Below are 114,860 nucleotides of genomic sequence, written 5' to 3'. Positions count from 1 at the left end.
ATCGTCCGGGCCGTGGTATCGGTAGTGGTTTGGGCAAGACCGGTGGCCGTGGCCACAAAGGTCAGTCTTCCCGCTCCGGTGGCACCATTGCTCCAGGCTTTGAAGGCGGTCAACAGCCGCTGCATCGTCGCCTGCCGAAGTTCGGTTTCGTTTCCCTGAAAGCCATGGACCGCGCAGAAGTGCGTCTGTCCGAGCTGGCTAAAGTGGAGGGCGACATCGTCACCGTGCAGTCCCTGAAAGATGCCAACGTGATCAACGTCAACGTACAGCGTGTGAAAATCATGCTGTCCGGCGAAGTGACTCGCGCTGTTACCATCGGAAAGGGAATCGGCGCCACCAAAGGTGCGCGTGCGGCTATCGAAGCAGCTGGCGGCAAGTTCGAGGAATAAATGGCTAAGCAAGGTGCTCTCTCTGCGCTCGGCAAAGGCGGTATGTCTGAACTCTGGGCTCGTCTGCGTTTTCTATTCTTGGCGATTATCGTCTACCGAATAGGCGCACACATCCCGGTTCCAGGTATCAACCCGGACCGACTCGCGGACCTGTTTCGACAGAATGAGGGGACCATTCTTAGCTTGTTCAACATGTTTTCCGGCGGTGCGCTGGAGCGGATGAGCATCTTTGCATTGGGGATCATGCCGTACATCTCGGCATCGATCATCATGCAACTGATGACCGCCGTCAGCCCACAGCTGGAGCAGTTGAAGAAGGAAGGTGAAGCTGGGCGTCGCAAGATCGCTCAGTACACCCGCTACGGCACTGTCGTCCTCGCTCTCGTTCAGGCTATTGGCATGTCCATTGGTCTGGCAGGGCAGGGCGTTGCGTTCACTGGTGACTTTGGCTTCCATTTCGTCGCGGTATCCACTTTTGTGGCTGGTGCGATGTTCATGATGTGGCTGGGTGAGCAGATTACTGAGCGTGGTGTTGGCAACGGTATCTCGATGTTGATTTTCGCAGGTATCGTCGCCGGTCTTCCGAGAGCGATCGGGCAGTCTTTCGAGTCTGCGCGTCAGGGTGATATCAACATTTTTGCCCTGGTTGCCATCGGTTTGCTGGCAGTAGCGATTATCGGTTTCGTGGTGTTCATTGAGCGTGGTCAGCGTCGTATTGCTGTTCATTACGCCAAGCGTCAGCAAGGCCGCAAGGTCTTTGCCGCGCAGACTAGCCACTTGCCGTTGAAGGTGAACATGGCCGGTGTTATTCCGGCCATTTTCGCGAGCAGCATTTTGCTGTTCCCGGCTTCGTTGGGTACCTGGTTCGGTCAGTCTGAAGGTATGGGCTGGCTGCAGGACATCTCGCAGTCGATCGCTCCTGGTCAGCCGTTGAATATTCTGCTGTTTAGTGCAGGGATTATTTTCTTCTGCTTCTTCTATACGGCGTTGATGTTCAATCCGAAAGACGTAGCGGAAAACCTGAAGAAGTCCGGTGCCTTTATTCCGGGCATCCGTCCAGGTGAGCAGTCTGCGCGCTACATTGATGGCGTTCTGACTCGTTTGACCCTGTTCGGTGCTCTATATATGACGGCCGTGTGTCTGTTGCCCCAGTTCCTGGTGGTTGCGGCAAACGTTCCGTTCTACCTTGGCGGGACCTCGTTGCTGATCGTCGTCGTGGTTGTGATGGACTTCATGTCCCAAGTACAATCGCACCTCGTTTCGCACCAGTACGAATCCCTGATGAAGAAAGCCAACCTGAAGGGTTACGGCAGCGGCATGTTGCGCTGAGTACCCATAAGGTTCGAGGAGTTGGTGATGAAAGTTCGTGCATCGGTGAAAAAGCTGTGCCGTAACTGCAAGATTATTCGCCGCGAAGGTGTTGTTCGAGTAATTTGCAGCGCGGAACCGCGTCACAAACAGCGCCAAGGCTGAGTGTGATTGTGCTTCAAGCCCGGTAGCTAGTGCGCTACCGGGTTGATTATTTGTTATTACAGCGATATTATCTCGCGCCCTATTTCTTGGCTTCCGGGGCGTAGGTAGCTGTCAATTGGAGTCCCACTGAATGGCCCGTATTGCAGGCGTTAACATTCCAGATAACAAGCATACTGTTATCTCGCTGACCTACATCTATGGTGTTGGTCGCACTACTGCACAGAAGATCTGTGCGGTGACTGGGGTAAACCCAGCAGCAAAGATCAAAGATCTGAGCGACGAGCAGATTGAACAGCTGCGTGGCGAAGTGGCGAAGTTCACCACTGAAGGTGACCTGCGTCGCGAAATCAACATGAAAATCAAGCGTTTGATGGACCTCGGTTGCTATCGCGGTCTGCGTCATCGTCGTGGTCTTCCAGTGCGCGGTCAGCGTACCAAGACTAACGCGCGTACCCGTAAAGGTCCGCGTAAGCCGATCCGCAAGTAATCGCCCCAGCGAATCGACAGGAAATTAATCATGGCTAAACCTGCTGCTCGTCCTCGTAAAAAAGTCAAAAAGACAGTGGTTGATGGCATCGCCCACATCCACGCGTCTTTTAACAACACAATCGTGACCATCACCGACCGTCAAGGCAACGCTCTTTCCTGGGCTACCTCCGGTGGTTCGGGTTTCCGCGGTTCCCGCAAGTCCACCCCGTTCGCTGCTCAAGTAGCTGCTGAACGTGCTGGTCAAGCTGCGCTGGAATACGGTCTGAAAAACCTTGACGTTAACGTCAAAGGTCCAGGCCCAGGTCGTGAATCTGCAGTCCGCGCTTTGAACGGCTGTGGCTACAAGATCGCCAGCATCACCGACGTGACGCCAATCCCGCACAACGGGTGCCGTCCGCCGAAGAAGCGCCGCGTGTAATCCAGGAGATTGTAAAGAATGGCTCGTTACATTGGTCCAAAATGCAAACTCGCTCGTCGCGAAGGCACCGATCTCTTTCTGAAGAGCGGCGTGCGCGCGATCGAATCGAAGTGCAACATCGAAGCAGCACCTGGTATCCACGGCCAACGCCGCGGTCGCCAGTCCGATTACGGCACCCAACTGCGTGAAAAGCAGAAGGTCCGTCGTATCTACGGCGTTCTCGAGCGTCAATTCAGCGGCTACTACAAAGAAGCTGCTGGCAAGAAAGGTGCAACCGGTGAAAACCTGCTGCAACTGCTCGAATGCCGTCTGGACAACGTTGTATACCGTATGGGTTTTGGCTCTACTCGTGCCGAATCCCGTCAGCTGGTATCGCACAAATCCGTCAGCGTTAACGGTCAGACCGTAAACGTACCGTCTTACCAGGTTCGTGCTGGTGACGTGGTCGCGATTCGCGAGAAAGCAAAGAACCAACTTCGCATTGTCCAAGCTCTCGATCTGTGTGCCCAACGTGGCCGCGTAGAATGGGTAGAAGTAGACACTGAGAAGAAGTCGGGCGTTTTCAAGAACGTTCCAGCTCGCAGTGATCTGTCCGCCGACATCAACGAAAGCCTGATTGTCGAGCTCTACTCCAAGTAAGGGCTAGAAAATAGGTGCATCCATGCAGATTTCGGTAAATGAGTTCCTGACACCCCGCCATATTGATGTGCAGGTTGTCAGTCCAACCCGCGCCAAGATCACTCTCGAGCCTCTCGAGCGTGGTTTCGGCCACACCCTGGGCAACGCGCTGCGCCGCATCCTGTTGTCCTCAATGCCCGGCTGTGCAGTAGTCGAGGCCGAGATTGATGGTGTACTCCATGAGTACAGCGCAATCGAAGGCGTACAGGAAGACGTAATTGAAATCCTGTTGAACCTTAAAGGTCTGGCTATCAAGCTGCACGGTCGTGACGAAGTTACGCTGACCTTGTCGAAGAAGGGTTCGGGGGTGGTTACCGCTGCCGATATTCAGCTGGATCATGATGTCGAGATCGTTAACCCCGATCACGTAATCGCTAACCTGGCGTCTAACGGCGCCCTGAACATGAAGCTCACCGTAGCTCGTGGTCGTGGTTATGAACCGGCAGACTCGCGTCAGAGCGATGAAGACGAAAGCCGCAGCATCGGTCGCTTGCAGCTTGACTCTTCGTTCAGCCCGGTTCGCCGTATCGCATACGTGGTGGAAAACGCCCGTGTCGAGCAGCGTACTAACCTGGACAAGCTGGTTATTGATCTGGAAACCAACGGTACTCTGGATCCTGAAGAGGCTATTCGCCGCGCTGCAACCATTCTGCAACAGCAGTTGGCTGCGTTCGTCGACCTCAAAGGTGACAGTGAGCCAGTGGTTGTCGAGCAGGAAGACGAGATCGATCCGATCCTGCTTCGCCCGGTTGACGATCTGGAACTGACTGTACGTTCGGCTAACTGCCTTAAGGCGGAAAACATCTACTACATCGGTGACCTGATTCAGCGTACCGAAGTAGAGCTGTTGAAGACTCCGAACCTTGGCAAGAAATCCTTGACTGAAATCAAGGACGTTCTGGCCTCCCGCGGTCTGTCCCTCGGCATGCGCCTCGACAACTGGCCGCCTGCAAGTCTTAAGAAGGACGACAAGGCGACTGCCTGATCGTCGTAATCACCGAACGTTGTGTTTGGTAAGGAATGAACCATGCGTCATCGTAAAAGTGGTCGTCACCTGAGCCGCACCAGCTCGCACCGCAAGGCCATGTTTCAAAACATGGCGGTGTCGCTGTTCGAGCACGAGCTGATCAAAACTACACTGCCAAAAGCTAAAGAACTGCGTCGCGTTGCTGAGCCGCTGATCACTTTGGCCAAGACAGACAGCCTGGCTAACCGCCGTCTGGCTTTCGACCGTACTCGTTCGAAAGCTATCGTTGGTAAGCTCTTCAACGACCTGGGCAAGCGTTACGCTACCCGTGAGGGTGGCTACCTGCGCATCCTCAAGTGCGGTTTCCGCACTGGCGACAACGCGCCTATGGCGTACGTCGAGTTGGTTGATCGTCCTGCCGGTGGTGAAGCTGTATCCGCTGAGTAAGACGTCAGTCTGAAACGAAGAACCGGGCCTAGTGCCCGGTTTTTTGTGCGCGCTCGAAAAGCGGCATGTGTTAGTAATTTTCTATCGGTTATGAAAGGTTAATGAATTTGTAGGTGTAACGTTCGTGGTCAATACTCCCTCTCAGCCGATTAGCCGGCAGTTAAAGACTGACCAGAGGAAGAGATCGCATGAGCCAAAATAAAACGCTTACCACCGCCAGTGGCGCTCCTGTCGCCGACAACCAGAATTCCCGCTCCGCCGGCCCTCGTGGCCCACTGCTGCTCGACGACTTCCACCTGATCGAGAAGCTTGCCCACTTCAACCGTGAAAACATCCCGGAGCGCCGCGTACACGCCAAAGGCTCGGGTGCTTACGGTACGTTCACTGTGACTCGTGATATCACCGAGTACACCAGCGCCAAGCTGTTTGAATCCGTCGGTAAGCAAACGCCGACGTTCCTGCGCTTTTCCACCGTCGGTGGTGAGCGCGGCTCGGCCGACACCGAACGCGATCCACGTGGCTTCGCCCTGAAGTTCTACACCGAAGAAGGTAACTGGGACATCGTGGGCAACAACACGCCCGTGTTCTTCATTCGCGATCCACTGAAATTCCCGGATTTCATCCACACCCAAAAGCGCCTGCCGCAAAGCAACCTGAAAAGTGCGCAGATGATGTGGGATTTCTGGTCGCACTCGCCTGAGGCGCTGCACCAGGTCACGATTCTGTTCTCGGATCGCGGCATCCCTGACGGCTACCGTCACATGCACGGCTTCGGCAGTCACACCTACAGCCTGATCAGCGCCAAGGGCGAGCGTCATTGGGTGAAGTGGCACTACAAAACCAAGCAAGGGATCAAGAATCTGGCTCCCGCCGACGCAGCGCGTCTGGCCGGCACGGATCCGGATTACGCTCAACGCGACCTGTTCGAGGCGATTGAGCGCGGTGATTTCCCGAAATGGCGTGTGTGCATCCAGATCATGACCGAAGCTCAGGCGGTGGCGCACTACGAGAACCCGTTCGATGTGACCAAGACCTGGTCGCAAAAAGAGTTTCCGCTGATTGAGGTGGGTGAACTGGAGCTCAACCGCAATCCGTTGAACTACTTCGCTGAGGTCGAGCAGGCAGCGTTCGGCCCGAGCAACATGGTCCCCGGTGTCGGTCTGTCGCCGGATCGCATGCTGCAAGGCCGCGTGTTCGCTTACGCGGATGCGCACCGCTACCGTATCGGCACCAACCACCAGCAATTACCGGTGAATGCACCTCGCAGCTCGGTGAATAGCTACCAGCGCGATGGTTCGATGGCGTTTGGCAGTAACGGTGGCGCGGCTCCGAACTACGAGCCGAACAGTTACGTCGAATCGCCGAAGCAAGCTTCTCGCTACGCTGAGCCGGCGTTGGCGTTGAGCGGCGCCGCTGATCGTTACGATCATCGTGACGATACCGACTACTACAGCCACGCGGGTGCGCTGTTCCGTCTGATGAGCGATGAGCAGAAAGCCCTGCTGGTCAGCAACATTGCCGGCGCAATGGCCGGGGTTTCCAGCGACGTGGTTGACCGTCAGTTGCAGCATTTCTTCAGGGCCGATCCGGCGTATGGAGAAGCAGTCGCAACGGCGTTGGGTGTAGCGCTTAACTAAGTCTAAACGAGAAGCAGAACCGCCCTCATTTGGGCGGTTTTTGCGTTATTTAAACCACTTTTCTCAGAATATCTTCGCTTTTATCGCGCAAACGCAGTGACCAATCAGCCGCCTTGGTTCAAACTACAGACTTTCAAGCAGGGAGATGTAGGGCGATGCAAGGCCACCCAGACGTAATCGATTACCTCAACACGTTGCTGACCGGCGAACTGGCGGCGCGTGATCAATATTTCATCCATTCGCGGATGTACGAGGACTGGGGTTTCACCGAGCTCTACGAACGTATCAACCACGAGATGGAAGAAGAGGCTGGGCACGCTGATGCCTTGATGCGCCGAATTCTCATGCTCGAAGGTACGCCGCGCATGCGCCCGGACGACCTCGATGTCGGCACCACAGTCCCTGACATGCTGGCCGCCGACTTGCGCCTGGAATACAAAGTCCGCGCCGCACTCTGCAAGGGCATCGAGCTCTGCGAGCAGCACAAGGATTACGTCAGCCGCGAGATGCTGCGTATTCAGCTGAACGACACCGAAGAAGATCACACTTACTGGCTTGAGAAGCAGCTGGGTCTGATCAAGTTGATCGGTCTGGAGAATTACCTGCAATCGCAGTTCTGAATTGTCTCCTGTAGGCGCGAGCAAGCTCGTTCCTACAGATCAGATACAAAAAAGCCCCTGTCACTGACGAAGTGACAGGGGCTTTTTCATGGGCCCTGATTCAGGCCCTGTCGCGAGCCAGCAATGGCTTGAGGTAGAAGCCGGTATGAGACTGCTTCATCTCGGATACTTCCTCCGGTGTGCCGACGGCAATGATCTGTCCGCCCTTGGAACCGCCTTCCGGCCCCAGGTCCACCAACCAGTCCGCCGTCTTGATCACGTCCAGGTTGTGCTCGATCACCACCACCGTGTTGCCGTGGTCGCGCAGTCGATGCAGTACATCGAGCAGTTGCTGGATATCCGCGAAGTGCAAACCGGTGGTCGGCTCATCGAGGATGTACAGCGTCTTGCCGGTATCGCGTTTCGACAGTTCGCGGGACAGTTTCACCCGTTGTGCTTCACCGCCAGACAATGTGGTCGCCGATTGCCCCAGCTTGATGTACGACAGTCCGACGTCCATCAAGGTCTGGAGCTTGCGCGCCAGGGCCGGAACCGCATCGAAGAACACCCGCGCTTCCTCGATAGTCATCTCAAGCGTCTCGTGGATGCTCTTGCCCTTGTACTTGATCTCAAGCGTCTCGCGGTTGTAGCGCTTGCTCTTGCAGACGTCGCACGGGACATAGATGTCCGGCAGGAAGTGCATTTCCACTTTGATCAGGCCATCGCCCTGACAGGCTTCGCAACGTCCGCCCTTCACGTTGAAGGAGAAACGCCCCGGACCGTAGCCGCGAGAGCGGGATTCCGGGACGCCGGCAAACAGTTCGCGAATCGGGGTGAACAAGCCGGTGTAGGTCGCGGGGTTGGAGCGCGGTGTGCGACCGATCGGGCTTTGGTCGATGTCGACAACCTTGTCCAGATGCTCAAGGCCTTTGATGCTGTCATGCGCGGCGGCTTCAAGTGTCGTTGCGCCGTTGAGTGCCGTAGCGCTCAAAGGAAACAGCGTGTTGTTGATCAGCGTCGACTTGCCCGAACCGGACACACCCGTCACGCAGGTCAGCAGGCCGATTGGGATGTCCAGATCGACATTGCGCAAGTTGTTGCCGCGAGCGCCCTTGAGGGACAGCGACAACTTCTTGTTACGCGGCGTGCGTTTGGCCGGAACCGCAATCTTCACCCGTCCCGACAAGTACTTGCCGGTCAGTGAGTCAGGGTGAGCCATGACCTCGGCCGGTGTACCTTCGGCGACGATGTGTCCACCGTGTACACCCGCGCCAGGGCCGATATCCACGACGTAGTCCGCCAGGCGAATCGCATCTTCGTCGTGCTCGACCACGATCACCGTGTTGCCGATGTCCCGCAGGTGCTTGAGCGTGCCGAGCAAGCGGTCGTTGTCGCGCTGGTGCAGGCCAATCGACGGTTCGTCGAGGATGTACAGAACACCCACCAGGCCGGCGCCGATCTGGCTGGCCAGGCGAATACGCTGAGCTTCACCGCCGGACAAGGTGTCGGCACTGCGATCCAGCGACAGATAATCGAGGCCGACGTTGACCAGGAACTGCAGGCGCTCGCGGATTTCCTTGAGAATCTTGTCGGCAATTTCGCCACGGCGGCCGGTGAGCTTCAGCGAACCGAAATACTCGCAGGCGTCGCCAATCGGCAGATTGGTCACCGCAGGCAGCGTCTTCTCGCCCACCCACACATGCCGCGCCTCTCGGCGCAGGCGGGTGCCGCGGCAGTCCGGGCAATGCTGGGTGCTGAGGAATTTGGCCAGTTCTTCACGCACCGAGGCCGATTCGGTTTCTCGGTAGCGACGTTCCAGGTTCGGCACGATGCCTTCGAACGGGTGCGAGCGTTTGACGATATCGCCACGGTCGTTCAAGTATTTGAAATCGACGTTCTGTGAACCGCTGCCGTGCAGGATGAATTTCTGCTGATCGGCCGGCAGTTCATTGAACGGCACTTCCAGGCTGAATTTGTAATGAGAGGCCAACGACCCGAGCATCTGGAAGTAATAGACGTTACGCCTGTCCCAGCCGCGAATCGCGCCTTCGGCCAGGGTCAGTTCGCCGTTGACCAGTCGCTTGATGTCGAAGAACTGCTTCACCCCCAAACCATCGCACGTCGGGCACGCACCGGCCGGGTTGTTGAAGGAGAACAGCTTGGGCTCCAGCTCGCTGATGGCATGACCGCAGATCGGGCAGGCGAAGCGCGCGGAGAAGATCATCTCTTCGCCGGGCTCGTCGTCCATCGGTGCAACCAGGGCAATGCCGTCTGCCAGCTTCAGCGCGGTCTCGAACGATTCGGCCAGACGCTGTTGCAGATCGGCGCGGACCTTGAAGCGGTCAACCACGACATCGATCGAATGCTTCTTCTGTTTGTCCAGCTTCGGCAGCTCGTCCAGCTCGCAGAGCCGGCCGTTGACCCGCGCCCGCACAAAGCCCTGGGCGCGCAGTTCTTCGAAGACCGACAAATGCTCGCCTTTACGCTCGCGGATCACCGGCGCTAACAGCATAAGCTTGCTGCCCTCCGGTTGCGCGAGAACCAGGTCGACCATCTGGCTGACGGTCTGCGCTTCCAGCGGAATGTCGTGGTCCGGGCAGCGCGGAATACCGACGCGAGCGTAAAGCAGGCGCAGGTAATCGTAGATTTCGGTGATGGTGCCGACCGTCGAGCGTGGGTTGTGCGAGGTCGACTTCTGTTCGATGGAGATGGCTGGCGACAGGCCTTCGATGGTGTCGACGTCAGGCTTTTCCATCATCGACAGGAACTGCCGGGCGTAGGCCGACAGCGATTCGACGTAGCGGCGCTGGCCTTCGGCGTACAGCGTGTCGAAAGCCAAGGAAGACTTGCCGGATCCGGACAGGCCGGTGATGACGATCAGTTTGTCCCGTGGCAGGGTCAGGTCGATGTTCTTCAGGTTGTGGGTTCGGGCCCCACGAATCAGGATCTTGTCCAAAGTGGCCTCGCTTGGCGGGCGTCGAAAACGTAGGAGTATACGGCCAAATACTGGATGGATGCACACTATCAAACGAGCGGATTTGTGTCTTACATGAAGAGTCTGTCAGCGGAGCGCGTCAAAGCGTCGCGATATACCCCGTCAATCGATGGGACTGGTAGAATCGCCGCCGGTTCACATGAGGTTTTTCCATGCACGATCCCCACAGCGAACGCATGAGTGGCAGTGAGACGCGCGCAGCAAGCGGTCTGGCCCTGGTGTTCGCCTTCCGTATGCTTGGCATGTTCATGGTGTTGCCGGTACTGGCGACCTATGGGATGGACCTGGCGGGAGCGACCCCGGCCCTGATCGGGCTGGCGATTGGCGCTTACGGCCTGACCCAGGCGATTTTTCAGATTCCTTTCGGTTTCATTTCCGACCGCATCGGTCGCCGTCCGGTGATTTACCTGGGATTGATCGTCTTCGCCCTCGGTAGTCTGCTGGCCGCCAATGCCGATTCGATCTGGGGCGTGATCGCCGGACGAATCTTGCAGGGTGCCGGAGCGATTTCCGCGGCAGTGATGGCGTTGCTGTCAGACCTGACCCGGGAACAGCATCGGACCAAAGCCATGGCCATGATCGGCATGACGATTGGTCTGTCGTTCGCGGTCGCCATGGTTGTAGGACCGTTGCTGACGCGCGCCTTCGGCTTGTCTGGTTTGTTCCTGGCCACGGGTGGCATGGCGCTGTTCGGGATCGTGATCGTGATGTTCATGGTGCCGCGCGCAACCGGTCCGTTACAGCATCGCGAATCCGGTGTCGCGCGTCAGGCGCTGATGCCGACGCTCAAGCACCCGGACCTGCTGCGCCTGGACCTGGGCATTTTTGTGTTGCACGCGATGTTGATGTCGAGCTTCGTTGCATTGCCCCTGGCCCTGGTCGAAAAAGCCGGGCTGCCCAAAGAGCAGCACTGGTGGGTGTACCTGACCGCGCTGCTGATTTCGTTCTTCGCGATGATCCCGTTCATTATCTATGGCGAGAAGCGACGCAAAATGAAACGAGTTTTGCTCGGCGCCGTCGTGACGCTGATGCTCACTGAGCTATTCTTCTGGCAGTTCGGCGACAGCTTGCGGGCTCTGGTGATTGGTACGGTGGTGTTCTTCACCGCGTTCAATCTGCTGGAAGCCTCGTTGCCGTCACTGATCAGCAAGGTTTCACCCGCTGGCGGTAAAGGCACGGCGATGGGGGTTTACTCCACCAGTCAGTTCCTCGGTTCGGCGCTGGGCGGGATCCTCGGCGGCTGGATGTTCCAGCATGGCGGTCTGTCGGTTGTGTTCCTCGGATGCGCCGGTCTGGCTGCCCTCTGGTTGGCCTTTGCTGTTACCATGCGCGAACCTCCCTACGTCACAAGCCTGCGCTTGCCGTTGTCGCCTGAGGCGATCCGTGAAGCGGGTCTGGTTGAGCGCCTGAAGGCAGTCGTAGGGGTAACAGATGCAGTGATCGTCGAGGATGAAGCGGCGATTTACATCAAATTGGACACCGAACTATTGGATCGCACGACCCTTGAGCGCCTGGTGAACAACCCGGCCGAGGCAGCGTGCGTAGCCTAGGAGAACGTTATGGCCCGTGGGGTTAACAAAGTCATATTGGTCGGCACTTGCGGCCAGGATCCTGAAGTTCGCTACCTGCCTAATGGCAACGCCGTGACCAACCTGAGTCTGGCGACCAGCGAACAGTGGACTGACAAGCAAACCGGTCAGAAGGTCGAGAAGACCGAATGGCACCGTGTATCGATGTTCGGCAAGGTTGCCGAGATCGCTGGCGAATACCTGCGTAAGGGTTCGCAGGTGTACATCGAAGGCAAGCTGCAGACCCGCGAGTGGGAAAAAGACGGTATCAAGCGTTACACCACTGAAATCGTGGTCGACATGCAAGGCACCATGCAACTGCTAGGCGGCCGTCCACAGCAGGGCGACCAACAAGGCGGGGGCAACAACTATCAGCAGTCCGCTCCAGCCCCACGCCAACAGGCGCCGCGTCCGCAGCAGTCGGCACCGCAGCAGTCGCGTCAGGCTCCAGCGCCACAGCAGGCCGCTCCGCAGCCGGCTCCGGATTTCGACAGCTTTGATGACGATATCCCTTTCTAACCTACATAAGATCAAAACGTAAAGGTTGTTGGATGGATGGGTGGCTGGAAGTGCCTTGTAATCCTTGACTTACGTGATTAAAACGAAGCTCTCTGCGCTGTAAAGCTAAGAGGGCTTTTTTTTGCCATGTGTAAAGCTGCGAAGAATTTGACTACACAAGATAAGAGTGTAAAGATAAAAGTCTACATAACGAAACGTAAAGGATGGGTGTGTTCATGGATGTGAAAATGGTACGACATCCTTCCGGGCAGAACCTGCCGATCCTCCTTGACGATGACGGCCTGCCGATTCCGCTTCCAAATGAGTGGGTCATGCAACGACGAGGTTTAAGCCCTAATACACTCACAAGAAATCTTAGGGAGTTGTCGATCCTCTGTGCATGGCTGGACTCGCTTCGCATTGATTTTGCTGCCTGCGTGTCCGGTGAGCGCATGTTTGCCGAGGCTGAATTAGCGGGAAGTCTTTGTGAGCGCCTGCGCATAGCGGTGAAGGTCCCCGCCGTGCAGGCCGGGGTGGTCTCTATAAGTCAGGGTAAGAAACTCGCTGTTTCTCCCCTGACATATAAGTTGCGGTTGATCACCGTGCGGCAGTTCATGGGTTGGTGTTTTCGACTCAAGATTGGTTCGTTGGCGTCCGGGGATCCCGCGCTTCTTAGAATTCAGGCACACAAAGAGCATGTCGATAAAGTTCTCAGTGACCAAGAGATCAATAATCCTCCTCAGAACAGGTCCATTACTAAAGGGCTGCGTGATCATCAAGTAACGGCTCTCGTTTGGTGCGTGGATTTTAGAAATCCGGAAGCATATGGGTTAAACGAGCATGTAAGGTTTAGGAACTTCATTATTGTGATGATTATGCTGACCTTTGGTCTTAGGCCAGCGGAAGTTCTAACTCTTAGGGTGGATGATATCGAGTTCGGGGGCGTCACGGCTCTGCGTGTTTTAAGGCGTGTTGCGGATCCGAATGATATGCGAAGCCCTCAGCCTAGGGTCAAGCGGAACGGCCGCGACATGATAATGCAAACGCCTACTCTCATACGGCTGATTGAAGAATACATTGAGATTCATCGCGAAAACGTTATGGAAAGGTTTGGGAAGGATCATAACTATTTGATCGTCTCAGACGAAGGCGATCCGTTGCATGGAAACAGCGTATCCAACTATTTTCAGATCATTCGTGAGAAGTTTAAACACGCATTGCCGTCAAACCTAACTCCTAAATCCCTTCGGCATACGTACTCAAGTAGAACCGAGCGCGAAATGGCTGAGCGTGGCGTTCCTGAAGATGAGCGTAAACAAGTTTTGGCGTACCTAAGGGGTGATAGTAGTGTGCGTTCTCAGGAAGTGTATATCAGCGGAGAAATTATTCGCCAAGCTACTGCCGTTCAGTCTAAATACCATGATACACTAATGGAAAGTTTCATAGGGTATTCAAGTAATGAATCAAGCGTTTAGACAACAGCCTGATGAGGCTGAACTGTGGGAGCCTATTCCCAAGTCAGTTATAAGTAGAGAAGGTCATGTAGTTAACACGAGTGGGCTGCAATGGCACTTGCCCTCTACCAGTGGCAGGTTCGCAACCTGCAAGTTTGATCGAATACAAAACTTAAGGTTTCGGTACGCGTTGATGCGTTACTGCATACATGTGATAAAAACTACATCTGCGGGATATGCGTATAGCGTTTGGACCGATTGTTGGCGGTTTCTTTTGTTAGTCAATCCGGAATTCAATCGTGCAGTGATTGTCAATTTTGAGCTTGAATTGATTAACTATGTTGAGAAAATGATAGCGACCACGAGACGTGACCATAAGCTCTACCAAGTCTCTCGTGTGAAAGCGTGGTATCTCTGGGGGTGTCAGTACCTGAGTGAGCTGGGTTTCAGCGGCGAATATGCCTGCGTGTTGGAAGCCCTCAAAATACCTGGAGGACCTAAGGGCGAAGCCGTTAAGAACGAGGACGTGGATGCTGGGCCTCTGCATCGTGTATATGAATTGCAGCCCCTTTACAATGCTCTGCACACCACTATCTGTACCGATGTCACGGAATATCAGCAGCGGGCCGCATTGGCGCTGTTCATTGCTCACGGTAGAAATCCGGCAAACCTGTCCTGGTTGCGAGAAAGCGACCTGATCAACGTCGCTCCTGGATTAGATGAACCGTGCTGGGTAATAAGATATCCCAGAATTAAAAAACAGCTCCTGAATCCGCGTGATGATTTTGTGGAAGTACAGATCCCTAATGAATTTGCGCCCTATATCCAAGATCTAATTGTTGTTAATCGTACCCTTGAGCCGAGCAATTGGATGGGCGTCGATCCCGATAAGTTTGATAGGCCCCTGTTTTTTAATATCTACGTTAACACAGCGGCTGCTGTTTCAGGCCACCGTGACGCTTTTTTCAATTATGAATCAGGATATTTTGCTACGCTTCTCCAGGGCTTCGTTTCCAAACATAGTATTGTCTCTCCCCTAACAGATATGTTGCTGCATCTCAGTCCGAGGCGTCTTCGTTATACCTTGGCAACAAATCTGGTTAAGGATGGCGCAACTCAACGGCAGCTTGCCCAAATCCTTGACCATACCGATCTTCAACATGTGCAGGTTTATTTTGATCTGGCTGGCAATATCGTTGAGTTACTCGACAAAGCGTTAATTGGACCGTACGCGCAAATGCTCCGTTTCTTCAAAGGTGATTTCATCGCGCCTGGGCAGAAAGCCGTAAATGAAGAGGACGTAGGTAAGCATATTCCGTTCGTTTATATTGAGGACGCTCCAGATATTGATTTGGGCGTGTGTGGTAAACATTCACTCTGCGCCTTGCATCCTCCTTACTCCTGTTACAAATGTCCTAAATTTCAAGCTTACCTTGACGCCGATCATGAAGCCGTTTTGCTGCATCTGATAAATGAACGCGAGGAAAAATTCAGGTCAGCGGATAAACGAATAGCAGGTCAACTTGACGAGATCATCTTCGCTGTGGCTCAAGTTGTCGAGAAATGCAAAGAAGTTAAAGTAGGGGCTGCATAATGGCGAAAGTGGCCGCTTTTTTAAGCAAGCTTGAAGTGGATCGTGCGGTAAACTTGAGCAAGCTGACAGATAAAGCAATGATGTTAGGGATGCTGGGCTTTGAAAAAGTAGTTTGGGAAGATCCAAGCTGGATGATCACAGCTGGCCCGCTGACGATCATATCAGCCAAACGATCAGGGACGCCTAGTATTTATTTTAAGCACGCCCCCAATATAGGGGGGCAAGATCTTAAAAACGATTGGGCAACAGTTGCGAAGACGCTTTTTTGTCTTCGCGCTCATAGGGCGAACCAGAAGCTGCCAAACCATCAAACGTTCGTAGCAGCAATAAGTTACATCAGTCATTGTGTCGGGGGAGAACGTCCGCTTTCCAGACTTATGCCCGAAGACTTAGACGCCGCTTGCAGGTTGATATCAACTCATTACAAAGAGTCAACTGCTTACAATCTACATAAAGCAATAAACGAGTTCGCAGCCCATTGCGATGCGAATCAGCTTTGCAATGTTAGGTTCGAGTACAAATACTCAGGGTTGAAGCGACCCGCTAACGCTGGTGGTGTAGCACACAAGCGATTGGATGCCCCTGAGAACCTTGAACACACAACCGGGGATCGGATAGTTGACCTTTCGGTTTTTGAGCTGATTGGCTTGCTATACCAAAATGTTCCGAGTAACCACAAGTACCGGATGTACATCCTGATGCTCGTGTTGTTGGCGTGCATTGGAAGGCGTTTCAGCGAAATTGCGACATTGCCGCTTCAGGAGGTCGGGACTGACTATGAAGGTAGGAGATACCTACGCTATTTTCTGATGAAAACAAGCAAAGGTGATAACGCTCATCCCATTGACAAGGCATGGCTTCCTACGGATGCCGTTTCGATTATTGAGGACGTAATCACTGAGCTAACGGATATTACTCAGGCGGCTAGGTCCACAGCACAGGAGATGCGTATTGTCGGTGGTCCTGATTTACGTTGGATCGAGCCTTATGCTGAAGAACACCGATTCTACATTGCAGACCTAGAAGCCTTGGGGTTTAGCTTCAACGTTTTGCGCCCAGCAGGATGGCTTACAACGAATGGCCTCACGTTTCCAGATCCAGACAAGCTGACAGTTCAAGGCATACGTCCAGCTAAACCATCGCGCTTCACCACCAAGCAGGGCTTGATTTCGTATTGCCAGAGCATGTTTGATTCACGATTGAATGATCCTGTCCGGATCGCTACAAGCGGTCAGATCTATCACCAAGAAGATTTGTTCTTTGTGCGATACGCGGGTATGTCCTCCGGAGGCGTCTCTGTGTGTGTGGTCGCGCCAGTAACTCACTCAATGTTCACGACATTCATTCGAGACCATCTTGAACCGCTTACTTCCGAGTACGGCGGTGGCAATGTCAAGCCAGACTTCTCAAGTCACGACTTTAGGCACACCATTAATACTCTCCTGAATGACGGTGGTATGAGTGATTACGTCCAAACAAAGTGGTTTGGTCGGAAGTATGCAAATGATACAAAGGCTTACCAGCACACGTCGCGTGAAAAAAGAGCATTGATTTATCAAGAGAAAATTCGGGAAGGCAAAATTGGTGGGGTGGTTGCAGATAACTACATCCAGCTCCCGGTGGAATACAAAGAGGCTTATCTCAAGGCTAAGATTACCGGAGTCCATGAACTTGGGACCGGCATGTGTACGCGTAACCTCTCCCAATCGCCTTGCCCAAACCATCTCGAATGCCATGCTAAATGTTCGGATTTCTCCTGGGAGAAGGACAACGACGGTAAGAAAGCAGGCGTAGTGCGCGCTTTCGAGGTCGAGGTAGTTCAGTACGAGAATGCGGTTACCAAGTCCCAATCTAGTAGGCAGGGCGAGAGCCACCAATGGATGGCCCATTCACAGAAGAAAATCGAGACCCTCACCTCCATGCTGGGTGATTTTCAAATGGACGCTGAAGCGATCAAAGCGAAAGCACTTGGAGCGCAGCCATGAGCAAATTTGCCAAGAGGATGGACTCGGGGGATGTCAAAGCTATCGTAAAGGAGCTGGACCGCTGGGCTTTAGGTGAGTTGGGTTCTGGCCTGCGATGGAAGACGCTGGAAGACCAGTTTGGGTTTACGCGCCAAGCATTGAATGCTCGTCTAGAAATCAAGGTCGCGTTTGATGCTGCCAAGGCGTCCCTTGCGGGCGGTCTGGCTTCCAAGCAAAAGAACGCGGTGCGGGATGCTGGTGAGCTGGTGCTTCGGGTTGCACAGCTTGAGAGGGAGTTACAAGCCTACAAGGATCGGGAAGCGAAATGGTTGCTCAGGTGGCAGCAAATTGCTTACAACATACGGGCAAGATTTGGTGCTCAGATGAGTAGCATCGATACTCATGTGGGCTCGCGGGAGGGGCTTCCTAATCTGCGTGCCACCGAGAGCATTCTCAAGCAGCTCGATAAGCCTATTCCGCCTGTAGGGAGTTTGGATTCTGAACATGAATGAAAGCCATGCCGTCTCCTATTCGGTGTGACTTGGATGGTTAGCAACCTTGCTCCTGGCGAAGCAACCTACTCCCATTCCCTGGACTCTTTCGGGGCGTATGCCACGGTCCTCTTCTTACTGAGTCAATCCGACCGGTCATTAGCCCTACTGATGGCACTAGGCGAATGTATACGCCTGTTGTGACCTGTCGCGGGTTCGATTAGCTTCAAAGCGCTTCCCTGTAACTGGTTATACTCACTGAAAGTTTCCATCGTCGGGATGTGACTAAACAGGGTAGTGGGGCTTCTGTGAACGAGTACGATTTTTCGCGGCTGAATGATAAGGAATTTGAAGTATTTTGCACCGATCTGCTCAGCGCGCGGGAGGGAGTCCGCTTTGAACGGTTTAAGCCAGGGCGTGATGCTGGGGTGGATGGCCGCTACTTTAAGTCAGATGGCGACGAGTGGATCCTCCAGTGTAAACACTGGATTTCGACGCCTCTGGAAAAACTTGTAAAGTACGTTGATGATGTTGAAAGGCCTAAGGTCCAAAAGCTATCCCCTACGCGTTATATTTTAGCCGTGTCACATTCATTATCACGACACGATAAAAGCATTTTGATGCAGAAGCTGACACCTTTTGTTTTGACGCCAAGTGATATCTTAGGGCGGGAAGATCTCAATGATATATTGGCGCAACATCCTGAGGTGGAAAGGCGTCATTATAAGCTTTGGATAGCTAGTGCAAATGTTTTACGATATTTTTTTGACAAGCCTATTCACGATCGAAGCGAATTTACATACAGTGAGATATTGGCAGACTCAAAGTTATATGTGCCGACGATAAATCACGAGGCGGCACTCGAAAAATTGGAGTCTATGAATGTTGTGATTATTACTGGTCCGGCAGGTATCGGGAAAACAACGCTGGCGGGGCAGTTGATCTTATACTATGTTTCCGAAGGATTCTCTCTTGCCTCCATATCTCATGATATAAAGGAAGCTGAAAGTGTTTTTGATTCGGAGTTAAATCAGATATTTTATTTTGATGATTTTTTGGGGCGGAACTATCTTGAGGCTCTTTCTGGGCACGAGGGTGCACAGATAGTAAGCTTTATTAAGCGTATCGTTAAGGACCCAAAAAAACGTTTCATCTTGACTTCTAGGACCACAATCTTGAATCAAGGTAAAATTCTGAACGACGTGTTCGAAAACGAAAATGTTAACCGAAACGAGTTTGAAATCACTCTTGAGTCAATGACGAGCTTAGATAAGGCTCGCATCTTATATAACCATATCTGGCATTCTGGCTTGGATGGTGAATATGTTGAACAGCTGTATGAGCAAAAGCGGTATCGTAAAATAATTGATCATTCGAATTTTAATCCTCGATTAATTCGTTTTATCACCGATGCTCAGCGTTTAGAGGGCGTTACTGCTGAGAGCTATTGGGCTCATGCCAGTGATCTGTTGAATAATCCAGCAAAGGTTTGGGAGCATCCATTCCAGGCTCAGTTGGATGACTGTGGTCGTGCACTAGTGTTCTTGGTGGCTATGAATGGACGTTTAATTTCGGAGCATGATCTTGCTGAAGCATTTGTGCGCTATCTAAGCGCTCCAGGTATAGGCAGTTTAACAGGGAAGAAAGATTTTCTATTAAATCTACGCCACCTTGCAGGCTCAATGCTGACCCGGTTCATGATTAACGATACCCAGCCTTTCCTTCGTTTGTTTAATCCGTCGCTAGGTGATTTCATATTCAAACGATATTCAGCTAACGCGCCTGCCTTGAGGACTTGTTTCGGTAGCTTGCAAACCCTGTCTTCTTTGAAGACGCTAAGGGATATGGCAGATAATAAAATTATTACTGCGAAGGTTGCGGCGGACATTGCTGGTCATGTTTTTAGGTGCGCACACGAATTCAGGTTTTTTGGCTCTAGTGCAGAATTTATTGCGCAACTATGTGTAATGAGGACCGAATTTGGCGCGCCTTTTAGTGTTTTAGATGGAAGCCTCTTAGAAGCGATAGAGTTTATCTTAGGCTCTGATTGCAAAGGTTCGTATTTGGCTTCGGCCAAGGTTGTGTTGTGGGCTGTAGAAAACAACCTTGTCAACATGGACCGGCTTGTTAGCTTCTTTGAGAAGGCTTGCGCAGGCAATCCTTCATATGAGGAGCTTTTACCCATAGGGGAAATGGTTGGTCATTTGGAACCCTCCGAGCATCAAGATCTTATTGAGCTTTATGATGAGACAGTAGCCGACCATTTAATCGGCACTTTTGAAAATGAGTTCCCAGAATCGGTTGTGTTTAATGAGTGCGGCTCAGAAACTCAGGCGCATAGAAATTTCAGAGAGCTAATCGAGCGGCAAGCAGATGAGTTAGGTGTTAATGATTTATCAGGAGTGGTAGACAACGTCGTTGATTCTGTAGATATAGAGAAACATATTCAAGATTTCTTCTATGGCGGAGAATACGAGCCGGATTATGAGCATCATAGAGATCAGAGCATAACTTGGTCTGGTCGAACCTACGATGAGGTCGATCCCGTTGATGATTTGTTTGCACGCGACTAATGCACGTGTGTCTATTCGACGCCATTTGGTTTTAGCGTCCAATTACTTGATGTCGCATAACTTCTAAGTCGTGCGACACAAACATCATTGCTTATAATCAGGGTGTTGACATGTCGCATAAGTCTGTCGCAAATTATGCTATACTTGCGACATAACTTACGACAAGGATTGCTATGACTGAACAACACTTAATCGGCTATGCGCGTGTTTCAACTCTCGGACAAAGTCTTGAGCAACAACTTGACCGGCTTTCGTCGCTTGGATGTCAGCGCATTTTCGAAGAGAAATTGAGTGGGGCTAATCGGGATCGCCCTCAACTCAATCGCTTACTCGATCACTTACGCCTTGGCGACGTGGTCGTCGTGACTCGTTTGGACCGGCTTGCTAGATCAACTGGAGACTTGTTGCAGATCGCGGAGCGAATAAAGACGCTTGGAGCAGGGCTGCGTTCATTGGCAGAGCCATGGGCTGATACCACTACACCTGCGGGCCGAATGGTCTTGACCGTGTTTGCAGGAATTGCAGATTTCGAGCGTGCATTGATCAATGAGCGGACGAGCGTTGGGCGCGCTGCGGCGAAGGCAAGGGGTGTTCGCTTCGGGCCCAAACCGTCACTCACACCAGACCAGATCGCTCACGCTAGACAATTGCTGAGCCAAGGACAGGCTGTCAGCCAGATCGCAGGTTTGTTTCAGGTTCATCGTGCAACCGTTTACCGGGCATTGGCTCAACAACCATAGCGCACGAGCCCCCCTGGGTATTTTCCGGCAAAGCCGGGTTAGGCTCCCGGAGTTGTCACGAGACCTTCCGTTGGGAAGAATCCCCTTGCACACCCAAGCTTCGGTAATTTCCTTTTTTTCAACATCATCTGATGTAGAATAATCGGAAATCCCCAGAGGCACTCCCTCATGCGCAGCGAAGATTTTGCTTTTCAGCACCAAGCACCAGAGCAAGCAATTGAAGAACTGTTTGGCATTTCTGAGAGTGACCTCCGGGCGACGGTCATGGATTGCTACCGTTCTTTCGTAAGCGCAGGACCACTTCACCCAAAGGGTTCAGGAGGCACACTCGCTTGGATTCACGGTATCCGTGCTCTCCGAGCAGTGTTGATTCCGAAGGGCTGGACAGCAGACGATCCTCGTAACCAGCCTCGTGTGGTCTCTCCAGATGGGAAGCATGCCATCACTGTGATTTGTGGTGATGAGAATACTGGTAATCCCCATCGGACACCCCTGACTCGCAATAAGCGAGGCAGCCAGACCACCAATAGTGTCTATTACAACGCACGACAGCAGGATCTTTTCCCTGTGTCACGTGAGGAGTTGCAACGCTTTTCACCCGGAGAGGCTTCGCAGCAGACCTTATGGATCTTGTTATTCCACGTCGATGTCCCCAATCGCACTGTGCACTTTGAGCTTTCACGTCCGATCAACATGGGCGAGAACGAAAAAGTTGACGATTGGGCTCCTCGTTTTATTATGCCGCCGCTGCAACTGGACGAGCCTAATGTTATCCAAGGTCCAACCCCTGGCCCCGATATAGATATCCCCGTGACACCGAGATCATGAACGAATTGAGCGATTTCAATCCCAACCGGCTAATCCTCGCGAGGCAACGCCGGAGCTTTACCAAGAAATTGCTCGCTGAACATGCTGGCCTCAGTAGTAAGCTCATTACCCTGTATGAGACCGGCGCTCAGGATCCGACAGCCGAGAGCTTGGGGTTGCTGTCTCGCGCCCTGAAATTCCCGGTCAACTTTTTCTTAGGCCGGGACATTGATGCCCCTACTGATGAAAACGCCAGTTTCCGGTCATTTTCCCGGATGACCGCAGGGCAGCGAGATGCTGCTCTTGCTGCCGGGGGGATTGCTTATCTGCTGGCAGACTGGATCGATCAGAAATTCAATCTGCCATCTGCTGACATCCCTGATTGTTCGGGTATGGATCCCGAAGCTGCTGCAATGGTGGTCAGGACTGAATGGCTGTTGGGCCAAGCGCCGATAAAAAACCTTGTCCACTTACTGGAGTCGAGGGGCGTGAGGGTTTTCTCACTCGCTGAGGAAACCAATCAGGTAAATGCTTTTTCGTGCTGGCGCCGGGGTACTACTCCGTTCATGTTTCTAAATACACAGAAGTCGAGTGAGGCGAGTAGGTTTGATGCTGCCCATGAGCTGGGGCATCTAGTCCTTCATCGTCATGGGGAGAACAAAGGCAAAGAAGTGGAAGCTGAAGCGAACGCTTTTGCCTCGGCTCTGCTCATGCCGCGAGACAGCATTCTGGCCTATGCACACGGGTGTAGAACCACTGCTGACGTTCTCAAGGCGAAAAAGTTTTGGAACGTCTCGGCGATGGCTTTGACCTATAGATTGCACAAGGTCGGGATACTTACCGAATGGGTTTACCGGGACCTATGTATCGAGTTTTCGGCGATGGGAGCCCGGACATCAGAGATTGACCCCTCTCCGAGGGAAAGCTCCCAGGTGCTCCAAAAGGTCCTCAGCTTCGCTCGGGATGCAGGGAAATCGCTTCAAGGTATTGCGTCGGACTTGAACGTGTCTTCAGTTGACCTGACCCCAATTCTCTTTGGTCTTGCCCCGGTGATCGTCACAGGTAGCCACGCCGGAATACGCACAGCGAAGCGCTCCCCCGACTTACGAGTGGTACGGCAGTGATCTACCCTTGCTACGGATTCATAAAGCCAACGTAGATATCTGGTGTCGGAGGGCTTGAAGGGGGCAGGGGAGCATCTACAGATGGCTTCTTTAAGCGTGCCGCCGCCCTGTCAGTTTTACGCTGCTCGCGCTTCTTCGCTTCTTCAAACTCCTGCATCGGATGTGTCACGAAATGCTGCTGATAGGTCTTTAAAAGACCTGCATCCTTACTAGCGCCTGCTTGGGCAAGTACATAGTCAGCATCTCGAAGCTGGATTTCGTATTTGCTGGTCGTCGCTTGCCTGGCCTTGACCATAGAAAGCGCCTCTTCGGAAAATTTTCCACTAGTCCAAAGCTCGAATCTTTGAGGGATGTACGCCCAGTCAGAGTGTGTCTTAGCAAACCCTCTGATCACGGGAATACGTTTGTCCAGCCACTTCTCGATTTCGCCATCATCGAGTGTGCTGATCGGATGTATTCCTTTGCATTCTATGAAGACGACCTCGTGATTCGTCCTCTGTGCAAGTACATCGATCTCAGCCTCTCCGCCGATTGAGTCTTTGACGATTCTGTTCATCTCTTGGTGATACCCAAGGAGCGTAGATTTCGCGATCTGTGCCACTGCGAACTCGAACAGACTGCCGCGCAATGTTGATGCCGCGCCTTCTATTCGCGACAGGTCGTTGAAGATTTTATCTAATGCATCCGGGTTCTGAGTGAGCTTCGCCGTGTCGGTCAAGACTGTGCAGAGGCTTTTCAATGCCAATGCCACATCCCGACCAAACAAGCTTTCCGTGGTTGCTGGAATAATCCCCTTCTCTTTGAGAAGGCCAAATGCTTCGCTTTCATAGCTTTCTGCGACGAAGATCTGAAGGCACCTACCCACCTTCCGCAAGCTACGCAAAGTGACGCATTTGCTGACGAATGCAGTCATTTGATCAACGGTAACGCGACCGTTTAGGGCGAGGTCGCAAACGAAGAAACCAGGCTTGAGAGTAGAGTTAGCGTACTCTCGCATTGGAAACAGGTATGAGGGACCGGCGAGGTCCCAGTTGAAAGTCCCAACCTTCGGTAGGGCCTCTGAATCCTCATCCTCTCGGGTATCTACCGAATCGTAGCTGACCATCCCTAAATTTCTCGACCAGTCCTTTACTGCCAAAAGGGTAATTTTTTCGGCGATCAGGCGGCTTTTCATTTTTGCCCAAAGCGACGTCAAGTCGAGCATCTGATGATGATCGCACCGCACCACGCAGTCTTCTCCTCCAGGAAGCGTTACCTCTTTCACCAAGGTAGCTTTGATCAGTTTTTCTAGAAGGCTTTCGGCAGAAATATGCTTCTTCTGAGAAACGGGTGCGCCACATGCGATCAGGAAATGAGACTTGGGCATCACGTTGCTTCGCAGCTCTAAAGCTTGTAGCGCAGCAAAGTAGGTGCTCCGTGTCTTCTTGAGGGCTGCCATCAGATGGTCAAAAAAGAATGGAGATCCGTAGTCTTTCTGAAGGTAGAGGAAGCGGGCCCGGTGAGGAAAAACGATGTGGTTGAGCCTGTTCATGCCAGTGCAACCACGCTCGACGCGCTTTCTGGCTGCCTCAGGATTGAGCCCGTGCTGTGATTCAAGCAGCTTGGACAAATCGCTGCTCAGCATTGGGCCATTTCTCTCCAGTAACTCGATGATCGCGCTGTCAGCCATGGTCATTCCTAGAAAATGTCACACAGCGCTATTTATACTCCTTGTAAACAAGGGCTAGGTCCTTCTTTCCGCGCCTGTTGTTGAGTATAGGAAAAATAGGCCTTCTAGAGGATCGCACCGTATTTTTTGAGCGAAATGTCACAATACTCCTTCCGGGCCTACAATTGCTTGCCTGGGCCGCTTCAGCGTAGCTGGTAGGGGCAGGCGGTGATAAATGTAAAAACATCGCATACCGCGAAATGGCCCAGTAGGTTTAATGCCGTTGATCTGATCGCGTGCTCCCGATACGCAATGCCAATACCGATGCAAAACGCTAGACGCAGGTGCTTCGGCTAAGAACGGCTCAGTAATGTCGGTGAATGCCCTGATTGTCTTTCACAAGGCAAGGCCTATGACTACGTTGGACTGTTATGGAGTGCTACCCATCAATGGCGAAATGGAGCTGAAGTGGGGGCGACCGGTATTTCGTCACGGAATCTGGTCATTGTCCTGGATCAGCGCGTTCAGAAACCATTTCGGAGGAGATAGGTCTTCACTGTTGAGTGATGCTCTCAGGGACATCGTTCCAGAACGTTACGATAGCCTCAGAGATGTGACGTAGGCATGATGCGGTTTCCGTTGAGATGGCATATTCACGGTTTGAGATTATTCTAGGTCAACCCTTGTACAGCTTGTCTTCCAGCCGGGGTGGCAGGCCCTGTTGAGGGAGTGGCAGACTCGACTCGCTTGGTGCAGCATTCGCGCCTATACGCTGCTCATCGTGGGGTTTTTATACGTATCACCGCTAACAGCGCGGATTCGTCAAATTGATCTCAGCCATCAGTTGAGGATAAAAAATGGGATGGGAAGCACTTCTGGGATTCATTACAACGATGATTCCGATGCTCGATGCCAAGCGAGCACGCGATCAAGATCACGTTGAGCAGGTTTTGAATGCATTAGGGACTGCATATTTTTCGACGGAAACCTATTTCGCAAACATCGAATCTGGTCGTCCGCCATTGCGTACTGATCAGTTGGCACTAGCGGAAAAATGGGATCATGTCGCAAATATGATCCGACGCTATGATCAAAATTTGGCCAGCCGATTCAGTATCAAAAGCAGGTTTTGGAGCGAGGGCGCTGCTTGGGAAATACGGCAGGTTCAGGAGGCTAATATTGGTCTGGAGAGAATTCGGGCAGACGCCAGGAGCATGCTCATCCTTAAGCAGCACGCCAAACTCGGCAGGCCATGATCTCGGACTGCTGAGAGATATACCGCCTCGGTCGACTTGCCCCGGTCCCCACAGAGGCGTAGTGCTCAGGATAAATTCCTGTGCTGGATACTGCCTCGTTAGAGCTAGCTGGTAGAATTACATTGGTTTAGCGAGCAGGCCTCTGAGACGTAGCATGAACAAAGAATGGACCGAAGAAGAGATGCGCCACGCGTTGTTCGGCAACGTAGAAAAATCTGTGCCGGTGAGTACCCCCAGCGTAGAAGAGGTTCTGCCTGAAATCGTCGTAGCGTCCGGATCAAAGGGGGCGAAAAGGAAGGTGTCGAAAGCCTTCACTCCCAGGCTTAGGGTAACCCTCCGTGTGAGCAATGAGTTCGAAGGTAAGACGTTTGAGATCGTCCATAAGGCCGATACTCTGAGTACCCTGTTGGCAGAGCAGGAAGCCACCAAGGCAGCTAGGAAGAAATTCCGGTATGTGGATGTAGTATCGGTTGAGTCGATGTAAAGCAGATCAAGTTAAAGGGTTGCTCGATCCTCATTGAAGGCTTACGCAGGCGCCTAAAAAACTCCCTTATCAAATAATTTTTAGGATAACACTGGCCGCCTATTTGGCGGCTTCCCGCCTCGCTTTTATTTCAGCGGTTTGTATTGCTAGCTTTCCCTTTATGTCTGCTTGGTAATTGGCAAAAATACTCAGCTGGGCAAACGTAGGAGTTCTTTCAAACTCGAACATGTTGACCAAAACTCTACCCTGGATTTTGAACAGCCCAGCCAGAGGGCGGTGTAGGGCTTTTCCTATAAGAAGCTCGAAGCGTAGGCCAGGCACGTGAAATGTATGCACTATGCCACCAAATTCCTTCCTGGCGGTAGGAAGGCTCATTAGAAAGTCATACCTGCTATTGGAGTTTACGCTGACCATTAGGTGCGTATCAGTGACTTCGCCCTCTTTGAGAAGAAATGACCTGAACATTTCAGAGTATTTTGCACCAAGCGCTCTCCCATAACTTTGATTTTTCTCCCCCCAATTCCACATGTGTGCACGCCAGAAGACACTTATGGCAAAATAAAATAGATCATCTAAATGTTCTATCTCATTGGCATTGTAAGCAGTTATGTGACCCATTGAAGTAACGGGCTTGAGCTTATTTAGACTTTCTCTTAATGCAAAGCCGCTTCTTGTGCTCCAAAGCATTCCTAACTGCCGCTCTCCATTTTTGGAGAACAAGTCTTCGCATTCCTTGCATAAAAGAAACTGAGTGACCTGAGCATCTGACGAAATGGCTGTCCCGGTCGATTGATTAAGGATTACTGGGCTTTGCTGCCCAGCAACTTTCCCCCTAATTTGCTTGTACGCAGATTTTGGCAACAAATGGCTATCAATTAGGTCCCTCTGTTCCCTGCAAAGCCCGCATAACCCAGTTGGCATTTTAACTCTCCAAACAAAACTCACCAAATTTACACACTATAAACTTACCTCCAGTAAGACTGGCGGCTATGAGTGAATGTAGTATGCCATTAACATTGGTTTGGACGATATGATACGTCTGGGGATCGTATGGCTATGACCACATCCGATCAATTTTGTATCCTGCCAGCAGCAGATCCTAGCCTAAACTCCCGCCTGCGTTGCCGTCGCACTCAGAGGAATAGTCGTGCCATGCTTACCGGCCACGCTGACTAAGGCCTCGAAAGCCCTTGGCTGCTTTCCGCGAAGCGGCTTTGTCCTGAGGCACAGAGCAGACATCAGGCCATCGGAGGGAGCAATTTAATAAACCGGTGGGACCTTCACGCCAGAGGCGTGCTCTGCCACCTAGCTCATGGGGCTCGTGGGTTAGCCTCGCGCCTCTGGCTGGCAGCTGCTTACGTGGCGTACGTTTGGGGTCTATCTGGATCTGGAACGATTAATCGGTATTGCACCCTGCAAAGGGCTCGTATATCAACTGAAATGGATTGGCACTACAAGATGGCAACCTGTCAGGCAGGCTGCGACGGGCCTGCCAGAGCCGTGGAATGATGATGACTACGAGCAGTTAACCCCTCGGACAGCTTAAGAAGCGGCAGCAGCTGGATTTTTGGTCGTTGAGGGGCCGGCCTAAAGTCAAGCAGCCCCCAGCTAGGGATCTTCACGGATGTCCTGTGAGGGTGTCATGATGCCACCATCACGGACCTAGCTGGTGTCCTCCGTACTGATGAATGGAATCTAGAAATGACTAATCTGAGTGATGCGCCTTCACCGACTACATCAGAAGCAACAGCACTTTCTTCAGTGCTCCAATGGTCATCCGAAATTCCTGAGTGGCAGAAGGATGCACTACGTAGGATATACCTCAATAAGAACCTGACGCATGATGATATTGCTGAGTTATATAATATTAGCTTGGGGCAGGCAACGGGCGAACCGTTGAGTGTCAATCATCTCAAAGATCCCAATACTGCTGGCTCGATAGTAAATCTCCATCGCCTACATAGCCTTAGCAACGTAAACGCTTTGGCAGAAGGTGAGGTTCTATCATTTGCAAAGAAGGGATTGTCTATAATCTATGGCGATAATGGTGCGGGTAAGTCAGGTTATGCGCGTGTATTGAAACATATATGCCGGTCTCGAAGAGGGCCGCGCGATACTATTTTGACAAACGTGTTTGCACGAAACCAAGCTGGACCATCAGCCTGCATAGACTTTGGTATTGGTCAGCAAAACCAAAAAGCGACGTGGACACTCGGTGGGGGCTCCGATTCAAGACTGTCTGCGGTCAGTGTATTTGACAGCAGTACTGCCCATGTCCATGTTGATGGATCGAACAGCTTGGCATATACCCCGGTGGCTCTGGAAATATTGGCATCACTTGTTGACGCTTGTAAGGCAGTCAGCACTAGATACGACGCGGATATCAGCAATATCAGTGCGCAAAAACCAGCATCACTTCAGGTTCCCATGTGTAAGACATACACGACTGTAGGGAAGCTCGTACACAAGCTGACGCATAAAACTAATAAAGATGAGTTGACAGCTCTTTCGATACTGTCCGACGCAGAAAATGCTCGGCTTGAAACCCTTGCGCGTGAGCTATCTGAGGATCCACAGACGCTTCAGAAGCAGTTGCTTGGGCGTAAGAGGCGAATTGAAAAAGGGCTGAGTACCCTTTCCGATCTCGATGCAGTCATCTCCGAACATCGCTACCTAGTCCTGATGGAAGAGGCCAAGGCTCTCAAGGTTGCAAGGGAGGCCTCAATTCTGGCTTCTACAGAGTTGTTTGCGAATCAGCCTTTGCCCGACGTGGGGTCTGAGGTGTGGCGCGCACTGTGGTCAGCGGCACGAGAGTATTCGGTCGGGCACGCATACCCGCATGCTGATTTCCCAAATATTACTGATGGGGCTCATTGCCCCCTTTGTCACCAGGCGCTTTCAGAAGAGGCGAAGGCACGTTTCAATTCGTTCGAAACGTTCGTGTGCGGAGAAATTGAAAAACGAGAAACCCTTGCTCAAACTGCATATGATCAGTCCATGATGGCTCTTAAAAAAGCTAGGCCTACGATCAGAAAAATTCCTGACAGCGTGTCTTGGTATAGGGATGATCTTGGTCAGAAGGAACTATCTCAGCTGCTGAGAAAAGCCATTGTCCAGGGTGCATGGAGACTTAGGGCAATTATTCGATTGACGGATCCTGATGGTGCCCACCAACTTCCACCCCTGCCTACGATGCCGAAGGAGGCTCTAGAAGGCATTTTGCAGGCTATTGACGATTCCATCCGTACGTTGACCGTTGAAAATGACTCTCCAGAGCGCAAAGCGCTTGTTTCTGAACGAGATGAACTTGCCGATAGGAAATGGTTAGGGCTAGCTATTTCAGACGTGGCTCGCCAGATCGACTTGTTGAAACGTATTGATAAGCTGAAAGAGTCTGCAAAACAAACCACTACCAAAGGCATTACTGTTCTGACTGGTCAACTGGCTCGCTCCCACGTTACTCGGCATCTTGTAACCTGTTTTAGTCAGGAGGTAGAAAAGCTTGGCATATCGTCTTTAGGGATTGAGTTGCGACAGGGTTCAGCGGTGGCGGGAGTGCCGCAATTCAAAATTCACCTGAAGGGTGATACCAAAGAAGCGGCGGGTAAGGTCCTCAGTGAGGGAGAACATCGTTGTGTAGCGCTCGCAGCCTTTTTAGCGGAGCTGGCAACTACCAGTACAAAATCTGCAATAGTTTTCGATGATCCCGTCTCCTCGCTGGACCATGTTCACCGGCAAGCTGTAGCCGCACGCCTCGCAGAAGAATCCATTAACCGCCAAGTGATTGTGTTTACTCACGATGTGGCGTTCCTTCTGTTGCTGGAGGAGTCGTGCAGATTGATCAAGGCCCCAGTTAGTTATCGGCTGATCAGCAGAGGTAGTAGCAGTCCTGGATACTGCCATGACTCTCCCCCAAATGACGTCCTCCCAATTGATCAGGTGCTCTCTTCGATGAGCAGCCATCTTCAGAACGTCTCCATCCATCACGTCAAGGGCAACGCAGCCAAGTGGCGCTCTGAAGTAAATAACTTTGACGTCGAGCTTCGAACAGCTTGGGAACGCGCAGTTGAGGAGGTGGTGAAGCCAGTCCTAAGGCGTTTAGGCCGCAAAGTGGATACCACCGGCCTGATCAAGCTCACTGTACTAACAGATAGCGATCATGCTGAGATGAGGCAAGCGTACGGACGACTTTCGATGCTCCTCCACAATCAACCTGAAGGGCTGAGTGAGAAATTGCCTACACCTGAACAAATTCGAGCGGAGATCGATGCTCTTTCCCAATGGATTAATTCAATCAGGGGACGGCAGGAGTCAGTGACCAAATTGGTGGGGTAAATCAGGCAATCGAAGTTTCCATCATGAAAAGCATCGCGATGCCTGGATGGGCTGGCCGATGCCGTCTGGGGGTTGCGAAATAAAGTACCTTCGCGGATAAAGCCCTTCGCGCGGCGCTGCTTTCGCAGCGGTCGCCACCGCACCTCCAGACGTTTCACGCAGCAGCTTTGGTCTCGCGGTAAGTTTTATGCCCCGCCAAATCGTGAAACCCTTGCTATGGCAGAATGAGCCATTCCACGACCCTCACATGAAATCCTGATGCCGGTATCGACCCATTGCGAACGGTGGTGAGGTAATAGGCAGCAATAGGTACAGCTTCTCGGCTATTTAATCGGGCGCGTGACCCTCGCTGCTGAGACCGGCCCTCTTGATTGCGCACGTTGCCAAGGACCTTCCCAACTGCATACCACCTGAAATCATCAACAGGACGGCGACACCCCCTGGCAAGTTCCTCGGCGCGAAGCTTCGAGGTCTCTGGATCTATCCACTCCCTGGCATGCTCGGGTGCCAAGACCAATGGCTTGCGATCATGGATGTCTACCATCGCTTCGTCACTCGCTGCCGTAATGATGACGACATGAGCGAGCGCGTGATGACGATCATCGACTCGATGGTGCCCGCGCTTGAGGTCTACAGCATCGACGAAGCGTTCGCTGATCTGACTGGTATCCCAGGTGATCTAACCGCATTTGGGCGCAAGATCCGTTCGGCAATCTACAAGTGCACCGGGATCCCGGTTGAGGTGGGTAGACACCTGCTCCTTATCTCCCTCTCAGAGCGACTTCGATGTGTTCCACCAGCTCAGCCAATGAGCCTGGAGTAGAAGCCCCTGTGTGCTCATACGGCGAAGTCGGTCAATGAGAATTACGGTGATCAGTCCGGCTTGTCGTCGAATGCTTCGTTTCTACTGCCAAAAACGAGGGCAATCCGTGAGCGTGCAGCGGTGAAAAGGCTTCAGGTGTGTCTCCTAGCTCACATCCTCATCTTCGTGTTTACCAGGGATCATTTCTACCCTTACATCGCGAACCGCTTTTGCAAGAAGGGCCTCGAAGCTCGTGCTCGGATCCCGATGCAGATAGCACTGGAGCACAAGTGCCAGCGGGGAGATACCCATGATCTCAGCAAGATCGTCTATCACCTTCAGGCTAGGGGAGCGAAGTCCACGCTCCAGTAGGCTGATGTACTCCCTGCTAACCCTCGGTGGGAAGTCGCTCTGGGCCAAATCGGCCTGATGCCGCATATCCCTCAGAGCCAGCGCAAATGCGTCGTTAAGCTCGCGCATGCGGCTACTCCTGAAAAAGGAGTATGTAGCCACATTGAGCTAGCATCCGCAGCGTACTATAGTACGCTGATAATGAATGCTTGGAGAAATAATATGTTCGAAACCCACGCGCAAGCGCGATTGCAGAATCCGCTTTTCGCCTTGGAGGAAGGAACGCATCGTTGGGCCTACATCTCACAGACGGCGAATCATGAGTGGTTTTTTTTGACGCACGAAACGTTCGACGGGGAGGTTTCATCACAGCATCAATTCATGATCCCCGCCGTCCGCCACCTATTGGGTTTGGCCTATAGGGATACACCCGAGGAATTTATTCGAGAGATTCAGCTTGTTTCCCCGCCATGGTTAAACGAGAAAGGCAGGTGGTTGATGGAGCCGATTCGAGCGATCCATTCGGTTGGTGAGCGGTTCTGCTACGAGTTGATGGATGGACAGATTTACCCGTCCGCGCTACTTGGGCATCCCAGGGAAACGTTGTGGTCCAGGGTAGATATGGCAAATGAATAATTTCATCGAAAGGCGCCTCGCTACTAATCACCGAACCCTTATTTTCCAGCGAGACGTCTCCGAGACGGAAGTGTTCGGGTTTGAATGCCTCGACGGTTGGTCGGATCTGATCGAGGGCAGTCTGCTGCTAATCCAGCGATATGCAGAGTTGAGAGCGCTCGACGTAAAAATCTCACAAGTGAAAGAAAAGTTCGGTCAGCTCCGGATATATAAGCGTGGGGGCGACGATAGCGTCGGTATCGCTCTCGAAATCACCGAACTGGTTTCGGGTTGCGTATGCGAGCTGTGCGGCATGCCTGGGGAAGTGATGGGGCTTGAAGGTTGGCTTCTTGCTCGGTGTGATAAACATCGCGGGCCACAACTTGTAGAACAAATTGAGCCCAGGATCGCTGACCAACATTATATTGCCAGCTATGTACGAACTCTGGAGTTGATTGTGTCATTCTTCGGAGCGAGCGCCGTCCATTGGGTGCAACAGCCAAGCATTGCTCTTGCCGGTCGGCGGCCATACGAAATGCTTAATACGAAAGAGGGATGCGAGGCGGTCTACATGCTTCTGAAACGGCTCGAATACGGAATTGGGGTGTAATCATCATGAATTTTATTGCCCATTCAAGAGTAGTGATGGCCGCTCACCCAAATCTCAAAGACCACCTGCGTCGCGAACTGGCGTGGGAGTTTGGTCAAGGGTTAGTCGACTTAAAACACGTGCGGAGTCTTGTGTCATCGCCCCGTTTGATGTCGTTTTGCGTAAGAGCTTTCACACATCCATCGCTTACTAGGGCAGGGGATACGTATTTGGATGCGCGAACGATGTTAGCGGATTCTCCTCTGAAAACGTGTGCGATGTCTCTATGCGAATTTACCCAGTTGGAGAGCCAGCTGGAATTTGTCGATGAATACAGCCTCAGCGATGCTTCATTGATGAAGCTCCAAGTCTGGCCATACGATCCGCAAAGCCTTGATGATTTCGCGATGGCCATGGCGGTGGCACTCAGCTACATGCCTTCCGAGTTGATGCAGGAATCGAGAATTTCACTGGCAATAGATGGGTTGGTCAGTGAATGGGGCTACTACGCTGATGGGTTCTGAAGCCATCCTGACCAGCCACAAACTCTTGCATGCGGTTGGCTGATGGCGCGGCTGCTCACGATGTGTCCCGCGTTGAGGGTGATGAAGATCGGCGTACAGTACGAATACAAGCAACGGATGCTGGACGTGAGCTATACAGGAAAAAGAGCTGACCTTATTGCTGAAGAGCGATGATCGAGAACCTCTCGGCTTAGGCTTGGCAGGGAGCGCTGAACTTGCTCAGGCAGATCGCGCGGGCCACGGAGATTTGCTGCGGACTCGTAAGTGAGTGCTGCCCAGCCGTGAAGAGCAAGGATTGAAAGAAAAAACACTTCCTTTATTAACAGTAATGTTGTTACTACCAACCCATCGGGACTCCAACAATGCTAACGCTAGTGCGATTTCGTTTAGCTGAACGCTTAGACGCTACCAGAATGGCAGCCATCTACAATCAAGGTATCGAGGACCGTAGTTCTACGTTTGAAACGACTCCTATATGCACGGCAGACATGTTTGATCGCATCAACTCAGTAGAACGCTATCCAGTGGTGGTCATGGTTGATGTGGCTAATCAGGTTGCTGGATGGGCTGGCCTCAGTAGCTATGGCGCCGAAGCCCGTTACGACGGCGTTGCAGAGTTTTCCATTTATGTGGATCGCGGTATGCGCGGCTACGGGTTCGGCAAGCAGTTGCTTCAGGCACTGCTGGAAGAAGCCGAAGCTCGCGGATTCTGGAAGGTTCTTTCGCATATTTTTACTTTTAATCACGCCAGTCTTGCACTGTGCGAAGCCTGCGGTTTTCGTCAGGTAGGGGTGTATGAAAAGCACGCTTGCCTAGAAGGGCGCTGGCTTGACTGTACGATTGTCGAGCGCTTGTTTCCGGTCAATCAGCCAGTCTGAAAAAGGAATGGATCTGACCGATTACTGCCTGTCACGAAGGGCTGCAATCGACCCAAGCGGATACTCGCGAATGGGCGAAAACCGGTCGACTCGATTGAAAAGGCAGTATCAGCCGCGAATCAGGATCACCCCTGGGTACTTGCCATTCCAGCTTCTGACAACCGCCAGGGGGGTTGTTGGCCGGCCGGTCGGTCGGGATACCAGATGCGGCATTCACCCGGTGGTGGCAGATGTCCGGCGGGTATGTCGTATCCATGTGGATAGGGATCGTAGCCGTCGTATCTGTATCCCACGCAACCCCCACAGAGCAGCAAGCCGAGATTGACCGTAAGCATGCGAGCGTTGCGAAGACCGGCAATGCACTTCAGGTACATGATGGAGTCAGTTACGGTAGGCTTGCTGCTTTGGCTTACCTGGGAAGTAATCGATGTTGGAAAGCTGATCGTTGATTTTGCGCAGCTTGCGTATCTGTTTGGTGGCGGCCAATGCGTTTTCAGGATTGAGTTGCCCGCGACATTCTTCGATCTCTACGCATAGCTTGGTGTAGTCATCGCTACGGTCGAACAACTCGATAAAACGCTCACCGTTCGGATCTATGACAGGCAGGGTAAATGCGGTGCCATTGATTGCCAGGATGTCGCGCTCGACAGAGGCGAGAGCTTCACGACAGTCGTCGGTATCAGGCAACAGATAGTGAATTGATGCCGGAGTCTAGAGTTTCACTGGTTTTGGATAGGTTGCTCGGCGAATGGGGCTACTACACCGATGAGTTCTGAACCACTCCCGGAGGCAGCGCTGCATCCGCCCCGATGTTGTCAGGCGCCTTGAGCCGTTACTGATTCAAAAATCGAATTTGCGAGTGGAAGAAGGCCGCCGAAATGAGAATAGGAAAATCATCAGGGTTTCGACCGTTGAAGCCATTGCGGTGGCCACGCACTATTCCGATTCGTACCAGTCAGAGATTCGGTGTTGGATCGGCATCACCAATCAGGCTCAAGTTCGGTAGTTAGGTGTACACCCATTATCTTGGCCTTGCGATATCGAAGTGGCTCTGCGTTGATCTCCAACGAGACAAGCCGGTTGGCGATGCTGAACAAGCTTTCCAAGCTCTCATTATTAACAGCGATATAGGCTACCAGTCGCTTTCTGACTATTTGCATAGATCCGATGCAGTGGGGGGCGACTTTACCAAATCTTAGCAATGGGTCAGCGTATATGTTGCATTCGAGGGTGGGGTATTTGAAAGCTTCGGGATATCGCACGGAGCCGAAAAGCTTGAGTGTAGTATGCTCTGAGTAGTAATTGCCGATTGGTCTCGGTTCTATTGGGGAGGCCAAGCTAAACGACCATGACATATCCCAGCCCCAGATCCTCGCCTGCAAAATCAATCGCTCAATGGCAGTTCTCTTATGACCCGTCATGAAAAAATCCTCGCGTTTTTTTTCACTAGAATCTTAGCTGATATGGCGGATGGCGCTGAGGTCATTCCGTGGTCATTGGTAAATTTAACGTGTAGATAGTTACAAAAAGTTTAGTCAAACCGACCAACAACCACTGCCCCGCGAACAGGGACTAGCCCACTGTTCGTTAGACGGTTTGACGCTGCAAGGAGGCATACGCCGTCATAGGCGTTAAGCTACCTGGTACCTCTTGAAATTCTCTGCTTGTTCAAAGATTTCTTTATAAACCTCATCACGGTCAACAGGCGGGTAACCGTATTTTGCTAGGGCCAAAATTAGGTCTACTTTTAGCTCCGCCTTGATATCATCCCGTTGGCTCCAGTCAGTGTATTTGGCTTTGTCCTCAACTAATTCTTTGACGGCTTTCGCCAGCTCCAACAGCTTGTCTTCTGGATAGCTGAAATCGTATTTGCGAGTGAGCTGCATCAGAATGTCAAAGAATGCTTTTTCAGCCAAGTCGATGCCTAGGTCTGTGAAGGACTCTTTCTCCTTTTTTAAGGCTTGAATAAGGTCGATTATTTCGTTGGAGAAATCTTCCAATACACTGCTAACAAGCACGTCATCTTCCTTGCGCTCATTATAGTGTTCAACCAACTTTCGAAATTTCTCGGCAAAATCTACTCCCTTGATCTTGTTGATTTTTTTGAAGTCTTCAATAGCTTTGGCTAGAAGCTGTTGTAAAAGTTTTATCTTGGTATTGGGGAGTTTGATTTTGTCAATTTTGGCTAAATAATCGTCGTCAAAGATGTTTATTTCGCCGGAACCGTCTTTGCCAAGTTTGAAGATTTCTTCTACTCCATCAGATTGAAGTGCTTCGGCGATCATCTGCCTAACCTGCGCATTCATCTGGGCAGTATCGGGTGCGTTACCTTTGGTGAGCTTAAAGACAATAGAACGAATTGCCTGATAGAAATGGATGCGATCACGTTCGTCTGTAGAAATGCTCTCTGATCCGCAACAAATATCATAGGCTGCCTTCAGGCGCTTTACCAAAGCCATAAAGCGTTTTTCTATTTTGTTGGTCAGTTGTATATATTCGGCTGCTTTGTTGAGGCATGCCAATTGTTCCAAAGGGTCACCTATAAAATAGGGCTTGGAATCAAACTGATGAAACATCATGTCAAGTAAATTGAGTTGGTCTTTTACAGCGATTACGGATTGATTGATGTTCTCGATGTTATATTCGTCAGTCTTGTTATAGTGTGCCAGTGCCAAGTTCATCTGCTTTTTAATGCCGATGTAATCAACTACAAGTCCTTTGTCTTTGCCTTCATATTTCCGATTTACCCGTGAAATGGTTTGGATTAAATTATGGCGTTGAATAGGCTTGTCGATATAAATTGTGTCTAGGAATGGTACGTCAAAGCCCGTAAGCCACATATCCACGACGATAGCGATCTTAAAGTTGGATTTAGAGTTTTTAAATTGTCTATCCAACTCCTTGCGGTATTCCTGGGTGCCAAGCATATCATAGAGCGATTGTTCATCATCTTTTCCGCGAGTCATTATCATTTTGATCCGCGCGATGGGTTTTATCTCTTTCTGCTCTTGCTCGGTTAGTTCGGTATCTTCTTCAGCTACCAGCATCTCATTCCATTGCGGACGCAGCGCGATCACTTGTTGCCAAAAGGCGTAAGCTATCTCACGGCTGCTGCACACAAACATTGCCTTGCCGTTGAGCGTTGCGCCTTCGTCAACACGCTTTTCATAATGTTCAACAAAGTCCTTTGCCAGCGCTTTGAGGCGCCCAGGGTCTCCAAGGATCGCATGCATTTTGGCGCTTGCCTTCTTGCTTTCCTCTATCTGGTAATCGCTCGCGCCCTGTTCAGCACAGGCAGCGTAATATTTCTCAATTTCTTTGAGCTTGTCGTTATCTAGGATTACTTTAGCGGCACGGCCTTCGTAAACGATGCGTACTGTAATTTCATCTTTGACCGACTCGGTCATGGTGTAGCTGTCGATCACCTTCCCGAACACATCCAATGTTGCGTCAATGGGAGTGCCGGTGAAGCCCACGTAAGTAGCGTTAGGAAGTGAGTCATGTAAGTACTTGGCAAAGCCATAGGTGCGTTTGACGCCACTTTCTGTCAAACGAACTTTTTGGTCGAGATTGACCTGACTGCGATGAGCTTCATCAGAGATACAAATTACATTGCTCCGTTCGGTTAATAACTCAGTATCTTCTGTGAATTTGTGTATGGTCGTTAAAAATACACCACCGCTGCTGCGACCTTTGAGAAGTTCACGCAGCTGAGCACGACTCTCCACGCTTACAACCGTATTATCTCCAATATAGTTTTTGGCATTAGTAAACTGGACGGATAGCTGATCATCCAAATCGGTGCGGTCAGTGATCAGAACGATTGTAGGACTAGATAAATCAACGCTTTTCATCAATAGTCGCGACAGAAAGAGCATGGTAAAACTCTTTCCGCAGCCGGTGGCGCCAAAGTAGGTGCCACCCTTGCCGTCGCCTTCCGGCTTACGGTGTTCCAGTATGTTCCGGTATAATCGTTTGGCCGCGTAGAACTGAGGGTAGCGGCACACAATCTTGGCCCCAGCCTTGGATACATCAGGAAAATAAATGAAGTGCCGGACCACCTCGCGAAGGCGGTCCTTGTCGAACAAACCTTCAATCATTGTATGCAAGGCGTTAATGCCGTCGTGCTCGATTACTTCGCTGCCTGTTACCTTGCGCCAGGTGTAGAAAAATTCATAAGGGGCAAAAAGTGACCCCATGCGCGAATTTACGCCATCACTGATAACACATAGAGCGTTGTACTTCATCAGATTAGGAATATCGCGTACATAGCGGGTGGTCACCTGCTGATAAGCATCATATAGTGTAGCGTCTTCACGGATCGCGCTTTTGAACTCAAACACCACCAAGGGTAAACCGTTGATGTAGAGGATGGCATCGGGGATGCGTTTTTCTTTGCCTTCAATCTCTAGCTGATTGACTAGTCGATATATATTGCTGTCGTGATGGCTGTGCTCTTGCTCAGTGGTGAGCGCTCCTTCTTCCTCTCCGGTAGGAATGTATTGCGGCGGTGTTTCGACATAATCTATGAGCTGAATATACAAGTCTTTCTGACTGAGTAGATTGCCATCGGCTGGTTCACGTTTGAGCAAAAAGCCGTCGGCTACCATTTTATGGATGGTCTTGTTGCTGTCGTAAAGATCTGCCGATGGCAACTTATCTAGTCGTTGGATTACCGCCGCTATTTCGCCTTGGGTAATGCCGTCCTTGGCATAACGCTTGGATAAAAAAGCGATTAGGTCTTCTAGAAGCAATACTTCGTTGGGGGCGCGGGAAATGCTGCCACCACAATGGTGAGGAAATCCTTGCTTTCGTAGCAGAGCAATAATTGCTTGTTCAAGCTTCTCTTCCGTGAATTTACTCATTTTCTACATTGCCTCAGACAATTGAAATTCGGCCTCTGGAATACAAATTTGGCCGGAAAGAAGTTTAGGGAGAAGACTGTCTCGCAGCATGGCGAGTGTTATATTTTGTCTCTCTAATTTTTCTTGTCGCTCATAAAGGCCGCGTACAAATTTCCCAAATTCAAAAGTAAGTTCGATGTCTGGGGTTATGATTGGCTTAATAATTAGCTCCATCCAGTGCCTTCGATACTCTTCAAATGACTGTTTGTCTTTGAATGCGTGAAATGTCCAGTATCCATCATAAGCTTTTGCACGAAGGGCAATTACATTTTCTGAAATGGAGAATGGTTCGGTAGATAACCGAGAGACACATGTATGATCGCCGAAAATAAATGCAGGCGATGTTTTGTCGGCTTTTACATCGGGAGCGCAATTGTGAAAGCCTAAAAGAATGTCTGCCCCTTGCTCAAAGACTGGTACCGTCCCCGAGATAGAAACGTCATGTTTTTTATATCTGCGCTTTACTTTCAGGCGCTCAAGAATTTCTTCTATGGGGCAAACATTCCATCCCTTTGGTATCCAGCCCATTTCTTCATGCAACTCAAAATTGCTAGGGAACAGTTTCTGAATCCCGGAAGGGAGTGGCTTACGCTGCTTGCCAAGCATCGCACGGCGCTGTGCTTTGATGTGCAATTCCTCAGGAATAGGATTGCTTGAAGCCAAAGCGTTGTCGATTACGGGGTCAAAGTCGACAAACCAACTTTTGAACAATGCCTGTGATATGCCTTCTAATGTTTTATTAATCTTATTGTTTAGTGCTATTTTGTCATCGAGCGTTTTCAATATCCTACCAATAGCTTTCTGCTCTGCTTCTGGTGGAGTGCTTATTGTAAGTCTGCTAATCATTTCATTGTTAAGACTTGCTCGTGTCGACATTGTCGAAAAGGCGAGCATTTCTTTGCGAAATTTTGGACTGCGCAGATAATATCCAATGTATTCCGGAATTAACGTATTCGACTCTTTGGGGCGCAGCCGTTTAGTGAAGCCATTAAATGTGGCCTTATCGTAGTCCTTCAGCGCGACACTGCTCATTCCAAGCTCGTTCATTGTCTCGCTGGTTCTGGTTAAAAAAACGTCGCCACGCATAATGGAGCAGCTTTCCTGTTCTCGATCACTTGATTCGACTAATTGTGAAAGATGCTCTGGTATGAAAACATTCTTGAATACGTCTTTAAAGGAGAGGAATGGATGACCCTTACCAAAGTACTCGGCTGCCTTTGAAAGACCGGAACTGATTTCGTACAAATCAGTAAGCTTGGCTTCGTTCCACTCACTCGCCATAGCCTAACGCCTCCAGATTTTGTTTGATCGCCAGATCCATTGTTTCCGAATCAGCCATTTGCTGGTACAGCGTTTCAGTCAATTCGCGGATCTTGGTTTCAAAAACTTTTCCATCGTCTTCCATATCCTCTGCCCCCACATACCGTCCTGGGCTCAGTACATATTCGTTTGCTTTAATTTCTTCCAGTGTTGCCGATTTACAAAATCCTGCGACATCGGCGTATTCGCCATCTTTGGCTTCACCCCTCCAAGCATGGTAAGTGCGAGTGATGGTCGCAATGTCAACAGTTGTGAGTTCTTTATGTGTTTTATCAATCATGCTGCCGACATTGCGAGCATCGATAAATAATGTTTCGCCTTGGCGGTCGCGAAATTGTTTTCGTTCATCATTGAACTGCTGAGATTTTTTATTTTTACTGATAAACCACAGGCATACTGGTATCTGTGTGGTGTAAAACAGTTGGCCGGGCAAGGCAATCATGCAGTCTACTAAGTCGTTTTCAATTATAGCTTTGCGAATGTCGAACTCGCCTTTGGTATTGGTACTCATAGAGCCGTTGGCAAGCACAAAACCAGCCACACCATTCTCTGAAAGCTTGCTGATCATATGCAAGATCCAGGCATAGTTGGCGTTTCCGCTAGGCGGCACTTCGTAACCGGACCATCGAGGGTCTCTAATGAGTTCATTTGAACCCCGCCACTCTTTTAAATTAAATGGCGGATTTGCCATGATGAAGTCGGCTTTTAAGTCGGGGTGTTGATCTTTAAAGAAAGTATCCGCCGGCACGTCACCTAAATTTGCGGCAATACCACGGATTGCCAAGTTCATTTTGGCCAATTTGTAGGTTGTACTGGTTTGCTCCTGCCCATAGATGGAGACATTTTTCTGATTGCCGTGATGGCTTTCGACAAATTTTATAGATTGCACGAACATGCCACCGCTACCGCAGCAGGGGTCATAGATTTTGCCCTGATAGGGTTCAATCATCTCGGCAATTAGGTTCACTACGCATTTTGGCGTGTAGAATTCACCGCCACCTTTTCCCTCAGTTGCGGCAAAGTGTCCTAGAAAGTATTCGTACACCCGACCAACCGTATCGTTTTCTTTATCACTAACGGTATCAATATTATTAATATAATCGATCAGCGCGGAGAGCTTGCTAACATCCAGCCCAAGGCGAGAGAAATAGTTGTCAGGTAATGCCCCGCGCAGCGCTTTGTTACTTTTTTCGATCGTGTGAAGCGCCGTGTCAATCTTTACTGCGATGTCGTCCTGCTTGGCGTTTTTGGAAATGAACCCCCAACGTGATTCAGTCGGGAGGTAGAAAACGTTTTTCATGGTGTAAAAATCCACCATGTCTACATAGTCACTCTGCCCAGCGTTAACTAGCTCTTGTTTGCGGGCGTCAAATTTGTCGCTAATGAATTTAAGGAAGATTAGAGATAGCACAACGTGCTTGTATTCGGACGATTCCACCGTGCCGCGCAGCTTATCGGCAGCATCCCAGAGGGTTTGCTCGAAGGACTTAACAGATTTATTACTTTTCTTGCCAGCTGGCTGCTTTGCCATTACGCAGTATTCCTTTTTTCATGGGCCGTGCGCCTGGAGAAATTGAGATAGGTTAGAAAACTCAATCGTGCCAAGCAGACGTGCTAGATGGAGCGATTCTGCCGGAATCGGCACGACCTGTCCTCTCACTATCGCTAATACTTTTGGTAAAAAAGTGAGCTGTCCCATTCATAAAGCCCGCTGTTGAGATCGCGCAACGTCGATGTTTTGAGTGCGGGGGCACGCTTGGAACGCCGGAACCACGCGCTCGTCAGAACGAATTTCTTGATTTTGGGTATTACCTTGGCCGGCTTTGTCGGGACAAGGTGTGTCCTCCGATGAGCGGCGTAGTGGAAATCTCCTGTGACCTTGCAGGTGAGGTCTGGGAGTCGATGGATGGACGAGGTTGGAAACAAGCCTAGAATCCGCTGGGTACGAAATTGATTGGAATAAAGTAATGCGTGGTTGAGCAGCTTCCTATTTTAGGGGGGGCAATAGATTAGCGCCAAGGCACAGAATGGCCCATGACCACCGGCTTTGACCTCACAGACCCAGAGCGCTGATTTGCATCGCGGGGAGATCGAATGGGCCGTTCGGTGAGCATTAATGTGTAGGAAGATAAGGACTATGGCTTGGAATATACATCTTTAGTATCAGCGCATAATAATCTCATTTTAATCAAATTCTATAGATGTTGTAATTAGGTGAAATCCATCGCCTTTTATATGGTATTTTTCACGATGCATATCAAAAAATAAATTTCGAGTGCCAATTTTACAATTAAGGAATTCATTTCCTAATAGGTCTCCTAGTTGATGCATTTTTTTGGACTGCATGATTGACGATTTGCTGCCCCCGGTTGCTATCACATCCTTGGCCATGCAGGCGCTGTAGCCACGGTCACTGAAATTGATAATTATGCCGCCTGGGGTATGTCGTTCCATGTCAGAAGCTTGATCTGCAAGTTTTGATAGTGTTCCGTTCCAATTCTTCTTTGACTGAAATGGTAATCCTTTTGCCATCATCAGTCTTCCAGCATGATCTAATATCTCAATTTGGAATATTCCATCGGAGCCGTATGTTTTTTCAGGCGCGTTTTTTCCTCGGCCACGAAGCTTGCTATGGCTAATATTTACAGAAATCTCCCCGTCGGATAATCTAAAAATCTCTTTTCTTGGCATCGCCAGAGATTGACCAAGCGCTCCAGTCAAGCAGTCCTCGTCAGCAGAGTTCATGTCATAAGTTGACTCCGCATTTGAAACTGCGGTTATATACCTGTTCCGCAAGGAGTCAAAGACGTCATCTGGTAGCATATCAAGTGTAAACAATGGTTCGCTGTCCTAGTCGTGGTCATGTTAATGCATAGATGGAAGTGAGTGTGTATTTTCAGATTATGCAAGAATGGAATTCGATTGCCAAGAGGAGGGGCAGAACTAATTTTTTGAGCTAGGACTAATTTGTGCTATTTCGATATTGGTTATCTTAAGTTTGAAGTCGGGTTGTTAATAACATAAGTTGGTTTTCTATTCAGCAAGCTGGCAACCTTCGGCGGAGCCGGATCTTAGGGGAGATGGCAGAGCAATTCCGTTTCGCGCCCATTGCATGGCAAGATCGTTGAGTTGGTTAACTAGATTGACTGATTATTCATTCAGGGCGCTATGCCACTGTGAAAGTATTTGAGCCGTTTTCGCTTCAATTACTTCCGATGGGATGCCTTTGCTAATGACAAACTTTTGCGATTGCTCCGAAATTTCCTTTAGTAATCGCCCTGCTTCATCTGTGATTGCCTCCAGGCGAGCTTGAAGGCGGGCGAACGACAAATCATCAATTAGCGCTTTGCTGCTGTCCGTCCGAGAGCTATGTACTAGCCAATTTCTTTCCTTCAGCAACGCTTGAAATCTTGCTAATAAAGTGACAGGAAGTTTTTCGGTTTTAGCCAGTTGCGTTAAGCTCCCACCGAAGGTCTTCCGCTGAGCATTTTCTACTAGAGCGTCGCTTTTTTCCTCACCCATCCCTGGCTCGGCCTGCTCTACAAGCACAAAAAACTGGGCAGTAGAGCCTTCTAGGATTTGCAGTTGCCATAGCGCGAGGCCAACTGCTTGAGTAAGTGTCCCTAGTCTTTCGGCTTTGGCATACCTGTCATTTACCGCAGTCATTGATATTTCCATCCTTTCGATTATTTTTTGGTGGAGCGACATATTCTGCGATCAGTCCCACAACCGGCGGCCGATCGACCGCTGGCCACATTCCGCGAGGCGGGTTCTCGCCTAGGATCAATCAGTGCTTCGAGACGAGGGGTACGCGAAAATAACGTGGCTTTTTTGTACTCTGACCGCGTCCACCTCAGCAGCTTCGTCGTAGGTCATGAGCGCCAAATCAAGAGGTAGGAAAAAGGCATCAGGATCAATACTGCGCCGAAGCGCATCTGCTTGCTCGTCGTCCTTGCATAAAATCATCAGATCAATGTCTGAGGCACTCGCCTCGTTTCGATCTGTTGAACCAAAAAGGTGCCACTGTGTGCCGTCGGCAATCTGTCCCAGCGCCACGGCACACGCATGAAGGCTAGCGATTACACGCTCTCGGATCATTTGGCCAAGCGCGCCATCAACTCTTTGAAAGTCAGCGCTTCAGCACCCATCGACTGGGCTGCCTCGGATGCGTTAGTGGTAACTGAACCATAACTGTTAGATTTGACGACAATATCAAATGCACCCAGTTGGGTCCTTGCGTTACGTACATCCTCAGCACTCATGTTGTAAGCCTCAATCACAGCAACGGTAAGAGGCTCACCGACTTTCCGCTCTACGAAAAATACGTTCTCGTATACATAAGAAACATCCCTTACATTTTTATGCTGAATCATTGCATTGATAAAGAATTCCATCCCCTTGTTTCTATACCAGCCAACATTTTTACTACGAGCTGCCTTGGATACTTCTCCAAGAGTGCCGAAAGCTGCATTTTCCGAATGAATGCGGTGAATCGCTGAGCCTCCCCACTTTGTCTTCGAGGGCACGTTCACTACGAATTCTGGTTTCACCTTCCCGGCGAAAATAGGTTCAACATGGGAACGCTCAACCACACCCTTAACGCCCAAAACGGCGAGCAGAAAATTGCCTGCGCGATTCGAGGTGATGGACAGAAAACCCTCTGGGGTGAGGTCGATAGCCTCAAACTCACCCGTGGCAGCAATCTTGCCGGCGACCCAACCTATTACGTCATCGCTCATCATCAGCCCTCTAAAATTTCTGCAAAACCTTCAGGAAAGCGTGTTGCATCTTCCTGACGACCCTCAATGTGAAAAGCTTCCAGGTCATCGATATGCTGCCGAAACTCCTCTAGGCAGGATTTTTCATCAAGATTGAGGAGATGGCGATTAGCGCCGAGGATGGCGAGCATTCTTTTGCTATTCGGAAGGATACGGGTCAACATTTTCCTCCTCCATTTCTCAGCCGCGCCGCTCTCGGGATTAATGGCATCAGCTATGTGTGGCCCGTAGTGCTTGAAGATCGAGTGGTTCTCTAACAATAGTGGTTCCACGACCTCCCGGGCCTCTTCCCTCCGCGCGAATCTTACTGCACCGAATAGGCTCAGCAGCTTGTCGGCGTGCTCACGCTTCCACCGAAGCATGGCCTCAACTGGGTATGCATCTGGAGCCTTGTCCACCATCGTGTGGCAGTTTGCACACAGCATGATCAGGTTCTCGAAGGCGCCTCGCTCCTCTTTGCTGAGTTCAGGTGCTGCCCGAGGGCCAGTGTCGTTGGCAGCAAATACGTGCGCCATCTCAGCGATCAGCACTGGCTCTCCAGCAGCATCCATGAAGATCGGGTTTGCGCACCCTGGGTTCTGGCAGTAGCCAGCGGATGCAGCAAAGAGCCGGCGCTGCGTGTTTGCATCTGGGGATGCCGCACCTCGGGAACAAGCCATTTCATTTCCTTGAAGATAGTTCGAGCCGATATTGGATACATGTTAGAAGGCGGAAGCAAGTCGTTCGCCAGTGGGGACCCCGCGGCTACGTATCCTGTGCAACACCTGGTGCAACTCCGTTTGGTTATTCCTACAGCGACTTGTTCGTCGCTGCGTAAAATCACCCTGCGGGCGTCGGTATGGGTCGTCGGAACGTTTGCGCGAAAAAGATAAAGCCTCTGTCGCCAGCGGCATCCTAGTTGGCGACCTTCACGTGAACCCTTTGTCACTCCTCACCATGATGTTTTGAGATGCTGAGGACGAAAGCTATACGAGATGTGAGCGGAGCCGGTCGAACCTCGATGTTTGCGTGTTTAATCTCAGTGCCACCTGAGTGACAAGGTCCCGACATTTGATGCGATGTAAAGCTCTCCTTTACACCAGTTGAGGGTCGATGGTTTACGGGAAGAAAAGTGGATGCGTTAGTAGCCAGTTCTTTACAAATTTTGACGGAGTGGTTGGCAGAAGTGGAGAATAGCCAGTAAAATACGGCATATGAAGAGGTTTAGCTGTCAATGATCCAAGTCTTATGTGAACTACCATTCTAGGATACGGCTCAGACTTTCTTGTAAGGTTTAGCCGCGAAACCCCCGATCAGTCCTTCGGCTGGTCGGGGGTTTTCTTTTGCCCCTCATTTTGTAGGAGCCAAGCTTGCTGGCGAAGAACGATAACGCGGTTTTCCTGATTTACCGCGTCATCGTTCTTCGCCAGCAAGCTTGGCTCCTACAGGATTGCGGTCAACGGGATGAAGTCGTCACATTGGCCCGGGCCGAGTGAAGTTTCTTGTAGCTTTCGATCAACCGCAGGTGCCGGTCGAGCCCCTCCAGTTTCATGCTGGTCGGCGTCAAACCGTGGAAGCGCACACTGCCGTCCACCGAGCCGATCACTGCATCCATCCGCTCGTGACCAAACATCCGACGGAAATTGGCCTCGTAGTCTTCCAGCTCCAGGTCTTCGTCCAGCTTCATCTCCAGCACCGCGTTGACGGCTTGGTAGAACAAGCCACGTTCAACGGTGTTGTCGTTGTACTGCAGGAACATTTCTACCGCCTCTTTCGCCTCTTCAAATTGCTGCAAGGCGAGATAGATCAGCAGCTTCAACTCCAGAATGGTCAGCTGACCCCACGCCGTGTTGTCGTCAAATTCGATGCCGATCAACGAGGTGATGTCGGTGTAGTCGTCCAGCTCACTCTCCACCAGACGCTCAACCAGGGCTTTCAGTTCGTCATCGTCCAGACGATGCAGGTTCAGGATATCGGCGCGGAAGAACAGCGCTTTGTTGGTGTTATCCCAGATCAGATCGTCTACCTGATAAATTTCCGAATAGTCCGGCACCAGGATACGGCAGGCCGTCGCACCGATATGCTCGTAGACCGCCATGTACACTTCCTTGCCCATGCCTTCGAGAATGCCGAACAAGGTGGCGGCTTCCTCGGCATTGGAGTTTTCACCCTGGCCGGAAAATTCCCACTCCACGAATTCGTAATCGGACTTGGAACTGAAGAAGCGCCACGACACCACGCCGCTGGAATCGATGAAGTGCTCGACGAAGTTGTTCGGCTCGGTCACCGCATGGCCTTCAAACGTCGGCTGTGGCAGGTCGTTGAGGCCTTCGAAGCTGCGGCCCTGGAGCAATTCGGTAAGGCTGCGTTCCAGCGCCACTTCCAGGCTCGGGTGTGCGCCGAACGAGGCGAACACACCGCCGGTACGCGGGTTCATCAACGTCACGCACATCACCGGGAATTCACCACCCAGGGACGCATCCTTCACCAACACCGGGAACCCTTGTTCTTCCAGCGCCTGAATACCGGCCAGTATGGCGGGGTACTTCGCCAGCACGCTGGCCGGCACATCCGGGAGTGCGAATTCGCCTTCGATGATTTCGCGCTTTACCGCGCGCTCGAAGATCTCCGACAGGCACTGCACCTGGGCTTCGGCCAGTGTGTTACCGGCGCTCATGCCGTTGCTCAGGTACAGGTTTTCAATCAGGTTGGACGGGAAGTACACCACCTCGCCGTCCGACTGGCGCACGTACGGCAACGAGCAGATGCCGCGCTCTTCATTGCCTGAGTTGGTATCGATCAGATGGGAACCGCGCAGCTCGCCGTCGCGGTTGTAAATCTTCAGGCAATACTCGTCGAGAATCTCGGTCGGCAGCGCGTCGTTGCGGCCAGGCTTGAACCAGCGCTCGTCCGGGTAATGCACAAATGCTGCGTTGGCGATGTCTTCGCCCCAGAACTGATCGTTGTAGAAGAAGTTGCAGTTGAGCCGTTCGATAAACTCGCCCAACGCCGACGCCAACGCGCCTTCCTTGGTCGCACCCTTGCCGTTGGTGAAGCACATCGGCGAGTGTGCGTCGCGGATATGCAGCGACCATACGTTGGGCACGATATTGCGCCACGAGGCGATTTCAATCTTCATGCCCAGGTCCGCCAGAATGGCCGACATGTTGGCAATGGTTTGCTCCAGCGGCAGATCCTTGCCGGCGATGTAAGTGCTCGCCTCTGAACTGGCGGCCGGCATCAACAACGCCTGGGCATCGGCGTCGAGGTTTTCCACCTCTTCGATCACAAACTCAGGCCCGGCTTGCACCACTTTTTTTACGGTGCAACGGTCGATGGAACGCAGGATGCCCTGGCGGTCCTTGTCGGAGATGTCCGCCGGCAACTCGACCTGGATCTTGAATATCTGGTTGTAGCGGTTTTCCGGGTCAACAATATTGTTCTGCGACAGGCGGATGTTGTCGGTGGGGATATTGCGTGTGCTGCAGTACAGCTTCACAAAGTAGGCGGCACACAACGCTGACGACGCCAGGAAGTAGTCGAACGGACCCGGTGCCGAGCCATCGCCCTTGTAGCGGATTGGTTGATCGGCCACCACCGTGAAGTCGTCGAACTTGGCTTCAAGCCGAAGGTTGTCGAGAAAGTTGACCTTGATTTCCATGGGGGATTACCAGAATAACGGGCTAGACGATTTGGCCGCCATTATCCGGCTTTTCAGCGGTAAGTCTTGTGGTTGTCTAGTCCCGCACCTGTTTCACCCCTAACGCCCGATGCACGGCACCGGGCCTTTCATGGGCGATGAATTTTTCAGTCGAGTATCAGGTGCGGCAGGAAACGGCTCGAATCCTTGGTGATCAAGCTGTTGTCTTCCCGCACCCCGATGCCGGCGGCCTGATCGCCGATCACCCAGGAGCCCACCAGCGTAAAGCTGTCGCCAAACCGAGGCAGCGGCGCGAATTCCTGAAGGATAAACGGCGCGTCTGTATAGGGGCCGTCCTCTTTCACTATCAGACCGTCGGCAGTTTGCAGCTCGATGTTGGCGCCTTCCCGGGAGAAGAAGGGCTTGCGCACCCAGCCCTTGGGCACTGCTTTGCCAGGGTCGACATCCAGGTGGGACGCGAGCAGGTTCGGATGACCTTTGTGGAACTCCCACAACAGCGGCAGGATGCCTTTGTTGGAGATGATCGATTTCCAGGCCGGCTCGAAAAACTGCGTATCGCTTTGGGCGATGGCTGCACCGAAGGGCTCGTGGAAGATGAACTCCCAGGCGTGCAGCTTGAACAGGTGCGGGATCCAGCGATCGTCGAGATCGACGAAGCGTCCATCGCTGGTAAGGCCGATGTCTTCGAGGTCGATGTGCCGTGATTCTATGCCGACTTTTTCCGCGATCAGGCGCAAATAGTCGGTGGTGCCCTTGTCTTCGACCGAGTCTTTCATCGAGGCGAAATAGAAAGGTTGTTTGAGCTGGAGTTGAGCGAAGGCCTGATGCAGTTTGGTGTCGATGCTGTTGAACTGGTCGGCATGCCGGGGCAGCAAGCCGCGCTCGATGCACTGTTCCAGCCAGCCCCACTGAAACGCGGCGGCCTCATACAGGCTGGTCGGCGTGTCGTAGTTGAGCTCCAGCAGTTTGGCCGGCCCGGTGCCGTTGTAGGAGAAATCCATGCGCCCATACAGATGTGGGTGGCCTTCGAGCCATGAGGTGCGAATCATGTCGAAGAACGACGCGGGAATGCTCAGGCGTTCCAGCAACTCCTCGCTCTGAACCACGCGGGCCACCAGGTCCATGCACATCTGATGAACCTCGGTGGTCGGGTCTTCGAGATCGTTCTCGATCTGCTTGAGCGTGAATTGGTAATACGCGCTCTCGTCCCAATAGGGTTCGTCGTCGATGGTATGGAACAGAAAGCCGAGACTGTCGGCGGTCTGTTTCCAGTCATGACGCTCGGCGCAGAGAATTTTCTTCATGGCCCTGTTTTCCTTAACTGCTCGACCCGCCGCCGCCCCAGCCGCTACGTGCACTGGCCTTGCTGCCGAACCCGCCACGGGAGGTGGACGAGGCAACGGAAACCGGCTTGCTGGCGGAACGGATCGAGTCGGAGTAGTTGCTGCTGCCATACCGCGCCTGATTAGATCTGGTAAACGTCGAACCCTTCGAAATACGCTGGTTGAGCGTCGAGGAGGCGTAATTACCGCGATCGTCGCGATAGCGATACACCGGCTCGGAGTAATAGCTGTTGCGGTTGTTGCTCAGCATATTGCCGATCAGCAGGCCGGTCAGCAGGCTGGTGCCGGAGAATCCAGAGCCACCGCTGTTCGCTTCCGAGGCGGGCAATTGAGCCTTGGCAGCGTCTACCTGGGCTTGCGTCACTTCGCCATCGGCCGTCAGTTCGAACCCTCCCAGTTTCGGGATGAACTTGCCGGCGGAATCCTGCTGGCACCAGTCGGCGACAAAATCGGCATCGCAATCTGCCTGGTTGTCATACACCGGCGCAATGCGGCGATGCTCGGCCATGGCGGTCATGTAGGCGTCGGAACAGACGTCCACCGGGAGTTTTTCATCGGCGCACTGTTGAACGGACTGGAAGTTGTACTTCTTCTGCACCGCGTAGGTTTTTTCCGTCGGTCCGCAGCCAGATATCGCCATGGCGACCGACGCTGCCAGCGACAGCTGAACGTACTTGCTTCGTTTCATCGGGAGCTCCGTGCGCAATCAGTTCTGGGAAGGGGTCATGCACGCGGCGTTCAACATGCCGACGCTGATGGCCACGGCTGCCACGTAGATGCCGGCAGCGATTTCACCTTTGCGGATGCGTTCGGAGGCGCCTTTGAGTACCAGGCTGGTCACCAGGAACGCCAGCAATTGTACGAACGCTGCGATGACCGCCCAGACGACGAAGTCGAGGATGCTGATCGAATAGGCAATCACATTGCTGGCCGGAATGGCGAAGCCGATGATCGCGCCACCCAGTGCGATCGCAGCCGCCACGTTACCCGCACGGATCAGTTCGAACTCCTTGTGTGGAGTGATTCGGGTGTAGATGAACTGGAACAGCGCGACCAGCACGGCGGCGCCGAGGATGTACGAAACAAATCCGAGCACGGCGGCCTTGTTCAGGGAAATGGAGAGCGCTTCTAGCATGGACTGCTTCCTTTTTTAGAATGAATTGAAGTCGGTGGTGTACAGCGAAATGCCCAGCGAAGTACTCAAGCTGATCGTGCCTTCGGCGTCTTCCTCGACGGAAAACAGCAAAAATTCCCGGCGATTGGTCAGGCCGGTTTCGCGGGCGTACAACATTGAGCGGTGCTCGATGCTGTAGGACTCATCCGGATTTTTCAGCTGTTCACTCAGTACCACCAGTTCAGTCTGGCCGTTCTCGGTGCCCCATTCACGCGTGTATTCGACGCCGTTGTGGGTGTAGGTCGGCAGCCCGATCAGGCTTTGCGGGCCGGCCAGCCGACGCAGTTCCGCTTCGCTGCTGATGGTGGCGTAGCTGAGGTAATTGAACAGGATCACCGATTCGACCTGGCCAGCGATGTCACCGGTGGTGTGCACCTGGAGCCAGTAGTCTTCGTCGTTCATGTAATAGCGCGACAGCCAGGTCGATTGCCCGAGATCAATGGTGCCGTTGCTCCAGATCTGCTGGGAACCCGGGATGGCTACGCTGGTTTTTTCATCGAGCAACAATGTCAGGGTGGTGTCGAACATCACCCCCTTGCCCAGCGCCAGACCCAATGGGCCGGTGGCTGGCGGCGGGGTTGGGTTGGCTGTCCATTTCGATTCGGTAGTCGCGTTCGGGGCCTCAAGCCCCATCAATTGTTTAAACCATCCCATTGGAGATTTCCTTGAGGCGAGTTGAGGCGATGTAGAAGAGTTCGCCGCCCTCGATGCGCGTGGCACCGGGCGGGTTGATCGAAGGTTGTTGGGCGCCCTTGGCGCGATAGCCAATGAGTCTCGACATTTCGTCCCTGACTCTGTGGGTACTCATTCCCGGCGACGTCGATCGCCTCGGCGCCTGAATGCTCAAGCGCGGTTAACCGGCGGCATTAAACCTGCTGCGCGGCATTGTTAAAAGTACCTTCGCTGCGATAAACCCGGCGAACGCACCCAAGAGGTGTCCTTCGAAGGAAACCCCCTGGCGCGGAAGGAAGCCGAAGATCAGCCCGCCATAGAGTAGCGCCACGACGCTGGCTGTTATCAGATTGCCCCAGCTTCTCTGGAACCAGGCACGGGACAGGATGTACGCCCACAGCCCGAACACCCAGCCGCTGGCACCGATGTGCACCCCGGAAAAACCGAACAGCCAGACCAGCGAACCACCCAGCAGAATGATGATCGCACTGACGGCCAGAAACCGGTTGAGTCCTTCGACAATAACCAGGGTGCCCAAAATCAAAAAGGGGATCAGGTTGGCGCTCAGGTGCGCGAAGGACGCATGCAGGAAAGGCGAGGTGATGATGCCGAGCAGCCCGTGCACGGTTCTTGGAACCAGGCCGAATGCCAAGAGGCTGTAGCCGGTGACAACGTTGAGTAGTTGCAGCGCGACCATCAGGACGGCGACACCGGCGATTGTCTTGAAACCCTTCAGGGCACCCATCCTTGACCTCAACTCAACAAAAAACTGATACGCCATCCATTGTGGGAGCGAGCCTGCTAGTGAAAGCGTGTTGTCAGGCAACATTGATGTCACCTGACAACTCTCTCTTCGCGAGCAGGTTATGCATCCGGCACCCTGAATCGGTTACTCGGCGGATTTTTGCTTCAGGCGCTCCAGAATCGCGTTGGCGCTGCCTGCATCCGGCGTGATGCCGGCTTCGCGCAACTTGCGCTCCAGGTCGGTACCGGTCGACGCGTCGGCCAGTTGGTCCTGGGCTTCCAGTTCAGCAGCGCGTTGCTGCTGCTTGGCCTGCAAACGGTTCAGCGTGCCGACGGCGGTTTCCAGCTTGCCGTTGGCACCGCCACTGGCGATCGAAGCGCTGACCTGGGCTTTCTGAACGCTTTCGCGCGCCTTGGCCATGTCCACTTGCTGGCGCAGGCTTTTGATGCGGTTTTCGGCCTTGGTGATGTCCTTGCGCATGTTTTGCGCGTAGCCGCCGAATTCGGTGGCCTGCTTTTGCTCGACATCCAGTTCGCTGGTCAGGGTCGAAATGGCTTCGGCAACTTCCAGGGCCAGGTCTTCGCGGTTGGCCTGGATAGCCGCCATCGCCTTGGACTCCAGGTCCTTGATTTTCGCGTTGTACTCACTGACGCGATCAGCCGACAGTTTGTGTTTGGCCATGATGGTGACCAGCTCACGCTTGGCATTGGCCAGGGCGCTGTCAGCATCGCGAATTTCCTGGTCAAGGATGCGCAGGGCCTGTTGGTCGACGATCGATTCGCCGACTTCGTTGGCACCACCGCGCAGCGCGGTGAACAATTTGCTCCAGATGGACTGAGTCATTGGATGTTCCCTATTCCCGGATAATTAATTGAAGAAACGTTCGAAAGCTTCGCTGGCGCGCTGGACGTTATCGACGAGGGTTTTAACCTCGGTCACGACGTTGGTCAGGCTGGAATCGGAACTCAGTGCGCCGAACATGTTGTAAACAACCTGGCCGTTGGGCATGGACTCGATACCGATGGATGACAGCGGGAACATTTCCCGGCTGCGCAGCACGGCATCATTGAAAGCCGGCACGTCCTTGATCGATTCGACGTCGATCAGAACGGTATCCACGATGATCTGGTCGCCCACCACTGCGATGTAAATCGGCAAGCCACCGAAATCGTTCATTTCCAGCTTGATGCTGGACTCGGAGCCTTGAACCAGGGAGAGGGTGATGTCGTTCGAAACCACTTCGTCCAGGGCCTGCAGGGCGCTGAAGAGGCGATCGATGTTCCAGTTAGTACCTGCGCTCATGTAATTCTCCGACATGAATGAGCCAGCCAGTATCGGTTGGCGAAGCTGTTTCTCCATCTGCTTGAGCAGGCTTCGGTTTTCGGGAAGCACCCAAGTCTCGTGTTTTACATAACCGGCGGCACCCAGGCCCGCGCGCATCTGCTTCATGTAGAAGCTCGACGGTTTTTTCGCGGACGGTTTCGAGCGCTCTCCCTTGCGGCTCGCAGAATCGGTGACTGACCCGGAAGACGGATCCGGTGGAGAGCTGCTGTTCATGGTGCTGACCTCGTTTTGAAAAACTCACGCGTGAGAAACACTACAGGCAATTTTTGCTGCCCTCAATAGCTCACGCGTGAGATTTTGTGACGACGGGCAGGGGCCACACACACGAAGGCCAGTAGCGGGCGAACGCTACTGGCCTTGTGGTTTGCGGGACGTCGATGATGCGGCTCGACAACAATCTTTTAGTGAGTGGCCGCCAGGAAGTCGTCCGTGGACACCACGCTGGCGTAGGCAAAACCCAGGGCCGACATGAACGCGGCATGAACGTGGGCGGCTGGAACGGTGAGGCCGTTGAACTCCAGATCACGGGAGGCACAGGCGTCGTGGATCACTGTGACGCTGTAGCCGAAGTCGGCGGCGGCGCGGGTGATGCCATCGACGCACATGTGGCTCATGCTGCCGACGACCACCAGTTCCTTGATGCCTTGTTCGTCGAGGATCGATTTCAGATCGGTTTCGCGGAACGAGTTGACGAAGTGCTTGAGCACGACCGGCTCGTCGGCGCGGTTGAGGACTTTGGGGTGCAGCTTCGCGCCTTCGGAGCCCGGGGTGAAGAACGGCGCCGCGTCGGAGGTGAACTCGTGGCGGATGTGCACCACCGAATCACCGGCGTCGCGAAAGGCTTTGAGTAGCCGAACAGCGTTGTCGGCCGCCGCTTCGGCGCCGACCAGCGGCCACTTGCCTTGGGGGAAGTAGTCGTTTTGGATATCGACTACGATGAGTGCTTGCTTGGCCATGACTGTTTCCTCGAAGTGCTTGTGGGTGTGGAATGAAGTATCAGCTCTGGCACGCCGTCCGAGGATTGGCCGCACCGACAATAGAAGGGGGAAAACTGACAATGGACGTAGAAAGGGCAATCGCCGAACTGGGCGTGCTGATCTATCCCGGCGCGCAAATGGCGGCGGTGCATGGGTTGACGGACTTGTTCGGCGTGGCGAACCGGATTGCCGCCGAGCATCAGTCCGCACAGTTGCCGTTGCTGCGGGTCAGTCATTGGCAGGTCGGTGGCGATCAGGCGCCGGTGCGCGTCTACGACAGTCATCCCGCTACGGATGCCGCGTTGGTGGCGGTGTTGATTCCGCCGTCGATCGGCGGGTTTTCCGCCGGCCAGGCGCCGCAGGGGTTGATCCACTGGCTGCGTCAGCAACACGCCAATGGCGCGACCCTGGGCGGGGTTTGCGTGGGTTCGATTCTATTGGCCGAAAGCGGCTTGCTCGACGGTCGCAGCGCCACCACGCACTGGACCTCGGCCAAAGCCTTCGCCGAGCGTTACCCGGCCATCAAGTTGAAAGCCGATACGCCGATCGTCGATGACGGCGACCTGATTACGACGGCCGGGCTGATGGCGTGGTCCGAACTCGGTTTGCGTCTGGTCGATCGTCTGCTGGGGCCGAGCATCGCCACCAGCACGGCGCGTTTCCTGGTGGTGGAGCACAGCGACAGCGCGAGTGAATGCGGCAGCAACTTTTCACCGATTCTCAGCCATGGTGATGCATCGATACTCAAGGTCCAACATTGGCTGCAAAGCACCGGGGCGATTGATGTCTCGCTGGCGGCAATGGCCGAGCGGGCAGGGTTGGAAGAGCGCACTTTCCTGCGGCGTTTTCGGGCGGCGACCGGGCTTAAGCCTACCGAGTACTGCCAGCACCTGCGGGTCGGCAAGGCTCGGGAAATGCTCGAGTTCACCAATGGCACCATCGATCACATAGCCTGGACCGTGGGGTATCAGGACCCGAGTGCGTTTCGCGCGACGTTCAAGAAAATCACCGGGTTGGCGCCAAGTGATTATCGGGCGCGGTTTGGGGTGACGCCGATTGCTGCAACCCGGTAGATGCCCAACCCAAATCCCCTGTGGGAGCGAGCCTGCTCGCGAAAGCGGCAGTAAAGCCAACACTGATGTGACCGACAGGATGCTTTCGCGAGCAGGCTCGCTCCCACAGTGATTCGGTTTGAAGTTTAAGTCGTGCAAAATGCCAGAGTGGAAAACCGGGTCGTGCAGAATAAAGCAGGCGTGGTGCCATCACGTTTGGTGCAACTGGCTGATTCGAAACCCGTTTCACTCCAGCCGCCCTTGGCCTGATCTCTGCACCCTTTCAACTACATTCATCACGTGCAGATTGAAGGGGGACGCATGACCCCAGCAAACCGCAAGAAACTGGTGGTCGCCCATTCGGTGCGCCCCGATGCGCCGTTGCACGAAGTCGAAACCAATCGTGCGCTGGCCCGTTGGCTGGCGCAGATTGTGGGGCTCAAGTACGGCGGCAGTTACAACCCCGAACTCCACGATGGCCAAGACCTTTACCTGCTGCCGACCCAGACGCTTGTTGGCGTCGCGGCTGCTCGGGCATTGGGCGTCAAAGGACCGGAGGATTTGTGGGGGGGGTACGTCGATCATGACTTCATCTGCACCAAAGCCATCAGCCATGGATTGCTGAACAAACATGCGTTCGCGCCCGACGGCTGGGCGCCATTGTTTTCCGAGCGAGTGCGCAGCGTGGTACTCGATGGCCTCAGCGTTTTTTCCCTCGACGATGCACGTCCTGCTGCGGAGCACCTGCTCTACAACGGCCCGATCCGCCTCAAGCCGATTCATGCCTGCGCCGGGCGCGGTCAGGAAGTGATCAAGAGCCTTGACCAGTTCGATGCCATCCTCGCCAGGCCCGAGGCCAAAAAGCTGTTCAGCGAAGGCGTCGTGCTGGAGCAGGATCTGGACAACGTGATCACCCACAGCGTTGGCCAGAGCTTTGTTGGCGGCAAGGTGTTGAGTTATTGCGGTGATCAATACTTGACCGAGGACGGTCAGGGCGAGCAGGTTTATGGAGGTTCGAACCTGCTGGTGGTGCAGGGCTATTACGACGATCTGCTCGAACTGGAACTCCCGGATGATGTGCGACTGGCGATCCAGCAGGCACAGGTTTTCGACAGCGCCGCCGACGAGGCCTATCCCGGTTTCTACGCCTCGCGGCGCAACTACGACATCGCCCAAGGCCTGGACAGTAACGGCAAACAGCGCAGCGGCGTGCTCGAACAGTCCTGGCGCATGGGCGGTGCCAGCAGCGCCGAAATCGCCGCGTTGCAGAGCTTCGTCAACGACCCGGGGATGCGCGCGATTCGCGTGTCTTCGGTCGAAACCTACATCGACCAACCGCTGCCGGCGGACGCCATCGAGGTGTACCGCGGGCCGGCGGAAAGCAGTGACTTTCTTCTCAAGTACGTAACGGTTAAATCCTATGACGGCTAGAAGCGAAACCATTCAGATCGACATCGACGATGAACAGATGACCGGGACTTTTCTCAGCCCCAAATCGAAAGTCCCCGGCGTGCTCTTCGTGCACGGCTGGGGCGGTAGTCAGGAGCGGGACCTGGAACGCGCCAAGGGCATTGCCGGTTTGGGGTGTGTGTGCCTGACGTTCGATTTGCGCGGGCACACGGGCGGGACCGGAATTCCGCTGTCGCGCGTGACCCGTGAAGACAACCTGCGCGATCTGCTGGCGGCGTACGACCGATTGCTCGCCCACCCGGCGCTCGACACGTCGGCGATTGCGGTGGTTGGCACCAGTTATGGCGGTTACCTGGCGTCGATCCTGACCTCGTTGCGTCCCGTTCGCTGGCTGGCGCTGCGAGTGCCGGCGTTGTACCGCGACGATTTGTGGCACACGCCCAAGCGTGAGTTGGACAAGGTCGATCTGCGCGATTACCGCAGCACGCTGGTTCGCGCCGACAGCAATCGAGCGCTGCATGCTTGCTCGCAATTCACCGGGGATGTGCTGTTGGTCGAGTCCGAGACTGATGACTTCGTGCCCCACGCGACCATCATGAGTTACCGCGCAGCCTGTCAGCAGACGCATTCGCTGACCCACCGCATCATCGACGGCTCCGATCACGCCTTGAGCACGCCCATTGCGCAACAGGCATACACCTCGATCCTGGTGGACTGGATCACCGAGATGGTGGTGGGCGAGCGGTTGAGCATTATTCAGTCGAGCTGAACTGTGCGGTGGTCGAGAGGACGCCATCGCGGGCAAGCCCGCTCCCACAAGGATCTTCGGTGAACACATTTCGGTGAGCATCCGCAATCAACTGTGGGAGCGGGCTTGCCCGCGATGGCGTCCTGGAAAGCACCTGATCAATTGGGTTTCTTCGCAATCCGCAACGACTTGGCCTTTGCCTCCACCACTAAATACATCACCAACGTAATCAACAACGGCAAGATGAAGTAAATCGCCCGATACGCCAGCAACCCCGCCACCAGGCTCCCCCGTGACGCCTCATGTTGCAGCAGCGCCACAAACACCGCTTCCAACACCCCAAGCCCGGCGGGAATGTGTGTGATAACCCCGGCGATGGCGCTGATCAGCAGCACGCCAAGCACCAGCGGATAATCCAGTTTGCTCGGCAACAGGGTGAAAATCACCGCCGCCATCAGCGACCAGTTCAGCGCCCCGAGCGCCAATTGCAGGACCGCCATGCGCAGCGACGGCAAGTTGATTTCCACCCCGCGAATGGCCCACTCCCGCCGTTTGGAAAACTGACACGCCGCCAGATACCCCGCACTCACGACCAACAGCAACACGCCCACACCTTGTAACGCGCCACTGCTCAGCTTCCAGCCTGGCGGCATTCGCACCAGCCCGCTACTGAACACCGCACCGGCAATCACCATGTAACCGAACCAGTTGGTTGCCAGGCTCAGGCCGAGGATTTTTGCGATGTTGCTTTTGCTCACACCGAGTCGCGAATACAGCCGATAGCGCATGGCAATGCCACCGACCCAGGCGCTCAAGTTGAGGTTGAAGGCATAGCTGATGATCCCCACCGGCAGGATCTGTTTCCAGGTCAGGTCCTGGCGAATGTAGGTGCGGCCGATCAGGTCGAAACAGGCGTAGACCAGAAAGCTCACCAGCGTCAGCCCGGACGCGATGATCAGCGTGCGCACTTTGAAATCGGCGAGGTTATCGAGCACTTCGCCCCATTCGAGGCGCTGCGCAAGCATCGTGAACAGCACGATCAGCGCAAGAAAAAAAAGCATCGTCAGCGGTCGTTTCCAACGGCTCCAGCGGGATTTGCTCGGGCTGTCGGCGTGCGGCGCCGAGTGTGTGTCAGCGCGGCTCATGGTTGTCGCTCCCGGCCGAATGGGTGAAGGGTTTCAAGCGCGGTTTATGCGCCGGCAGCCAACCGGCCCAGGCCGGAAAGTGCCGCAGGAAGTGAAACACCAGAAAGCCGACGGTCATGTGCCAGACCCGCCCGCGTGGGGACTTATCGGCGGACATGACTTTGCAATGGTGATTGCTGAGGTCTTCGAGGCGCTCGAAAAGATCTCGGTTGAACGCACGATCGCGGATCAACACGTTGGCTTCCAGGTTCATCGACAGACTCAGCGGATCGAGATTGCTTGAGCCGACGGTGCTCCAGTCTTCGTCCACCAGCGCCACCTTGCCGTGCAGCGGACGGTCGCAGTATTCGAAGATCTTCACGCCGGACTTGAGCAGATAGTCGTAGGTCATGCGCGCCGCCAGCTTGGCCACCAGCATGTCCGGCTGGCCCTGCAAAATCAGCCGAACATCCACGCCACGCCGGGCCGCGTTACGGATCTCCCGGAGCAAGCGATAACCCGGAAAGAAGTAGGCGTTGGCGATCACCACTCGCCGCTGGGCACTGCGCAACACCTGGCGGTAAACCTCTTCAATGTCGGTCGAATGCTCACCGTTATCGCGGTACACCAGCCGCACCTGGCCGTCAGAATCACTGAACGCCAATTCCGAGCGTCGCTGCCGACGACGTTGCCACCAGTATTTGGCTCGACCGGTGCGGCCGCTTTGCAGCAGCGCGAAATGATGAATGTCGGCCACCGCCGGGCCTTGCACTTCCACCGAGTAATCCTGCTTGGCTTCAGGGCCGAAATCGGCCAGGTGGTCGGCGGAAAAATTGATGCCGCCGATGAAGGCGATGGTGCCGTCCACCACCACGATCTTGCGGTGCAGGCGGCGGAACCAGTTGGTGCGGATGCCCAGGCGCTTGGGCGCCGGGTCGAACATCTGGATGTGCACGCCGGCCTGGCTCAAGGCCGTGAGGTAGCCTGTGCTCAGTTCACCGCAGCCGAAACCGTCGAGGCTGGCGGTGACGCGCACGCCGCGCTGGGCGGCATCGATGAGGACTTGTTGCAGCTCATCGCCGACCTTGTCCTCAAACACAATGAAGGTTTCCAGGAGGATTTCGGTTTTGGCCTGGCGCATGACCTCGAACACCCGAGGGAAATAAGCTTCGCCGTTTTCCAGCAGCTCGACGCGGTTGTTGCCCTGCCAGCCGTACTCGACATCAACCACGCCCGGCTCTCGCGCGGACGGGGTGGTAGAGAGGTGTTCCACGGTTGATTTTTCCATCGGTGGGGCGCTCATAGCTCGATCTCCACCGACAGCGGTGCATGGTCGGAAAGGTGTGACCAGGGCCGCGCCGACAGCACTTGCGGATGGCTGGCCTTGAGGTTGCGCACGTAGATGCGGTCCAGGCGCAGCGCGGGCATGCGCGCCGGAAAACTGCGCGCCGGTTTGCCGTGGTGTTCAGCGAACACTTCCCGCAGCCCGCTGGGCTTGAGCAGTGCATCGGCACGCTGGCGCCAGTCGTTGAAGTCACCGGCGACGATCACCGGTGCGTCACTTGGCAGCTCTGCGAGGCGCCGTGCCAGGAGCTTGAGTTGTTCCGTGCGGTGAGTTTCGCGCAGGCCGAGATGGACGCAAATGGCATGCACTTCGGTGCTGTCGCCGGGCAGGCGCAACACGCAATGAAGAATGCCGCGGTTCTCGTGACCACCGATGGAAACGTCGAGGTTGTCGTGGCGAATGATCTGGAATTTTGACAGCAGCGCATTGCCGTGATCGCCCGCCGGGTAGACCGCGTTACGCCCATAGGCGAATTGCGGCCACAGGGTGTCGGCCAGGAATTCGTACTGCGGCATCGTCGGCCAGTTGCTGTAGCGCTGGGGATGATGCTCATGGGTGCCGTGAACCTCCTGCAAAAACACCACGTCGGCCGACACGCTGCGCACCGCTTCGCGCAACTCGGGCAGGATGAAGCGCCGGTTTAGCGCGGTGAAACCCTTATGGGTGTTGACCGTCAGTACGGTGAAGCTGCGCACTGCGGTGATGATGGGTTGTTGTTCGTCGGTGGTACCGACCGGTTCGGATATGCTCATGTCAGCACTCCTTCGGCGGCGGGCTCACCGGGACGGGTGGCGAGTTCTTTATCCAGATGGAAGCGCTCCAGCAAGCTGCGCGCATCGAAGGGCGCGCGGACTTTGATGTCGTTGTCGAAGTAGCAAAACACTTCACGGGATTTGCGCGCCTTGGGCTTCTGCCGGGGCGCGATGAGCTGCGGATCGCTCGGTTGCCGGCCGTGGTGCCAGGCCTCGATCCGGTCGCCCCAGCGTTTCAGCGCTTGTGGGGTGTAACCGCTGGCGTAGAGCTCCTCGGCACCGTGCAGGCGCAGGTAGACAAAATCGCTGGTGATGTCTTCGCGGTACGGCCATTTACCAGCGGTGTCGGCAATGACCAGCGCGGCGTTGTGGCGTTTGAGCAGGCGGACGAAGGCCGGGTCGATGAAGCTTTCGTGACGGATTTCGACGGCATGGCGCACAGGCTTTTTCCTGTAGGCCTTCAGGCTGGCGTGACCGTGCACGTGCGAATCATGCTGGTGGGCGAGGGCGGCGGCCTGTTCGGTGTCGTGGGGGAGTTGTTCGAGGAAGGTTTCGAACAGCTCGGCATCGAATTTGAAGTTGGGCGGAAACTGCCAGAGGATCGGCCCAAGTTTGTCCTTGAGCTCCAGCACCCCGGAGGCGAAGAAATTCGCCAAGGGTTTATGAATGTCCCGCAGGCGCTTGATGTGGGTGATGAAGCGCGGGGCTTTGACGCTGAAGATGAAGCCCTGCGGGGTTTCGGTATACCACTGGGCATAACGCTCTGGCCGTTGCAGGGCGTAAAACGATCCATTGATTTCGATGCTGTTGACCGCCCGCGAGGCGAATTGCAATTCGCGCTTTTGGGTCAGTCCCTTCGGGTAGAAATCCCCCCGCCAGGGCGTGTAGCGCCAACCTGAAATACCGATGTGAATCGCCGCCATGTCGCCTCCCGTCTAATGGTCCTCGGACAACCCCTGTCTTTTGATGACTGTCGGGCGAACGAGAAAGTTTCGACGGCGTTACGGACGGCACACCTTCTGAAAATACTTCAATCAATGTGGGAGCGAGCCTGAACTGGCCTAATGATTTTGGACACCTCAATCGGGCGCTATGATGGCGCCCAAATCTGAGGTGTTTGGATATGCGTAAATCTTATTCCAATGAGTTCAAACTCAAGGCTGCCAGCATGGTGCTGGACGAGGGGCAGTCCGTTCCCGAGGTCTGCACCAGTTTGGATATTGGCCCTACGGCCTTGCGCCGCTGGGTCGATCAGGTTCGTAAGGAACGCTTGGGTTCGACTCCGGTGGGAGCCAAGGCGATTACCGCGGATCAGCGAGAGATCCAGGAACTTAAAGCCTTGCTCAGGCAAAGAGACCGGGATATCGAAATCCTAAAAAAGGCCAGTGCTCTCCTGCTTTTGGACGCCAAAGATCACTCTCGTTGATCTGTGAGCTGGGCGAGCAGTACGGCGTTAACGATTGCTGTCGTGTCTTCGGAATAAACCGCAGTAGCTTTTACGCATGGCGTCAGCGCCAAGGCAAAGTGAGTCCTAAGCGAGAGAGGCTCAAGGCCATGCTGCTCAAACACCACAGGGCGTCGAGAGAGTCTGCGGGTGCTCGTACCTTGGCTAAACAGCTGCAAGCCGGCGGGTATGATGTCGGGCGATTCATGGCTCGCAGCCTGATGCGAGAAGCAGGCATTGTCAGCCGTCAACGCCGGCGCCATAAGTACAAGTCACCCGGCGTGGAAGCTTTGGTGGCACCGCATATGCTCAAACGCAAGTTTGATGTTACGGCGGTCAATCAGGTGTGGTGTGGGGACGTGACGTACATCAAAGTCGGCAAGCGCTGGCTGTATTTCGCGGCAGTTCTGGACTTGTTCGCTCGCCGGATCGTGGGCTGGTCATTTTCGATGATCTCCGATGCCACGCTGACCTGCGAAGCCCTGCGGATGGCGATTGAACTACGCGGTCGCCCAAAAGACGTACTGTTTCACTCCGACCAGGGTTGCCAGTACACCAGCCATAAATTTAGAAATGAACTGCTGGAACATGGACTCCGGCAGAGCATGAGCCGTAAAGGCGAATGCTGGGACAACGCTCCGATGGAGCGTTTCTTTGGAAGTTTGAAATCAGAGTGGGTGCCAGAAGCAGGCTACGGATCGGAACATGAGGCCCGAGCGGATGTGCAGCGCTATGTATCGCGCTACAACATCACCAGGCCGCATAGCTACAACGACTATCGGTCACCAGTCGCCAGGGAGAAGTTGGCGGCGTGAAACCTTAATCGGTGTCCAAGATTACTTGACCAGTTCAGCCTGCTCGCGATGAGGGCTTCTCATTCAACATCTCTGTTGACTGATCCACCGCAATCGCGAGCAGGCTCGCTCCCACAGGGTTTATCAGTGGCCTGTGACGACTCGGGTTGAGCCTTCCGCAGGTTCGGCATACACCGGGCCCAACCGATCAAGACGACCGCTCCAGGCGGTCAGTGCCAGGGCCACCAACACCACCAGCCCGCCTATCCACGCAGTGTGGATCAAGCCCATGTGGGCGACGATCAAGCCACCTCCCCACGCGCCGCCGGCGATGCCGAGGTTGAACGCGGCGATGTTCAGGCCCGACGCCACGTCCACCGCATTCGGAGTGTGGTGTTCAGCCTGACGCACCACATACACCTGCAAGCCAGGCACGTTGCCGAACGCAACCGCACCCCAGACCAGCACGGTGGCCAGGGCCAGCCATGGATTGCCGGCGGTGAAGGTCAGTACGAACAGCACGGCAGCCAGCAGGGCGAAGATGATTTTCAGCGCGGCGATCGGGCCGCGTTTGTCCGCCAGTTTGCCGCCCCAGATATTACCGACGGCCACCGAGATGCCGTACACCAGCAATACCAGGCTCACGGTGCCAGCGCTGAAGCCGGAAATGTCCTGAAGAATCGGCGCCAGGAAGGTGAAGGCGATGAACGAGCCGCCGTAACCGACGGCGGTCATGGCATACACCAGCAACAGGCGTGGTTGCTTCAGCACTTGCAGTTGTTCCAGCAAGGACGCGGGTTTGCTGTGGGTAATGTTTTTTGGCACATAGAGCAGGCTGCCAATGAACGCGATCACCCCCAGCGCCGACACGGCGAGGAAGGTTTCACGCCAGCCGAAATGTTGACCGATGAACGTCCCCAGCGGCACGCCGGTGACCAGCGCAACGGTCAGGCCGGTGAACATGATGGCAATCGCGCTGGCGGCTTTTTCCTTCGGCACCAGGCTGGTGGCGATGGTCGAGCCAATCGAGAAAAACACCCCGTGGGCCAGGCCGGTGACGATCCGCGCAATGATCAGCGATTCGTAGCTCGGCGCTTTCCAGGCCAGCAAGTTGCCGAGGGTGAACAGCACCATCAGCGACAACAGCAGCAGTTTGCGCGGGACTTTGCCGGTGAGCGCGGTCAGCACCGGGGCGCCAATGGCGACACCCAAGGCATAGAGGCTGACCAGCAGGCCGGCGGAGGGCAGGCTGACGCCGAGGTCGGCGCCGATGGTCGGTAACAGGCCAACGATGACGAACTCGGTCGTCCCGATGGCGAAGGCGCTTAGGGTCAGCGCGAGCAAGGCAATGGGCATGGCTGCAACTCCGGTGGATTGATTGATGGAGCGCAGTGTCGGGGTTTAGGTTGTGCGGAAAAATACAGGGATAGGCATTTGATATTTGATCTGTGCGCAAATATGGACGGCGTAGGGCCTGGTAGGAGCGAGCTTGCTCGCGATGGACGTGAACGAAACCGCGTGTTGACTGATGGAATGCGGTGCCGTTGAGTTCATCGCGAGCAAGCTCGCTCCTACAAGGATTGTGTAATGGCCGCATTGTTTAACGGCCAAAACCGAACTTGCCTACAATGTTCCGATCAGTTCCTTACAGACCCTTTTGAAGGAGCACCGCGTTTGTTCAAGTTCAAGACCGCGATACTACTGGGGGCGTTGCTGATTCTGGGCAGCAATGAACTGGAGGCAGCGGCGATACCGGGTGTCCCGGCGGCCGCCACGCCGGCCGTACCACCGGCCCATCCCGAACCGCTGGTTCAGGGTGGCCTGCTAGGGGCCATCAGTTCGAGCATCGAGGAAGTCCAGGGCAAACTCGATCTCAACGAAGACCTGATCGACGCCTGGCGCGTACGTGCCGATCGCGCGGCCGATGAGGTGGATCAACTGGTCAATCATCCATCGGCCCGTTCGAGCTGGAGCGTGGCCGGCGACTTCCTGCTGTTGTCCGGCGTGTGGATTGGCGTCTTTGCGTTGCTCTGGTTGCTCGGAGGACTACTGACCAAACGTCTGTGCCAGAACCGCCTGCTGCTTACTCGCGAACGCGGTCAGGCGTTGCTGGGTTACGTGTTGCCCTACACGATTCCGGCGTTGGTCAGCCTGCCGCTGACGCTGTATGTCAGCCACTTTCTGAAGGTGTCCGCCGGCCGTGCGCTGGCGTTGTGTTTCGCCTACGCCACCAGCAGCGGCATTTTCGCCGCGTCGCTGCTGGTGTCGCTGGTGGTGCTGTTCAATGCCGGCCACAAGCGCCCGGCAGTGCAGATCATTCGCCAGTACAGCCCACGGCCGCTGTTTGTGATTGGCTTCCTCGTTGCCCTCAGCGATGCCTTGACCAGCCCGCAGATCGCCCGTCTGCTGGGCGGCAATCTGACCAGCAGCATCGCGGTGTTCACCGGGCTGGGCGCGTCGATTTTCTTTGGCCTGCTGGTAATCAAAATGCGCCGTCCGGTGGCGCATCTGATCCGCATTCTGCCGTTGCCCCAGCGTCAAGGTCAGCCGGCATTGCGGGAAATGCTGCGGATCTTTTCCGGGCTCTGGTACTGGCCGATTCTATTGATGGTGCTGGTCTCGGTGATCAACCTGATCGGCATCGGCGATGACAATCAGAAAGTGCTGCGCTGCGCGCTGTTCACCACGGTGTTGCTGATTGCGACAGTATTTCTCAGCACCACGCTGCATCATCTGTTCAAGTCGCGCGGTGAGTCGGCGGTGCGACGCAGCAGCGCCTACAAGGATCGCTTTCTCAGCCTTTCGCACGCGTTGCTGCGGATCGCCATGGCCATTGTCTTCATCGATGTCCTCGGGCGTATCTGGGGCGTGTCGTTGTTTGAATTTGCCGTGAGCAACACGGTCGGGCGGGCGATCAGCGATTCCCTGAGCCGTATCGGTTTGATTTTCCTGATCACCTGGATGGTCTGGGTGGTGCTGGACACGGCGATACAGGAAGCGCTGAAGCCACCCGTGAGCAAACGTTCGGCGCGCCAACCCAGCACCCGAGTGAAAACCATCCTGCCGCTGCTGCGCAACGCGATCAAAATCATCCTGGTGGTGATCTGCGCCATCACCACCATGGCTAACCTGGGGATCAACGTAGCGCCGTTTCTGGCGGGTGCGGGAGTCGTGGGATTGGCGATCGGTTTTGGCTCGCAGCAACTGGTGCAGGATGTGATCACCGGGTTGTTCATCATCATCGAGGACACGCTGTCGATTGGCGACTGGGTGGTGCTCGATTCCGGTCACGCCGGCACGGTCGAAGGCCTGACCATCCGCACCTTGCGCCTGCGCGATGGCAAGGGTTTTGTGCACTCGGTGCCGTTCGGCCAGATCAAGGCAGTGACCAACCAATCGCGGCAATTCGCCTATGCGTTTTTCTCGGTGCAGTTCACCTACGACACCGATGTCGACAAGGCCATCGAGTTGATTCGCGAGGCCGGGGATTCGATCCGCGAAGATGCGTTCCTCAAGTACAACCTGCAAGGGCCGCTGGATGTGTTCGGTGTCGACAAGATGGACTTGAATGGCGTGGTGCTGACGGCGCAGTTCCGCACGGTGTCGGGCGGGCAGTACGCGGTGAGCAGGGCGTTCAATCAGCGCTTGAAGAAGCTTGTGGATAACAGCCCGTGGGTGCATTTCGCGCAGACTTATCCACAGCAGGTTTTGTTGCCGAGGCAGGGGGTTGAGCCGAAAGAGGATGCTCAAGCGGTGGAGCATTCCTCGGTGTTGATGCCGGATCAACCGTGAACTCAATGATTTGTGTTGATGCTGATGGCCCAATCGCGAGCAGGCTCGCTCCCACACGGAATGCGATCAACTGTGGGAGCGAGCCTGCTCGCGATGGTGCAAGACCAGATAGCATCAATGCCGGATCAGTTTGTTGTGCACCTCAGCACCGGCCTGCTGATCCAGCTCCAGCCAGAAATGCGGCTTGCCGGCAATCTCGGCCGCCGCTGGCAATCCATCGCGATACACCAGCCGATTACTCGCCAGCGCCGGGACTTTTTCCCCAGGCAAGAGCGTGCCTGCGAGGTTCAGCGGATCAACCCCGCACACCGCGATCAAACTCCCGTCATGCGGTCGGCGCCGCACTTCGCGCAGCAACGGAATCGCCTCGGGCAACGCAAACTGCTCACCGGCCAAGCCACTGACAAACCGCCCGCCACGAATCTCGCCCCGCGCTTCCAACCGATGGAAAGTACGCAGCAATTCCCGCCAGCTCGGCAGCCAATCCGCCTCACGTTCCAGCAAGCGCCAGAACACCACGCCGTAGCGGCGCAGCAAGGTCATGGCGATGTGTTCCAGGGTGTCAGTGGGTGTGGGCGCCGGGTGTTTGTTATCCACAACCGGTGGCGCCGCCCCGCGTCGCAATAACGCCCAGCGCCCGGCATCGTCCATCCCGCCGACAAACGCCCCGCGCCCACGTCGGCTGCTGCGATTTTGCCGTTTGCTGGCGGGAGTGATCAGCGCGCGCAGGCCGGCGAAGCTGTCGGCGTTCACTAATCCGGCGCCGACCAATTCCTGCAAGGCGATTTCCAGTTCCGCGCGCAGCAGGTGCGCTTCGTGAGTCAGCTCATCAAAAAACAGCGCACCGTGTTGGCTGAGTGCCTCAAAGACCTTTTGGGTTTTGGGCGAGAGTTCGCTGACCGGCGTCTGTTCGGTCAGGCTGCTCCACAGCCCAACCTGACTGCGCGGCAGCAGCAGAATCGGCGTGCTGCGCAGCGCCGTGCTGGCGCTCTTGTTGCGCGCGGTCAAACGGGTCCAGACCAGTTTGCCGCTGCGGCACAGGTCATCCAGCCAACTCGCCGAATAGTCTTTGATGCGTGCCGGCAGAATGTCGCTGTCCCAGGCGGAAGCGGCAGCGGGGTAGCCTTCGAACTGGCTGATGATCGCCGGCAAAATCGCGCGGCCCTGACCTTGTGTCGACATCGATAAATGCTGCCAGTCGAACAGAAATCGCATGAAATCCTGTAACGCCACGGGCTCGATTTCCCGCCGCAGACGCTTGACCGTGTAGCGATGAATGCGCGCCAGCAAATGCCGCTCGCACCATTGTTCCTGATCGGCGTCAGGCGTGAATCGGCCGCGCAGCACATAGCCTTCGCGCTCCAGTTGCGCCAAGGCTTGAGTGACTTGAGTCACCGCCAAGCCGAGCGGCTCGACGATCGCGCTCAGCGCTAAAGGGCCAAAGGCGCTGAGCCGCGCGCGGACCACTTCCAGCACCGCTTCGTCCGGCTCCCAGACCTCATCGAAATCGGGCAATGCCTCCAGCGGCGGCAGCAATGTGGCGTGCGGATAAATCGCTCGCAGACACGTCAGCCGCTCCAGTGCCAGCCACAACGACTGCCCGGCATTGATCTGCAAACGACTGGCGCGACCGCTGTCGGCCAGGGCGTTCAGCCATTCAAGCCAATGCGGATTGGCCTGCGCCTCGGCGTCGGTCATGCACGAAAGACTCATCAACGCCTCGTGCATTTCATCAACGCCGGTGGGCGCTGGCCAGGCTTCGTCGCGCACCGCTTGAATCGCCTCGGCGTCCAGCGCACCGAGGTCGTCGGTGGACTGCGGATCGCTCCAGCGTCGATTGAGCACCGCTTGCGTGCGGCGTTCTTCCAGCGGCGCGTCGTCGAGAAAGGTGTAGGGCCGGGAGCTGAGGATTTCCGCCGCGAGCGGCGAGGGCGCCGGCAGGTCGCGGCTGATCAGGCGGACCTCGCCACGCTCCATACGCCGCAACAACGCCAGCCAGCCTTCGCTGTCCATGGCGTCGTGCAGGCAATCGTCGAGGGTTTGCTCCACCAGCGGATGGGCAGGAATTTCCCGTTCGCCGGCGAGGTTTTCCACGCAGGCGATCTGGTTGGGGAAGACGCTGGCGATCAGGTCTTCGCTTTTCATCCGCTGGATCTGCGGCGCCACTTTGCGCCCGCCGGTGTAACGCGGCAGCGCCAGGGCAACCCCGGCATTCCAGCGCCAGCGCACGCCGAACAACGGCGCATCGAGCACCGCTTGAATCAGCGTGTGTTCGGCCGTGTTGCTGTGCAGGTAGCGCCAGACGTCGTCGAGTTCGAAGCTGTGGCTGTTGGACAGCGACAGTACGATGGCGTCTTCGCTGGCAGCGGCCTGTAATTCGAAGTTGAAGGTCCGGCAGAAACGCTTGCGCAAGGCCAGGCCCCAGGCGCGATTGATGCGGCTGCCGAATGGCGTGTGAATGATCAGTTGCGTGCCGCCGGACTCGTCGAAAAACCGTTCCATCAACAGCGTGTCTTGCGACGGCAGGGCGCCGAGGGTCTGGCGCGCACGGGCGAGGTATTCCACCAGTTGTTCGGCGCTGGCGACGTTCAGCCCCAAGGTGTGCGTCAGCCAGTCGAGGCTCGGTTGCAAGTTGCCGGGCGTAGCGCCGAGCAGTTCATCGAGCTGCGCTTGCAGGCGTGCCACGGCAAACGACAATTCCGCACTGCGCCCCGGTGCTTCACCGAGCCAGAACGGAATGGTCGGCGGCTGACCCTGGGCGTCTTCAACCCGGACTTTGCCGGTTTCGACCCGCAGGATTCGGTAGGAAGTGTTGCCCAGCTGGAAGACGTCCCCGGCGATGCTTTCCACTGCAAAGTCTTCGTTGACGCTGCCGATGTTCAGCGCTTGCGGTTCCAGCAACACGCTGTAGTCGGCGTTGTCCGGAATGGTCCCCCCGCTGGTCACGGCCGTCAGTTTGGCGCCCCGGCGACCGCGCAAGGTGCGGCTCACGGCGTCGCGATGCAGGTAAGCGCTACGGATGCCCTGACGGCCGTTGTAGCCTTCGGCGAGCATGCGCAGCAGCGCCTGGTAATGTTTTTCGTCGAGTTCGGCGTAGGGAGAGGCTTTGCGGAATGTCTCCAGCAGCGCCTGTTCCGGCCATTCCTGGCAACTGACTTCGGCGATGATCTGCTGGGCCAGAACGTCCAGCGGCGCCACCGGGATCTGCAAGGTGTCGAGCTCACCTCGGCGTACGCAGTCGAGCAGGGCGGCGCATTCGATCAGGTCGTCGCGGGTGGTGGCGAACAATCGACCCTTGGGCGTGCCACCGACCTGGTGTCCGGAGCGGCCGACCCGTTGCAGAAACCCGGCGATCGAACGTGGCGAAGCGATCTGGCACACCAGATCGACGTCGCCGATGTCGATGCCCAATTCCAGGGACGCTGTGGCGATCAACACTTGCAACTCGCCGCGCTTGAGCCGTTGTTCGGCGTCCAGGCGAAATTCCTTGGCCAGACTGCCGTGGTGCGCCGCCACCGCCTCTTTGCCGAGGCGCTCGCTCAAGTGCCGGCTCAAGCGTTCAGCCAGGCGCCGGGTGTTGACGAAAACCAGCGTGGTGCGGTGTTCACGGGCGAGGACGGCGAGGCGGTCATAGACCAGCTCCCAGACGTCGTTGGCCATCACCGCCGACAACGGCACCGGCGGCACCTCGATGTCGAGGTCTCGCGGACGGGCGTGGCCGATGTCGATGATTTCGCAAGGACGGTCGCGGCCCACCAGAAAGCGCGACACCGCCTCGATGGGCTTTTGCGTCGCAGACAGCCCGATGCGCACCAGCGGTTCAGCGCAAAGCGCTTGCAAACGTTCCAGGCTCAGGGCCAGGTGGCTGCCGCGTTTGCTCGCGGCGATCGCGTGGATTTCGTCGACGATCACCGTGCGGGCAGTGCCGAGCATCTGCCGGCCGGAGTCGGAGCCGAGCAGCACGTAGAGCGATTCCGGGGTGGTGACCAGAATATGCGGCGCGTTCTTGCGCATCGCCGCGCGGTCTTTTTGAGGCGTATCGCCGGTGCGCACGGCGGTATTGATCTGCAATTCGGGCAAGCCCATCACCCGTAATTGCTCGGTGATCCCGGCCAGCGGATTTTGCAGGTTGATCTGGATGTCGTTGGACAGGGCTTTGAGCGGCGAAACGTAGACCACCAGGGTTTCGTCCGGCAGATGACCGCCGTTGTCCAGGCCCCGGTGGACGAGGTCATCGATAACGGCGAGAAACGCGGTGAGGGTCTTGCCGGAGCCGGTGGGCGCGGCGATCAGGGTCGAGCGGCGTTGGCGGATCAACGGCCACGCCCGGGCCTGGGCGGCGGTCACCGTCGGGAAGGTGCTGCTGAACCAGGCACTGACGGCGGGGTGGAAGCCGGCCAGGGCGCTGTCCGGTGGAATGGGCAGATTCATGCCCTGATTTATGCGGGCGAGTGGGGGAAGTTGCAAGTACCGCTCAAGGCCTTCGCTGGCTTTTAGGGCCCCATCGCGGGCAAGCCCGCTCCCACAGTGTTCTGTGTTGTTTACAAATTTTGCATTCACAGAAGATCCCTGTGGGAGCGGGCTTGCCCGCGATGGGGCCGGCAGCTGCACCACAAATCCCTGCCAACTACACTTTACGGATGACGGTTGCGCACTAAACCCGCAAAATGCAACGATTCCGGCAACTATCAACGGCATCGCCCGTGGGCGCTGTCGATAAAATCATTGTTTCAATCAGATTGGGCCTGCTGACTCTATGCGAATGCGCCTTATGTTACTGGGCGGCGGAAATGCCCTTGGGCAGGCGCTGATTCGCCTCGGTGCGGAGGAAGACATCGGCTTCCTCGCCCCCCGCCCACCGCAAGACGGCTGGGATGCCGCGAGCCTGACGCAACTGCTCGACGACACCCGCCCGGACGCGCTGATCAACCTCGCCTACTACTTCGACTGGTTTCAGGCGGAGACGGTCAGCGAGGCACGTCTGGCCGGGCAAGAGCGGGCGATCGAGCGTCTGGCCGAACTGTGCCAGCATCACAATATTGTTCTGCTGCAACCGTCGAGCTATCGCGTGTTCGACGGCTCGCGGGCGACTGCCTACAGCGAAAAAGACGAGCCGATGCCCTTGGGCCTGCGCGGTCAGGCCTTGTGGCGCATCGAACAAAGCGTGCGCGCCACCTGTCCGCAACACGTGCTGCTGCGTTTCGGCTGGCTGCTCGATGACAGCCCCGACGGCACCCTCGGGCGTTTCCTCGGTCGGGCCGAACAGCCTGAAGAACTGCTGATGGCCGATGACCGTCGCGGTAATCCGACGCCAGTGGACGACGCCGCACGAGTGATCATTTCGGTGCTCAAGCAACTCGATTGTGCAGCACCGCTGTGGGGCACCTATCATTACGCCGGACATGAGGCGACCACGCCGCTGGCGCTGGGGCAGGCGATCCTCACTGAAGCACGCGCGCTGCATCCGCTGGCCATCGAAGCACCGACCGCCCAGGCTCACGCCGCGCGCCCGGATGCTGCCGAAGAGCCGCAACACGCGGTGCTGGCCTGCAAGAAAATTCTGCATACGTTTGGAATCAAGCCGCGCGCCTGGCGTGCGGCACTCCCTGGCTTACTGGACAGGTTTTATCGCCATGGCTGACGGTCCTGTTTTAATCACCGGCGGCGCCGGTTTCATCGGCTCGCACCTGACCGATGCCTTGCTCGCCAAGGGCCATTCGGTGCGCATCCTCGATGACCTTTCCACCGGCAAACGCAACAACTTGCCGCTGGACAATCCCAAGGTCGAATTGATCGTCGGCGATGTCGCCGACGCCGCGCTGGTGGCGCGGGCCATGGTCGGTTGCAGCGCCGTGGCACACCTGGCGGCGGTGGCGTCGGTGCAGGCTTCGGTGGACGACCCGGTGAAGACTCACCAGAGCAATTTCATCGGCACGCTGAATGTCTGCGAAGCCATGCGCCAGGCTGGCGTCAAACGGGTGCTGTTTGCCTCGAGCGCGGCGGTGTATGGCAACAATGGCGAAGGCGAGTCGATCGACGAAGACACGCCCAAGGCGCCGTTGACCCCGTACGCGTCGGACAAGTTGGCCAGCGAACATTACTTCGATTTCTACCGCCGCCAGCACGCGCTGGAGCCGGTGATTTTCCGCTTCTTCAACATCTTCGGCCCGCGACAGGATCCGTCCTCGCCGTACTCCGGGGTGATCAGCATTTTCAGCGAGCGCGCACAGAAGGGCCTGCCGATCACCGTGTTCGGCGATGGCGAGCAGACGCGCGATTTCGTGTTTGTCGGGGATTTGGTCGACTTGCTGGTGCAAGCCATCGAGAAGCCGCAGGTCGAGGTCGGCGCGGTGAATGTCGGCTGGAATCAGGCGACCACGCTCAAGCAAATGCTTGAAGCGCTGGAAGCTGTCGTGGGCGAGTTGCCGCCGATCAGCTACGGCCCGGCGCGCTCCGGTGACATTCGCCATTCCCGGGCGAACAACCGGCGATTGCTTGAGCGTTTTACCTACCCGAAGCAGACGCCGTTGAGTGTGGGGTTGGCGCGGTTGTTGGGGCGTTAAAACGTGAAAAAGGCGCCTGACGAGGCGCCTTTTTACTTTGGATTTTTTGTTGTTTCGGCTGACGTCTTCGCGAGCAGGCTCGCTCCCACATTGGGATGCGTACTCCTGTGGGAGCGAGCCTGCTCGCGAAGGGGTCTTAGAACTTGTAACCGAGGCCGACCATGTAGATGAACGGATCGACATCCACATCGACCTTGGCGCGGGTGCCCGGTGCCACGGCGTTGTTTTCCACCGTCGCGGTGGTGTCGATGTCGATGTAGCGCACCTGGGCGTTGAGCATGATGTTGTCGGTGATCATGTAGTCGGCGCCGACCTGGAACGCCATGCCCCAAGAGTTATCCGCCTTGAAGTTGCTAAAACCGTTGGCGCTGGCTTCGCTGCCGACGTGTTCGTCGTAGATCCAGGTGTAGTTGATACCGGCGCCGACATACGGCTGGAAGGCAGACTTCGCGTCCAGTGGGTAGTACACAATGCTCAAGGTCGGCGGCAAGTGTTTCAGGCTACCGAGTTTGCCGTTGGCCGCGCCCAGGGCGGTGCCTTTGATCTTCACGTCATGCTCGAACGGCGTGGCCGCGAGCAGCTCGATGCCCCAGTGGCTGTTGAGCATGTAAGCGAAGTTCAAACCCAGCTGCGTGTCGCTGCTCATGGTCGCCTTGCCGCCGAGGTCAGCACCGGCCAAAGGGCCTTGATCGACCTTGACGCTGGAACTGTCGGCTTTCGGGTTGACGGTGATTGCACCGGCGCGAACGAGGATGTCGCCAGCGTCGTGGGCGAAGGCGAGCGGGGCTGTGAGCGCTAGGGCAAACAGCGAAGCGCTGAGCAAGGACTTGTGCATGGGAGCTCCCAAAGGACGTTAAAAATGTTTGATGTCCAATGGTACGGAGCCGTCTGATACGGTCTTTTGATTCAGCTCAATGAAACAGTGATGGTCCTGGTTTTTGTGGAACCTTTAAGACGCCATCGCGGGCAAGCCCGCTCCCACAAGGTTTAGGTGATCCCTGTGGGAGCGGGCTTGCCCGCGATGACGATTGATCAAACAACACAGAACCACCGGTTTCACTCCGGCAATTCATACACATAAATCTTGTCCGCCTCCATCTGATACCCGGCATCCGCCAACTCGCTGGTCGACGCTTTAACCTGCAACGCCCCTTCGATCCAGTACGGCTGGTACAGCTCATCCAGCTTCACGCCGACTTCGCTCTTCACATGCACGATCTGGTTCGACGGCGGTGGCGGCACGTGAATGCAGGCGCCGAAATACGGCACCAGCAAAAATTCCGTGGTGCGGCCTTCTTCGCTGACTTCCAGCGGCACGATGTACCCCGGCAGGCGAATGTTCTGGCCATCGAGGCTGTTCACGACCGGCGCATTGGGCAGGTCCTGCTTGGCGGCCGGCGCGGACTCCAGTGCGTTGCCCATCTGCGACAGGTCGTGCAGCGGCGTCATGTTCGGCACTTCCGGTGCGGCATCCGGCGGGATCATTTCCGACCAGGTCAAATCCTTCGGCTCGGCCGCCCACAGGGGCAGGGCGACCAGCAGCAACAGCGCAAGCAGAGCGCGGGGCATCATTAACGTCCTCATAAACGGATCGACAGGCCATCGGCCAGGGATTGGCGATACGCGCGCCAGGCCGGCACGCTGCCCATCAGCAGCGCGGCGATCAGGATGCCACCGAGCAGCGTCCATTCATATTCGCTCGGCCAGGCCAGCGGCAGATACAAACCGTAATTGGCCTGCACATAACCCTGCGCGGCGGCGATGCCCACGTACAGCAGCGCTACGCCGGCAATCACCCCCGACAGCGCCAAGGCAAACGCCTCCAGCACCAGCAAGGTCGCGATGTGCCACGGCCGCGCACCCACCGAACGCAGAATCGCCATCTCGCGACGGCGCTCGTTGAGGCTGGTGAGAATCGCCGTGAGCATGCCGATCAACCCGGTCAACACCACAAACAGCGAGACCACGAACAAGGCTTTTTCCGCCGTGCTCATCAGACTCCACAGCTCTTGCAACGCCACGCCCGGCAGGATTGCCAGCATCGGCTCGCCTCGGAATTCGTTGATCTCGCGCTGCACGGCGAAGGTCGAAATCTTGTTGTTGAGGCCGAGCATGAACGCGGTGATCGCTTGCGGCGTCAGGTCCATGTTGCGCGCCTGATCGGCACTGATCCGGCCTTTGCCTTGCGCCGGCACACCGTTGTGCCAGTCGATGTGAATCGCCTCCATGCCGCCGAGGCTGATGTGCAATGTGCGGTCGACCGGGGTGCCGGTGCGCTTGAGAATGCCGACCACGGTGAACGGTTTGTCGTCGTGCTTGACCAGGCTGATCACCGCGACGCCGTGGGCCAGCACCAGTTTATCGCCGAGCTTGTAATGCAGCGCATCAGCGACTTCGGCGCCGAGCACCACTTCAAACGGGTCGGAGGCAAAGGCGCGACCGTCGGCCAGTTCCAGGTGTTGTTGATGACCGTACTGGTAGTGTTCGAAGTACGCCTCGGTGGTGCCCATCACCCGATAACCGCGATGGGAATCGCCGAGGGACATCGGGATCGCCCACTTCACTTTCGGGTTGTTGGCGAAGTGTTCGAAGCTGTCCCAACGGATATTGTTGGTGGCATTGCCGATGCGGAACACCGAGTACAGCAACAGGTTCACCGAGCCGGAGCGCGCGCCGACGATCAGGTCGGTGCCGCTGATGGTGCTGGCGAAACTGGCTTTGGCTTCGGTGCGCACCCGTTCCACGGCCAGCAGCAGGCAGACCGACAGGGCAATGGCGAACGCAGTGAGGATCGCGGTGAAGCGGCGGTTAGCCAGGCTGGCCATGGCTAGACGGAACAAATACATCTCAAACCTCTTCGGGCGTGGCGGCGCGATTGAGCTCGGCCAGCGACAGGTTGCGATCGAACAGCGGCGCCAGGCTCTGGTCGTGGCTGACGAACAGCAGGCTCGAGCCGGCTTCGCGGCATTCGGCGAACAGCAGGCGAATGAAGTTCTCGCGAGCGTCGTAATCCAGGGCCGAGGTCGGTTCGTCGGCGATCACCAGTTCCGGCTGACCGATCAACGCGCGTGCGGCGGCGACCCGTTGCTGTTGGCCAATGGACAGCGAATCGGCGCGGCGGCTGAGGATGCTTTCATCCTTCAGGCCCAAGTGCGCGAGCAAGGTCGCGGCCGCCTGATCGACGCTGCCGTGGCGCTGTTTTGCCCGTTCGGCGCGCAGTCTGGAGAAGTGGCAGGGCAGCTCGACGTTCTCGCGTACCGAGAGAAATGGCAGCAAGTTGAACTGCTGGAAGATGTAGCCGGTGTGGTCGACGCGGAAGCGGTCGCGGGCACCTGCGCCGAGTTCGGTCAGTTCCTGGCCGAGCAGGCGAATGCTGCCGCGATCGGGCTTCTGCACACCGCCGAGCAGGCCGAGCAGGGTGGTCTTGCCGCTGCCGCTGGGGCCTTTGAGGAACAGGGTTTCACCGGGTTCCAGGCGGAAGGCCGGGATATCCAGCAGCGGCGGGTGACCGGGCCAGCTGAAGCCCAGGTCGGACAGTTCGATGAGTGCTTGGGTCATGGCGCCGATTTCATGGGTTTTGGGTACTTGTCTCAACTTCACATTCAACACCGCCCCCTGTGGGAGCGAGCCTGCTCGCGATGAGGCCGTTACTTTCAACATGGATGTCGACTGTTCGGCCGCAATCGCGAGCAGGCTCGCTCCCACAATAGATCTACGATGGATTTAGAATTTCAGGGCTGCTGCCTTGGCCGTCACTTCCACGCCTTGCTGGCCGCTCGGGCTGATCAGTTGTACCTGAATTTTCTGGGTGGCCGGGAACGTGTTGAAGAGGTTCGCCAGGTCCAGACTCTTCAAGGCGCCCGGTGCTGAGCAGCTGAATTGGTAATGCGCATGAATCTCGCTGTGGTCATGGTGATGCTCGTCCTTGGCGTCTTCGTCGTGATCATCATCGGCATCCGGCTTGTCACCGAACAACGGGCTTTCCAGTTCCTGCATCGCCACCACGCAACCGGCGGCTGTCGGCAGATTGAACAGCGTCAGCGGTTTTTCCAGTTGCGCACGGGCGGTGGCGACCTTGGCTTTGTCGGCGTCAGTGGTGGCGGCGTGTTCGAAGCCCACCAGGTTCATCGCCGGGCTTTCCAGTTCCAGCTCCAGGGTTTGACCGTCCAACGCTGCGTTCAGACGAGCGACGCCATGTTCGTGGGCGCCGAGGCTGCCGTGCTCGTGATCATGTTCGTCAGCCGCGTGGGCGAAGGCCAGCGGCAGCAGGGCAAACGGCAAAGCGAGAAGCAGACGGCGCATGGCGGGTCTCCGACAGTAAAATGAATAATCTGTTATGTGATCTTATAACGTAAGTGCGGAGAGTTTGACCGCCTGCTTGGCGTTGCACAAGTCCCATGGGAGCATGCAAGTCAGAAATGTGCAGGAGCAGACTTATGTTGCGAATTCGTGGAAGCATCGGCGACTGGCCGGTGGATTTGACGCTGGAGATGGACGACTGCGACTGGGCACGGCTCGGCGCGCAGTTGCAAGTGGTCAAGCCTGAGGCCAGTGCGGCCCCGGCGAAACCGATCAATCAGGATGATGCGCTGTGGCAGATCGCCAAGGACTTGCTGCGCAAGGCCGGGCACATGAGCGGGCCGGATTTGCTCGAGCAGCTGGAAGGGCTGACTGGCAGCGCGGCGGCGGGCAAACGCCTGTTGGTGCGCTTGCGCCATTGTGCGGATGTAAAAGTGGAAAGCGGCGGCGATACACCGCTCTACCGCTGGATCGAACCCGCGTAGGAGCACAGCTTGCTGGCGAAGGCGATCTCAAGGACGCCATCGCCGACAAGCCGTGCTCCTACAGGACTACTTAGTAAAGCGCAGCAAACAACTTGCGGCGGTACGTGGTCACCAGCGGGTGATCGTTGCCCAGCAGTTCGAACACCTGCAGCAAGGTCTTGTGCGGCAAGCCTTCGCTGTAGCTGCGATTGCGCACGAACAGCTTGAGCAACGCATCCAGCGCCGCGTCGTACTGCTGGCGGGCCAACTGCTGGATTGCCAGTTGATACACCGCCTCATCGTCCTGCGGATTTTTCGCCAGGCGCGCTTTCAGGTCCGCTGCATCCGGCAGGTCCTTGGCCTGGCCGAGAAACTGGATCTGCGCCTTGGCGCCGGCCAATGCCGCTTTGTGTTCATCACTCTTGACCGCGTCGAGCACGGTTTGCGCTTCAACCAGCTCGCCACGCTCGGTGAGGCAGCGGGCGTAGAGGATCAGCGCCTTGGCGTTGGTGTTGTCTTCGCCCAGCAGCACGGTGAGAACGGCTTCGGCGTCGGCAAAACGACTGTCGTCGAACAGCGCCTGTGCCTGCTCGAGCGGATCAGCCGCCGCCGGTGGCGGCATTTGCACATGAGGTTCAAGCATCGCCCGCACGGCCGACTCCGGTTGTGCACCGGCGAAACCGTCGACAGGCTGGCCATCCTTGAACAGCACCACGGTTGGCAGGCTGCGGATACCGAAACGGGCGACGATGTCTTGTTCGAGATCGCAATTGACCTTGGCCAGCAGCAACTCGCCCTGATAGCTCTCGGCAATCGTCTGCAGCAACGGCATCAGCACTTTGCAGGGCGCACACCATTCGGCCCAGAAATCCACCAGCACCGGTTTGTGGAAAGAGTTCTCGATCACCGACTGGTCGAAATCGGCAGTCGTGGCGTCGAAGATGTACGGCGTTTCCTGACTCATGGGCAATCTCTTGGAAGCGTGAATAGGGCAACTATACGGCCTGGCGGGGTGTAGCCGGAAGTCGGCTGGTCGTTGGGAGATGTGTTGACTGACAGGACGCCTTCGCGAGCAAGCCCGCTCCCACAGTGGTTGGAGTGCACCACAAATCTTGTGGTCGACTTCATTTCTTGTGGGAGCGGGCTTGCCCGCGATGCTTTTTAGCCGCGCCGCGCATGGTAAAGGCTCACATGCCGAAACTCTTCCGGCTCGGCCAGGTCCGGCAAGGTCATTGCTTCCAGCATCTCGATGCGCTGATACAGCGGATGACGAAAATCCCGAACCCGCGAATCCGCCACCAGCGCTTCCCGGCCGCGACTCAAAAACTCATCGAGCAACGGCAGATTCGCCCGGTCGTACAACACGTCCGCCACCAGAATCAGATCAAACCGATCCGCCTCGGCGAAAAAATCCGTCGAGTAGTTCAGCTGTACGTCATTGAGTTCAGCATTCGCCCGGCACGCGGTAATCGCCAGCGGGTCCAGGTCACAGGCCACCACTTCGAGCGCGCCGGCCTTCACCGCCGCAATCCCCGCCACACCGGAACCGGCGCCGAAATCCAGCACGCGCTTGCCTTTGACCCATTCGGGAAATGCCGCCAGATAGCGCGCCACCGCCAACCCACTGGCCCAGCAGAAACTCCAGTACGGCGGCTCGTGCAGAATCCGCCGGGTTTCTTCCGGGCTGAAGGCGCGGTCCATCTTGTCGCCGTCGATCAGCCACAGCTTCAGGTCGGTGTCCGGCAGCGCACAAGCAACCAGTTGCGCGTCACCCAGCAGTTCACTCAGCGCCAGTTGCAGGTCGAGCGGTGCAATCATGGCGCTTTGACGAGTTGCAACTGACCCAGCGCTTGCGTCGTTGGCTGGGAGATGACTTGCGGTGGCAGATGCAGAATCAGCTGGCCGGACTGACTGGCCCGGCCACGCAGTTCCACGCGCGCGCCCATCGGGAAGGATTCCGGGTTGAAGCGCAGGTGAAACGGCAGAATCTGATTGGTGCCGATCAGGCTGGAACTGGCCAGCAATTGTTGCGGGCGGTCCTTGTCGTCGATCACCAGCAGCGCCAGTTCAACCTCGGCACCGGTCGGCACGCCTTGCAGGGTGCCGCTCAATTCACGCTGATACACCGGCAGCGGCCCGAGGTTGGCCGACTCCTGGGCTTTCTTCTGCGCCGCTTGCGGAGCAGGCCCTGGCGTCGGAGGCTGGGGCTTGGGCGCATCGCTGCTGCAGGCCACCAACAGGCTGAAAAGACTGAGCAATACGAGCGGTCTTAGGGACATTTGCGGCTCCAGCAAGGTGTAATCCATGGATCAAACTATATAGCCCATCTGTATACCGCAAACCCTATGGCTTGTCTTGCCACCGGGATGCGCTACCATGGCCCTCCCTTTTTTTGTTGCCTGCCACCATGCACTGTCCCTTCTGCGGTGCCAACGACACCAAGGTCATCGACTCGCGTCTGGTCGCCGAGGGCGAACAGGTGCGCCGCCGGCGCGAATGCCTGGCCTGCGGCGAGCGTTTCACGACGTTCGAGACCGCCGAACTGGTGTTGCCGCGCCTGATCAAAACCGACGGCAGTCGTCAGCCGTTCGACGAAGAAAAACTCCGCGCCGGCATGCAGCGTGCCCTCGAGAAGCGCCCGGTGAGTGTCGAACGCCTGGAATCGTCGTTGGTGCACATCAAACACAAACTGCGCGCCACTGGCGAGCGCGAGGTCAAATCCCTCGTGGTCGGTGAACTGGTAATGGCCGAGCTGCAAAAGCTCGACGAAGTCGCCTACATTCGTTTCGCCTCCGTGTATCGGCGCTTCCAGGACCTCAACGAGTTCCGCGAAGAGATCGATCGCCTGGCCCGTGAGCCGGTGAAAGAATGACCACGTCCGCAGAACAAGCGATCCTCGACGCCCATTACATGGCTCGTGCCCTGGAACTGGCGCGCAAAGGTCATTACACGACGCACCCCAACCCACGGGTGGGCTGCGTAATCGTGCGTGACGGGCAGATTGTCGGCGAAGGCTGGCACGTGCGCACCGGCGAACCCCACGCCGAAGTGCACGCCTTGCGCGCCGCTGGCGACAAGGCCCGGGGCGCCACCGCCTACGTGACGCTCGAACCTTGCAGCCACCACGGCCGCACGCCGCCGTGTGCCGATGCGCTGGTGAATGCCGGCGTGGCCCGCGTGGTCGCGGCGATGCAGGACCCGAACCCGTCGGTCGCCGGTCGCGGCCTGCAGCGCCTGGCTCAGGCCGGTATCGCCACCGAAAGTGGCGTGCTGGAAGGCGAGGCGCGCACGCTCAACGAAGGCTTCCTCAAGCGCATGGAACACGGCTTGCCGTTCGTGCGGGTCAAATTGGCCATGAGCCTGGACGGTCGCACGGCGATGGAAAGTGGCGAAAGCCAATGGATCACCGGCCCGGCCGCGCGCTCGGCAGTTCAACGCCTGCGCGCCCAGGCCAGCGTGGTGCTGACCGGCGCCGACACGGTGCTGGCAGACAACGCTCGTTTGACCGTCCGCGCCAATGAGTTGGGCCTGGACGCCGAGCAAACCGCCCTGGCCATGAGCCGTCCGCCACTGCGCGTGCTGATCGATGGTCGTCTGCGAGTGCCGCTGGACGCGCCGTTCTTCAAGGCCGGCCCGGCGCTGGTCGCCACCTGCATGGCGATCGAAGAGCAATACGCCAATGGCCCGGAATGCCTGATCGTGGCCGGCGACGATGGTTTGGTCGACCTGCGCAAGTTGCTGATCGAACTCGCCAACCGTGGCGTCAACGAAGTGTTGGTCGAGGCGGGCCCGCGCCTGGCGGGGGCTTTCGCTCAGCAAGGCCTGGTGGATGAATTCCAGATCTTCATGGCCGGCAAGTTCCTCGGCTCCTCGGCCCGCCCGTTGCTGGACTGGCCGCTGGCGCAAATGAAAGACGCGCCCGAGCTCAAAATCACCGAAATTCGTGCGGTTGGCGATGACTGGCGAGTCATCGCCATTCCTGTGCCAGCGGCGAGCGTATAATTCCCGGCCTGCGCCAAGCGAAGGTTTTGTTCTCGAGGAGGACTTCATGTTTACCGGCATCATCGAATCCATCGGCAGTATTCGTGCATTGACCCCAAAAGGCGGAGATGTGCGGGTCCACGTAGAAACCGGCAAGCTCGATTTGAGCGACGTCAAACTGGGCGACAGCATCGCGGTCAACGGCGTGTGCCTGACCGCGGTTGAACTGCCTGGCAATGGCTTTGCGGCGGACGTCAGTCGCGAAACCCTCGATTGCACCGCGATGAATGACTTGAAAAGCGGCAGCCCGGTGAACCTGGAAAAAGCCCTGACCCCGACCACGCGTCTGGGTGGGCATCTGGTCAGCGGTCACGTCGATGGCGTGGGCGAAGTGGTTGCCCGCACCGAAAACGCCCGGGCCGTGGAATTCCGTATCCGCGCACCCAAAGAGCTGGCCAAGTACATCGCCCATAAAGGTTCGATCACCGTCGACGGCACCAGCCTGACCGTGAACGCGGTCGATGGCGCCGAGTTTCTGCTGACGATCATTCCGCATACCCTGAGCGAAACCATCATGGCGTCGTACCAGCCAGGTCGCCGGGTGAACCTTGAAGTTGACTTGCTGGCACGTTATCTGGAGCGCCTGTTGCTGGGCGACAAGGCCGCAGAGCCGACAAAATCCGGAAACATCACCGAAAGCTTTCTGGCCGCCAACGGCTACCTCAAATCCTGACTCAAGGGGGTGCCTTGTGGCGCTCAATAGCATCGAAGAACTGGTAGAAGACATCCGCCAAGGCAAGATGGTCATCCTCATGGATGACGAAGACCGCGAGAACGAAGGCGACCTGATCATGGCCGCCGAGTGCTGCCAGCCTGAACACATCAACTTCATGGCCAAGCACGCCCGTGGCCTGATCTGCATGCCGATGAGCCGCGAGCGCTGCGAACTGCTGAAGCTGCCCCTGATGGCGCCACGCAACGGTTCCGGTTTCGGCACCAAGTTCACCGTATCGATCGAAGCGGCGACTGGCGTGACCACTGGCATTTCCGCTGCCGACCGTGCGCGCACCGTGCAGGCCGCTGCCGCGAAAGACGCCAAGGCTGAAGACATCGTCAGCCCCGGCCACATCTTCCCGCTGATGGCCCAGGCCGGCGGCACTCTGGCCCGTGCCGGCCACACCGAAGCGGCGTGCGACCTGGCGCGCATGGCCGGTTTCGAGCCTAGCGGTGTGATCTGTGAAGTGATGAACGACGACGGCACCATGTCCCGTCGCGCCGAACTGGAAACCTTCGCCGCCGAACACAACATCAAGATCGGCACCATCGCCGACCTGATTCACTACCGGATGATCCACGAACGTACCGTTCAGCGGATTGCCGAGCAGCCACTGGACAGCGAACTGGGCCAATTCAACCTGGTGACCTATCGTGATTCCGTGGAAGGCGATGTGCACATGGCGCTGACCCTCGGCACCGTGTGCGCCGAAGAACCGACGCTGGTGCGGGTGCATAACATGGACCCGTTGCGCGACCTGCTGATGGTCAAGCAGCCCGGCCGCTGGAGCCTGCGCGCCGCCATGGCTGCGGTCGCCGAGGCCGGCAGCGGCGTGGTGCTGCTGCTCGGTCACCCGCTCGATGGCGACGTGTTGCTGGCGCATATTCGTGAAACCGCCGACCACGCCCCGACGAAAAAACCGACCACCTACAGCATTGTCGGTGCCGGTTCGCAGATCCTTCGGGACCTGGGCGTACGCAAAATGCGCCTGATGAGTGCGCCGATGAAATTTAATGCGATATCCGGTTTCGATCTGGAAGTTGTAGAATACGTGCCCTCCGAATAATGACCGGTTGTTTCCAGTCCTTGATTCGCGGTTAACACATCACTGAGGGACGCGTAGAAAACGCGTCCCGGCTCTTTAAGAGATCTAACGAATGACCCTGAAGACCATCGAAGGTACCTTCATCGCCCCTAAAGGCCGCTACGCTTTGGTAGTAGGCCGTTTCAACAGCTTCGTCGTTGAAAGCCTGGTCAGCGGTGCAGTTGATGCCCTGGTTCGCCACGGCGTGAGCGAAAGCGACATCACCATCATCCGCGCGCCTGGCGCCTTCGAAATCCCGCTGGTTGCGCAGAAAGTCGCTCAGAAGGGCGAATACGCGGCAATCATCGCCCTGGGCGCGGTCATTCGTGGCGGTACTCCGCACTTCGAATACGTGGCTGGCGAATGCACCAAGGGCCTGGCCCAGGTATCCATGGAGTTCGGCGTACCGGTTGCTTTCGGCGTCCTGACCGTTGATTCCATCGAGCAAGCCATCGAACGTTCCGGCACCAAGGCCGGTAACAAAGGTGCTGAAGCTGCCCTGTCCGCTCTGGAAATGGTCAGCCTGCTGGCGCAGTTGGAGGCCAAGTGATTAGCGACGAAAGCGATCGTTTCAACCCGCGCGATCCAAAGCCTGCGGATGCCGGCAAGCCATCGAAAAGCGTCAAGCGTCGCGAAGCCCGTCAGCTCGCGACCCAGGCGCTGTACCAATGGCACATGGCCAAGCAGTCGCTGAACGAGATCGAAGCGCAGTTTCGGGTCGATAACGATTTCAGCGATGTCGATGCTGCCTATTTCCACGACATCCTGCACGGCGTTCCGGCCCACAAGCCTGAGATCGACGCTGCACTGACGCCGTGCCTGGACATCACCATCGAAGAGCTCGACCCGGTTGAACTGGCGGTTCTGCGCCTGTCCACCTGGGAACTGCTCAAGCGCGTCGACGTGCCGTACCGCGTTGTGATCAACGAAGGTATCGAGTTGGCCAAGGTCTTCGGTTCCACCGACGGCCACAAGTTCGTCAACGGTGTCCTCGACAAACTGGCCCCGCGTCTGCGTGAAGCTGAAGTGAAGGCGTTCAAGCGCTAATCGGCGCTTAACCGCTATGGGTGAGTTTGAGCTGATCCGTAACTTCTTCGCCGCCGCGCCTTGTGCGCAGGGCGGCGAAGGCGTTGCCCTCGGAATCGGCGATGACTGCGCCTTGCTGGCTGTTCCTCCCGGGGAGCAGTTGGCGATTTCCACCGACACGCTGGTTGCCGGTGTGCATTTCGCCGATCCCTGCGACCCGTTTCTGCTCGGTCAGCGCTCGCTGGCCGTGGCGGTCAGCGATCTGGCTGCCATGGGCGCCACCCCCATCGCCTTTACCCTTGCCCTGACCTTGCCGACGGTGACCGCCGATTGGCTGAATGCCTACGCCCGTGGTTTGAACGTCATGGCGCAGAGCTGTGGCGTGGCGCTGGTGGGCGGTGATACCACCCGCGGGCCGTTGAGCCTGACGATGACCGTATTGGGGCGTGTCCCTGCTGGCAAAGCGTTGACGCGCAGCGGCGCACAGCCGGGCGATTTGCTGTGTGTCGGCGGCGAGTTGGGCAATGCGGCCGGCGCCTTGCCGCTGGTGCTCGGTCAACGCACCGCGGATGCGGCCATCGGCGATCCGCTGCTGCGCCATTACTGGTCGCCGCAACCGCAGCTTGGCCTGGGCATGGCATTGCGCGGCAAGGCGACCTCGGCGCTGGACATCTCTGACGGCTTGCTCGCCGACTGCGGGCATATCGCCCTCGCGTCGCAGGTCGGCATTCAGATTGAACAGGGCACGTTGCCGCTGTCGACTGCGTTAGTCGCTTTCCTTGGTCAATCCGGTGCCGAAGCGGCCGCGTTGAGCGGCGGCGACGATTACGTGCTGGCGTTCACTTTGCCATCCGGTGAGTTACCGGCGTTGCTGGCCGACGGTTGGCCGATCCAGGTGGTCGGGCGTGTGGTCACGGGGCAGGGCGTGGTTCTGCTGGATGCTTCAGGGCAAGACATCACCCCGCAGACCCGGGGTTATCAACATTTTCGGGAGACACCGTGACAGATCATCCCAACCAGGTTCCGGCGGAATTCGTACCGCCGTCGGTCTGGCGCAATCCCTGGCATTTCCTGGCGTTCGGCTTCGGCTCGGGGACCTTGCCAAAAGCACCGGGCACCTGGGGTTCGTTGGTTGCGCTACCCTTTATCCCGTTGTGGCAGATGTTGCCCGACTGGGGTTATTGGCTGATGCTCGGCTTCACCATGCTGTTCGGTTTCTGGCTATGCGGCAAAGTGGCCGACGATTTGCGGGTACACGACCATGAAGGCATCGTCTGGGACGAAATGGTCGGCATGTGGATCACCCTGTGGCTGGTACCGGAAGGTTGGTATTGGTTACTGGCCGGGTTCCTGATGTTCCGCTTCTTCGACATTCTCAAGCCGTGGCCCATCCACTGGATCGACCGGCATGTGCACGGCGGCGTCGGGATCATGCTCGATGACGTGTTGGCCGGGGTGTTCGCGTGGTTGGGGATGCAGGGGTTGGTGTGGTTTTTCGCATGATGGGCTTGGCAGGAGGCTAGGGGTGGCTCGACGCTGGTTGATGGGGATGGTTCTCGCGCTGTTTTGTTCACTCGCCCAGGCGGGAGAGGCTGCGCCGACTCCACCAGTGATTCATCTGGCAAGCGAAGAGTGGGAAGACTACACCGCCGCCGATGGCCATGGACTGGGCTGGGACGTGTTGCGGGAAGTCTTCGAGCCCGCGGGTGTCAAAGTGGACTTTCGTATTGAACCGTACACGCGCTCCATCGGCCTGGCACAGCGCGGCGAAGTGGACGCCTGTGTCGGCGGTTATCGTGATGAAGTCAGCGATCTGCTGTATCCGCGCTGGAATTACGATACCGATCACATTTATGCCCTGGGTCTGGCGACTAATCCGCCACCGACCGCGCAAACCCTGGGCAATTATCGACTGGCCTGGGTCCGTGGTTACAAGTACGAGACTTATTTGCCCAACGTGCGCCGTTACAACGAAGTGGTGCGGCGCACCGGGATTCTGTCGATGCTGACGCACAACCGTGCCGACTACTATATCGATGCATTGACCGAGGTGGATTACATTGTCCGCCGGGCCAAGGATCCGACCCAGTTCCGTCGCACCCATATCGCAGAATTGCCGCTGTATTTGTGTTTCGCCAATACGCCCAAGGCCCGCGCATTGATGGCGCTGTACGACCAGCGCATGGAACTGCTGGTGAAAAGCGGCCGATTGAAGCCGATCTTCGAACGCTGGAAACAACCCTATCCGTTCGACGCCAATTAAACGCGGTCAATGTGGGAGCGAGCAAGCCGGCTCCCACAGGGGTGGTGCGCGGGCTGTGATCTAACTTTTTGATTGTTATGCCCCATAATTCAGCCTAAGCGTCTGTCGGGCCCTGCTGTTACAATGCCGCGTCTGCGAATCTCCAGTACCTATAGATCAGGAGCACACCGGTGCCTGTCGTTTTTGTCGCCGCTTCCAAGCTGCCAACGCCTTTTGCGCAATTCACCATGCACGGCTTTCTCGATGAAGAAAACGGGCGCGAGCACGTTGTGCTGAGCCTGGGTGAATTCGACGATGGTGCCCCGGTACTCGGCCGGTTGCACTCCGAATGCCTGACTGGCGACGCCTTGTTCAGCCAGCGTTGCGACTGCGGTTCGCAACTCGAGGCCGCCTTGCAGGCCATCGCCCGTGAAGGCCGTGGCGTCTTGCTCTACTTGCGTCAGGAAGGCCGTGGCATTGGCCTGCTGAACAAGATCCGCGCCTACGAATTGCAGGATGGCGGCGCCGACACCGTTGAAGCCAACGAGCGTCTGGGCTTCGCCGCTGACCAGCGTGATTACGCCATGTGCCTGCCGATGCTGGAACATCTGGGCGTGAAATCCCTGCGTCTGATGACCAACAACCCGCGCAAGGTCAAAGCCTTGACCGACATGGGCATCGTCGTTGCCGAGCGCGTGCCGCTGCACACTGGCCACAATCCGCACAACAAACTCTACCTGGCCACCAAGGCCAGCAAGCTCGACCACATGATGGGTAACGAGCATCAGGGCGAGGCAGACCGGGCGTGACCCGTGGTCAGGTGCGGCGGCGACTGTCGGTCAACTGGTGGCAATACCTGGCGCTGGCCTTGTTGCCGCTGTTCGTGATCAACGGCGTATTTGGCCAGAGCGAGGCGATTCTGCCGGTGCTGGCCATGCCGTTGTTCATCGCCGGTGTGGCCTCGATGTTCGTCAGCCTGAAGTTCTTCGGCGGCTACAAACACGCGCTGATCGCGACGCAAAAAGCCCTCGACACCCCTGAAGAACCTGGCGCCTGGATCGATTTGGCCGCCAAGCGCCGCACGGCGTTCCTCGCGGCGGCTCTGCCCGCCTGGGTGGGTGCCCTGGCGGTATTCGTCGGCCTCGAAGCGGTGCCGCTGGTGCTGCTGGGCCTGTCGACCCTGGTGCTGTTCTACCTCTACCGTATCCCGCGTCAACTCGGCTGATGCCTCGCGTCTGGCTGGCGATGTTGTTGCTGGCCGTCAGCGGCTCGGCGTTAGCGGTTGAGCGTGTTGTCAGCCTCGCGCCGTCTCTCTCTGAAATCGTCGTTGAGCTGGGTTCTGCCGACCTGCTGGTGGGCGTACTGGATGCAGGCGAACGTCCGGTCGAACTCAAAGACCTTCCTTCTGTTGGCCGTTATGGCCAGTTGGACATGGAACAATTGCTCAGCCTCCAACCCGATTTGTTGCTGCTGTGGCCCGGCAGTGTGGGGCCGGCCCAGCGTGAGCAACTCAAGCGCTTGAACATTCCGACCTACGTTGCCGAACCTCACAACTTTGAACAGCTCACCGCGCAGATCGAGGCGATCGCCACTCAACTCGGCAGGCCTGAGCGCGGTGCTCCATTGGCCACCGACTTGCGTCAGCGACTGGCTTCACTGCGCCAGCGCTATCGACGGGATGAGCCGCTGCGAGTGTTTTATCAGGTTTGGGATCGGCCGCTGTACACCGTCGGCGGCGGGCAGATCATCAGCGATGCGCTTGAAGTGTGTGGGGCGCGCAATGTATTTGCCGACCTGACATTGCCCGCCCCGCAAGTCAGTGTGGAAGCTGTGTTGCAGCGTAATCCGGAGGTGATTCTGGCGAGTGATCAGGCGCAACTTGACGCATGGAAGGCCTGGCCGCACGTGGCGGCGGTGACGCAGGGGCAATTGTTGTTGGTGACGGATAAGGGACTGGAGCGGCCGAGCGGGCAGATGATCGAGGCGACGGCCAAGCTCTGCCGAGTGATCGCACCCGACCGTTGAGACCGATTCGCCTGAATCGCGGGCAAGCCCGCTCCCACAGGGATCACATTAAACCTGTGGGAGCGGGCTTGCCCGCGATGAGGCCGGTGCAGACGATACAGATCCCCGGATCAGATTCCAGGCGTCCAGGTCACCCCAAACATCCACGCCCGACCTTCCTCGCGATACCCAAACTGACTGCCGTCATGGCTGTACAACGCCCGGCTGTAACCCTTGTCCAGCAGGTTATCGACCTTCAGCTCAAGCTTGACCTCACGATTCAATTCCCAACTGCTGCGTAACCCCAGCAGCGCATACCCACCCAACGGCTGCTGATTGTTTTCGTCGTCATAGCTGCTACTCACCGCCTGCCAACTGGCACCAAGCCCGAGTCGGTCGAACTGCCGATCCAGGTCCAGGCTCAAGGTCCGCCGCGCACGACGCGCCAGGGTATGGCCGCTGTCGCGATCCCGTGGGTCGATGATCGCCACGCCAAGGTTGCTCTGCCAGCCGAACAACTCCTGCTTCAACGCCGCTTCGAAACCGTTGATGCGTGCCGACGCGACGTTCTGCGGCCGTGAGTTGCTGCCGAAAATAATCGCGTCTTCCAGGTCTGTGCGATACAGCGAAGCTTCCAGGCGACTGCTGTCGGTCAACTGACTGCGCCATTGCAGCTCATAGCTTTTAGAGGTTTCAGGCTTGAGGTCCGGGTTACTGAAATCGGGGTAATACAGGTCGTTGAAGGTCGGCGCGCGAAAGCCTTCGCTGTAGGTCAGCAGCACATCGTTGTCCGGATTCAATGGCAGGGTAAAGGTGCCGCTCCAACTGTTCTGCCCGCCGAACTGCTGGTTCTGGTCGCGGCGCAGGCCCAACTCCGTGGAGAAACCATCCGCCTGATAACGATGCTGAATAAACGCCGCACGGTTCCAGCGGCTGTCCTCGTCGAACGGCGTGCTGCTGTTGATGCGGTCTTCGTACCAGTCGCCGCCGAGGATCAAGCTGTTGCGTTCGTTGAGGGTCAGGTCGTTCTGCCAGTTCACCGAATCGCGATACGTATTGAACACGCTGCGCTCATCGCTGAGCTGGTCGAGGGTCTTTTCGCGGTTCTCGCTGTGGCCGAATTCAATGCGGGTTTTCCAGCGTTCATTAACCCGCGCATCGACGTAACTGCTGACGCTGCTGACATCGAATTCGCTGTAAGGCTGCTGCTGGACCGACTCGAAAGTGTCCAAGTCAAAGCGGCCGAACGGGTTGTCGAATTCGCTTTTGCCGCGGTTATCCAGCAGGTTGGCGCCGATTTCGAGGTCGTCGCTGAGGGCGTGACTCAAGCTCAGGCTCAGCGATTTATTGCGGTACTCATCGTGATCGCCGTCGCTGGGATAGGACTCGCGGGTACGGTTGATCCCGGCGGTTTCATCGAGGCTGGCGCCGAGATTGAAGCGGGTTTTTTCATCTCCGCCGGACAACCCGAGGCTGCGTTCCCAGGTCTGGTTACTGCCAAATCCGACATGCAGGCGCGGTTGCAGGCCGGGTTCATCGCCACGCCGGGTGAAAATCTGGATCACCCCGCCAATCGCATCGCTGCCATACATCACCGAGCGGGAGCCGCGCAGCACTTCCACGCGCTCGACCTGTTCGATGTTGATGTGTTGCAGGTTGCTGTCGCCGGAGGTGGAATTGCCGATCCGTTGACCGTCCACCAGCACCAGGCTCTGCGCCGATTTGGTACCACGGATGTAAATCCCCGGCAGACTGCCGCGCCCACCGGTTTGCCCGACTTGCACACCCGGCACGCGCCGCAGCAGATCCGTCACGCTGTTCGGCTGCAGGCGGTCGATGTCTTCGCGGGTGAACACTGTGTTGGCGGCGCTGCTGTCGTTGCGCGCTTCAACCTGGCGGTTGGCGCTGATCAACACGTCGGGCAGCTTCAGGGCTTGATCGCGTTCGAAGGTGTCAGCCAGGAGAGGGGCGGACGACAGAAGCGTCAGCACCAGAGCGAAAGGGGATAGTTTCAAGGGCAATCCGAGGAAGATCAAATTTGACGCGAACAACTGTGGGAGCGAGCCTGCTCGCGAAGGCGGTGTGTCAGTCAGTATCTAAGTCGACTGACACTGCGCTATCGCGAGCAGGCTCGCTCCCACAGGGTTATGCATGTTTCTTTAGATGTTGAGGAGTTGCAAGCGCTCACGAATCGAAGCCTCGATCCCGGCCTCATCCAGTCCGCATTCAGCCAGCATTTGCGCCGGCTTGGCGTGTTCGACATAACTGTCCGGCAAGCCCAGGTGCAGCATCGACTTGAGGATGTTCTCGCGAGCCAGGAACTCGCTGACCGCGCCACCGGCACCGCCCATGATCGCGTTCTCTTCGAGGGTCACCAGCAACTCATGGCTGCCAGCGATTTCGCGAACCAGTGCTTCATCGAGGGGTTTGACGAAGCGCATGTCGACCACGGTCGCGTCCAGCTTCTCGGCGACTTTCAGCGCCTCGGCCAGTTGCACGCCGAACACCAGCAGGGCGACTTTGCTGCCCTGGCGGCGAACGATGCCTTTGCCGATTTCAATCGGATCGAGGTTTTTCTCGATCGTCGCGTTCGGGCCGGAACCGCGCGGATAACGCACCGCCGCCGGACCGTTGAACAGGTGGCCGGTGGTGAGCATTTTGCGCAGTTCGTTTTCGTCGCTCGGGGTCATCACCAGCATGCCGGGGATGCACCGCAGGAACGACAGGTCGAAGCTGCCCGCATGCGTCGGGCCGTCTTCGCCCACCAGACCGGCGCGGTCGATGGCGAACAACACGTCGAGGTTTTGCACCGCGACGTCATGGATCAGTTGGTCGTAACCGCGTTGCAGGAAGGTCGAATAAATCGCCACCACCGGTTTCGCGCCTTCGCAGGCCATGCCGGCAGCGAGGGTCACGGCGTGTTGCTCGGCAATCGCCACGTCGAAATAGCGCAGCGGGAAACGCTCGCTGAAGGCCACCAGATCAGAGCCTTCTTTCATGGCCGGGGTGATCCCGACAAGGCGCGAATCAGCAGCGGCCATGTCGCACAGCCATTCACCGAACACTGCGGAATACTTCGGCCCGCCAGTCTTTTTCGGCGCGGCGGCCGGAGCGTCCAGGGGTTCGAGCTTGGTGATCGCGTGGTAACCGATCGGGTCGACTTCCGCCGGGGCGAAACCTTTGCCTTTCTTGGTGACGACGTGCAGGAACTGAGGGCCCTTCAGATCGCGCATGTTGCGCAGGGTGGCGATCAGGGTCGGCAAGTCGTGGCCATCGATCGGGCCGATGTAGTTCCAGCCCAGCTCTTCGAACAGCGTGCCGGGAACCAGCATGCCTTTGGCATATTCTTCGGTGCGACGGGCGATTTCCCAGGCGCCCGGCAAGCGCGACAGGACCTTTTTGCTGCCTTCACGCATGCTCGCGTAAGTGCGGCTGGACAGGATCTTCGCCAGGTAATTCGACAGCCCGCCGACATTGCGCGAGATCGACATGTCGTTGTCGTTGAGGATCACCAACATGTTGGCGTTCACTTCCGGCGCGTGGTTCAGCGCCTCGAACGCCATGCCGGCGGTCAACGCGCCGTCGCCGATCACCGCGATCGCCTTGCGATCACTGTTCTGCAGGCGGGCGGCAATCGCCATGCCCAGCGCTGCACTGATCGAGGTGCTGGAGTGGCCGACGCCAAAGGTGTCGTACTCGCTCTCGGAACGACGCGGGAAGGCGGCAACGCCGTCCTTCTGGCGCAGGGTGCTCATGCGCTCGCGACGTCCGGTGAGGATTTTGTGCGGATAGGCCTGATGACCCACGTCCCACACCAGCCGGTCGTCCGGGGTGTCGAAGACGTAATGCAACGCGATGGTCAGTTCGATGACGCCCAGGCCGGCACCGAAATGCCCACCGGTCTGACCGACCGTGTAGAGCAATTCCAGGCGCAACTCATCGGCCAGGGTTTCCAGCTCGGCTTCGCCTAACCGGCGCAGGCCGTCCGGCGTGTTGGCACGGTCGAGCAGGGGCGTGGTCGGGCGCTTGCGGGGAATCTCATGAAACGTCGTGGGCATCAGGCGAATCGTTATAGGTATAAAAGATGCGGCAGTTTACCTGATGCATCGTCCCCTGCCCACGCGTTGGTTTTAACTTGGCGGATACGCCATCAGCTGCGCCGGTCGACGATATAGCGGGCCAGGTCGCGTAACGGCTCGGCGGCCGCGTCAAACGGTCGCAGTGCGTGCAGGGCCTGATCGCGCAGTTCCAGGGCGTAAGCCTTGGCCGCGTCGAGGCCGAGCAGGGCCGGGTAAGTCGGCTTGTCGCGCGCGATGTCCGCGCCCTGGCGCTTGCCGAGGGTTTCGGTATCGCTTTCGACGTCGAGAATGTCGTCCTGCACCTGGAACGCCAGGCCGATGGCCAGGGCGTACGTCTGCAAGGACTTCAGTTCGTCTTTCTCGGCACGGCCACTGGCCAGGGCGCCGAGCTTGACGCTGGCCTCGATCAGCGCGCCGGTCTTGTGCCGGTGCATGTACTCAAGGGCTTTTTGATCGAGCTTCAGACCGACCGAGCCGAGGTCGATGGCCTGACCGCCGACCATGCCGGCCGGGCCTGCTGCCAACGCCAGGGCGCTGACCATCTGCAAGCGGATTTCCGCGTCCAGGGTAGTCAGGCGCGGGTCGAGCAGGGCGCTGAACGCCAGGCTCTGCAAGCCGTCACCGGCGAGAATCGCGCAGGCTTCATCGAATTTTTTGTGCGTCGTCGGCTGGCCGCGACGCAGATCGTCGTCGTCCATCGCCGGCAAATCGTCGTGCACCAGCGAATAAGCGTGGATCAACTCCACCGCACAGGCTGCGCCGTTGGCTTGTTCCGCCTGGCCGCCCAGCGCTTCGCACGCCGCGTAGGCCAGCAGCGGACGCACGCGTTTGCCACCATTCATCACGCTGTAGCGCATGGCCTCGTACAACCGCGCGAGCTCAGGGCTCGGCGCGATGAACAGGCTTTCCAGTGCAGCGTTGACGCGGGCCTGGCTGGTCGCCGAATACGCTGCAATCATTCTGGCTGATCCGCGTCGAAGGGTTCCTCGGCCAGCTCGCCATCACGCTCGAGCAGCACCTGAACCTTTTGCTCGGCCTGGGCCAGCGCCGCCTGGCAATCACGGGTCAGACCGATGCCTTGCTCGAAAGCGGTCAGCGAGTCTTCCAGCGACAGTTCGCCATTCTCCAGACGCTCGACCAGCGTTTGCAGGTCAGCGAGGGATTGTTCGAAATCCAGTGCAGCTTTTTTGCGGGCCATGGCGGCGATTTCCGGTTGACGTTAAACCGGCGCGACACTAGCAGACATGGGGGTTATGGGCAAATGAACAGGGTGTTTCGGCCATTGCACCTGCGTTACGGCCTGGGGCTTTCGGCGCCCTGCCATTTTGCATCTTCGGGATAGCTGACTTGGTACCGAGTACTGCGTCCTCCACCGGGTAAGCGTTTCAGGCAGCCTTTTTCCAGCAATTCAGCCAGATGACGAGTCGCGGTGGCTTTGGATACTTTCGCCACTGACTGATATTGCGCCGCGCTGATCCCGTCTTCGAAACCGCGTTCCCCGCCATCGAGCAAGCGGTTCAGCACTTTTATCTGCTCGGTCGACAGGTCGGACGCCCGATGCGCCTGCCAGAAACGCGCCTTACCTAACACCGATTCGATTCGCGCCATGGCTTGCATCAAGCTGCGCAACAAGGTTTGCAGGAACCACTCCAGCCAGTCAGTGATATCCGCGGTCGCCTTCTGGCTGGATTCCAGCACCCGGTAATAGCCAGAACGGTCCTCGAGAATGCTCGCTGACATGGCGTAGAAGCGGATCGACTGTGCCTCGCCCTGAGCCAGCGCCAGGTCGGTAATGGTTCGCGTCAGTCGACCGTTGCCGTCGTCAAACGGGTGCAGGGTAACGAACCAGAAGTGCGCAATGCCGGCCCGCAGCAACGGATCGAGGCCAGCCTGATTTCGACTGGCTTCAAACCAGTTGAGAAAGGTCTCGAGTTGTCGCTCAAGTCCTTGTCTGGGCGGCGCTTCGAAGTGCACGGTGGGTCTGTCGAGTCGCGCGGAAACCACTTGCATCGGCTCATCGCCGCGCAATGCGCCAACCCGGATCGAGCGGGAAGCAAGGTCAGTGTGCTGATCAGGAAATAGCCATTCTTGCCATTCCAGCAGCCGCTCCAGCGTCAGTGGCTCAGCGAAATGTTGAGTGGCATCGAGCATCAGTTGCGCCAGCCCTTCACTGCGCTGGTTGACGTTATCGCCATCGTCCAGCTCCAGCCCCAACCGCCGTGCCAATGAAGAGCGAACCGAACCGACGTTCAACTGCTCCCCCTCAATCGCCGACGAGGTCACGATGTTCTGCAGCAGCGCATCCAGCTCGCTTTGCGCACTCAGCGAACTCCCCACCGAACGGGCCATGCCCATGAGTTGGCCCAGCGCCCGAACGCACTCGCGCAGCAGTGGTGACAAACGCTCGGCTTGCCAGTTGAAGTTCGGCCAATCAGGCTGCTGCCAGATCCAGTGAGGCGCCATAAATGCAGTGCTCTTGAGTGAGTGAGCCGAATAAAAATGCTATTCGGCTCATTTGGTGAGCCGAATATGACGCCTATTCGGCTCACCGTCCACAGTATCGCCGTGATACTCGCCGCAAATCGCGAAGCCTGCGATTGTCAATAAACCGCCAACTGGCTACCCTTCGCGCCTCTACGACCCCATAGTCACGGGTCTTTCAGACGAAACGCAGTTTTTGCATCTGTAACGCGCCGAGGATCGGGCGCAAGGTTTCGTCAGGCATGGCAGGAGGCGTCACATGCGTTCATTTCTTCTAGTGCTGATGGGGTTGGCCTGCGCGGCTGTGGTCTGGGCCGAGCCGTCGGCCGAGTTGTCGGAACCGGTGGGCGGTTGGCGTTACTCCGGCCTGCTCGATCGCAGCGAAAACCCGCAAGTCGCCTATCCCACGCCGCCCATCGACCGTGGCGTGCAGCGCAATCGCACGATGATCGAAGGTCAGCTCAAGGCGATCGGAACGCAACGCGGGCCGCACACGCTGGCGGTCAATGGCAATCCTCTGAATTTGTACACCGACGACCAAGGGCGTTTTGCCCGGCCGTATGCGTTCGGCGCCGGTTCCAACAGCGTCGAAGTGCGCAGTGCCGAAGGCCAGTCGCTCAAGCGCGTTCAATTCTATGAAGCCAACAACCTGCGCACCCCGGCGCGGATCCGCGTCGTGCTGGGTTGGGACGACCCGAAAGCCGAACTCGACCTGCACATCATTACGCCTGACGGCCAGCACGCGTTTTTCGCCCACACGGCGTTGACCAATGGCGGCGGTCTGGACCCGGATGGCGTCGACGGCCCCGGCCCGGAAATGTTCACCATGACCGCGCCGATGCATGGCACCTATCTGGTTTACGTGAACTATTGGGGCAACTTCGGCAGCGAAGGCTATAACTTCGATGAGACCGGCAACCAGAACGAGGTGATCACCTCGCAGATCAACCTGGTGCTCAACGAAAACACCGTCGACGAAAAACGCGAGACCTTCATCGTGCCGCTGCGCGCGATCGGTGACCTGCTGCTGGTCAAGACTTTCAACTATTGAACATCCCGCACCACGGATGAATTGGGTTTTGTTAATGAGCGATAACACTGTATCCCCGGCTGCCAAACCTTCTCGTCGCTGGCCAGTCGTGCTGATCGGGTTGTGCCTGGTGGCCGGCGTCGCGGGCGGGTTGGGCTGGTTGCTGCACAAACCCAAGGCGCCTCCAGCGGAACTGGCCAGTGACAAACTGGGCATGAGCCGCCCGGACGGTCTGCTGGAAACCCACTCCTTGAGCCAATTGCCCAAGGACTTGCTGGCCGTGCCGTTCCTCAAGGAAACCCTGACCGAGGATTTCGTCTTCTATTACGAAACCCATGCGGATCGCCTCGGCTTGATCGGCAGCCTGCGGCGGATCATTTACGAACATGACCTGAAGTTGCAGGACAGCCTGATCGAGCAGCTTTTCGATCAACCGGCGGACGTGGCGCTGTGGCGTGGGGCGGATGGTCGCCTGAAAGACTTTTTGTTGGTGATGGATCGCGGCGGTCTGGCCAAAGTGCTGGAGCCGTTGGCGAAAGTCGCGCTGGATGATACGCAGCTGAGCAAAGTTGGCGATGTGAAAGTCGGTGCCGACGATGTGGCGCTCTACCAACTGAGCTACAACGCCAGCAAGGCGCTGCTGTTCGCCTCCCATGGCGACAAACTGGTGGTGCTGTCCAATCCGTCGAAACTCTACGATGCGGAAAGTGGTTCTTTAGCAGAGCCAGGCAGCGTCTCGAGCAAAGCCATCGCGGCACTGCTCAACGGCGACAAACTGTTCCCCGAAGCCTTCGGCCTGCCACCGCGAGCCCCCGAGGTGAAGCAACGCCTGTCGGTCAATTCCAGTGTATTGGCCATGGGTTACCAGCGTTTCATCCCGAATTTCGCCGGTCTGCGCTTCGACATGGACGACAAGGGCTGGCACAGCTTTCTCGCCATGGATGAACTGGAGAACCAACCGGACTTCGATTTCAAACCGATCTGGCAAGCCATGCCGATGGGCGCCAGCGCCTGTGTCGCCTTGCCGCTCGCCGCCGAACAGCAGAAACCCTTGCTGGTAAAACTCGGTGCCGATGAAAAAGTGGCCCAGGCCCTGACCGAACGCATGGCCGGCGCCGCCGGCCTGTGCTGGTACGCCGACTCGCGGTTGTACACGCCGTTGCTGGTGGCCAGCCTGAACGACAAGGGCAGCGCCAAACTCGACGGCGACCTGGGCACGCTGTTCGGCTCGATGGTCGGCGCTTATGAAGGCAACGTCGAAGAGCACGCGTTCCCGGTGGTCGAGAAACAGGAGGGTGAAACCCATCAATGGCAACGTCAGGTCAGCTCCAACTTCGGCCCGTACAAAGCCAAGGACGCCGAGAACCCGGACGCGATCACCGGCAAGGCGTTCATGAAAGTGAGCCTGGCGCGGCATGGTCCGACATTGCTGTTTTCTCTCGACGACAAATTGGTCGACAAGGCCCTCGGCACCCTCGATAAACGCTTCCCGCCCATGGCCGATGTGGTGCCCAAGGACCTGCTGATGCCGGTCTACTTCGGTCCGGATTCCATGGCGCAGTTGATGCAACAGGAAACCCTCGACAGCCTGCCGCAAGACATGGAACCGGTGTTCTACAACGCCGCGCAAACCTACCTGATTCCCAAACTGCGCAAACTCGGTGGTTACGGCAAATACGCGCTGACCTTGCCCGAAGGCAGCGAGCCCGACGGCCATTGGCAGTGGCTGCCGCTGGAATGGAAAGCCCTGTGACCGCACTCATCCGAGGCCTCGGCCTGCTGGCGATGCTGCTCGGCAGTCGGGCATTTGCCACCGAGGCACCGCCGCTTGATGTGCAGCAATCCCAGGTGTTCCGCGCCTGGTTCGTGCGCATCGCCCAGGAGCAATTGACCCAAGGCCCGAGCCCGCGCTGGTATCAACAGGATTGCGCCGGCCTGGTGCGTTTTGCCGCCAACGAAGCGCTGAAGGTCCATGACGAAAAATGGCTGCGCAGCAACGGCCTGTCCAATCGCTACCTGCCGCCGGAACTGCAACTGAGCGACGCCCAACGCGGCCTCGCCCAGCAATGGCAGCAGGGCGGCGGCAAGGTCGGGCCGTACGTCAACGCGATCAAACTGATTCAGTTCAACAGTCATTTGGTTGGCCGCGACCTGGCGCAGGCCCGCCCCGGCGACCTGATGTTTTTCGATCAGGGCGACGACCAGCACCTGATGATCTGGATGGGCCGCTACATCGCCTATCACACCGGCACCAACACCCCCACCGACAACGGCATGCGTTCCGCGAGCCTGCAGCAACTCATGACATGGAAGGACACCCGATGGATACCCGACGCAGCCAACCCCAACTTCATCGGCGTCTATCGACTGAATTTTCTCTCCCAATGATCGGTGCCCGCATGCTGCGTTTTCTATCTGTGCTGTTGGTATTGGTGCTGCCTTTTTCGGTGGTCAACGCCGAGGACACCGTCGAGCCAAGCGGCTACACGCCGGTGGCCGGTGAAAGTTTTTTCCTGCTGGCCGACAGCAGTTTTGCCAGCGACGAACAGGCAATGGTGCGCCTCGAAGCGCCGGGCCGTGACTACCGGCGCTTTCGCATGGAGCCTTACGGCGGCGCGGACATTCGCGTGTATCGCATCGACAAACCGCTGGATTTCCTCAAGCGCCAGAAGAACCTGCACCGCGTGGTCAGTGACGGCCAGTTCAAGGGCGAAGGCCTGTCGAATACGCTCGCGTATCTGTGGGACAACTGGTATCGCAAATCCCGTCGGGTGATGCAGCGAGCGTTTTCCTACGAGTCGCGTAAACAAGTCACCGAGGAAGTGCCGGAACTGAAGATGGGCACTGCCATCGCCGCACCAACGCCCTACGACGCACAGCCGCAATTCGCCTTGATTCCGGGCCTGCCGGTGGTCAGTCAATTCCGTTATCCACTGTGGGAAGCCAAGCCGATCCAGCCGCCCGCCGGCGTAAACCTGGCCGGTTCTTCCAGCGAGTTTGTCAGCGTTGCACCGGGCAACGTGTACATCCCGTTGGGCAACCTGAAACCAGGTCTGTACCTGGTGGAAGCACTGATCGGTAAGTACCGGGCGACAACCATGGTTTTCGTCTCCAACACCGTGGCCGTGAGCAAGATTGCCGGTGATGAACTGGTGGTCTGGGCCGCGCGCAAACACCAAGGCAGTTCGGTGCCGAAGGTCAATGTGCTGTGGACCGATGGCCTCGGCGTGATGAGCAGTGGTGCTACCGACACCGATGGTTTGCTGCGCCTGAAACACGTCAGCCCCGAGCGTTCGTTCGTGATTGGCGAGGATGAAGAGGGCGGGGTTTTTGTCTCCGAAAACTTCTATTACGACAGCGAAATCTACGACACCAAACTCTATGCCTTCACCGATCGGCCGCTGTATCGGCCGGGGGATTGGGTGTCGCTGAAAATCGTCGGTCGCGAGTTCAAGAATGCCCGTGATTCGGTGTTGCCGACCGCTGCCGACGTCAACGTGACCGTGCTCGACGCCACTGGCACCGCACTGCAATCGCTGGCGCTGAAACTCGACTCCAAGGCTGGCACACAAGGCCGTTTCCAGTTGCCGGACAACGCGGTGGCGGGCGGCTATGAGTTGCGTTTCAGTTACAAGGATCAGGCCTACAGCAGCGCGTTCCGCGTTGCCGAATACATCAAGCCGCACTTCGAAATTTCGCTGAACCTGGCCAAGCAGGATTACCGCACGGGCGAGCCGGTCAAGGGCAGCCTGGTGTTGCTGTACCCGGACGGTAAGCCGGTGGCGAACGCCAAGTTGAGCCTGAGCCTGCGTGCCCAGCAACTGTCGATGGTCGACAACGAGCTGCAATACCTCGGGCAGTTCCCGGTGGAGCTGACCAGCACGGAACTGACCACCGATGCCAAGGGCAACGCAACGCTTGACCTGCCGGCCGCCGACAAACCGAGTCGCTACATGCTCACGGTGTTTGCCAGCGATGGCGCGGCGTATCGGGTCAAGACCACCAAGGAAATCCTCATCGACCGTGGTGCCGCGAATTTCCGTCTGAGCGCGCCGCAACGGTTCAGCGCCGTGGGCGATAAGGTTGCGTTCAGCTACGCCAACGAAGGTGGCAGCGAGCCGGTTACGCCGAGCAGCTATGGCTGGGTTCGACTGGAAGACCAGACGACGGGCGAGGGCAAACTCGCGGCGACAGATAAAGGCTTCACCCTGGCCTTCGAGCGGCCGGGCACTTACAACCTGACGCTGAAGGATGATCACGGTCGAGCGCTGGGTGCGACCGGCCATTCGGTCACCGGCGACGGCGTCAAAGCCGTGCCGGGCACCGTGGAAATCGTCCTCGATAAACCCGAGTACAAGGCCGGCGATGAAGCCCTCGCGCTGATCACTTTTCCCGAGCCGGTCAGCGATGCATTGCTGTCGCTGGAACGGGATAAAGTCGAGGCCACCGCGCTGCTGTCCAAGGGCGGCGACTGGCTGACGATGGAAAAACTCAGCGAGACTCAATACCGCGCTCGCATTCCGGTGAAAGACAGCTTCGCGCCGAACCTGACCTTCTCCGTGCTCTACACCAAGGGCGGTCAGTACAGCTTCCAGAACGCCGGCATCAAGGTGATCGCTCCGCAGATCGACGTGGCCATTGCCACCGACAAAGAGGCGTACCAGCCGGGCGATACCGTGTCGGTTGACCTGACCACCCAGTTCGCCGGCAAGCCGATCCCGGCGCACCTGACGGTCAGCGTGGTCGACGAAATGGTCTACGCGCTGCAACCGGAAGTCGCACCGACCATCGACCAGTTTTTCTACCATCCACGCCGCAACAACGTGCGCACCAGCGCCAGTCTCTCGTTCATCAGCTACGACGTGGCGTTACCGGGCAGCCCAGGCGCGCCGGGCAAAGCCAATCGCAGTGAGCGCGGCGTGAAAGTGCTGGAGCGGCCGCGTCGCGAAGACGTCGACACCGCGGCATGGCAGCCTGAACTGGTGACCGACGCCAACGGCAAAACCCGCTTCACCTTCAAGATGCCCGACTCGCTGACCCGCTGGCGCATCACCGCCCGCGCCATCGCCGATGACGGTCAGGTCGGGCAGAAGAAGCAATTCGTTCGCTCGGAAAAACCGCTGTACCTGAAGTGGAGCGGCCCGACCAAATTCCGTGCGGGCGACAAACCCGATCTCGGTGTGTTCGCTTTCAGTCAGTCCGAAACGCCGGTGAAAGCCGAGCTGGTGACTCACTACGCGGGCGCCGAGCAACGGGTGCCGGTGACGCTGAACAACGGCATCAACTACCTCGCACTGCCGGGATTCGCGCTGACCAATGGCGAGTGGACCGCCGAGCTGGTGCAGGACGGCAAAACGGCTGACGCCTTGGCCGTGCGCCTGACCGCGACCGGTGACGGTTGGCAAGTGACCCAGAGCCAAAACCTGGACGTGGCCAGCGGTGATACGCCGCTGACGTTGCCGGCGGATGCCAGGGACATTCGCCTGCGTCTGGATGACAGTCCGCAAGCGTTGTTCCGCTCGGCACTGGATGATTTGCTGAGCTATCCGTACGGCGGCGTCGAACAAACCGCCAGTCGTTTGCTGCCGTTGAGCATCGCGTATCCGACGTTGTCGTCGAATCCGCAGATCCGCGATCGCCTGCGCCTGATCATGCAGAACAGTCGTCTGCGGTTGGTGCAAATGGCCGGGCCGTCGGCGAGTTTCACCTGGTGGGGCATGGACGGCGAGCCGGACGCATTCCTCACCGCTTACGCCTATTTCGCCGACTGGCACGCCAGCAAAGCACTGCAACTGAGCCTGCCGCCGGAGCATTGGCAGCGGGTGCTGGAGGTGTACTCAAAACAGGCCAAAAATACACCGCTGTTGCAACGAGCATTGATTCTGTCGTTCGCCAAACAGATGCAATTGCCGGTCAATACCCTGCTCAGCGGTTTGATGGATGACCTGGCGAAAGCAGGCGAGGGTAATGCCGCGAATCTGATGGAGGACGGTGAAGACAGTATGGTCATGAGCGATCCGGATTCGGCGTTGGGTCTGGCGGCGGCGCGTGCGTTGACGGCTTCGTTGGCTCATCAGTCCAAAGTGACTTTGCCGGAGGCCTTCAACCGTCAATTGCCCGATGCGCAGCAACGTTTGGCCGTCAGTTCTCAGCCGTTCGCCGAAGCGTTGAACCTGTCGCTGCAAACCTTCGATCAGGCTCGCGCGACAGCGTTGTTGCAGCGTCTGCTGCCCCAGCAATCGACGCTGGAGCGCGCCTTGGCGCTGACCTGGCTGCAACGCAGCATCGAACAGGCTTCGCCGACCATCGCCCTGGCACCGGGTGAAGGCTGGAAGAAACAGTGCGGTGATACCGGCGAGACGTATTGGACGTGGCAGGGCGTGACGCCTGTACCGGCAGCCTTGTCGCTGGCGGGGACGCAAGAACGCCCGCTTCGCGCCGCGCTGAGCTACCAGACCCAGCAACCGCCAGTCGAACCAATGGCTGTGACCATCACCCGACGCCTGTCGCGTCTGGTGCCGGGTGACGAAGCGTTCACCTTCAAACTCGAAGCGGTCGGCAGCAAGCCGTTGTCCAGCGACAGCCTCTATCTGGATGAAGTGATCATCACCAGCAAAGCGGCGAAACCGCTGCGTTACGGCATGCTCGAAGTGCCGCTGCCACCGGGTGCCGACGTCGAGCGCACCACCTGGGGCATCAAACTCATGGGCAAGGCTGGCACCGAACCGACGGCGCTGGAGAAGGCCCGCTTCGAACCGGGGCAAATGGCTTATGCGATACCAGTAGATGCCTTGAGCGGCGAATTGCGCCTGCGGCATCTGGTGCGCTTCTCGCAGAAAGGTCAGTTCAACGTGCCGCCAGTGCGCTTCACTCAGGTCTACGCGCCACAGCACCAGGCTCAGGAACAGAAACCGGCCTTGGGCCAGGTCACGGTCAACTGACATGACCCGGCCTCTGGTCTGGTTGCTGCTGTGCTTGATCCCTGCGCTGGCCTCAGCGCAGGACGAGCCGTTGCGCCTGGGCTTCAAGGGTGAACTGATTGCCTTGAGTCGGACTCAGGTGATGTCTCGCGAGCCATTGCCTGCCGATTTGCAGACGCCGTTGGGCAGTCTGTGGAAGTTGTTCGTCTATGGCTGGCTGGTGGATACCGGTGCACGTGAGCCGGCGTATGAGTGTCGCGGGCAGTCGAAAGAGGAAGTTTATTGCTGCACCGCGGGCGGCAAGATTGAGCGCGATCAGGCATTGGTGAAGTCTTGCGGGTTGTACTTTGAGCCGGCACGGTTGGGCATTGCTGAGGCTGATTGGCGTCGGTATTGGCAGGCGGGACAGGCGCCGGAATGGCTGCTGAACTTGCCGTCGCTGCAGCCTGCTACGCGAGTTTCCGTGGCCGAGTTGCTCAAGGTGTTGGCCGTGATGCCGGCGCAGGAGCAGGCGCGGCGGGTGCTGCTGGATGTCGTGTTGAATGCGGCCGACGGTAATGTCGTGGGAGAACTCGGTGGCCGGCTGCGCGTGAAAACCTGGAGCTGGTTGGACGATCAGGATCCTTCGGCGCGTCAGGGTGGATTTGCCGGCTGGGCGGCGGACGGTACGCCGATCTGGGCCGGTGGGCGGGGGACCAGTCAAATGGTGCTTCGTCATTACGGTGCGGCGTTGGCTTCGGTGTTGCCGGTTGATTGGCCTTTGGATGCGGGACGCTGTGTCGAGGTCGGACTGTTTTCACGCTATCCGATTGGACGTGTTTTGGCGGGGGATCGTGTTGTTTCTTCCGGACCGATGCAGGGCGACTACCGCGTCGAATTCACCAACGGCAACCAACTCGATATCCACAGCGACGGTGAGCTGTTTTTGGTGCAGGACAAATTAGTCGCCCGCCTGGACCGCGAAGAGTACGTTGCACGCGTCCTCCAGCGCGAAGCCAAATCCGAACCCGTCGAAGCCGCCAAAGCACTGGCCGTCGCCATCCGCACCTACCTTCTGCAAAACGCCAGCCGCAACGGCGACTGCCTGAGCATCGACGACAGCAGCAGCCGTCAACGCGTCGCCCCACGTCCAGCCTCCGCCGAATCACGCAACATCGCCGCGTGGACCAGCGACCTGGTCCTGGCCGGCAGCACCGTTACCTACCACTCCGACCAACCCGGTCCGGACAAACTCTCCTGGCAGCACGCCGTCGAACAAGCCAGCGCCGGCCAACGCTACGACGCCATTCTGCTGCACGCCTACCCACGCGCCAGCCTCAGCCGCTGGGACAACCCGGTCGCCTCCTGCGAAGCACTGCCCGCCGCCCAGGACTGGCTGCAAACCCAACGCCGCGGTTGGCGCCAACGCCTCGAAGCCGAAACCGGCTACAACGAAGTCAGCACCTTCGCCGTCTGCCGTCTGGCCTTCGGCCGCCCCTACGTCGACCGCGAACGCCAACGCCTCTACGTGCGCGGCGTGCTGTCGCTGCAAGACCGCCTCGACCTGACCCACGAATACCTGCACCTGGCCTTCGAAGCACACCCCAACGGCCAGGACGAAACCTACATCGAAGGGCTCGCCCGCCACCTCTTGCTGGAATAGGCCATGAAACTCCGTTATCCACAGGTCATCCTGTTCCTCTGCACCGTTTGCACATGGCCGACGACGTACGCCGCCGTCAACCTTGATACCCCTGTCGGTGGCTGGCGTACCGGCGCGGTCGAGGGCGAAGGCGAAAATTTCCGCCAGACCGTCAACTACCCGGCTTCATCGGTAAACACACCGGCAGGACAAGCCAACACCGCGCGCATCTCCGGACAGATCAAAACCACACCCAAGTCCACAGTGCCCGGCCGCTTGATCGTCAACGGCGTGAGCATGCCGCTGAAAGTCGACCCCGCCGGCCGCTTCGACCGCCCGTTCTCATTCCCGAACGGCAGCAACAGCGTCGAAGTGCGCAGCCCCGATGGCCAACAACGGCATCGCACGCAATTCCTCAATGCTAGCGGCGGCGCGACCCCGGCCAAATTGCGAGTGCTGCTGTCCTGGGACAGTGACAACACCGACCTGGATCTGCACCTCATCACCCCGGATGGCGTCCACATCTGGTACGGCGACCGCGTCGCGCCGAATGGTGCGGCATTGGATGTTGACGTGACTACCGGGTATGGCCCGGAAATCTTCGCCATGCCTGCGCCGATAAAAGGCCAATACCTCGTTTATGTGAACTACTTTGGCGGTGGGTATCGGAGTGATGAGGAAGGGCAGAAGGATGCGGTTCAACCGCTGACGACCGCGCAGGTGACGGTGATTACGGAGGAGGGGACACCGAATGAAAAGATGGAGACGTTCCTGGTGCCGATGAGGGCGGTGGGGGAGTTGACGTTGGTTAAGGGGTTTAGTTATCCGTGAGCGGGAATTGTCGCAGCGGCACCGCCACTAATCGCACTTGATTTGTCGTAGCAGTCCTGCAACTAATCGAATTAGTCAGCAGGCAGATGAACGATCCGGTCCTGTGCATCTTGGTATACGACTTCACGCTCGCGCTTTCCGATAGCAACCACGAAAACAACGACCTCGTGATCCAGAACCTGATAGATCAGTCGGTAGCCGGCGCTTCGGAGTTTCAACTTGTAGCAATCCGGCAGTTGACGAAGCCGATTGGCTTCAATGCGAGGATTCTCGAGTACTTCAGCAAGTTTCTTCTTGAACTATTAACGCAACGTGTCGCCCAGTTTGTTCCACTCTTTCAGTGCGCGACGATCAAATTCAAGACTATAGGTCATCCAGACTTACCTTGACTCGCTGAGGAGCGGCAAGACGTTCGTTGACCACAGCGATGAGAGCTTCATCCTCTTCGCTGAGTAATGCAGCTTTGAAAGGCAGCTTGCCGCGCTCTGCGACGTATTGAAGGGTTTGGCGAAGCAGCTCGGAAGGCGTTACCCCGAGTTTTTCCAGCTCGGCAAATGAGCGCTGCTTCAGGTCATCGTCGATGCGGATGTTGATGGAAGCCATGATGAGATACCTGTAATGACGTTTGTCGTTACGCTAGCAATCGCTCACCTTGAACGGCAACCCCGAACTCAGAGTTTTCAGACGATGGATATGGTTTCTTCCAGGCATTAAAAAGCCGGCTTGTGGCCGGCTTCTCGGGGACTGGCTTGGTTCATTTTTGGTAAACCGCGCCAGCCTTCAAAACGTACACCCGGATCTTGCGTCCGGCTGTGGGACTTGGCGAGAAAGTGATCTGCCTTGTCGGTGCGATCTGAGCCTTGGGAAGGGTCGATGCGCAAATGTGGGGCGCAGCATACTGATTTTTTTGAGGAATTCCCAGCTTGGTGTGTGCAATAGAGCCATTGGGTTGCTTTGGACTGAACGCAAACCGGGGTTCTGATGGTGAATGTTCCATCGCCATCGCGGGCAAGCCCGCTCCCACAGGGTCTGTGCGATGCCCGTGAGAGGGGGTTGTCCGGGTAGAAAGCGTTGTGGTGCTACAGGAACGGGATGGCTGGTCTGCGTTTGTTGAGGGTTGACCACCAGAATACCCAGCCCAATACCCTGATGTTTTGTTCTTCGATTTGTGCGGCTCTGAAGATTTCATCCGGGTATTCGGCGCTGTTGTGGCTGCGCATGCGTATTGCGTTGCCCGGTACTCGATGCAGGTATTTGATCCGCAGCATCCCGTCGTGCTCGATCGCGTAAATTTCCCCATCGACAATTTGCGTAAGCCCGCGGTCGATGGCGACGATGGAGCCGTCATCAATCTTTTCGGTCATGCTGTTGCCAATCATACGGGTGCAGATGGCGTCGGCGTGGTTGATTTCCAGGGAGTCGAGATCGCTACGCGGCAAGCGTATGGATTGGCCGGGGTCTTTGATGACGTGGGTTTTGTGGGAACCGGGTGTGATGACTGTTTCTTTGTAGAAGGGCAATTCGACATCGGTTGGCTCGATTACCCGGTAGGTGCCACGGATCGCCTGAGCGTCGAAAGTGGCTCCGGACTCGTCGCACAAACGCAGATCGCTGGCGTTTTTCGGGCCTTCGCCGATCTTCAGCCACTCGCTGTTCACGGACAGTCTTCTCGCGACCTGTTCCATGCGGTAGTGAGGTACGCCGCGGGTGTACCAGTTGTGGACGTTTTGTGGTTTGTTGATCTTCAGGAATTCGGCAAATGCCGTCGTCGTGATATTCGCCTCTTCGAGGAGCATTTTGAATCGCGCACCGCAGGTTTTGTTCTTCTTCATAAACACGAGTCTACCCGCGCGGCATAAGGCTTTGATTCAACGAAACGTTCAAATTTCGAGGGATATTTGAGTCCGGATGTAAGACGCATTTGGTGAAAATTAAACAAGAAAAAACCGATGCGGCGTGCGGTTCAACCTGCCGTTCAAGGCGCTTTATAAGCGCCCACAAAAAACCCCGGATCAACCGGGGTTTTTCTTGAAGCTTGCCGCTAGAAGCTTGTAGCTGCTTCTCAGCCTTTATAGGCAGCAACCGACTTCATGATCTCGGTGCGAGCGGCTTCTGCGTCGCCCCAACCTTCGATCTTCACCCATTTGCCTTTTTCGAGGTCTTTGTAGTTCTCGAAGAAGTGCTTGATCTGTTCCAGCAGCAGCGGCGGCAGATCGGTGTATTCCTTCACGTCGACGTACAGCTGGGACAGCTTGTCGTGTGGGACTGCGATGACTTTGGCATCGCCGCCGCCGTCGTCGGTCATGTGCAGGATGCCGACCGGACGAGCGCGGATCACCGAGCCTGGCGCAACCGGGTAAGGGGTCACGACCAGCACGTCGAGGGGATCACCGTCGTCAGCCAGGGTGTTCGGGATGAAACCGTAGTTGGCCGGGTAGAACATCGGGGTGGCCATGAAACGGTCAACGAACAGGCAATCGCTGTCTTTGTCGATTTCGTATTTGATCGGCGCGTGGTTGGCCGGGATCTCGATCGCGACGTAGATGTCGTTCGGCAGGTCTTTGCCAGCCGGAATCTTGCTGTAGCTCATTGGGCGGTGCCCCCGTTAGTTGACCAAAAACACTTGGCCGGATTGACCAAAAAGTGGCGGCGATTATAGGCATATTCCGCCGATGACGCCATGGACTAGAGGTCGTAGAGACCTTAGTCGTGTGCCTGATAGACCGGGTCTTCGGCGAGAAGTTGCTGCAATCGGGCCAACGGATCCTGGCGATAAAACAGCTTCAGCTGCTCGTAGACCTGAGGATACGCCTCGTGCAGCAAATCCGGGGCGCTGAAGAAGTATTCGCTGGTGACTGCAAAAAACTCGGCGGGGTTTTCCGCCGCGTAGGGATCGATGGCGGTTTCGGCGTCTGGATTACGCTCCAGTTGCCGGTCGAGGTCGTCGTAGGCCTCTTGCATGACCCTGGCCCAGTCGCTGACTCGCATGTCGGCGTGCAGCGGCGGCAGGCCGTTGGCGTCGCCGTTGAGCATGTCGAGTTTGTGCGCGAGTTCGTGGATCACCAGGTTGTAGCCTTCCCAGCCACCGCTGGCCATCACACCGGGCCAGGCGAGGATGATCGGGCCTTGTTGCCAGGCTTCGCCACTGTGTTCGCCGTCCCACTCGTGCTCGACGCCGCTGGCGTCGCGATGGCGCTGGGGGCTGAGGAAGTCATCGGGGTAGAGGACGATTTCGTGGAAACCCTGATACCAGTTCAGATCGCCCAGATGCAGCAACGGCAATTGTGCCTGTGCGGCGAGCAGCAGGCGTTGCTCCTGGTGGAGTTCAACGCCGCGTAGGGCGGTCAGGTGTTTGTCTTGCAGAAACAGCACGCTGGCTTCGCGTAACCACTGGTCTTCGGCATCGCTGATACCGTCGAGAAAACTCAAGTGATGGCGCACCCGCTGCCACATGTCGTCGGCAATCGGGTGCTTGGCCAAGGTGCGCTGGCGTCGCCAGGCGCTAAGGGACCACATCGTGAATCAGCGCGGATGAGCTTTTGACGCGGCGTTGCCGAAGCGGCTGCGGACGACGCCGATGATCATCGGTACCAGCGACAGCAGGATGATGCCAACCACCAGCAACGACAGGTTTTGCTTGATGAACGGTACGTTGCCGAAGAAGTAACCGAGGGTCACCAAGCCGCCGACCCACAGAATGGTGCCTAGGACGCTGAAGCCAAAGAACCGCGGATATGGCATTTTCGCCACGCCGGCAACGAACGGTGCAAAGGTGCGGATGATCGGCAGGAAACGCGCGAGGGTCACGGTTTTGCCGCCATGCTTGTCGTAGAAGTCGTGGGTTTGCTGCAGGTAGTCGCGGCGGAAGATTTTCGAATTCGGGTTGCTGAAGAGTTTTTCGCCCGCCGTTCGTCCGATCACGTAGTTGGTGCTGTCGCCGAGAATCGCCGCCAGCATCAGCAGGCCGCCCAGCAGCACCGGGTCCATGCCGCCGCCGGCCGCTACGGCGCCCGCGATAAACAGGAGGGAATCGCCCGGCAGGAATGGCATCACCACCAGGCCGGTTTCGCAGAAGATCACCAGGAACAGAATGGCGTAGATCCATGGCCCGTAGTTGTTCACCAGCAAGTCGAGGTAAACATCGAGATGCAGGATAAGGTCGAGCGGGTTGAAATCCATGGGGGGCACCTGTGGTGATGGCCCGACTCAGCAGGCCGTGCGGATGACTTCATATAAGACTACAGACGGATGTAGTTTTTCTTACAAGTCGGGACGATCGGCATTATACGGGCTGAAACGTGAAAAGCGCGCCGAGTTTGTAGCGGGGGATTTCGCACAAAACTGCAGGAGCGAGCTTGCTCGCGATGCATCTGAGAACGCAGCGGGGTGCCAGGCTTGCAGCGATATCGTTGGCGAACATCGCGAGTGAGCTCGCTCCTACAGTTATGCGGTGTGGTCAGAGTTCGTCGCTGATCGGCAGTACGTAGTTCTTGAACTCCGTGTCTTCCTTGAACCCGATGGATTCGTAGGTTTTTTGCGCGACTTCGTTGTTGCTGCTGGTGGAAACGCGCATGCGCACGGCATTGGTTTCCTTGGCCATTTTCTTCGCGGTGCGAATCAGATTGTCGGCCACCAACTGGCGGCGGGCCTCTTCGGCGACGTAAATGTCGTTGAGGATCCACACGCGTTTGAGCGAAAGCGAGGAAAAGCTCGGGTACAACTGACAGAAACCCATCAACTTGTTGCTGTCGTCATCGGCCAGGGCCAGGTAAATCACCGATTCCTTACGACGCAGGCGTTTCTCGAGGAATGCCCGGGACGAGTCCGGATACGGCAGAGAGCCATAAAACTCGCGATATTTGACGAACAACGGGGTCAGCAGGTCCAGGTGTTCGAGGGTCGCTTGAATAATCCGCATGGTTGGTCTCGTCTTCAAGTGGCTGTCTTGCAGGGTGACGGCGACGGGAAACTCTGGCGGCCGTGCATCGATCCTGCCTGAAACCGGAACAGAAACGCAATGCGGAAACGGTTCAGGAATTCGGCGGACTCAGTAGGAAATTACCTTTCAAATCCGCCCCTGCGTCCGACTCCAGCGTCTGAACCTGGGCTTCGTCCTTCAAATTGACCCCGGACAGCTGCCGCCGGCACGCCTCGCGCATCAAATAAAGCAAACGGTGTGCCGCCATGCCATAACTCAGGCCTTCGAGGCGGACATTCGAGATGCAGTTGCGATAGGCATCCGTGAGTCCGACCTTGGGATTGTAGGTGAAATATAAACCCAGACTATCAGGAGAGCTGAGGCCTGGGCGTTCACCGATCAGGATCACCACCATTTTTGCGCCGAGCAGTTCGCCGATCTCGTCGGCCACGGCGACTCGGCCCTGTTCCACCAACACCACCGGTGAGACGGACCAACCTTCCGTCACAATCTGTTCTTCCATTCGCGCCAAAAACGGCAGGGTATGGCGATGAACGGCCAGCGCCGACAAACCATCGGCGACCACGATGGCCAGATCCACCCCGCCAGGATGAGTCAGCGCATAATCGCGTAGCACCTGCGCCGACTCATGACTCAACTTGCGCCCCAAATCGGGGCGTTGCAGATAACTGTCCCGATCCTTGGCCGCGCTGTGCAGCAGCAAACTCTCGCGCCCGCCCTCGGCCAATTGCGCGCTAAGCCCAACGTGATCGAACGGCAAGTGCACCGCATCCCGCGCCTGGGCATGGGCGTATTGGAAATCCAGTTGCGCACGGGTCGGCATGCTGGTGCCGGTACGACCGAGGGCAATCCGCGCCGGGGTCAGGCGGCGCAGCTCCAGCAATGGGTTCTGCGGATCGACGGGAGGTTTTTCCATTTCAATACTCATCCCAGTTGCGCCATGGCTTGGCGGAAGGCCGGTGGCAGGCTGTTGCCGAAGTGAACTTTGCCATCGGCCTGGGTGAAGATGCCCATTCTGGCCAGCCATTGTTCAAACTCGGGTGCCGGTTTCAGGCCCAGGGTCTGTCGCGCATAAAGGGCGTCATGGAACGAAGTGGTCTGGTAATTGAGCATGATGTCGTCGGAGCCGGGAATGCCCATGATGAAGTTGATCCCGGCCACGCCCAGCAGGGTCAGCAGGGTGTCCATGTCGTCCTGGTCGGCTTCGGCGTGGTTGGTGTAGCAGATGTCGCAGCCCATTGGTACGCCCAGCAACTTGCCGCAGAAGTGGTCTTCGAGGCCGGCGCGGATGATCTGTTTACCGTTGTAGAGGTATTCCGGGCCGATGAATCCTACGACGGTATTCACCAGGAACGGCTTGAAATGTCGCGCCACCGCGTAGGCACGGGTTTCGCAGGTCTGTTGATCGAGGCCGTGATGGGCATTGGCTGACAGGGCACTGCCCTGACCGGTCTCGAAATACATCAGGTTCTGGCCCAGCGTGCCGCGATTCAGGCTCAAACCGGCGTCATAGCCTTCCTGCAGGACGTTCAGGTTGATGCCGAAACTGGCATTGGCCGCTTCGGTACCGGCAATCGATTGAAACACCAGGTCCAGCGGCACACCGCGATTGATCGCTTCGATCGACGTGGTGACGTGGGTTAATACGCAGGCCTGTGTAGGAATTTCGTAGCGCTGGATGATTGCATCGAGCATTTCCAGCATCGCGCAGATCGAAGCAATGCTGTCGGTGGCCGGGTTGATGCCGATCATCGCGTCGCCGTTGCCGTACATCAAACCGTCGAGAATGCTCGCGGCGATGCCGGCCGGCTGGTCGGTGGGGTGGTTGGGTTGCAGGCGTGTCGACAGTCGACCGCGCAGGCCCAGCGTGCCGCGAAACTTTGTGACCACGCGGATTTTTTGCGCCACCAGCACCAAGTCCTGCACGCGCATGAGCTTGGACACGGCGGCGACCATTTCCGGGGTCAGTCCGGGGGCGAGGGCGCGCAGGCTGTGTTCGTCCGCCGCATCGCTGAGCAGCCAGTCGCGGAAACCGCCGACGGTGAGGTGGCTGACCACCGCAAAGGCTTGCTTGTCGTGAGTGTCGATGATCAGCCGGGTGACTTCATCGGTCTCGTAGGGAATCAGCACTTCCTGCAGGAAATGAGTCAGCGGGATGTCAGCCAGGGCCATCTGCGCGGCCACGCGCTCGCCATCGTTGAGGGCGGCGACACCGGCCAGGAAGTCCCCGGAGCGCGCCGGGCTGGCCTTGGCCAATACTTCCTTGAGGCTCTCGAAGCGGTAGGTCTGGCCACCGACGGTATGTGAAAAACGTGCCATTTCTGTCTCCGTTTCAAATAGGAAGGTGCGCTGCCCAGTGCTGGCGATTCCTCAGAATGCCACGCCCTGTGTCATCAACGCACTTCAATGCAACACACTCAGGCCGTCGCCTTGATGCCGTTCGGCGCAAGGGACTCGGGCAGCGGCAGGCCGAGGTATTCGCCCTCGGCGATGATCCCGGCGGCGCGATCCTGAGCTTCCAGTTGCAAGGCCTTGGGCACCGACAGCCAATACGCCAGGCCCACGGCAATGAAACCTGCACTTATCTTGCCAATCAGCACCGGCAGGATGATGGTGGGCTGGAAGTTCGCGGTGAACGACAGGTGATCGCCCAGCAGGAACGCGGCGCAAACGCCGAAGGCGATGTTGATCACTTTGTCCTTGGGTGGCATGAAACGCACCAGGCGGAACATGGCCAGGATGTTGGCGATTGTCGCCAGCATGCCGGCACTGCCGA

104 protein-coding genes, 1 tRNA gene and 6 pseudogenes (2 of these 111 only partly in view) are annotated in these 114,860 nt (G+C 56.7%); 56 read left to right on the top strand and 55 right to left on the bottom strand.

Translation table 11 applies throughout. The annotated features are described in order from the left end of the window. The 10 genes from rplO to bfr form a co-directional block, all read left to right on the top strand. Positions 1-389: the 3' portion of a 50S ribosomal protein L15 gene (gene rplO, locus ACA057_RS28305; RefSeq protein WP_007896782.1), read on the top strand. The gene continues 49 nt to the left of window position 1, outside the view; 389 of the gene's 438 nt are visible here — the last part of the coding sequence; the start codon falls outside the window, past its left edge; its stop codon occupies positions 387-389. Beyond that, on the top strand, positions 390-1,718 hold the full coding sequence (gene secY / locus ACA057_RS28300; RefSeq protein WP_007896784.1) for a preprotein translocase subunit SecY: 1,329 nt from the start codon (positions 390-392) through the stop codon (positions 1,716-1,718). Between the two features lie 27 nt (positions 1,719-1,745). Then, entirely contained in the window at positions 1,746-1,862 is a 117-nt protein-coding gene (gene rpmJ, locus ACA057_RS28295; RefSeq protein ID WP_002555468.1) for a 50S ribosomal protein L36, read from the top strand. 130 nt (positions 1,863-1,992) lie between these two features. Continuing rightward, a complete protein-coding gene (rpsM, locus tag ACA057_RS28290) occupies positions 1,993-2,349 on the top strand; it encodes a 30S ribosomal protein S13 (protein ID WP_003186020.1) in 357 nt (118 codons plus the stop codon). 30 nt (positions 2,350-2,379) lie between these two features. Next, positions 2,380-2,769, top strand: coding sequence for a 30S ribosomal protein S11 (rpsK, locus tag ACA057_RS28285; protein WP_002555466.1), 390 nt, complete (start codon positions 2,380-2,382; stop codon positions 2,767-2,769). Between the two features lie 18 nt (positions 2,770-2,787). After that, the gene (rpsD, locus tag ACA057_RS28280) at positions 2,788-3,408 is read left to right on the top strand and encodes a 30S ribosomal protein S4 (protein ID WP_003210056.1); all 621 of its coding nucleotides are present in this window, start codon (positions 2,788-2,790) and stop codon (positions 3,406-3,408) included. A gap of 22 nt (positions 3,409-3,430) precedes the next feature. Next, positions 3,431-4,432 (top strand): DNA-directed RNA polymerase subunit alpha, encoded by a 1,002-nt coding sequence (locus tag ACA057_RS28275; RefSeq protein ID WP_003186012.1) that lies wholly within the window; start codon positions 3,431-3,433, stop codon positions 4,430-4,432. Between the two features lie 42 nt (positions 4,433-4,474). Then, positions 4,475-4,861 carry a 50S ribosomal protein L17 gene (rplQ, locus tag ACA057_RS28270; protein WP_008145500.1) on the top strand — a complete coding sequence of 129 codons (387 nt, stop codon included), beginning with the start codon at positions 4,475-4,477 and terminating at the stop codon, positions 4,859-4,861. 188 nt (positions 4,862-5,049) lie between these two features. Then, the gene (locus ACA057_RS28265) at positions 5,050-6,498 is read left to right on the top strand and encodes a catalase (RefSeq protein ID WP_497344119.1); all 1,449 of its coding nucleotides are present in this window, start codon (positions 5,050-5,052) and stop codon (positions 6,496-6,498) included. A 155-nt stretch (positions 6,499-6,653) separates the two neighbouring features. After that, positions 6,654-7,118, top strand: coding sequence for a bacterioferritin (bfr, locus tag ACA057_RS28260; protein WP_059402166.1), 465 nt, complete (start codon positions 6,654-6,656; stop codon positions 7,116-7,118). A 100-nt stretch (positions 7,119-7,218) separates the two neighbouring features. On the opposite strand, the gene uvrA is transcribed toward bfr, so the two are convergent. Beyond that, on the bottom strand, positions 7,219-10,053 hold the full coding sequence (uvrA, locus tag ACA057_RS28255; protein ID WP_497344117.1) for an excinuclease ABC subunit UvrA: 2,835 nt from the start codon (positions 10,051-10,053) through the stop codon (positions 7,219-7,221). Positions 10,054-10,244: 191 nt separating this feature from the next. Between uvrA and ACA057_RS28250 the strand changes: the two genes are divergently transcribed. From ACA057_RS28250 to ACA057_RS28205, 10 genes are all read left to right on the top strand, one after another. After that, positions 10,245-11,642 carry an MFS transporter gene (locus tag ACA057_RS28250; protein ID WP_497344115.1) on the top strand — a complete coding sequence of 466 codons (1,398 nt, stop codon included), beginning with the start codon at positions 10,245-10,247 and terminating at the stop codon, positions 11,640-11,642. 9 nt (positions 11,643-11,651) lie between these two features. After that, positions 11,652-12,179, top strand: a complete 528-nt coding sequence (locus ACA057_RS28245; RefSeq protein ID WP_016969466.1) for a single-stranded DNA-binding protein — start codon at positions 11,652-11,654, stop codon at positions 12,177-12,179. Between the two features lie 215 nt (positions 12,180-12,394). After that, positions 12,395-13,633: a tyrosine-type recombinase/integrase gene (locus ACA057_RS28240; protein WP_497344113.1), complete on the top strand. Its 1,239-nt coding sequence runs from the start codon at positions 12,395-12,397 to the stop codon at positions 13,631-13,633. 172 nt (positions 13,634-13,805) lie between these two features. Beyond that, positions 13,806-15,206: a tyrosine-type recombinase/integrase gene (locus ACA057_RS28235; protein WP_497344111.1), complete on the top strand. Its 1,401-nt coding sequence runs from the start codon at positions 13,806-13,808 to the stop codon at positions 15,204-15,206. Beyond that, positions 15,206-17,191, top strand: a complete 1,986-nt coding sequence (locus ACA057_RS28230) for an integrase (RefSeq protein WP_497344109.1) — start codon at positions 15,206-15,208, stop codon at positions 17,189-17,191. Before ACA057_RS28235 ends, ACA057_RS28230 begins: the two co-directional genes overlap by 1 nt. Continuing rightward, positions 17,188-17,682, top strand: coding sequence for a protein kinase (locus ACA057_RS28225; RefSeq protein ID WP_497344107.1), 495 nt, complete (start codon positions 17,188-17,190; stop codon positions 17,680-17,682). Before ACA057_RS28230 ends, ACA057_RS28225 begins: the two co-directional genes overlap by 4 nt. Positions 17,683-17,969: 287 nt before the next feature. Beyond that, positions 17,970-20,234: an nSTAND3 domain-containing NTPase gene (locus ACA057_RS28220; RefSeq protein WP_497344105.1), complete on the top strand. Its 2,265-nt coding sequence runs from the start codon at positions 17,970-17,972 to the stop codon at positions 20,232-20,234. Between the two features lie 173 nt (positions 20,235-20,407). Then, complete coding sequence (locus ACA057_RS28215) at positions 20,408-20,974, top strand: recombinase family protein (protein WP_497344103.1); 567 nt, start codon at positions 20,408-20,410, stop codon at positions 20,972-20,974. A 168-nt stretch (positions 20,975-21,142) separates the two neighbouring features. Continuing rightward, a complete protein-coding gene (locus tag ACA057_RS28210) occupies positions 21,143-21,802 on the top strand; it encodes a hypothetical protein (RefSeq protein ID WP_497344101.1) in 660 nt (219 codons plus the stop codon). Beyond that, positions 21,799-22,905 carry a helix-turn-helix domain-containing protein gene (locus ACA057_RS28205; protein ID WP_497344099.1) on the top strand — a complete coding sequence of 369 codons (1,107 nt, stop codon included), beginning with the start codon at positions 21,799-21,801 and terminating at the stop codon, positions 22,903-22,905. The genes ACA057_RS28210 and ACA057_RS28205 overlap by 4 nt, the downstream gene beginning before the upstream one ends. A gap of 10 nt (positions 22,906-22,915) precedes the next feature. On the opposite strand, the gene ACA057_RS28200 is transcribed toward ACA057_RS28205, so the two are convergent. Then, positions 22,916-24,574: a hypothetical protein gene (locus tag ACA057_RS28200; RefSeq protein ID WP_497344097.1), complete on the bottom strand. Its 1,659-nt coding sequence runs from the start codon at positions 24,572-24,574 to the stop codon at positions 22,916-22,918. Positions 24,575-25,410: 836 nt separating this feature from the next. On the opposite strand from ACA057_RS28200, the gene ACA057_RS28195 reads away from it, so the two are divergent. Next, positions 25,411-25,809 (top strand): hypothetical protein, encoded by a 399-nt coding sequence (locus ACA057_RS28195; protein WP_497344095.1) that lies wholly within the window; start codon positions 25,411-25,413, stop codon positions 25,807-25,809. Positions 25,810-25,963: 154 nt separating this feature from the next. Then, on the top strand, positions 25,964-26,293 hold the full coding sequence (locus ACA057_RS28190; protein ID WP_497344093.1) for a hypothetical protein: 330 nt from the start codon (positions 25,964-25,966) through the stop codon (positions 26,291-26,293). A 99-nt stretch (positions 26,294-26,392) separates the two neighbouring features. Here ACA057_RS28190 and ACA057_RS28185 read toward each other — a convergent pair whose 3' ends face one another. Beyond that, positions 26,393-27,214 (bottom strand): hypothetical protein, encoded by an 822-nt coding sequence (locus ACA057_RS28185; protein WP_497344091.1) that lies wholly within the window; start codon positions 27,212-27,214, stop codon positions 26,393-26,395. A gap of 780 nt (positions 27,215-27,994) precedes the next feature. On the opposite strand from ACA057_RS28185, the gene ACA057_RS28180 reads away from it, so the two are divergent. Next, entirely contained in the window at positions 27,995-30,628 is a 2,634-nt protein-coding gene (locus tag ACA057_RS28180; protein ID WP_497344089.1) for an AAA family ATPase, read from the top strand. Positions 30,629-30,995: 367 nt separating this feature from the next. Here the strand turns inward: ACA057_RS28180 and ACA057_RS28175 are convergent. Beyond that, positions 30,996-31,202: pseudogene (locus ACA057_RS28175) on the bottom strand (SOS response-associated peptidase family protein); the annotation flags it as partial. Here ACA057_RS28175 and ACA057_RS28170 point away from each other — a divergent pair. Then, positions 31,203-31,376, top strand: a pseudogene (locus ACA057_RS28170) (Y-family DNA polymerase); the annotation flags it as partial. A 219-nt stretch (positions 31,377-31,595) separates the two neighbouring features. Here the strand turns inward: ACA057_RS28170 and ACA057_RS28165 are convergent. After that, a complete protein-coding gene (locus tag ACA057_RS28165; RefSeq protein WP_497344087.1) occupies positions 31,596-31,910 on the bottom strand; it encodes a helix-turn-helix domain-containing protein in 315 nt (104 codons plus the stop codon). Between the two features lie 93 nt (positions 31,911-32,003). On the opposite strand from ACA057_RS28165, the gene ACA057_RS28160 reads away from it, so the two are divergent. From ACA057_RS28160 to ACA057_RS28140, 5 genes and pseudogenes are all read left to right on the top strand, one after another. Next, positions 32,004-32,417 carry a hypothetical protein gene (locus ACA057_RS28160; protein ID WP_497344085.1) on the top strand — a complete coding sequence of 138 codons (414 nt, stop codon included), beginning with the start codon at positions 32,004-32,006 and terminating at the stop codon, positions 32,415-32,417. After that, entirely contained in the window at positions 32,410-33,006 is a 597-nt protein-coding gene (locus ACA057_RS28155) for an antitoxin Xre/MbcA/ParS toxin-binding domain-containing protein (RefSeq protein ID WP_497344083.1), read from the top strand. Before ACA057_RS28160 ends, ACA057_RS28155 begins: the two co-directional genes overlap by 8 nt. A gap of 5 nt (positions 33,007-33,011) precedes the next feature. Further along, complete coding sequence (locus ACA057_RS28150; protein ID WP_497344081.1) at positions 33,012-33,509, top strand: hypothetical protein; 498 nt, start codon at positions 33,012-33,014, stop codon at positions 33,507-33,509. Positions 33,510-33,571: 62 nt separating this feature from the next. Continuing rightward, positions 33,572-33,808: pseudogene (locus ACA057_RS28145) on the top strand (winged helix DNA-binding protein); the annotation flags it as partial. A 75-nt stretch (positions 33,809-33,883) separates the two neighbouring features. Next, positions 33,884-34,387: an arsinothricin resistance N-acetyltransferase ArsN1 family A gene (locus ACA057_RS28140; protein ID WP_497350042.1), complete on the top strand. Its 504-nt coding sequence runs from the start codon at positions 33,884-33,886 to the stop codon at positions 34,385-34,387. A gap of 396 nt (positions 34,388-34,783) precedes the next feature. On the opposite strand, the pseudogene ACA057_RS28135 reads toward ACA057_RS28140, so the two are convergent. The 19 genes and pseudogenes from ACA057_RS28135 to ACA057_RS28045 all read right to left on the bottom strand — a co-directional run. Then, a pseudogene (locus ACA057_RS28135) lies at positions 34,784-35,080 on the bottom strand (chromate resistance protein ChrB domain-containing protein); the annotation flags it as partial. A gap of 938 nt (positions 35,081-36,018) precedes the next feature. Next, positions 36,019-39,252, bottom strand: a complete 3,234-nt coding sequence (locus tag ACA057_RS28130) for a type I restriction endonuclease subunit R (RefSeq protein ID WP_497344079.1) — start codon at positions 39,250-39,252, stop codon at positions 36,019-36,021. A 3-nt stretch (positions 39,253-39,255) separates the two neighbouring features. After that, positions 39,256-40,572, bottom strand: a complete 1,317-nt coding sequence (locus ACA057_RS28125) for a restriction endonuclease subunit S (RefSeq protein WP_497344077.1) — start codon at positions 40,570-40,572, stop codon at positions 39,256-39,258. After that, complete coding sequence (locus ACA057_RS28120) at positions 40,562-42,142, bottom strand: class I SAM-dependent DNA methyltransferase (protein ID WP_497344075.1); 1,581 nt, start codon at positions 42,140-42,142, stop codon at positions 40,562-40,564. Before ACA057_RS28120 ends, ACA057_RS28125 begins: the two co-directional genes overlap by 11 nt. 653 nt (positions 42,143-42,795) lie before the next feature. After that, complete coding sequence (locus ACA057_RS28115; RefSeq protein ID WP_497344073.1) at positions 42,796-43,356, bottom strand: hypothetical protein; 561 nt, start codon at positions 43,354-43,356, stop codon at positions 42,796-42,798. Positions 43,357-43,761: 405 nt separating this feature from the next. Beyond that, a complete protein-coding gene (locus ACA057_RS28110; protein ID WP_497344071.1) occupies positions 43,762-44,277 on the bottom strand; it encodes a hypothetical protein in 516 nt (171 codons plus the stop codon). Between the two features lie 117 nt (positions 44,278-44,394). Then, positions 44,395-44,667 carry a nucleotidyltransferase domain-containing protein gene (locus ACA057_RS28105; protein ID WP_497344069.1) on the bottom strand — a complete coding sequence of 91 codons (273 nt, stop codon included), beginning with the start codon at positions 44,665-44,667 and terminating at the stop codon, positions 44,395-44,397. A gap of 38 nt (positions 44,668-44,705) precedes the next feature. Further along, complete coding sequence (locus ACA057_RS28100) at positions 44,706-45,350, bottom strand: hypothetical protein (RefSeq protein ID WP_497344067.1); 645 nt, start codon at positions 45,348-45,350, stop codon at positions 44,706-44,708. Between the two features lie 2 nt (positions 45,351-45,352). Continuing rightward, a complete protein-coding gene (locus ACA057_RS28095; RefSeq protein WP_497344065.1) occupies positions 45,353-46,048 on the bottom strand; it encodes a hypothetical protein in 696 nt (231 codons plus the stop codon). 776 nt (positions 46,049-46,824) lie between these two features. Then, a complete protein-coding gene (locus ACA057_RS28090) occupies positions 46,825-49,029 on the bottom strand; it encodes an OsmC domain/YcaO domain-containing protein (RefSeq protein WP_497344063.1) in 2,205 nt (734 codons plus the stop codon). A gap of 146 nt (positions 49,030-49,175) precedes the next feature. Then, entirely contained in the window at positions 49,176-50,333 is a 1,158-nt protein-coding gene (locus ACA057_RS28085) for a glutathionylspermidine synthase family protein (RefSeq protein WP_497344060.1), read from the bottom strand. A gap of 13 nt (positions 50,334-50,346) precedes the next feature. After that, a complete protein-coding gene (locus ACA057_RS28080; RefSeq protein ID WP_497344058.1) occupies positions 50,347-51,060 on the bottom strand; it encodes a DUF1190 domain-containing protein in 714 nt (237 codons plus the stop codon). An 18-nt stretch (positions 51,061-51,078) separates the two neighbouring features. Further along, positions 51,079-51,507 (bottom strand): DUF350 domain-containing protein, encoded by a 429-nt coding sequence (locus tag ACA057_RS28075; RefSeq protein WP_497344056.1) that lies wholly within the window; start codon positions 51,505-51,507, stop codon positions 51,079-51,081. A gap of 15 nt (positions 51,508-51,522) precedes the next feature. Further along, positions 51,523-52,200 (bottom strand): DUF2491 family protein, encoded by a 678-nt coding sequence (locus ACA057_RS28070; protein ID WP_497344054.1) that lies wholly within the window; start codon positions 52,198-52,200, stop codon positions 51,523-51,525. Beyond that, a pseudogene (locus ACA057_RS28065) lies at positions 52,187-52,318 on the bottom strand (potassium channel protein); the annotation flags it as partial. The pseudogene ACA057_RS28065 and the gene ACA057_RS28070, both read right to left, overlap by 14 nt. 81 nt (positions 52,319-52,399) lie before the next feature. Beyond that, positions 52,400-52,963 carry a rhomboid family intramembrane serine protease gene (locus ACA057_RS28060; RefSeq protein WP_497350040.1) on the bottom strand — a complete coding sequence of 188 codons (564 nt, stop codon included), beginning with the start codon at positions 52,961-52,963 and terminating at the stop codon, positions 52,400-52,402. 144 nt (positions 52,964-53,107) lie between these two features. Then, positions 53,108-53,806, bottom strand: coding sequence for a PspA/IM30 family protein (locus ACA057_RS28055; protein ID WP_401357513.1), 699 nt, complete (start codon positions 53,804-53,806; stop codon positions 53,108-53,110). Between the two features lie 24 nt (positions 53,807-53,830). Then, on the bottom strand, positions 53,831-54,412 hold the full coding sequence (locus ACA057_RS28050; protein ID WP_497350038.1) for a YjfI family protein: 582 nt from the start codon (positions 54,410-54,412) through the stop codon (positions 53,831-53,833). Between the two features lie 296 nt (positions 54,413-54,708). Continuing rightward, positions 54,709-55,263 (bottom strand): cysteine hydrolase family protein, encoded by a 555-nt coding sequence (locus ACA057_RS28045; protein ID WP_497344052.1) that lies wholly within the window; start codon positions 55,261-55,263, stop codon positions 54,709-54,711. A gap of 101 nt (positions 55,264-55,364) precedes the next feature. On the opposite strand from ACA057_RS28045, the gene ACA057_RS28040 reads away from it, so the two are divergent. The 3 genes from ACA057_RS28040 (at position 55,365) to ACA057_RS28030 (ending at position 58,515) form a co-directional block, all read left to right on the top strand. Next, positions 55,365-56,357, top strand: coding sequence for a GlxA family transcriptional regulator (locus ACA057_RS28040; protein ID WP_497344050.1), 993 nt, complete (start codon positions 55,365-55,367; stop codon positions 56,355-56,357). 300 nt (positions 56,358-56,657) lie between these two features. Further along, a complete protein-coding gene (locus ACA057_RS28035) occupies positions 56,658-57,767 on the top strand; it encodes a DUF3182 family protein (RefSeq protein ID WP_497344048.1) in 1,110 nt (369 codons plus the stop codon). Further along, the gene (locus tag ACA057_RS28030) at positions 57,757-58,515 is read left to right on the top strand and encodes an alpha/beta hydrolase family protein (protein ID WP_497344046.1); all 759 of its coding nucleotides are present in this window, start codon (positions 57,757-57,759) and stop codon (positions 58,513-58,515) included. Before ACA057_RS28035 ends, ACA057_RS28030 begins: the two co-directional genes overlap by 11 nt. Positions 58,516-58,652: 137 nt before the next feature. Here the strand turns inward: ACA057_RS28030 and ACA057_RS28025 are convergent, their stop codons facing one another. Genes ACA057_RS28025 through ACA057_RS28010 form a run of 4 tightly spaced genes read right to left on the bottom strand, consistent with a single transcriptional unit; the run spans position 58,653 to position 62,638 of the window. After that, on the bottom strand, positions 58,653-59,639 hold the full coding sequence (locus ACA057_RS28025) for a lysylphosphatidylglycerol synthase domain-containing protein (protein WP_497344044.1): 987 nt from the start codon (positions 59,637-59,639) through the stop codon (positions 58,653-58,655). Continuing rightward, the gene (gene clsB, locus ACA057_RS28020; RefSeq protein ID WP_497344042.1) at positions 59,626-60,921 is read right to left on the bottom strand and encodes a cardiolipin synthase ClsB; all 1,296 of its coding nucleotides are present in this window, start codon (positions 60,919-60,921) and stop codon (positions 59,626-59,628) included. Before clsB ends, ACA057_RS28025 begins: the two co-directional genes overlap by 14 nt. Beyond that, positions 60,918-61,715 (bottom strand): endonuclease/exonuclease/phosphatase family protein, encoded by a 798-nt coding sequence (locus ACA057_RS28015; protein ID WP_497344040.1) that lies wholly within the window; start codon positions 61,713-61,715, stop codon positions 60,918-60,920. The genes clsB and ACA057_RS28015 overlap by 4 nt, the downstream gene beginning before the upstream one ends. After that, positions 61,712-62,638 (bottom strand): DUF72 domain-containing protein, encoded by a 927-nt coding sequence (locus ACA057_RS28010; RefSeq protein WP_497344038.1) that lies wholly within the window; start codon positions 62,636-62,638, stop codon positions 61,712-61,714. Before ACA057_RS28010 ends, ACA057_RS28015 begins: the two co-directional genes overlap by 4 nt. Before the next feature lie 200 nt (positions 62,639-62,838). On the opposite strand from ACA057_RS28010, the gene ACA057_RS28005 reads away from it, so the two are divergent. Both ACA057_RS28005 and ACA057_RS28000 read left to right on the top strand, forming a co-directional pair. Then, positions 62,839-63,141, top strand: a complete 303-nt coding sequence (locus ACA057_RS28005; protein ID WP_497342247.1) for a transposase — start codon at positions 62,839-62,841, stop codon at positions 63,139-63,141. After that, positions 63,138-63,974 carry an IS3 family transposase gene (locus tag ACA057_RS28000; protein ID WP_497342245.1) on the top strand — a complete coding sequence of 279 codons (837 nt, stop codon included), beginning with the start codon at positions 63,138-63,140 and terminating at the stop codon, positions 63,972-63,974. The genes ACA057_RS28005 and ACA057_RS28000 overlap by 4 nt, the downstream gene beginning before the upstream one ends. A 123-nt stretch (positions 63,975-64,097) precedes the next feature. Here ACA057_RS28000 and ACA057_RS27995 read toward each other — a convergent pair whose 3' ends face one another. After that, positions 64,098-65,309: an MFS transporter gene (locus tag ACA057_RS27995; protein ID WP_401357526.1), complete on the bottom strand. Its 1,212-nt coding sequence runs from the start codon at positions 65,307-65,309 to the stop codon at positions 64,098-64,100. Positions 65,310-65,627: 318 nt separating this feature from the next. Here ACA057_RS27995 and ACA057_RS27990 point away from each other — a divergent pair, with 318 nt between their 5' ends. Beyond that, positions 65,628-67,745: a mechanosensitive ion channel family protein gene (locus ACA057_RS27990; protein ID WP_497344036.1), complete on the top strand. Its 2,118-nt coding sequence runs from the start codon at positions 65,628-65,630 to the stop codon at positions 67,743-67,745. A 114-nt stretch (positions 67,746-67,859) separates the two neighbouring features. Here ACA057_RS27990 and ACA057_RS27985 read toward each other — a convergent pair whose 3' ends face one another. Continuing rightward, complete coding sequence (locus ACA057_RS27985) at positions 67,860-72,176, bottom strand: DEAD/DEAH box helicase (protein ID WP_497344034.1); 4,317 nt, start codon at positions 72,174-72,176, stop codon at positions 67,860-67,862. 325 nt (positions 72,177-72,501) lie between these two features. Between ACA057_RS27985 and ACA057_RS27980 the strand changes: the two genes are divergently transcribed. Together ACA057_RS27980 and pgnE are read left to right on the top strand one after the other, a co-directional pair. Further along, positions 72,502-73,386, top strand: coding sequence for a sugar nucleotide-binding protein (locus ACA057_RS27980; protein ID WP_497344032.1), 885 nt, complete (start codon positions 72,502-72,504; stop codon positions 73,384-73,386). After that, positions 73,379-74,308 carry a UDP-N-acetylglucosamine epimerase PgnE gene (gene pgnE, locus ACA057_RS27975; RefSeq protein ID WP_401357531.1) on the top strand — a complete coding sequence of 310 codons (930 nt, stop codon included), beginning with the start codon at positions 73,379-73,381 and terminating at the stop codon, positions 74,306-74,308. The genes ACA057_RS27980 and pgnE overlap by 8 nt, the downstream gene beginning before the upstream one ends. 136 nt (positions 74,309-74,444) lie before the next feature. Here pgnE and ACA057_RS27970 read toward each other — a convergent pair whose 3' ends face one another. The 5 genes from ACA057_RS27970 to ACA057_RS27950 form a co-directional block, all read right to left on the bottom strand. Further along, the gene (locus ACA057_RS27970; RefSeq protein ID WP_497344030.1) at positions 74,445-75,143 is read right to left on the bottom strand and encodes an OmpW/AlkL family protein; all 699 of its coding nucleotides are present in this window, start codon (positions 75,141-75,143) and stop codon (positions 74,445-74,447) included. A 221-nt stretch (positions 75,144-75,364) separates the two neighbouring features. Next, complete coding sequence (locus tag ACA057_RS27965; RefSeq protein WP_497344028.1) at positions 75,365-75,877, bottom strand: DUF3299 domain-containing protein; 513 nt, start codon at positions 75,875-75,877, stop codon at positions 75,365-75,367. A gap of 11 nt (positions 75,878-75,888) precedes the next feature. Continuing rightward, entirely contained in the window at positions 75,889-77,154 is a 1,266-nt protein-coding gene (locus ACA057_RS27960) for an ABC transporter permease (RefSeq protein ID WP_497344026.1), read from the bottom strand. Between the two features lies 1 nt (position 77,155). Continuing rightward, a complete protein-coding gene (locus tag ACA057_RS27955; protein WP_497344024.1) occupies positions 77,156-77,866 on the bottom strand; it encodes an ABC transporter ATP-binding protein in 711 nt (236 codons plus the stop codon). Between the two features lie 165 nt (positions 77,867-78,031). After that, positions 78,032-78,610: a DUF2796 domain-containing protein gene (locus ACA057_RS27950; protein WP_497344022.1), complete on the bottom strand. Its 579-nt coding sequence runs from the start codon at positions 78,608-78,610 to the stop codon at positions 78,032-78,034. Positions 78,611-78,744: 134 nt separating this feature from the next. Between ACA057_RS27950 and ACA057_RS27945 the strand changes: the two genes are divergently transcribed. After that, a complete protein-coding gene (locus ACA057_RS27945) occupies positions 78,745-79,092 on the top strand; it encodes a hypothetical protein (RefSeq protein ID WP_497344020.1) in 348 nt (115 codons plus the stop codon). 70 nt (positions 79,093-79,162) lie between these two features. Here ACA057_RS27945 and trxA read toward each other — a convergent pair whose 3' ends face one another. From trxA to ACA057_RS27930, 3 genes are all read right to left on the bottom strand, one after another. Further along, positions 79,163-80,035: a thioredoxin gene (gene trxA, locus ACA057_RS27940; RefSeq protein ID WP_497344018.1), complete on the bottom strand. Its 873-nt coding sequence runs from the start codon at positions 80,033-80,035 to the stop codon at positions 79,163-79,165. A gap of 197 nt (positions 80,036-80,232) precedes the next feature. Continuing rightward, on the bottom strand, positions 80,233-80,889 hold the full coding sequence (locus ACA057_RS27935; protein ID WP_497344016.1) for a class I SAM-dependent methyltransferase: 657 nt from the start codon (positions 80,887-80,889) through the stop codon (positions 80,233-80,235). After that, on the bottom strand, positions 80,886-81,350 hold the full coding sequence (locus tag ACA057_RS27930; RefSeq protein ID WP_497344014.1) for a hypothetical protein: 465 nt from the start codon (positions 81,348-81,350) through the stop codon (positions 80,886-80,888). Before ACA057_RS27930 ends, ACA057_RS27935 begins: the two co-directional genes overlap by 4 nt. Before the next feature lie 128 nt (positions 81,351-81,478). Between ACA057_RS27930 and nrdR the strand changes: the two genes are divergently transcribed. The 12 genes from nrdR (at position 81,479) to ACA057_RS27870 (ending at position 90,204) form a co-directional block, all read left to right on the top strand. Continuing rightward, positions 81,479-81,943 (top strand): transcriptional regulator NrdR, encoded by a 465-nt coding sequence (nrdR, locus tag ACA057_RS27925; RefSeq protein ID WP_003228656.1) that lies wholly within the window; start codon positions 81,479-81,481, stop codon positions 81,941-81,943. After that, positions 81,940-83,073 carry a bifunctional diaminohydroxyphosphoribosylaminopyrimidine deaminase/5-amino-6-(5-phosphoribosylamino)uracil reductase RibD gene (ribD, locus tag ACA057_RS27920; protein ID WP_497344012.1) on the top strand — a complete coding sequence of 378 codons (1,134 nt, stop codon included), beginning with the start codon at positions 81,940-81,942 and terminating at the stop codon, positions 83,071-83,073. Before nrdR ends, ribD begins: the two co-directional genes overlap by 4 nt. A 46-nt stretch (positions 83,074-83,119) precedes the next feature. Then, a complete protein-coding gene (locus ACA057_RS27915) occupies positions 83,120-83,785 on the top strand; it encodes a riboflavin synthase (protein WP_090179336.1) in 666 nt (221 codons plus the stop codon). A gap of 16 nt (positions 83,786-83,801) precedes the next feature. Continuing rightward, entirely contained in the window at positions 83,802-84,893 is a 1,092-nt protein-coding gene (gene ribBA / locus ACA057_RS27910) for a bifunctional 3,4-dihydroxy-2-butanone-4-phosphate synthase/GTP cyclohydrolase II (protein WP_401357551.1), read from the top strand. 91 nt (positions 84,894-84,984) lie between these two features. Next, a complete protein-coding gene (gene ribH / locus ACA057_RS27905; protein WP_003185938.1) occupies positions 84,985-85,461 on the top strand; it encodes a 6,7-dimethyl-8-ribityllumazine synthase in 477 nt (158 codons plus the stop codon). Beyond that, complete coding sequence (gene nusB / locus ACA057_RS27900) at positions 85,458-85,958, top strand: transcription antitermination factor NusB (protein ID WP_008153530.1); 501 nt, start codon at positions 85,458-85,460, stop codon at positions 85,956-85,958. The genes ribH and nusB overlap by 4 nt, the downstream gene beginning before the upstream one ends. A 16-nt stretch (positions 85,959-85,974) precedes the next feature. Then, positions 85,975-86,940 (top strand): thiamine-phosphate kinase, encoded by a 966-nt coding sequence (gene thiL / locus ACA057_RS27895; RefSeq protein WP_497344009.1) that lies wholly within the window; start codon positions 85,975-85,977, stop codon positions 86,938-86,940. Then, complete coding sequence (locus ACA057_RS27890; protein ID WP_497344007.1) at positions 86,937-87,440, top strand: phosphatidylglycerophosphatase A family protein; 504 nt, start codon at positions 86,937-86,939, stop codon at positions 87,438-87,440. Before thiL ends, ACA057_RS27890 begins: the two co-directional genes overlap by 4 nt. 22 nt (positions 87,441-87,462) lie before the next feature. Further along, the gene (locus tag ACA057_RS27885; RefSeq protein ID WP_497344005.1) at positions 87,463-88,200 is read left to right on the top strand and encodes a substrate-binding periplasmic protein; all 738 of its coding nucleotides are present in this window, start codon (positions 87,463-87,465) and stop codon (positions 88,198-88,200) included. A 170-nt stretch (positions 88,201-88,370) separates the two neighbouring features. Beyond that, complete coding sequence (ribA, locus tag ACA057_RS27880) at positions 88,371-88,988, top strand: GTP cyclohydrolase II (RefSeq protein ID WP_045057501.1); 618 nt, start codon at positions 88,371-88,373, stop codon at positions 88,986-88,988. Further along, positions 88,985-89,404 (top strand): MFS transporter, encoded by a 420-nt coding sequence (locus ACA057_RS27875; protein ID WP_497344003.1) that lies wholly within the window; start codon positions 88,985-88,987, stop codon positions 89,402-89,404. The genes ribA and ACA057_RS27875 overlap by 4 nt, the downstream gene beginning before the upstream one ends. Continuing rightward, on the top strand, positions 89,404-90,204 hold the full coding sequence (locus ACA057_RS27870) for a cobalamin-binding protein (RefSeq protein ID WP_497344001.1): 801 nt from the start codon (positions 89,404-89,406) through the stop codon (positions 90,202-90,204). The genes ACA057_RS27875 and ACA057_RS27870 overlap by 1 nt, the downstream gene beginning before the upstream one ends. A gap of 110 nt (positions 90,205-90,314) precedes the next feature. On the opposite strand, the gene ACA057_RS27865 is transcribed toward ACA057_RS27870, so the two are convergent. The 5 genes from ACA057_RS27865 to ACA057_RS27845 form a co-directional block, all read right to left on the bottom strand. Further along, a complete protein-coding gene (locus ACA057_RS27865) occupies positions 90,315-92,198 on the bottom strand; it encodes a TonB-dependent receptor domain-containing protein (RefSeq protein ID WP_497343999.1) in 1,884 nt (627 codons plus the stop codon). A 144-nt stretch (positions 92,199-92,342) separates the two neighbouring features. Continuing rightward, the gene (gene dxs, locus ACA057_RS27860; RefSeq protein WP_497343997.1) at positions 92,343-94,241 is read right to left on the bottom strand and encodes a 1-deoxy-D-xylulose-5-phosphate synthase; all 1,899 of its coding nucleotides are present in this window, start codon (positions 94,239-94,241) and stop codon (positions 92,343-92,345) included. Positions 94,242-94,333: 92 nt separating this feature from the next. After that, complete coding sequence (ispA, locus tag ACA057_RS27855) at positions 94,334-95,221, bottom strand: (2E,6E)-farnesyl diphosphate synthase (RefSeq protein WP_497343995.1); 888 nt, start codon at positions 95,219-95,221, stop codon at positions 94,334-94,336. Further along, the gene (locus tag ACA057_RS27850) at positions 95,218-95,460 is read right to left on the bottom strand and encodes an exodeoxyribonuclease VII small subunit (protein WP_007894317.1); all 243 of its coding nucleotides are present in this window, start codon (positions 95,458-95,460) and stop codon (positions 95,218-95,220) included. The genes ispA and ACA057_RS27850 overlap by 4 nt, the downstream gene beginning before the upstream one ends. A gap of 95 nt (positions 95,461-95,555) precedes the next feature. Then, positions 95,556-96,725, bottom strand: coding sequence for a Fic family protein (locus tag ACA057_RS27845; protein ID WP_497343993.1), 1,170 nt, complete (start codon positions 96,723-96,725; stop codon positions 95,556-95,558). A gap of 277 nt (positions 96,726-97,002) precedes the next feature. On the opposite strand from ACA057_RS27845, the gene ACA057_RS27840 reads away from it, so the two are divergent. After that, a complete protein-coding gene (locus tag ACA057_RS27840) occupies positions 97,003-97,794 on the top strand; it encodes a YfaP family protein (RefSeq protein ID WP_497343991.1) in 792 nt (263 codons plus the stop codon). A 31-nt stretch (positions 97,795-97,825) separates the two neighbouring features. On the opposite strand, the gene ACA057_RS27835 is transcribed toward ACA057_RS27840, so the two are convergent. Both ACA057_RS27835 and ACA057_RS27830 read right to left on the bottom strand, forming a co-directional pair. Then, positions 97,826-98,206 (bottom strand): hypothetical protein, encoded by a 381-nt coding sequence (locus tag ACA057_RS27835; RefSeq protein ID WP_497343989.1) that lies wholly within the window; start codon positions 98,204-98,206, stop codon positions 97,826-97,828. A gap of 88 nt (positions 98,207-98,294) precedes the next feature. After that, positions 98,295-98,401 (bottom strand) — tRNA-OTHER (locus tag ACA057_RS27830). Here ACA057_RS27830 and ACA057_RS27825 point away from each other — a divergent pair. From ACA057_RS27825 to ACA057_RS27805, 5 genes are read left to right on the top strand one after another with little or no spacing between them, the layout of a single operon-like run. Then, a complete protein-coding gene (locus ACA057_RS27825; protein ID WP_497343987.1) occupies positions 98,372-99,526 on the top strand; it encodes a DUF2138 family protein in 1,155 nt (384 codons plus the stop codon). The two genes, ACA057_RS27830 and ACA057_RS27825, sit on opposite strands and share 30 nt — an antisense overlap. Beyond that, entirely contained in the window at positions 99,511-100,161 is a 651-nt protein-coding gene (locus tag ACA057_RS27820; protein ID WP_497343985.1) for a DUF1175 domain-containing protein, read from the top strand. The genes ACA057_RS27825 and ACA057_RS27820 overlap by 16 nt, the downstream gene beginning before the upstream one ends. Beyond that, entirely contained in the window at positions 100,158-104,714 is a 4,557-nt protein-coding gene (locus ACA057_RS27815; RefSeq protein WP_497350036.1) for an alpha-2-macroglobulin family protein, read from the top strand. The genes ACA057_RS27820 and ACA057_RS27815 overlap by 4 nt, the downstream gene beginning before the upstream one ends. A gap of 1 nt (position 104,715) precedes the next feature. Next, positions 104,716-106,335, top strand: coding sequence for a DUF2300 domain-containing protein (locus ACA057_RS27810; RefSeq protein ID WP_497343983.1), 1,620 nt, complete (start codon positions 104,716-104,718; stop codon positions 106,333-106,335). A gap of 3 nt (positions 106,336-106,338) precedes the next feature. Next, on the top strand, positions 106,339-107,145 hold the full coding sequence (locus ACA057_RS27805; RefSeq protein WP_497343981.1) for a YfaP family protein: 807 nt from the start codon (positions 106,339-106,341) through the stop codon (positions 107,143-107,145). Between the two features lie 71 nt (positions 107,146-107,216). Here ACA057_RS27805 and ACA057_RS27800 read toward each other — a convergent pair. The 10 genes and pseudogenes from ACA057_RS27800 to eutH form a co-directional block, all read right to left on the bottom strand. Further along, a pseudogene (locus ACA057_RS27800) lies at positions 107,217-107,519 on the bottom strand (type II toxin-antitoxin system RelE family toxin). After that, positions 107,509-107,748, bottom strand: a complete 240-nt coding sequence (locus ACA057_RS27795) for a type II toxin-antitoxin system RelB/DinJ family antitoxin (protein ID WP_497343979.1) — start codon at positions 107,746-107,748, stop codon at positions 107,509-107,511. The pseudogene ACA057_RS27800 and the gene ACA057_RS27795 overlap by 11 nt, the downstream one beginning before the upstream one ends. Before the next feature lie 476 nt (positions 107,749-108,224). After that, a complete protein-coding gene (locus ACA057_RS27790) occupies positions 108,225-108,977 on the bottom strand; it encodes a S24 family peptidase (RefSeq protein WP_497343977.1) in 753 nt (250 codons plus the stop codon). 230 nt (positions 108,978-109,207) lie between these two features. Beyond that, the gene (gene ppa, locus ACA057_RS27785) at positions 109,208-109,735 is read right to left on the bottom strand and encodes an inorganic diphosphatase (protein WP_028620880.1); all 528 of its coding nucleotides are present in this window, start codon (positions 109,733-109,735) and stop codon (positions 109,208-109,210) included. Between the two features lie 113 nt (positions 109,736-109,848). Beyond that, on the bottom strand, positions 109,849-110,661 hold the full coding sequence (locus ACA057_RS27780; RefSeq protein ID WP_497343975.1) for a M90 family metallopeptidase: 813 nt from the start codon (positions 110,659-110,661) through the stop codon (positions 109,849-109,851). Between the two features lie 6 nt (positions 110,662-110,667). Continuing rightward, positions 110,668-111,324 (bottom strand): DedA family protein, encoded by a 657-nt coding sequence (locus ACA057_RS27775; RefSeq protein ID WP_064679983.1) that lies wholly within the window; start codon positions 111,322-111,324, stop codon positions 110,668-110,670. A 277-nt stretch (positions 111,325-111,601) separates the two neighbouring features. Further along, the gene (locus ACA057_RS27770; protein ID WP_059402121.1) at positions 111,602-112,063 is read right to left on the bottom strand and encodes a GNAT family N-acetyltransferase; all 462 of its coding nucleotides are present in this window, start codon (positions 112,061-112,063) and stop codon (positions 111,602-111,604) included. Between the two features lie 112 nt (positions 112,064-112,175). After that, positions 112,176-113,000 (bottom strand): ethanolamine ammonia-lyase subunit EutC, encoded by an 825-nt coding sequence (gene eutC, locus ACA057_RS27765; RefSeq protein ID WP_497343972.1) that lies wholly within the window; start codon positions 112,998-113,000, stop codon positions 112,176-112,178. 8 nt (positions 113,001-113,008) lie between these two features. Continuing rightward, positions 113,009-114,403: an ethanolamine ammonia-lyase subunit EutB gene (locus ACA057_RS27760; protein WP_497343970.1), complete on the bottom strand. Its 1,395-nt coding sequence runs from the start codon at positions 114,401-114,403 to the stop codon at positions 113,009-113,011. A 98-nt stretch (positions 114,404-114,501) separates the two neighbouring features. Continuing rightward, a protein-coding gene (eutH, locus tag ACA057_RS27755) for an ethanolamine utilization protein EutH (RefSeq protein WP_497343968.1) crosses the window boundary here: on the bottom strand, positions 114,502-114,860 show its final stretch. It continues 922 nt past the right edge of the window; the window shows 359 of its 1,281 coding nt (coding positions 923-1,281); the start codon falls outside the window, past its right edge; its stop codon occupies positions 114,502-114,504.

The organism is Pseudomonas sp. LBUM1661 (assembly GCF_059695925.1).
Note: the sequence above shows the minus strand (reverse complement) of the source record. Positions and strands in the feature narration are given on the sequence as shown.

Bases quoted from the DNA above. Each gene is read 5' to 3' on its own strand.
- secY (WP_007896784.1), top strand. From the start codon at position 390: ATGGCTAAGCAAGGTGCTCTCTCTGCGCTCGGCAAAGGCGGTATGTCT.
- rpmJ (WP_002555468.1), top strand. From the start codon at position 1,746: ATGAAAGTTCGTGCATCGGTGAAAAAGCTGTGCCGTAACTGCAAGATT.
- rpsM (WP_003186020.1), top strand. From the start codon at position 1,993: ATGGCCCGTATTGCAGGCGTTAACATTCCAGATAACAAGCATACTGTT.
- rpsK (WP_002555466.1), top strand. From the start codon at position 2,380: ATGGCTAAACCTGCTGCTCGTCCTCGTAAAAAAGTCAAAAAGACAGTG.
- rpsD (WP_003210056.1), top strand. From the start codon at position 2,788: ATGGCTCGTTACATTGGTCCAAAATGCAAACTCGCTCGTCGCGAAGGC.
- ACA057_RS28275 (WP_003186012.1), top strand. From the start codon at position 3,431: ATGCAGATTTCGGTAAATGAGTTCCTGACACCCCGCCATATTGATGTG.
- rplQ (WP_008145500.1), top strand. From the start codon at position 4,475: ATGCGTCATCGTAAAAGTGGTCGTCACCTGAGCCGCACCAGCTCGCAC.
- ACA057_RS28265 (WP_497344119.1), top strand. From the start codon at position 5,050: ATGAGCCAAAATAAAACGCTTACCACCGCCAGTGGCGCTCCTGTCGCC.
- bfr (WP_059402166.1), top strand. From the start codon at position 6,654: ATGCAAGGCCACCCAGACGTAATCGATTACCTCAACACGTTGCTGACC.
- ACA057_RS28250 (WP_497344115.1), top strand. From the start codon at position 10,245: ATGCACGATCCCCACAGCGAACGCATGAGTGGCAGTGAGACGCGCGCA.
- ACA057_RS28245 (WP_016969466.1), top strand. From the start codon at position 11,652: ATGGCCCGTGGGGTTAACAAAGTCATATTGGTCGGCACTTGCGGCCAG.
- ACA057_RS28240 (WP_497344113.1), top strand. From the start codon at position 12,395: ATGGATGTGAAAATGGTACGACATCCTTCCGGGCAGAACCTGCCGATC.
- ACA057_RS28235 (WP_497344111.1), top strand. From the start codon at position 13,806: ATGCGTTACTGCATACATGTGATAAAAACTACATCTGCGGGATATGCG.
- ACA057_RS28230 (WP_497344109.1), top strand. From the start codon at position 15,206: ATGGCGAAAGTGGCCGCTTTTTTAAGCAAGCTTGAAGTGGATCGTGCG.
- ACA057_RS28225 (WP_497344107.1), top strand. From the start codon at position 17,188: ATGAGCAAATTTGCCAAGAGGATGGACTCGGGGGATGTCAAAGCTATC.
- ACA057_RS28215 (WP_497344103.1), top strand. From the start codon at position 20,408: ATGACTGAACAACACTTAATCGGCTATGCGCGTGTTTCAACTCTCGGA.
- ACA057_RS28210 (WP_497344101.1), top strand. From the start codon at position 21,143: ATGCGCAGCGAAGATTTTGCTTTTCAGCACCAAGCACCAGAGCAAGCA.
- ACA057_RS28205 (WP_497344099.1), top strand. From the start codon at position 21,799: ATGAACGAATTGAGCGATTTCAATCCCAACCGGCTAATCCTCGCGAGG.
- ACA057_RS28200 (WP_497344097.1), bottom strand. From the start codon at position 24,574: ATGGCTGACAGCGCGATCATCGAGTTACTGGAGAGAAATGGCCCAATG.
- ACA057_RS28195 (WP_497344095.1), top strand. From the start codon at position 25,411: ATGGGATGGGAAGCACTTCTGGGATTCATTACAACGATGATTCCGATG.
- ACA057_RS28190 (WP_497344093.1), top strand. From the start codon at position 25,964: ATGAACAAAGAATGGACCGAAGAAGAGATGCGCCACGCGTTGTTCGGC.
- ACA057_RS28185 (WP_497344091.1), bottom strand. From the start codon at position 27,214: ATGCCAACTGGGTTATGCGGGCTTTGCAGGGAACAGAGGGACCTAATT.
- ACA057_RS28180 (WP_497344089.1), top strand. From the start codon at position 27,995: ATGACTAATCTGAGTGATGCGCCTTCACCGACTACATCAGAAGCAACA.
- ACA057_RS28165 (WP_497344087.1), bottom strand. From the start codon at position 31,910: ATGCGCGAGCTTAACGACGCATTTGCGCTGGCTCTGAGGGATATGCGG.
- ACA057_RS28160 (WP_497344085.1), top strand. From the start codon at position 32,004: ATGTTCGAAACCCACGCGCAAGCGCGATTGCAGAATCCGCTTTTCGCC.
- ACA057_RS28155 (WP_497344083.1), top strand. From the start codon at position 32,410: ATGAATAATTTCATCGAAAGGCGCCTCGCTACTAATCACCGAACCCTT.
- ACA057_RS28150 (WP_497344081.1), top strand. From the start codon at position 33,012: ATGAATTTTATTGCCCATTCAAGAGTAGTGATGGCCGCTCACCCAAAT.
- ACA057_RS28130 (WP_497344079.1), bottom strand. From the start codon at position 39,252: ATGAGTAAATTCACGGAAGAGAAGCTTGAACAAGCAATTATTGCTCTG.
- ACA057_RS28125 (WP_497344077.1), bottom strand. From the start codon at position 40,572: ATGGCGAGTGAGTGGAACGAAGCCAAGCTTACTGATTTGTACGAAATC.
- ACA057_RS28120 (WP_497344075.1), bottom strand. From the start codon at position 42,142: ATGGCAAAGCAGCCAGCTGGCAAGAAAAGTAATAAATCTGTTAAGTCC.
- ACA057_RS28115 (WP_497344073.1), bottom strand. From the start codon at position 43,356: ATGAACTCTGCTGACGAGGACTGCTTGACTGGAGCGCTTGGTCAATCT.
- ACA057_RS28110 (WP_497344071.1), bottom strand. From the start codon at position 44,277: ATGACTGCGGTAAATGACAGGTATGCCAAAGCCGAAAGACTAGGGACA.
- ACA057_RS28100 (WP_497344067.1), bottom strand. From the start codon at position 45,350: ATGAGCGATGACGTAATAGGTTGGGTCGCCGGCAAGATTGCTGCCACG.
- ACA057_RS28095 (WP_497344065.1), bottom strand. From the start codon at position 46,048: ATGGCTTGTTCCCGAGGTGCGGCATCCCCAGATGCAAACACGCAGCGC.
- ACA057_RS28090 (WP_497344063.1), bottom strand. From the start codon at position 49,029: ATGGAAATCAAGGTCAACTTTCTCGACAACCTTCGGCTTGAAGCCAAG.
- ACA057_RS28085 (WP_497344060.1), bottom strand. From the start codon at position 50,333: ATGAAGAAAATTCTCTGCGCCGAGCGTCATGACTGGAAACAGACCGCC.
- ACA057_RS28080 (WP_497344058.1), bottom strand. From the start codon at position 51,060: ATGAAACGAAGCAAGTACGTTCAGCTGTCGCTGGCAGCGTCGGTCGCC.
- ACA057_RS28075 (WP_497344056.1), bottom strand. From the start codon at position 51,507: ATGCTAGAAGCGCTCTCCATTTCCCTGAACAAGGCCGCCGTGCTCGGA.
- ACA057_RS28070 (WP_497344054.1), bottom strand. From the start codon at position 52,200: ATGGGATGGTTTAAACAATTGATGGGGCTTGAGGCCCCGAACGCGACT.
- ACA057_RS28060 (WP_497350040.1), bottom strand. From the start codon at position 52,963: ATGGGTGCCCTGAAGGGTTTCAAGACAATCGCCGGTGTCGCCGTCCTG.
- ACA057_RS28055 (WP_401357513.1), bottom strand. From the start codon at position 53,806: ATGACTCAGTCCATCTGGAGCAAATTGTTCACCGCGCTGCGCGGTGGT.
- ACA057_RS28050 (WP_497350038.1), bottom strand. From the start codon at position 54,412: ATGAAGCAGATGCGCGCGGGCCTGGGTGCCGCCGGTTATGTAAAACAC.
- ACA057_RS28045 (WP_497344052.1), bottom strand. From the start codon at position 55,263: ATGGCCAAGCAAGCACTCATCGTAGTCGATATCCAAAACGACTACTTC.
- ACA057_RS28040 (WP_497344050.1), top strand. From the start codon at position 55,365: ATGGACGTAGAAAGGGCAATCGCCGAACTGGGCGTGCTGATCTATCCC.
- ACA057_RS28035 (WP_497344048.1), top strand. From the start codon at position 56,658: ATGACCCCAGCAAACCGCAAGAAACTGGTGGTCGCCCATTCGGTGCGC.
- ACA057_RS28030 (WP_497344046.1), top strand. From the start codon at position 57,757: ATGACGGCTAGAAGCGAAACCATTCAGATCGACATCGACGATGAACAG.
- ACA057_RS28025 (WP_497344044.1), bottom strand. From the start codon at position 59,639: ATGAGCCGCGCTGACACACACTCGGCGCCGCACGCCGACAGCCCGAGC.
- clsB (WP_497344042.1), bottom strand. From the start codon at position 60,921: ATGAGCGCCCCACCGATGGAAAAATCAACCGTGGAACACCTCTCTACC.
- ACA057_RS28015 (WP_497344040.1), bottom strand. From the start codon at position 61,715: ATGAGCATATCCGAACCGGTCGGTACCACCGACGAACAACAACCCATC.
- ACA057_RS28010 (WP_497344038.1), bottom strand. From the start codon at position 62,638: ATGGCGGCGATTCACATCGGTATTTCAGGTTGGCGCTACACGCCCTGG.
- ACA057_RS28005 (WP_497342247.1), top strand. From the start codon at position 62,839: ATGCGTAAATCTTATTCCAATGAGTTCAAACTCAAGGCTGCCAGCATG.
- ACA057_RS27995 (WP_401357526.1), bottom strand. From the start codon at position 65,309: ATGCCCATTGCCTTGCTCGCGCTGACCCTAAGCGCCTTCGCCATCGGG.
- ACA057_RS27985 (WP_497344034.1), bottom strand. From the start codon at position 72,176: ATGAATCTGCCCATTCCACCGGACAGCGCCCTGGCCGGCTTCCACCCC.
- ACA057_RS27980 (WP_497344032.1), top strand. From the start codon at position 72,502: ATGCGAATGCGCCTTATGTTACTGGGCGGCGGAAATGCCCTTGGGCAG.
- pgnE (WP_401357531.1), top strand. From the start codon at position 73,379: ATGGCTGACGGTCCTGTTTTAATCACCGGCGGCGCCGGTTTCATCGGC.
- ACA057_RS27970 (WP_497344030.1), bottom strand. From the start codon at position 75,143: ATGCACAAGTCCTTGCTCAGCGCTTCGCTGTTTGCCCTAGCGCTCACA.
- ACA057_RS27965 (WP_497344028.1), bottom strand. From the start codon at position 75,877: ATGCCCCGCGCTCTGCTTGCGCTGTTGCTGCTGGTCGCCCTGCCCCTG.
- ACA057_RS27960 (WP_497344026.1), bottom strand. From the start codon at position 77,154: ATGTATTTGTTCCGTCTAGCCATGGCCAGCCTGGCTAACCGCCGCTTC.
- ACA057_RS27955 (WP_497344024.1), bottom strand. From the start codon at position 77,866: ATGACCCAAGCACTCATCGAACTGTCCGACCTGGGCTTCAGCTGGCCC.
- ACA057_RS27950 (WP_497344022.1), bottom strand. From the start codon at position 78,610: ATGCGCCGTCTGCTTCTCGCTTTGCCGTTTGCCCTGCTGCCGCTGGCC.
- ACA057_RS27945 (WP_497344020.1), top strand. From the start codon at position 78,745: ATGTTGCGAATTCGTGGAAGCATCGGCGACTGGCCGGTGGATTTGACG.
- trxA (WP_497344018.1), bottom strand. From the start codon at position 80,035: ATGAGTCAGGAAACGCCGTACATCTTCGACGCCACGACTGCCGATTTC.
- ACA057_RS27935 (WP_497344016.1), bottom strand. From the start codon at position 80,889: ATGATTGCACCGCTCGACCTGCAACTGGCGCTGAGTGAACTGCTGGGT.
- ACA057_RS27930 (WP_497344014.1), bottom strand. From the start codon at position 81,350: ATGTCCCTAAGACCGCTCGTATTGCTCAGTCTTTTCAGCCTGTTGGTG.
- nrdR (WP_003228656.1), top strand. From the start codon at position 81,479: ATGCACTGTCCCTTCTGCGGTGCCAACGACACCAAGGTCATCGACTCG.
- ribD (WP_497344012.1), top strand. From the start codon at position 81,940: ATGACCACGTCCGCAGAACAAGCGATCCTCGACGCCCATTACATGGCT.
- ACA057_RS27915 (WP_090179336.1), top strand. From the start codon at position 83,120: ATGTTTACCGGCATCATCGAATCCATCGGCAGTATTCGTGCATTGACC.
- ribH (WP_003185938.1), top strand. From the start codon at position 84,985: ATGACCCTGAAGACCATCGAAGGTACCTTCATCGCCCCTAAAGGCCGC.
- thiL (WP_497344009.1), top strand. From the start codon at position 85,975: ATGGGTGAGTTTGAGCTGATCCGTAACTTCTTCGCCGCCGCGCCTTGT.
- ACA057_RS27870 (WP_497344001.1), top strand. From the start codon at position 89,404: ATGCCTCGCGTCTGGCTGGCGATGTTGTTGCTGGCCGTCAGCGGCTCG.
- dxs (WP_497343997.1), bottom strand. From the start codon at position 94,241: ATGCCCACGACGTTTCATGAGATTCCCCGCAAGCGCCCGACCACGCCC.
- ispA (WP_497343995.1), bottom strand. From the start codon at position 95,221: ATGATTGCAGCGTATTCGGCGACCAGCCAGGCCCGCGTCAACGCTGCA.
- ACA057_RS27850 (WP_007894317.1), bottom strand. From the start codon at position 95,460: ATGGCCCGCAAAAAAGCTGCACTGGATTTCGAACAATCCCTCGCTGAC.
- ACA057_RS27845 (WP_497343993.1), bottom strand. From the start codon at position 96,725: ATGGCGCCTCACTGGATCTGGCAGCAGCCTGATTGGCCGAACTTCAAC.
- ACA057_RS27840 (WP_497343991.1), top strand. From the start codon at position 97,003: ATGCGTTCATTTCTTCTAGTGCTGATGGGGTTGGCCTGCGCGGCTGTG.
- ACA057_RS27820 (WP_497343985.1), top strand. From the start codon at position 99,511: ATGGAAAGCCCTGTGACCGCACTCATCCGAGGCCTCGGCCTGCTGGCG.
- ACA057_RS27815 (WP_497350036.1), top strand. From the start codon at position 100,158: ATGATCGGTGCCCGCATGCTGCGTTTTCTATCTGTGCTGTTGGTATTG.
- ACA057_RS27810 (WP_497343983.1), top strand. From the start codon at position 104,716: ATGACCCGGCCTCTGGTCTGGTTGCTGCTGTGCTTGATCCCTGCGCTG.
- ACA057_RS27805 (WP_497343981.1), top strand. From the start codon at position 106,339: ATGAAACTCCGTTATCCACAGGTCATCCTGTTCCTCTGCACCGTTTGC.
- ACA057_RS27795 (WP_497343979.1), bottom strand. From the start codon at position 107,748: ATGGCTTCCATCAACATCCGCATCGACGATGACCTGAAGCAGCGCTCA.
- ACA057_RS27790 (WP_497343977.1), bottom strand. From the start codon at position 108,977: ATGAAGAAGAACAAAACCTGCGGTGCGCGATTCAAAATGCTCCTCGAA.
- ppa (WP_028620880.1), bottom strand. From the start codon at position 109,735: ATGAGCTACAGCAAGATTCCGGCTGGCAAAGACCTGCCGAACGACATC.
- ACA057_RS27780 (WP_497343975.1), bottom strand. From the start codon at position 110,661: ATGTGGTCCCTTAGCGCCTGGCGACGCCAGCGCACCTTGGCCAAGCAC.
- ACA057_RS27775 (WP_064679983.1), bottom strand. From the start codon at position 111,324: ATGGATTTCAACCCGCTCGACCTTATCCTGCATCTCGATGTTTACCTC.
- ACA057_RS27770 (WP_059402121.1), bottom strand. From the start codon at position 112,063: ATGCGGATTATTCAAGCGACCCTCGAACACCTGGACCTGCTGACCCCG.
- eutC (WP_497343972.1), bottom strand. From the start codon at position 113,000: ATGGAAAAACCTCCCGTCGATCCGCAGAACCCATTGCTGGAGCTGCGC.
- ACA057_RS27760 (WP_497343970.1), bottom strand. From the start codon at position 114,403: ATGGCACGTTTTTCACATACCGTCGGTGGCCAGACCTACCGCTTCGAG.